Below are 115,343 nucleotides of genomic sequence, written 5' to 3'. Positions count from 1 at the left end.
GGGTTGCTGCGCAGGCTGCGGCACCCCGTGTCGCGTCGGAACCCGCCGGCGCAAAGGTCGCGGGGGCGACGGGTGCATCGCTCAAAGGAGATGTGCCACACGCTGATTCAGGCGGAATGGCGAGCATTCACGACCTCGAGCACGCAATGACGCTCGTCGAGCGACCCGCAATCGATCTCGACGACCGGGCGCTGTTTGTCGACCGCATGCTGAGTGCAAACCTGACAGCGGGCGAGCACGCGCGTGCATCCTATCTGCCGCTCGGGTCCTGGGCGCGGACGCCATTCGATTTTGAGGTAATCGAGACACCGGACACCGTAGAGATTGTCTGCGTCGGTCCCGGCATCGAAAAGCGGATTCGTTTTTCCGGGGATGGTTCGATCGACGTCTCGTGGCGCTGGGATGCATCGGCGTTCGAATCCGATGCTCTGTTTGCTTCGGAGATCTCGCTATTCCGTCCGCTCGAGATCGGCGCCACGCCGGCCGCGATGCGTTGGGAGGCGCCTGTCGAGACTGTCGCTAAATCCGAGAAGGGACTCGACCGAACCGTTCAGGGCCAGTCGGTCACTCTCTTATGGAATGCGTCCCTCGGAGCGGCGAGCCTTCGTGTTCGTCGGATTCGGTGACATCCGGCGGGCTCGATGATGTCCTCGGCGTCAATTCAGCGAGTTCATCGGCCGGTGAGAGTCCGAGGACTCCCGGCACAAGGAAGGGGAGCGCGTCACGGAACCGCCGCGCCCACGCGGATTCGTGGTGAGCTCCGATCTCCTCCTCCACCCACATGAGATCGTCTCCTTGGCGGTATCCCTTCGCTTCGAGAAGGTCACGCAGCCGCAGCGCTTTTGCGACGTGTCGCTCGCCTTCCTGGTCGCCGACGTCCAGGTAAAGCTTCCCCGGAGCGAAGGGGGCTTGCTCAATGAAGCCGAACGTAGCGGCTTCGGTCAGCCACAATGACGGACTGAGCACGCCCGCGAAGCCAAAAACATCGGCGTGCCGAAAGAACGCGTGGAGGCTGATCAGTCCCCCCATCGACGAGCCGACGATGCCGGTGTGCCGGCGGTCGGGCGCCGTCAGATATTGTTCGTCGATGAGCGGCTTGACTCTGTTGATGAGGAACTCGAGATAGAGGTCACCCCGTCCGCCGCCGAGCTCGGGGTGCTCGAAGGGGGAATATTCAGCAAGGCGATCGCGCCCCATGTTCGGAATCCCGACCACGATGGCATCGAGTCCGTCGAGGCTTACCTCGGCCATCGCGACATCGACGTTCCATGACCCGGCGAAGCTCGTGGCCGGATCGAACAGATTCTGGCCGTCGTGCATGTAGATCACCGGGTAACGGCGATCTCTTGCTGAGTATCCGCTAGGCAACGAAACGAGAAGGTCTCTCTCATTCTCGAGCTCGGGGCTGTACACGGCATCGATCCGCTCGATTGTACCGAATGGATTGTTTGATTGCCCGCGTCGGCGGCGCAGAAGATCAGCTATAGAATTCACGACTGCTCAGCCGGCGTATAGGTTCAGATCGGTAGCGACGGCATCGGCAATGTCCATCGTTGCCTGAAGGTCGGGGTGCCGTACACAGACATATCCGTCGGAAATGAGCGTCTGCACCCAGTTACGGCGGGGCGCGCCAATTGGCAGCAGGTCGACATGCACGATGTGCCGTCCATAACGCGCCCGAAGCTGCTCGAGACCTTCAATGTGCTGAATACGACCCGTACCCTGCGCCCGCTTGAAGACATTCACGGTGTTGTATTTTCGCTCGCCGGTGGCAGTGAAGCGGCCATGCACCTCCGCCTCCGCGTAACCGCGGAAGAGATCGATGTCCGAAACGAAGTTCATCAGGTCGACCGTACGGGCGCCGGCCGGGCGAGCCGCGATTTCCCCGAACACTACTTCTCCGTCAGACTTCCTGTACCACTCCATGTGCGTGAAGCCGGTCTTGAATTTCAGCGCTTCGAGTACTGCGCGCCCCATCTCGTTTCCCTCGGCGAGATTCGGTGCATCCGTCTCGCGAAGGCAGAGAGTCTGCGGGCTGATCCATTCCTCACTCCGTGCGATGAGCGGCCGCGGCCGATAGTAGCCAATATTCGAGTAGACGATTTTTCCGTCGATGCAGATCGTGTCGTAGGTGTATTCTTCGCCGTCTATGAACTCTTCGACGTTCACCTCTCCGATGTGTCCCATCTTCGCGATCGCGGCCTTCAGGTCGGCGGCGTTATTCACGCGGTAAGTATCCATCGAGCCGGCGCCGTCGATGGGCTTGATGATGACCGGATAGCCGATTTTTTTCACTGCAGCGCGCACGCCTTGAGCACTTTTTGCAGACCTGTGCTTCGGTGTACGGATTCCCGCGGCCGCGACCTTTTCCTTCATGAGGTCCTTGTTGCGGAAGGGGAGACATTCCTCGACCGTCATGCCGCCGGTGCCCAGCTCCTCACGGAGGCGGGCGGCGAGCAGAACACCCGGCTCCCAGAGACAAATCACCCTGTCGATTTTCCTGCCGGCTGCCCACTGCATTGCGGTTTTGACGACGCCATCTTCGTCCTGAAGACTGTCCACGCGCACGTAGGCAGCAAGATGCCGTTTCGTCATCGGCGGCACCTCGTGTTCGCTCTGATCGCCAATGCCGATCACCGCGGCGCCCTCCATCGCGAGCCCGCGAACGAAAAATGGCATCTCATCCGGATAGCCGGGCGCGATCATCATCACATTCATCGTTCACTCCGTTCTCTTAATTCGTAGAAAGACAGGCGCTTCATCCAATCTCGACTCTGACAACCGATATCAGCCGCTGCAGCGCCTGAGTGACCACCGCTGTTTCGGGATGGCGAAGAATAACGTATCCGTCCCCTTCGTAGCTCACCGATGGCGCCTGCCCGGCAGATGGCAGCTTCAGGTCGACGATCAGTGACCATGTCTCCCCGCCGATCTGGTCGAGACCATGCACCTGGCGGATCCTGCCGCTTCCCTGCCCGCGCAGGAAGGCAATGCCCGTAGCGTACTTTCGCACGGGAAGTTCGAAGGTGCCGAAGACCATCAGCTCCGCCCAAGCCCGGACGAAATGGATATCGTGAGCGCGGGAGTTCAACGTCGTGATCTGTGCACCGGGCGGGCGGGCGGCAACCTCCGAGATGGCGAGCGTTCCATCGCGCCGCCGGAACCATTCCATGTGGGTCAGGCCGGTGTCCATGCCCAGGACTTCGAGAGCGCGTGACCCCATCTCGCGGATGTCGTCGTACTGCGCGTCGTCGGCCTCGCGGGGGCAGACCACACACCACTGGATCCACGGATTGCGCACGACTTCCAGCGGCGTCGGGTAGTAGCGGGTGAGCGAATGCCAGACGGCGCGCCCGTCGATCGAGATGGTCTCCAGCGAGTACTCGTCGCCGGTGACGAATTCTTCGACCAAAGCCGCATGACCGGGACGTGGAGCTGCTGCCGCCAATGCCTCAAGCAAAGACAACTCGTCGTCGACGCGGAACGTCGCGATAGCGCCGGCGCCGGCGGGAGGCTTGATGACCAGCGGAAACCCCACCTCACGCGCGAACGCTAAAGCCTCCTCCACATTCTCCACGAGAGCGTGCTTCGCGCATGGCACACCAGCGGCGCGAAATGCATCCTTCATCTCGGCCTTGTCACGGAAGCGTCGTGCGACGCCCGCCCGCATTCCCCGGATGTTCAGCTTTTCGCGAACCTCTGCAAGCGGGACCTGCAACTGCTCGTACGCCCCAAAGAGGCGGTCGATGGGCCCCAGGCGGCGTGACAACTCCTCCGCCGCCCACGACAACTGACCCGAGTCGAGCACACTATCAACACGCCAGTGGCCGTGCACCATCGCGGCCACCTGCGGCGACATCTTTTCCGCAGGATCCTGAGTGATCACCCCGAGGCGGATATTCGGCAGGCTCCCCACCGCCTCGATCATCCGGGATGCATTATCGGACAGGATGGGCGCCACAAACACTACGATCGGCATCGGTGGGTTAATAACCGAGCTCGTCGATGAAGTGAGGCAGCATCTTGCGCCACCATGGCCAGTCGTGGTTCACGTCATGCCCCCATAGATCGAGCTTGTGCGGAATCCCTTTCCGGTTGAGAATCGCGGAAAGATTGCGCGACGCTGACGGAGCTTCATATGCTCCCTGACCCGTCGCGATCACAATGCGGGAGTGATTCCGGAGCGTGTTAAGCGGTCCGCCCGAGAGTCCCGGAAGATACCACGCCGGGTTATTGAAGAAGCAATTCTCGTCGGTGTAGCCGCGCAGGTAGGAAGGCCCGAGATCGTAAAAGCCACTCATTCCGATCAGCGTGTCGAAGAGGTCTGAACGACGGAAAAATGCGTTGGCGGCGTGAAATGCGCCGAAGCTCGCACCCGCGGTGGCGATGCGCTCCGAAGCGTTGCCCACCGCGGCGCGGATGTACGGGACGACTTCTTCCTCGACGTAGCCTGAATAGAGCGACTGCCGGCGCGCCTGCTCGCGTATCGGGAGTGAGCGATCCATCCATGCGTGCTGGTTGATACTGTCGATGGAGAACAGCCTGATCCGGCCCGCCATGATTGCCGGTTCCACCGCCTTGATGAGGAAGAAGCGCTCGTTTTCGAGGTAGTCGGCCGCTGCAGTCGGAAAGAGCAGGATTGGCCGGCCGCGAGTGCCGTACGTGACAATCGGCATCTGCAGGCCCAGCCTGGGGCTCCGCCATCCGTCGAGGCGGCGCGGGAGACGATCGTCTACAAATTTCAGGCGGCTCTCCTGTTCCGGGCGATCCTCAGTTTGCTGAGCCGCCTGATGCCCTCACCAGCCTCGGCCGCCCGCTGGCGCGTTGCGGCCGCGCTTCTCCGCGCCACGCTGTCGAAGCTTCGATGAACTCGTCGAAGAGACTCCGCATTATCGGGTCGGAGTCTGCAAGATCCTCCGGATGCCACTGCACGCCGAACACGAAGTCGCCTCCCGTGGACTCGACCCCCTCGATGAGCCCGTCAGGCGCAAAGGCGTTCGCAACGAGGGTCGGTGCCAGCCGCTTGATGCCCTGATGGTGCATGCTGTTGACGAGGACGGTATTCGCGCCAACCATGCGGCTCAGGCGCGTGTCCGCCACGACATTCACAGGATGCACAAGGTCCTGCCGTGTGTGCTCGCCCGCCTTGGGGAAATAGTCGTGCCTGATCGCCCCCGGATACTCCGAGCCGATGTCCTGATAGAGCGTCCCGCCGGCGGCAACATTCAGCAGCTGAACCCCGCGGCATACAGCGAGAATTGGCTTCCGGTCCTGCACTGCCCATTCCGCGATCATGATTTCCGTACGGTCGCGATCCGGGTCGACGCGGCCGCAGGCGCTCGACCGGGTCTCGTGGTACGAATCCGGATCGATATCGACCCCGCCCGGAAGGAACACTCCGTCGAGCCGGTCGTAGATTTCACGCAACGTCGCTTCGTCGTCGAGGAGCGGGATTATCCAGGGCACCGCACCCGACGCGGTGAGCGTGCGCACGTACCGCTGACTCATGATCCAGCAGCGCGGAAGCTCGTCCGGTATCTCCTCGAGCGTCTGCGTCGTAACGCCGATGACAGGCCTTGCGCCGGTCATGTAGTACCCGCACCCGGCGTCATGACGCCCTCGGCGGTTTCTGCGATGATCTGATCAACGACACTCTTCAAATCTCCCGTACGCTTGAACGTTGCGAGCTGCCGGTCGGCGCTCGACCCTTCATCGATAATCCTGTAGGCGTATTCGATCTCCTTCCGCGTGCCCAGCTCATCCATCACGTCGCCAAGGAACCATTCGATGAGTTCCCGGATGAGCACCGGAGCGGGAAGCTCCTGCTTCTTCCCGAAATCTATGAGCTTTCCCTTCAAACCCCATCGGACAGCGCGCCATTTGTTCTCTTCGATGAGCTCCGACCGATACACCCGGAAAGCAAGATTGTCGCATCTCAGCTTCCACATTTTTGCGACCACTGCCTGAAGAATGGCGGCGACGCAAATCGCCTCGTCCACGCGCGTGCAGACGTCGCAGTTCCGGAACTCCAGCGTTGGGTACTTGTAGTGCGGTCGCACATCCCACCAGAGCTTTGACGCGTCAGGGATGCTCTTCGTCCGCACGAGCATGTCCACCAGCTCCAGATAATCCGCGTTGCTTGAAAACACCCGCGGCACGCCACTCCGCGGGAAGTTCTTGAAGATGATGCTCCGGTAGGATCTCAATCCCGTATTCCGCCCCATCCAGAATGGCGAGCTCGTGGACAGGCAGAGGATATGGGGGAGGACGTACCGCGCCGCGTTCAGACAGTCGATGCGGAACTCGGGATCCTCGATACCGATGTGGACGTGGGTACCGAATATCAGAAGGCGGTCTGCCAGTTCCTGCAGCTCCTCCTTCACGCCGAGGTAGCGCTCGAGCGGCGTTGTGTTCTGTTGCTGCCAGGATGAGATCGGATGCGTGCCTGCGGCGGCGATGGTGAGCCCGTGGGTTGCCGTCGTCTCGATGATCGCGCGGCGCAGTTTCACCAGCTCTTCTCGTGCTTCCTGGATCGTGTTGCAGACTCGCGTGCCGACCTCAACCTGGCATTGGTGCAACTCCGGCTTGACGTCGCGCAGCAGCGGCAGGTCGGACTTCATGATCTTGTCGATTCCGCTCTGAAGCTCCCTGGTCTCGGGATTGATGATCTGATACTCCTCTTCAATCCCGACGGTTAGTGAGGGAGCCACCATGTCGGATTTTTTCATCGCTTCTCCAGCAGGAAAGTCGGCACGTTGGAGCCGCCGCCGGCGGTGACGTTCAGCAGCTCGTCGGTGGAAATGCGCGTGAGACAACCTTCCACGAAGCGGCCCTGTGACACGTAGGGCGCAGTATCGAGCGAGCGATCGTGGATGTCCAGTTTCCCGTCGACCCAGGAAGGAAACGGCTCCTCCGGAATCGCCACCCGCTGCTGCACGATGTACGGCGCGTCGAGCGCTACACGGATGGCGTCCTCCCATTTTTCACTGCTAACGGTCCATCCAAGAACGATCCCGCGACCACCGTAGTCGTCGTTCGGCTTGAGGACCAGCTGGTCGCGGTTATCCGACATCCACGGCAGCAGATCGATCCGACTGCCCTCCATCTCCGTCTCCCGCTCGGCGACAACACGCGTCCACGGGACATGCATCGCGACCGCGCGCCGCTCGGCCTCGGTGAAAAGGCCCGCGTTGCGCTCGTCGCCGACGACGGCGAGGCTCGCCTTCTTGTGCAGCAGCTTGCAACGGAACGGATTCACCATGCAAACGGCACCCTCCCGCACCGCGCGCACTACGTCGTGCCCGAGGCCGCACTTCTCCACCAGTTCATCGATAAGGACGCGCTTGTAGATGAGCGTGACGTGCATGTCACCGGCCAGCAGCTTTCCGTTCCGGTATTCCATCTCGCGCGGATCGACGATCACGCATTCGAGTCCGTTGCGCTGAAAGAAGTCCTGGAAGAGCATGAATTCGCTTCGCGTCGGAACGTCGGACCAATCGACGATCGCGATCCTGGGAGCCACGCGCGAGCCGCTCCATTGCCGGTGCGCGTCGAGCAACGCGTGTCCCACCCCTGGAGCTGCCGGGAGCGGCCAGCAGTTGTAGTCGCGCCTGAAGTCCGCCATCACTGGTAGCGAAAGAAAGAGCTCGGTGAGCGCATCGGAGTACCCCGCGCCAGCCGGCGTCTCGGCGTTGTACTCAGTGAACTTGAGCCCCGACCCATCGGGCCCCTCGGCGAAGAATGCATCGAGGCGGGATGTGGGGCTGGCGTCGCTGTAGCCGGGATCGTCGTGAATGAGTGTCTCTTCCCAGTCCAGCAGGCCGAACTGAACGCGGATCTCCTGATCGGCCATTGCTGCCACACGCGCCGTCTCGAGCGCCGACAGTACCAGCGCCGACCGATCGGCAATCAGCCGGTATTGCGCAGGCGTAAGAAATCGGGGACGGAGCACGGAGCAGAGCGGGCGACCGCCAAACTCGAGGCCCCTCGCGCGCAACTGCTCCTTGAACCACTCGTGCGAATCTGCGGCGACCTGCGGTGTGAGCAGGTCGTGATAGCGGTCGATCGCAGACTTCACCCCGGCACCGTCGCGAACTTTGCCGGTTGTGGTGACGTACGAGGCGCCTGTGCCATGCGGATGGCCATGTCGGCCATGTGCTTCACAGTCCAGTCGAAAAACGGCTGCGTCAGCGAGTTGATATCCATGTCCGGCGCCGGGTTCATGAAGTCGATTGCATACGGCACGCCGTCGCGCACCGCGAACTCGACACTGTTCATGTCGTAATCGAGCGCGCGAACCAGCGTCAGCGCATCGTCGACGATCCGCTGTTTGAGCGCGGGTGACAGGTAGCTCTCGTCCTCGATATAACGGCGCGCCTTGGGATCGTATTGCATGGGGAGCACGTCCTGCTGTCCGAGGCAGAGGCAGCGGATGTACTTGTCCCACTCGATGAATTCCTGGAGCACCATCGTGAGGAGACCGCTGTTGTTGTAGTCGCGCATCACCTCATCGAGGGAGTGGCAGATGTAGACATCGCGCCATCCACCGCCGTGCGCGTCCTTGAGCACGCAGGGCAGTCCGACGTACTCAATCGCGCCCTCCCAGTCCATGGGAAATTTCAGATTCCGCAGGCTCTCGGAATGTGAGATGCTGGGGATGTAATCCCGGTTGGGGAGCACGACAGTCTTCGGGCTCGCCACGCCGAGCACTGTCGCCAGTGAAGCGTCGAAGAATTTGTCGTCGGCCGACCACATGAACGGATTGTTCACCACCTTCGTGCCCAGGAGGGACGCGTGCTTGAGATACGCCCGGTAGAAGCCGACTTCGTGCGAGATGCGATCGATGATCACCGCATATTCGCCGGGCTCGCCCATTCGCGTGATGTCCAGAGACACATACTCGGCGACCACTCCCGCCTGGCGGCGGTTCACCTCTTCGATGAATGCCGGGGGAAAGGACCATTCGCGTCCGACGAGGAGGCCGATTTTCTGTTCCATTGTTGAGCGCTCGTTAAGGGGCCTGAACAACATAACGCAGGCTCTCAGTCCTGCACGGCCGGCGAGGATCGGGCAGTCGTGACGATGGCGACTGCGCTGACGATGATTGTGGCCGCGATTATCGTTCGAACCGACAGATCTTCACCCGCGAACGCCCAACCCAGAAAAACCGCGACCACTGGGTTTACATAGGCGTGAGTCGCGACCCGGGCCGGCGTCGCCACCTTGAGCAGCCACATATACGCTGAATAACCGATCAGCGATCCAATAAATATCAGATACACAAGCGCCATCAGGGATCTGGCCGAGACTGCCGCGGCATCGAATCGCATGGGCTCCCTTATAATTATTCCGACAAGGGACAACAAGGCTCCGCCGCATAACATCTGCATGCCGGTTCCCAGGTTGGAGGAACGCGGCATCACGGCATGTCGCGAGAAAATCGATCCAGTGGCCCATGAAATGGACGTGAGCAGCAGCACGAATACGGCGCCCGGCCGGATGCCTTTGCTCGCTGCCCTACCGACTGGGACAGCGCCCGGGTCCATGACGGCGGGACCAATCAGCACCGCCACGCCGATGAGGCCAACGAGGAGTCCAACGAGCACACCGCGACTGGGACGAACTCCGTTCGGGCGGGCCCAGTCGACGAGAACGAGCCACGGAATCGCGACGAGCAGCGCCGCAATGCCCGATGGAATGAACTGCACGGCCCAGCTCACGCCCCCATTGCCGCCCAGGAGAAGAAAGGCACCAACGATCGCAGCATTGCGCCAGTGGAGCCGGGTCGGCCGCTCCCCGTCGCGGAACCATGACCAGCAGAAGAGGATACTTCCTGCGATCAGAAACCGGACACCCGACGTCAGAAAAGGTGGCATCGTCTCGACGACCAGCCGGATGCCAAGATACGTCGAGCCCCATATGACATAAATCGCGGCAAATGCCGCGATGATTTTGCTCCGTGGTGGGACGCTGTCGTTCACGTTTCCTTTCCGAATGTTCTTCCCGACGATGAGGGGAAGAAATATCCCGCGTTTACATCGGTGCGCCACGCCGAGGAAAAAAATGATTGTCCACGTGATCGACGGCACCTACGAGCTCTTCCGCCACTTCTACGGCCAGCGCCGCTTCAATAAAGGCAGGGACAAGCCCTTCGGCGCGGTCGCCGGGGTGTTGCATTCGGTGCTGGAGATGATTGAAACAGGCGCCACTCACGTCGGCGTCGCCACCGACCATGTGATCGAATCCTTCCGCAATGAGCTTTGGCCCGACTACAAGACGGGAGACGGTATCGAGCCCACGCTGCGCGCGCAGTTTCAGCCGCTCGAGGAGGCGCTCGTTGCGATGGGAGTCGTGGTCTGGCCAATGGTCGAGCTCGAGGCAGATGACGCGCTTGCCTCTGCGGCGCACCTCGCCGCGGCGGATCCGCGTGTCGAGAAGATCTGCATCTGGGCGAACGACAAGGACCTCGCGCAATGCGTGCGTGGCGATTTCGTGGTGCAGATAGACCGGCGCGGAAAGCAGATCCGGAGTGCCGAAGGTGTGCGTTTGAAGTTCGGCGTTGAGCCGGCGCTTATTCCCGATTTTCTCGCGTTGGTCGGCGACGCGCAGGACGGCTACCCGGGCATTCGCGGAGTCGGTCGCGTCACAGCCGCAAACCTCCTCAACACGCACGGGCCAATCGAACTCTTTCCCGCAGGCATTCTTGGCGCAGACCGCGACCGGGCGATGTTGTTCAAGACGCTCGCGACACTGAGAACCGATGCGCCTCTCTTCGCACATGTCGACCAGCTCGAATGGTGCGGTCCGACCGACAGCTTTGAGGGATGGACAGAACAGATCGGGGACACGCGTCTGTTGGCGCGTTGTCTTCAGGCGGGGGACGGCCAGGCACGGAATACGTCGAGCCAATGATGTAGACGCGCAGCGAAAACTTTACTCCGGCGCGGGACGCCGTCGCTCACGTTTCTTGTCTGATTGTTTCCTCTTCACGGTGAGACGCGCTTGATTGGCGCTGCGTGGCGGCTTTGTGGCTCTCCTGCGCTTCGGTACAGTGAGGCCACGTTTCACCATGTCGATCAGCCGCGCCTCCGCGTGTTCACGATTGCGGAGCTGGCTGCGCGTGTCGCTGGCGACGACGCGGATCGCACCTTCGAGAGAGACACGGGACGCCAGGCGGGCGGTGAGCACCTGACGCTGCTCGTCGGTGAGCGATGGCGACAACGCGACATTCCAGGTGATCTCCACCCGAGACGACGTCTTGTTCACATGCTGTCCGCCGGCCCCCGATGAGCGGGATGTCTTTACTTCGAGCTCCGAGCGCGGAATGGAGAGCTGATCGTCAACGACGATTACGTTCCGGGATGGACGGTGTAGCGGGGCATCGCCTGCCGCGCCAGTCTCGTCGCCTATCGCCACCGGAACAGTTTGAGGGCAGCCACGAACCCGATCACCATCCACGCAGTGATGATGGCAAGCTCCCCACCCACGCTCGCCAGACTTGCACCTTCGAGCATGTTTGCCCGCAACGCATCGTTCACCGCGGTGAGCGGCAATGCCTGAATCAGAGGCTGAAAGACACCCGGAAAATTGCTCGACGCGAAGAACACGCCGGAAAAGATCCACATCGGGAGCATCACGAAGTTGGTGAGTCCCGACACTCCCTCAACGGTAGTTGCCCGCGACGAGATGAGTAGCCCGAGCCCGCCAAACGCAAACGCTGACAACAGGCAGATCACCGCAAGGCCGGCAACCGAGCCGCGAAGCGGAACGCCAAATACAAATACTCCAACCCCGACGAGGGTCACGACCTCGAGCACGAGGAATACGAGCCGCGACAGGAGGAACGACAGCAGGTACTCGATTCTCGACATCGGTGTCGCCATGAATCGTTTCAACAGCTTCTTGCCGCGCGCATCCACGATCGAAAACGCGAGTCCCCAGATTCCGCTTCCCATGAGATTCATGCCCAGCAGGCCGGGCACCACGAAGTCGATGTACCGCGAGCCTGCCTCCGTAATCCTTCGCTCGGAAACGGCGACAAGGTCGGCCCGGCCCGCCGCAACCTGAATCGCCCGGTCCGCGACGAGGCGTGCACTGCCCGATTCCTCGCGAAGAGGGTCGTAGTCGTAGCGCACCGATCCATCCGCACCGGGAACTATCAGCAGCGCAACTTTTGCCGTGCGCAAAGCGCGGACCGCCGCAGTGTCACTCAGAAGTTCGATGGTGAGTGACGAATCCTTCTGAAGCGAGCTGACGATCGCCGCCGCCGCCGGACCGTTGTTTACGACTGCGACCCGTGGCCGCTCCGGCGCGCGGGCGCGGAACGCCACCCCCAGTCCGACCGCAAGCAGAATCGGGAATCCAAAAGTCCAGAACACCGCTTCGGGCTGCCGAACGAATTCCCTGAACCGCACGAGCGTAAGCTGAACCAGCGATCGATCGATGAATCCACGGGACCGTCTGGTCACACCTTCCCGCGGCGAAACAGCTACGGTTACATCACTCATCGCGGAGTGTTCTCCCCGTCAGAACGACAAATACATCCTCGAGCGTCGCCGTGCTCGCCCTCGGCGGCGGAGGCGGCAGGGACGCACCGATGGAGTCGATCAGCTCCTGCGGGGTTCCAAGCGCAATGACCCGCCCGTGGTCGACGATAGCAACGCGGTCGCAGAGTCGCTCGGCCTCATCCATATAATGAGTAGTGAGAACGATTGTGCCGCCCGACGTCCGGAAGTCCTCGATGAGTGTCCACAGTTGCCGGCGGGACTGGGGATCGAGGCCGGTTGTCGGCTCATCGAGAAACAACAGGTCTGGGTTGCCGACCAGCGCACACGCCACCGCCAGCCGCTGCTTCTGCCCACCGGATAACGTCCCGATGCGCGCGTCCCGCTTCTCGCCGAGCTGGACCGCCTCGATGACGTCGGATACTTCGCGCCCGCGATCGTAGAAGCTGCGAAAAAGTCTGAGCGTCTCGCTCACCGAAAGCTTGTCGGACAGCTGGGTTTCCTGTAGCTGAATGCCGAGCCGCTCACGCAAGTCGGCGGAGTCGTTTTCCCAGGTCATGCCGAGCACTTCGAGATCGCCCGAGTCCCGCTCCAGCAGTCCCTCGCAGATTTCGATCGTAGTGGTCTTCCCCGCTCCGTTCGGTCCCAGCAGGCCGAAGCATTCGCCGGTCATGACGTCGAGCTCGAGACCGTCGACGGCTACAACGTCGCTGTATGCCCTGCGCAGCCCGCGCACCACCAGAGCGTGGGGAGGGGGAGGTGTCACCATTGCGGGAAAAATTGTGTCATATAATAAGGTCAGCCGCGGGGCGGGTGCTGCGGCTGAAACAATACTAAACCGTTGTCGTAGCATCATATGGCATTTGCGGCGCCCGGGGCACTGGTAGTGCCTTGGGCTCACGCATCCAATCCGAGGGAGAAGCTATGCGGTTGATTCGTTCATCGATACTCGTTGCGCTCGTGGTGCTGCCGTTTTTCGCCGCTTCCGCTGACGCGCAGATCAGGCGCCGACCGCGGGTGCGCGATGTCGGACCGTCCAGATTCACCCTTGTCGGTGACCTGCTCGCCGCTCAGCCAAAGGGCGAGCTGGCGAGTCAGATCGACGAGGGTTACGGTGCGAATGTAGCCGGCCTTTTCCGCCTCGACCGCGAGGGGATTTTCAGCATCCGCGCCGACCTCGGCGGCATGCAGTACGGAAGCGAGACGCTCTACGCTCCATATCTGCCGATAACCGGGCGCGTCTCGCTCGATATCGAGACTACCAACATGGTTGGCTGGGGCAGTATCGGCCCGCAAATCACTGTGCCGGTGGGGCCGATTCAGCCCTACGTTCACGCCGCGATCGGGGTGGCGAGTTTCGTGACGTCGACGTCGTTGCGGGGCTCGGACAGTGAGTACGATTACGCGAGCTCCGACAACGCGAGCGACGCAACGACGGCGTACATCCTCGGTGGCGGCCTTTACGTTCCTTTCGGACAGTCGAGATCGTGGAAGCTTCACGGAGGCGGACGGTACTTCAGAGGCGGCGAGGCGACGTATCTGCGCGAAGGTGATATCCGCGACAATCCCGACGGATCGATCACGCTATCCCCGCGGACGAGCAAGACCGACATGGTGACGTGGCAGCTGGGAGTGTCCTACACTTTCCCCCGCGAGCGTCACCGCGGTCGCGGCTGGTAAATCATGTACGCCTTGTTGACTGTTCTCGTTCTCGCGCAGTCCAGTATAGGTATCCAGGTAGGGAAGTCTCCGACAAAACGCATCGATGTCGATTCCGTCAGGACAATTGCCCGCGACGATTCGATCCGCATCTACCGGGAAAACCGGCGCGACTCGATGCGGGTGGTCAACAAGGCGAAGGATTCGGCGCGGATCGAGTCGAGGAGGGCAAAGCGGACTGCGGTGACGCCGGCGCTGGTGGCGTCGGCGTTTCGTGATTCCCGCGCTGGTGCACTGCTTGCGGCGGCGCGCACCTCGCGCCTGGAACAGGATTCCGCGCTCCGGGGCTACGATGCAACGTCCTACGAGCGGCTCTCCGTTGGAATAGGGCTCAAGCGCATCAGTCGCGAGCGGCTGCTGATGCGCACCGAGAGAGTCGGCCGGGTCACGTGGCAGCGAGGCGGTCCCGCGCTCGTGCAGATCCTTGGCAAACGTCACGTGATGCCAATGCTCGAAGGAGCAGGCGACGCCGAGTTCGACAGTTACGACATTCCGATTCCCTACTATCCGGGACGCGAGACACTCTGGGTCGGGTCGGGGATCGCCAAATCCGACATCAACGAGAGCGAGATTATCCATCCGCTCGCGCGTGGTGCGGAAGCGTACTACACCTACGCGACAGGCGATTCGGTGAGCTTTCAGCTTCCCGGCAGCCGCCGCATAGAGCTGCGGGAACTTGTCGTGCGTCCGCGCGCCCCAGCCTGGAACGTCGCGCTGGGATCACTCTGGTTCGAAGTCTCGAGCGCGCGGTTGGTTCGCGCTGTCTATCGCCTCGCAGAGCCGATGGATATATGGAAGATCGCCAATGAAGAAGAAGATGAAGACGACAAGCCGCCCAAGTGGGTTACAGCGGCGATAACTCCGCTCACCGCGCAGGTTAACGCAATCACCGTCGAGTACGGACTCCACGAAGGGCGGTTCTGGCTGCCAAGGCTGCAAGGCGTCGAGGGAAGTGCGCAGGCTGGGTTCATGCGGGTGCCGTTCAAGATCGAGCAGAGCTTCAAGTACGCGAGCGTGAATGGCACAAGCATGGGCCCGCTGGTGCAGATCGCTGTCGGCGATACGGCGCAGGACTCGGTGTCGCGATCGCGCCGCGCCGTAATTCGTCGCAATGAATGCAAGGCAGGTGGTGAGCGCACCCGCACAATGTCGCGGCACGAGGGACAGTTGCAGATCATCAGCAGGCTGTCTTGCGATACGGTCGCGCTTGCAAATGCACCCGAGCTGCCCAAGTCGATCTATGACGACGGCGAGGAAGTTTTCGGAGCGAAGGAGCGCGACGCTCTGATCGACGCGGCGTTGTCGCTTGGCGCACAGCCGGGGTTCGTTCCTCAGAAACCTGTGATCACCTACGGACTCGGGTTGACCCGATACAACCGGATCGAAGCACTGTCCACAGGCATAGCAGTGAGGCAAAGCCTGGGCGGAGGTTATACCGCGCGGGCAATGGCGCGAATCGGCATCGCAGACTGGTCGCCGAACGGGGAGCTGGGCCTCTCCCGCACCGATGGTCGCCGTACGATTGGCGTGGGCCTGTACCGCCGACTATCGTCGGCAAATGACTGGGCAGACCCTTTCAGCTTTGGGAGTTCGCTGTCGGCATTGCTGTTTGGCCGCGATGAAGGTTTCTATTTCCGGTCGTTCGGTCTCGAGCTGGCCGGCACAGCTGATGACTCGGCGACTGGATCATGGCGGGTATTTGCGGAGCGTCACGGCGACGCGAAGAAAAAGACGAACTTCTCACTTGCCCGCAGCATCGGCGGCGGTGACTTTCGCGACAACATCGACGTGGAGAACGGCAACGTTCTTGGACTTGCACTCGAGCGGCATGGGTCGCGCGGACTCGACCCGCGTGGCTTGCGATTATTTGGGAGTCTGCGCGCGGAGGCGGCAGCGGGAGACTTCGATTATTCGAGAGCGATGTTCGACGCGACGATATCGCACGGACTTGGTCCCCGGCTGAGCGGCGCGTTCACGCTGAGCGCGGGCACCTCCGGCGGCGCAGTACCCTCACAACGGCTATGGTATCTCGGCGGAACGCAGACTGTGCGCGGCCAGCGTCCTGGCGCATCAACTGGCGATGCGTTCTGGATGACAAGAGTCGAGCTCGGCACCAGCTTCGTGGGTGCGCGGCCGGTAGTGTTTGGAGACTTGGGCTGGGCAGGCAGTCGGAAGGATTTCGATTCGCCAGGCCGTCCGATAAGTGGCGCGGGTGTCGGCGCATCGTTCCTCGACGGCCTAGTCCGGTTTGATGTCGCACGCGGGATTTATCCCGAGAAAAAAGTGAGGGCGAACCTGTACGTCGAGGCGCGGTTCTAGCGGACCGCTTCCGGCGTGCAAAGAGGGCGCGCTAACTTGTCTTCGGCGTCGGGCGGGTCATTCCGGCGTTCACGAGCATCGTGAATTCCTCAATCCGCGAGTCCCTTTCAGTGGCAGGCAAACCCTATATTCTCGCGCAGACCACATGGAAAACTGTGCGCGACACGCCGTATGAAGTCGCTGTCCTGCCTTGGGGTGCGACCGAGGCGCACAACTACCATCTGCCTTACGGTACCGACAATGTCGAAGCCGCGTATGTCGCAGGAGAAGCAGCGCGGCACGCATGGGATGCAGGTACGAAGGTCATCGTACTTCCGGTGGTGCCGTTTGGTGTAAACACCGGTCAGCTGGACATCAAGCTGTGTCTCAACATGAATCCGAGTACGCAGGCTGCGCTGCTCGCCGACATAGCGCATTCGCTCGAGAAGCAGGGCATCAGAAAGCTCGTCATCGTGAACAGTCACGGCGGCAATGACTTCCGGCAGATGATTCGCGAGCTTCAGCCTGCATGCAGTGTGTTCATCTGTACCGTGAACTGGTGGAACTGCATCGATCCGAAGTCGTATTTCGCCGAGCCCGGCGACCATGCGGGAGAGCTTGAAACGAGCGTGATGATGTCTATCAGTCCGGAAACCTTGCTGCCGATATCCGAGGCCGGGGATGGGCACGCGAGGAAGTTCAAGGTCAGTGGCCTGCGTGACGGATGGGCATGGGCACCTCGGCAGTGGACCAGCGTTTCCGACGACACGGGGACAGGCAATCCCGCCCGGGCAACGGCAGAGAATGGCGCGCTGTTTCTCGATGGGGTCACTCGGCGGATCGGGGGTCTGCTTACAGAACTCGCAGCGGCGGATCTGGCCGCGATGTACGAGTAGCGCTCATAAGCGACAATGCCCGGCGACAATGAGCCTTGAAATGAAACGGTGATGTTCGCCGGGGATGCGATCATTACAATCGCGGATGTCCACTTGCGGCTCTGCCTGCCGAGGATTCAGACTATGGGAATGGCGCTCGACGTTCCGCGGTTCACGATTGACATGCTCGACGATTTTCCTGACGACGGCAACCGGTACGAGTTGCTCGAAGGGATATTGCTCGTGACTCCGGCGCCGTCGAACATGCATCAAGTGGTGGCGACGCGACTGGTGTATATGCTGATGGATGCGCTGGACGGAGGCCGTTTGGCGCAGGTAGTGGCGGTCGGAGCTATCCAGCGTGGAAAGACCACTCAGCTTCAACCGGACATTCTCGTTTCGCCGGCATCATTTCCCCCGGGAACACACTGGGGGGATATCAGTGGCTGGTGGCTTGCGGTCGAAGTGATAAGCCCATCATCCCGCATATACGACCGCGAAGTGAAGCGAGCTGCATATCTGGCACTCGGCGTTGAGGAATACTGGCTGGTGGACCCGCGCAACCGCTCCGTCGAGGTGTGGAAGCGGGGTCAGGCCCAGGGCCTGAGTGCGGAACAAAGCCTGACATGGCGCCCGAGCGGTCTGACGTCAGAGATCGTGATAGACCTGGGCGAAATATTCCGGGACATTGATGGTGACGACTACGGCACCTGAGCGATGGCGGAACCGATCATCGCTGCCTCCAGCTCCCGCTCCCTCAGATTGAACGTGTATCCGGTTCCAATCATTCCCACCCTGAGCGCGCTCAATGTGAGCTGGCGGCCTTTCGTCACCTCCTCGGCATTGTCGTACTTCACGGTGCGTCCGTCGACAAATGTCACACCGCCTCGCCCGACGATCTTCCCGACTTCACCCCTGACGATCATTGCGGTGTCTTCGTCGATGCCCAGCCCCATGATGTCCGGGTAACCAGCGATGGCGACGAACAATCTGTACAGCCGCCGCCGCTGAGAAAAATGCGTGTCGATGATCGTCTTGAAGTCGAGTAATCCGAGCCCGGGTCCGATGTATTGCTCGACGAGATTGCCGTCTTCATCAACCTCATTGCCGGCGAGCGTCAATTCCGTGAGCGCTGCAGCTCCGGCGCTGGTACCGCAGACGGTGCCGCCATTCACGTAATGGTCCCATATGGCATCGCCAACCGGTGTACCGCTGAGCGTGCTGATGAGCTTGATCTGGCTTCCGCCGCCGAGGAATATCCCTTTTGAATCTTTTATGAGCTGAACCGTCCGCGCGTTCGCCGCGTCCTGTCGGCTTTCGATGATAGGAAAAACCGCATCGCCGGCTTTGGCACTTCGCAAATCCTTCTTCCAGTGCCTGGCGCTGCCTCTTACATCACTCGACGCCGAAGTGATGGCGACGATCGGACCTTTTTCGTTCGATTCCGCGGCCAGCTGTATAAACGAGCCGAGTGCGTCGCCATCGGGCGTACATGCACCACCGATGAGTACCAGTGTGCCCGCCCGTTCGATAACCGGCTTGCCGTCGATCGCGGCGAGCGTCTCTGCCGCGGTGTTTTTCGACGGCGGTATCGGGCGGATTGAATCAGTCGGAATCGGAATACCTATGTTGCTGCCGCGGCTGCGGCAGGCTGTGGGTGGAGCTCATCCAGCGTGAATGCGGCAAGCGCACCTGCCACTTGTGCCGCCAGGGGAGCATCATCCCGCACAGTTCCAATCTCGGTAACGCGACCGCGAGTCTCATGCACTATTCGGCCTCCCTCGACAAGAGCAACCGCACGCGCCACGCGCTTGTCGCGCTGCGTTACGTCGGCGTTAATCGCGAAGATCGCAACACAGCACCCTGCCTTGCGCACCATGTCCTGAACTTCCCACTCCTTGGCTGGGACAATTACGACTCCTCCGGGATGGACAGCATCCGCGACCGTTGCGACGAGCCGCTGGGCGCGCTCTTCCTCGCGGTAACGCTCGGGTACATCGGTGAGCACCGCGTCGAGCACTATTGCGATATCCGACCTGGAATACGGAAGCCCCGCCTGAAGCAGGTACGCCGGCGAAACATCGAGAATCAGTTCATCACTGCCGAAACCACGACGCACTATCTCGTCGCGTGTGGCCGCTCTGTCCGACCCGCCTGTAATTCCGCATAACACATGCTGGTGCAACAACGGAACATCGGGCTTCGACGCGAGCGACTGCAGCTCCGCGACCGCGTGAGCCACGCCGTGCAACGTTCCCGCAAATGCCTGTTGCACTGTTTCGAGGGCGAGTGCCGCGGCGCGCAGTCCCACCGGCTCGTGCATGTGCTCGAACACGAGTGTGTACTCGTCGGGATTGTCACCACCCCGTGTGCGTCCGAATCCCACGTCGTGGCCGATCATCGATTGCAGCTCGAGCGCTACATGCTCCACGATATGCGCGGCGTACGTGCCCCGATGGAGGCGCGTGATAAAGCCTCCCCGCTCGCCGATACTGCATCGATGCTCCTCGAGACCCGGCATGGCCGCCACCAGTGTTTCGGTAAACCCGGGAACATCGGCCGATGAAATATCTTCGTACGCCCCGACGGCGAGATCCATCCGCATCACCGGGTGCCGCGACCAGAAATTCGCGCCACGCGTGGAATGAAGCGTGATCATGCGAATTTCGGCTTCCGGATCCGGATTGTCCATCAATTACAGGGCGGTATGCTCTGCGGAAAGTGCGCGAATCTGGTCGAGCACTGCTGGGACGTTATCGGCGAGCACGAAAACAAGATCGCCCTCTTTCATCATATCGAGTGCCCGCTTGAGACTCTCCGCTTCCTCGTAAATGATTTCCATTTGATCCTCGTGCATCCCGGCTTCGCGCAGCCCCTCGATAATGAGCCTCGCAGTGTCGCCGGTCTCCCGGCCACGGCGGTACTTGTCCTCGCGAACGATGACGTAATCGAGACTCGCTGACAGGCGTCCGACATTTCGAAGATCCTCGTCGCGCCGGTCGCCGGGGGCGGTGAGAATCCCAATGCGACGGGTAGCGTCGATCCCGTGCACAAACTCCATCAGGCCGGCGATTGCCGCAGCGTTGTGAGCGTAGTCCACCAGCACGCGTCCCACACCAAACCGCATCAGGTTCAGCCGGCCCGGCGTCAGCGACGGTGAAGGGAAGAACGACAACAGTCCGGCCCGGATATCGTCATACCGCATACCCTGCACGTACGCCGTAGCGATCGCGGCGAGAATGTTCTCGCGCTGGAAACGCGCGGCCCCGCCCATCATCAACGGAACATCGCGCACGGGAGCGATAGGAATGCGCAACCGCCCGCGGCGAATGACGAAAGTGTCTTTCTCGATCCGCGCGCCGATGCCGTTGCGTGAGAGGTGCAGCTCGAACTCGTCACTCTCGCCTTCAGGCCTTGTCGAGAAAAGAACGATATCGGCCATTGTCCGGTCGCGCATCGCGTACACCAGTGGATCGTCGGCATTGAGCACTGCGTGGCCTTCACGCTTTACCACCGCCGGTATCACACTCTTGACGTCGGCAAGCTGCTCGACAGTGTGAATTCCCCGCAGCCCCAGGTGATCGGCGCTGACATTGAGGACTACCCCAACATCCGCCTCATCGAATCCAAGGCCGGCGCGCAGAATACCTCCGCGCGCGGTTTCAAGTACCGCAATGTCGACGGTGGGATTCGACAGGATGATGTTCGCCGAGAACGGGCCTGTCATATCGCCTTCGATGACGAGTCGGCTGCCGAGATAGGTGCCGTCGGTGGTAGTGAAGCCGACGACGTTCTCACTCACGCGGAAGAGATGCGCGATGAGACGTGTCGTCGTCGTCTTGCCGTTCGTTCCGGTTACAGCGATCACAGGAATGGTCGCTTCGACTCCTGGCGGGTACAGCATGTCGATGATAGGCGCAGCGACGTTCCTCGGATGTCCTTCGGCAGGATGGGTATGCATCCTGATGCCGGGGCCGGCATTCACTTCGATGATGACGCTTCGGTTTTCACGGAAGGGCACAGAAATATCCGGCGTCAGAATATCGATGCCGGCGATATCGAGGCCGATCACGCCCGCGGCCATCTCGCACGCTGTGATGTTGTCGGGGTGCATCTCATCGGTGCGATCGATCGACGTGCCGCCGGTGGAAAGATTGGCGGTGGCACGTAACGGCACGAACTGACCGTCATCCGGTACCGTCTCAAGCGTTCGGCCAGCGAGTGCCAGATGCTCGATCGTCGTCACGTCGTTTGGAAGGCGCGTCAGCATTCTCGTATGCCCGATTCCGCGACGCGGGTCACGGTTGCCCTCCTCGATCAGCTCGTTCACAGTCCGCTTTCCGTCGCCGACAACATGCGCAGCTACGCGCTCAGCTGCCGCTACGACTTTCCCATTCACCACCAGGACCCGGTGATCGTTGCCCTCGGCGAATTGTTCAACGACAATGCGGCCGCCATAGGCTGCTGACCTGTCCCACGATGCGCGCAGCTCGCCGGCATCGCCTATTCGCCCGGATATTCCGCGACCGTGATTCGCCGCAATCGGCTTGAGGATAACCGGGTAGCCGATCTCGGCGGCAACATCAAGTGCGCCGTCGAGGGTGCGTGCTACGTCGCCTTTCGGCACCGGCAGTCCGATGTTTTCGAGGACGCGCTTCGTGTCGTCCTTATCCTGCGCTATTTCCACACCGATGGCGCTTGTGGAATCGGAAAGGGTCGCCTGAATGCGGTGCAGGTTTCGTCCGAGGCCGAGTTGCACCAGCGAGTACTTGTTGAGCCGGCGGACGGGAATGCCCCGTCGTCGTGCTTCCTCGACAATCGAATTCGTTGAAGGACCGAGCCGGGATGATTCATAGAGCGACAACAGCGAGTTGACTGTCGCGTCGATGTCGATTTCCTCGCCGGCAATACACGCGCGGACAATCCTCACGGCGTCGCGCATTGCGCGCAGGCCGGTCTCTTCTTCCTCGTACGCAATGATCAGCCACCAGACTCCCTCGTCACCCGATGCCACCACACGGCCGAAGCTGACGTCGTGGCCGATGAGCGATTGTAGCTCAAGGGCGATGTGCTCGAGTATGTGAGGGATGTGTGTTCCCTCATGCAGTCGCTCGATGAAACCACCGCGCTTGCCACGGGTGCACTTGTGCGATTCGAGCGAAGGAAGAATGGAAATCAGCTGTGCAGCGAAACCGGGGATGTCAGCCGAGGTGACTTTCTCGAGTGATCCGAGGCGAATATCACAGGCAATGACGGGCGCGAGGCGCCAGTAGTTCGGGCCGCGGAGCGCTCGCAGGCGGGTGACCTGCAATGCATCAGGGTCGAGACCGACGGAATCGGGCGTCACGGGTTCGTGAGCTACAGGGGGTTCCATTTCCGGGGAAGCCAGGTGCTGAGTCATGGGGAGGGCAGAGGGCAGGTGTTCAAAATCGCACCTCATGACAGATCGGAGAAGGGGACACGACGACACTGGCTGCAGCTATCCGGCAGCCTGCGATCCGCAGCGAGCAGTACGCGATGCATTCACTAGTCATCATGCTTGTCAGCAGGGTCGGAAAGAAGCGCCCAGATCCACCGTGTCTCCTCGAACTGACGAGTAACAATCGTGATGGCGACGGTTATCGGGACGCCAAGCAGCGCGCCGGCGGGACCCCACAGCCACCCCCAGAAGACAATCGAAAAAAGCACCACGAGAGGTGAGACGTTGAGTAATCGGCCCTCGAGACGCGGATCTATGTAGTTCCCGAGAAAGAGCTGTGCCACCGTCAACGCAGCAAGCATTCCAAGGGGTTGCCCGAATCCATTGAACTGGACAAATGCGTAAATCACTGGCGGCACGACTGACAGCAGCGATCCGATCGTCGGGATGTACTCCAGAAGAAACGCCAGCAGTGCCCATATCAGCGCGAACTTGAGCCCGAAGGCCAACGCGATGACACCGGTCATGACGCCGGCAATGACACTCGTGATGGACTTGGCCCGGAAGTACTGCCGAGCTGCAGTGCCGATTTTCGCAGAGATACCGATCAGCGTGTCTGCCTTCTGCTTAGGAAACCTGATGCGAATTTTCTCAGCGGCATCTCGCCGCTCGGCCAGCGCAAGAGCTGCGAATCCCATAGACAGCGCGAGGTATCCGAACGTAGTGAACAGCACACCCGCGATCGCCGTTGCGAGTCCATGGGTTGCACCTTTCTCTCCATTTTCGGTCTTGCCGATTTGCTCAGCGCCGCTGCCAAATTCTGGAAGGGTGACTCCAAAACGCTCAGTGAACGCGCTGATTTGAGATTGAAGCGAGGCGATGCGGTCGCTCTGCTGTTGAAGGTCCCGTCCTATCGTGGTGGCGCTCCAGCCCAGGGCAGCCACCAGTGCCACGATCACCGACGTGACGGCGAGAATGGTAAGCAGCAGAGCTGCCCATGGTGGAATTCTTTTTTCAAGGCGTCGGAGCAGTGGCCACGAGAGAGCCGCGATCATGCAGCCGGCAACGAGCGGCAATGTGACCGGGCGACTTGCGTGGAGCGCCGCTAGCAACATCAACACCACAGCGATCGCGAGCAGCCGCTTCATGGGCGACCTCCATTCCACGTAATCACGAGGTACGCGGCCTTGCAGGGTGCCGGCAACAGAATACCTGATACCGAATTGCGTTGGAAGCCATATCAATGTCCATTGAAGAATGATGACAGGCGAATCGGTCGCAGCAGACAGGTAATTGAATGCATGAGACGAGAGCCAGCCAATGAGTAGAGCTCCATTCCGGTTGGTCCCGGGTGTATGCGATCTTCGATCCACCCGCGTGTGCTGCTCGGAAGTTCCTGCGTTCCGCGCAGCAATGTCGCGTTGAGCATATGAAGTCGGCCGCTGTCTTGATAATTGGCGGGGGCGTCATCGGCGCGAGCGTCGCCTGCCACCTTGCCCGTAAAGGAGTGCGGGATATTGTCGTCGTCGATGGATCGCCGGGTCGCGGGGCAGGAAGTACAGGCAGGGCAACCGGTGGGTTCAGGGCACAGTTCTCGACGCGTGTCAACGTCCGGCTCTCGCTGTTGTCCCGTGAACTGCTTCTTCGCTTTCGCGATGATACTGGTGTCGATCCGGGATACATACAAGCCGGATACCTGTGGCTGGCCGGCAACGATGCGCAGTTGCGTGCGCTCAACGATGCACGACAGGTTCAGATCGCCGAAGGCGTCCATGAAGCGAGAGGAGTAACGCTGCCCGACATTGCGGCGATAAACCCCGCTGTCTCTCTCGACGGAATCGTGGGGGGTGCGTACTGCCCGACGGACGGATTCATCAGGCCCCTCGAAATACTCGAGGGCTACCTCACAGCGGCGGCCCGGCTTGGTGTTCGAGTCTGGTGGAACACATCAGTTGTCGGTGTCAAGCGAGGCAGCGATGGACGCGCCGTAACTGTACTGACATCTCATGGTGAGATTGCCGTGGAGCAAATCGTCAACGCTGCGGGCCCATGGGCAGCAGGCGTTGCCTCGCTTGCGGGGGTCGTCCTCCCGGTTACAGCCCTTCGTCGCCAGGTGGCGTTCACCGAGGCGTGCGATCTGCTCCCCGTCCGGATGCCGATGACGATCTTTCTCGACGACGGATTCCACCTGCGCGTGCGCGATGGGCGCGTGCTGCTGGCGTGGCCTTCGCCCGGCGTAGCGGGCGCGCCGTTCGTAACGACAGTCGACGATTCCTGGATTGACGAGGTCTCAAGACGAACGCGTGAGCGCATCCCTGCATTGCGAGAAATCCAGATCGACAGAAATTCCTGCTACGGAGGACTCTACGAGATGTCGCCCGACAGTCATGCGATTCTTGGTAGATCGGCAGAGTGCGATAATTTCTGGCTGGTGAATGGCTCGTCGGGTCATGGCGTGATGCACGCGCCCGCTCTGGGTCAGCTGCTGGCCGAAGTCATTTGCGGGCAGGAAACCGCAATCGATGTCTCCGCACTAAGCCCGCTTCGATTTGCGGACGGGCGTGAACCCGCGAAACAGGAATTGCTGTGACCCGGTGAAGAGCGGCATGATCGTCAGCGATGATCGGGCATACCTGGCCGATTAGCCTGGGCCCGGGCTGTGAGCTCTGGGCGGCCGGCTCTGGGCTTTTAAGGGCAACACCGTTGGGTACCAAAGCCAAGGGCCTGGGCTTTTTGGCTGGGGCCGGGAGGCTTACGACGGGTTTTGGCAAAATGATGAGTACGGAGTTAATCGGGCAACGCGTGCATGAAGTGCTGAGCCAGATTTCTGTCATGACGGCTACCGTGGCCATTATTCTCGCGCGCCAGGGGCGCTCGGCTCGTGTCTGATTTCCGCAAGCTCGAAGTGTGGCGGAACGCGCATGACTTGATGCTCCGGGTGCATTCGCATGCTGGCGCGATTCGGGGTGGTGCCTACCTCTCCCTGAAGAGCCAGATCATTCGCTCGTCGATGTCAATCCCCGCAAACATCGTCGAGGGCCGCGCGCAGCGTACCGACCGGGAATTCAGCCGCTTCCTTGGCTATGCGGTAGCATCAGCCTCGGAGCTGGAGTACCACCTGATTGCAGCGCGGGACCTGAAAGTACTTACGGAGCAAAAACCCGCCCCCCTGATCCAGCGAACGATACAAGTGAGGAAGATGCTGATCGGCTTGCAAAAAACCTTGTCTGGGTCTACCCCCGCAAAAACTCCGCAAGCGGTCTGACCGCATCAGGCAAGGCTCACCCCTGAAACCAAAGCTCCCGGCTCCGGCCCACTAAGCCCAGGCCATTGGCTTTTTTACCCCATGGTGTTGCCGTTAATGGCCCCGAGCCCATCCGCTCAGGCCCGCAGCCCAGGGCCCGGAGCCCGGCTGGTGTTCACGCGCCCGCGAAATCACCCCTTTCCAACCCGCGCTCCAGTCTCTTTGTCAAAGAAATGCGCCTTTGCAAGGTCGAACGCGAGTGTGACAGGCTCGCCGGGAAGCGGCAACGGCTGCGGCGACACGCGGGCAGTAATGCTGAACGCGCCAACAGTCGCATACACGAAAATCTCATTTCCAAGAGCTTCGACGATATCGAGTCGAGCCGGTGCAAGCGCAGGCGGATCCACAATTGTCGATTCGCCCGCAAAAAGTGCCGGTCCAGTCGCAAGGGCCACCGAGACATCTTCCGGTCGGATGCCCATGATAACTGCCTTCCCGTTGAGATCCACCACGCGTTCCGCGAGCCCGGGCGGGATGCGGACCGTGAATGCACCCTCGGCGGCGGTAAACCCCGGCGCTTCCCCCGCGGTGATGGTGCCGGTGATGAAGTTCATCGACGGGCTGCCGATAAATCCAGCCACGAAGCGGTTGGCGGGATGATCGTACAGCCGCATCGGCGTATCGATCTGCTGAACGTGACCGTTGTTCATTACGACGATCCTGTCGCCGAGCGTCATGGCCTCGACCTGGTCGTGCGTCACGTAAATCATCGTGGCGTTGAGGTCTCGATGCAGCCGTGCAATCTCCCGCCTCATCTGCACACGCAGCTGCGCATCGAGATTCGATAGCGGCTCGTCGAACAGAAAAACCTTTGGTTGACGCACGATTGCCCGGCCAAGCGCGACTCGCTGCCGTTGCCCGCCAGAGAGCTGGCGGGGGGTGCGGTCAAGAAACCCCTCGATTCCGAGAGTGGCAGCGGCCTGATCAACACGACTCTTGATCTCGGCTTTCGGGGTATCGCGCAGCTTGAGCGCGAACGCCAGATTCTCGCGCACCGTCATGTGAGGGTATAGCGCGTAGCTCTGGAACACCATCGCGATGTCGCGATCCTTTGGCGGCACATCGTTCACCGCACGACCGTCGATCGAGAGCTTACCGGCGCTGATTGACTCCAGCCCGGCGATCATGCGAAGGGTTGTACTCTTTCCGCAACCTGACGGGCCCACGAGCACGACCAGCTCGCCATCGCCGACATCGAGATCGACGCCGTGCACGGCCACACTCTCAGTCGGGCCGGGATAGATTTTGCGGATGCCTTCAAGTTTTATGCGTGCCATCGTTCTCCGGCTTCAGTATGGCTGATCGATACGTTTTTCCCGACGGTTTTCTCTGGGGCGCGGCGACATCGGCATACCAGATCGAGGGATCGCCTCTGGCCGATGGCGCGGGAGCGAGTAACTGGCACCGCTTTTCGCACACGCCCGGCATGACCGCGAATGGCGACACCGGGGACATCAGCTGCGATCACTACCAGCGGTATCGCTCTGACGTCGGATTGATGAGCGATCTCGGGCTGAATACATACAGATTCAGCATTTCGTGGAGCCGTGTCATGCCGCAGGGAACCGGCCGTGTGAATGAGCCGGGACTCGACTTTTATTCGCGCCTTGTCGACTCGCTGCTCGAACGGGGAATCAAGCCCAACGCAACGCTGTTCCATTGGGACCTGCCGGCCGCTCTCGACGACCGCGGTGGCTGGCTCAACCGTGACATTTCGGAATGGTTCGCGGACTACGCGGTTGTCATGTTCGACAAGCTCGGCGATCGAGTACCGTTGTGGGCGACGATCAACGAGCCGTGGGTGATCATGGATGGCGGCTACATGTACGGTAAACTCGCACCTGGACATCGCAGCATGCATGAAGCAGCGATCGTCTCGCACAATGTGCTCAGGGCCCATGGCCGCGCGGTGCAGGCATTTCGAGCCAGCCAGAGTGCCGGAATCAGCAAGGTTGGCATCGTCGTAAACCTCGAGCCCAAATATTCCGGTTCGAACAGTACAGAAGATATTGCCGCCACTGCCCGGGCCGACGCCTACATGAATCGGCAGTACCTCGATCCGCTCATCCTCAGCGAATACCCCAGTGAAATGGTCGAGATATTCGGCGATGCCTGGCAGGAATGGGCGTCCGAAGACATGCGTCTGATAGCGGAAAAAATCGATTTTCTCGGGATCAATTACTACACGCGCAGTGTCACCGTCCACGATGAAAACGAGATTCCACTTCGTGCGCGCGCCGTTGCGCAGCGTGGCCATATCTACACTGAAACCAACTGGGAGGTATTTCCGGACGCCCTCACACGCGTGCTGCTCTGGGTGAAGGAGAGGTACGGCGACATCCCGCTCTACATTACGGAGAATGGGTCCGCTTTCTACGATCCTCCGGCGCCGATCGACGGGCGCGTCGACGACCCGCTTCGTGTCGCTTATCTGCGCGGCCACCTGCGTGCGGTGGGGGAAGCGATACGCCAGGGAGTGTCGCTGCATGGTTACTATGCCTGGTCTCTTCTCGACAATTTCGAGTGGAGCGCCGGCTACTCCAAGCGTTTCGGCATCATTCATGTCGACTATGCGACGCAGCAGCGGACGATCAAGGCGAGCGGCCGCTATTACGCCGACGTCATACTCACGAACGGAGAAGTACTGGCGGAGTGATCGCCGCCGGAGCGACGGGCTGCGAACACCTTGCTCTCTCGAAGCAGAAGGCCGGTTCCGTACGATGCCGGGATGAACATGGCCGGCGATGACATCGGGTTTCACCCGTTCAATACCGGAAAGTGATGACGGCGGGAACACTCCGCACCACGACTTCGCCGGTACCGGGTTTGACGCTGGCGCCATTAACCACCGCCTGTCGCAACGGCCGGTCCGACGGTGATCGAACCACGAGGCCGCCCGCAGGGATGCGAACACCGGCCTCGATCCTTGCTTCCACCGCGGCGCCCACGGCGCGCATTGTGTAGCTCAGGCGTCCGTAGTGCGTTGAGAGGCCGCCGATTCTTACGCCGTTCTCCGCCCGTACCCATTTCTCCGGGATTCCCGCGCCAATCACCATCGATGAATCAGCCTCGCGCTCGAACGCAAACATGTCGAGAGTAGAACGAATGAAATCCGATCCAACCCAGGTGTGAGGCATGTCGCCGATGAATTTCGGATTATGCGGATCGCGATATACGACCTCCGCCCAGTGATGCCATGCTTTCGGCCGCTGATGCCGGAAGAAAAAATCAGAAACTTCATGGGCCTTCTGCCTGTCTCCCATCCGCACGAATGTGCCAACTACTCGCCACTCGTAAGGCGTGTAGATCTCCCACGGCGCTGAGCCATCACGGCGTGCCTTGAAGTTCTCGTAGTACTTCCCGAACGTTCTGTCGAGTGCGGGTTGAGGGATGCGTGCCAGCTCATCGGCCGGATTCACGGCAATAGTCGTGGACGTCGCGTCAAAATCTCCGAGCTCGGCCGCTCCGGGGATGTAGTCGATCTTGTGCTGCACCATCGATAACCGGATCGACGCATAGAAATCCTTCCGGAATTCGTCGCGCATCTTTGCAAACCGGGTTACGTCAGATTTGCCGAGGACGGTTGCGATTTCCGTTGCGTCCTTGAATCCGCGCAGCGCAAAAAAATCATCCCAGTAGGAGTGCATCGGCTTCGCCGAATAGCCCTCGTGGCTGATGCTCTGCGGCATGAGCCCGTAGAAAACCCGCTTGTCAGCAGCGCGAAACTCTTCGGTAGTTCGGGAGCGCCGAAGCGAATCCATGAAAGCGACGGCGCGCGATACCTGAGGCCACGTTCGCTCCAGCAGCAGCCGGTCTCCCGTGTGCCGGTAATACTCTGCAATCAGATAGATGAACTCGCCGTGGCTGTCGTTTTCAGCCACAGGATCGGCTCCGCGGGAATCCACGCAGCATGGGATTTTCCCGTTGTCGAACTGGAACCGGGCGTACCACTCGATGAACTCACGCACTTCGCCATAGTGACCGAGCCGCAGCAAAGCGGCCGAGGTGAGTGAGCCATCACGGATCCATGAGCGCTCGTACGAGCGCGATCCGGGCTGGATAGCGGGACCGTCACGATTGATCAGTATGTATGCGAGGTTGGCCCGTATTGACTGGGCGATTCGCGATTCGGAAGCCGGAAGGCCTATCTGCACCCGGTTCTGTTTCGCCTGCCATTCCGATTCGACCGCCTGCTGCTGCGTATCCACCCAGCGCGTGCCACAGTGCTCCGGCGATCGCATGCACACTGGCTCTGTGGCATGCAGAGGAATCGCGATATCGATTGTGGAATCGGCACGAGGACGGAGAACAATATCGTACGCGAGTACACCGGAAGCTCTTCCCAGCTGATCGTGCGCTCGGGCAGCAGATGGGAATCGCGTGGCCCTGAGGATGTCAACGAGATCTCCTTCGTCGAACGCCATCGCCCCGAATCGTGTGGCACGCGTCAACGCAATCGCCGTTCGGTCGTTGTTCACCCGGATTCTGCGGGCGTCGTAACGAATGCTGTCGACAGTAGCTACGCCGCCCTGTGTGTTGAGGAACTGCCAGGGTGGATTTACCTGGAACGGCCTGAGCGCCAGATACAGCGTTGCGCGTCTGGACGCCGCCGTCGGATTGCGAAGGCGATAGCGAGCGTAGAGGACAGATGAGTCGGGGGCACCGGCCGCAAACGCCGTCACGGTCATTTCGAGTTGAGGCGTCTTCCACGTGACCCAGGGAATCGGCATATCCCCGCCCACCAGCCCCGCACTGGTCGACACGTCATTCCAGGTGATGAGCCGTCCTTCGTTCATAATGAAGGGCTCGATCGAGAACTGCCCTTTGCCGGATTCGATCAAACCCTGCTCGTCCATCAAACCTTCTCGGCTGTCCCCATTGACGCCGATCACCGTCCAATACGACTGCTTCCCGGAGAAATACCTGGGGTAGTTTCCTGGCGGGGCGTCACGCGCGACTGCAGTGTAGAAATCATTTTTCGTCGCGGACCAGGCGAGGGGTTTTACCGCGACTTCCTTTATTCCGACGACATACGGAGCGCCCGTCGCATTGGGCGAGACGGGCGACACCGAAATGGCAACGTAGCGCGCGTCGGTTTCAGGGAGGTAGAGATAATCGCGCAATGCCCGGCTGGCGCCAACGGCGTAAACCTGCTGCCAGCTTTCCCCGTCGATGGAAGTATGCACGGAGTAGGAGGAAGGGCGGCGGCCTGTCTCCCAATCGATCACCAGACCGCCAAACTCGCGGCGCTTCAGAAAATCGATACGCAACCGCTGATTGCCCGGGTCCCGTGCCGGAGCCATGCGCCACGAAGTTGCCGCTTTGCCATCCATCGCGTTTGCAGGATCATGGCCCGCAAGATGAGCGCGAGCAGAAAGCCTGGGCGTGAGATTGTAAACACTCTGTGGCTCTAGCGGCGTCAATACGATATCGTCGATCCAGACTGTTCCCTTGCCTCCGGTGCCGGCGGTAATCGCGATTTCAACGGCGGCCACACTCTTCATTTCTCCACCGCCAAGCGGACCCCACGCAAACGTTATATGCCGTTTCTTTCGAACGAGATTCTGCCAACGCGTGGGGAATACAAATCCCGGCTGGTTGGACCACCAGACATTGTCCCCGCTTGGGTCGATCAGTTTGAACTCGAGAGTATTTGGCGGAGCTTCGCCGCGAATCGTGAACGAGAACTCGTAATTGGCGGGGAGCGCGAGCTTCAAATCCCGGCGGATAACGGCGTATCCGCCATGTCCGTGAAAATCGAAATCGAGTTTGATGGCCTTGCCACGCCGGCCGGCGTCCTGAGTGATCCGCAATGAAACGTCGTCCGATGGCACGGCTTTCCATGCGGCCACTGTTTCAAAGTCATCGACCATAATCGCCGGCTGCAGCAGCATGATTCCGACGAGAGCAGGGAACAGCGCGATCATCCTTTTACGCTCCCTGACATGACGCCCTGGATGTAGTAGCGCTGCAGAAAAAGAAAGACAAGCATCACCGGCACAACTGTTATCACCGAGCCCGCCATCATCAATTCGGTGTCCTGCACATGCTCACCGGCGAGATTGGCCAGCGCGACCGGGAGGGTATAGCGGGACTCATCGCTAAGTACGATCAGCGGCCACATGAAGTCGTTCCAGGTGGCGAGGAACGTCCAGATGGCTAGGGTCGCGAGAATCGGTACGATTCCCGGAACCACGATCGACCGGAAAATCCGGAACTCCGACGCGCCGTCTACACGGGCCGCGTCGAGCATTTCGTCGGGGATGGCGAGCGCGTACTGGCGAACGAGAAATATTCCGAAGATGCTCGCGAGCCCCGGAATGATGACCCCCCAATAGGTGTTGATCATCCCGAGATTCTTGAGCAGCAGGAACAGCGGCAGCATGGCGACCTGGACGGGCAGCACGAGGCCGGTGGAAAGCGCGCGGAACAGCCGGTCGCGCCCTCTGAAGCGCAGCTTCGCGAACGCATACCCGGCCATTGAATTGATGACGAGAGAGCTCAGCGTCACAACCAATGCGACGAAGGCGCTGTTGAGCAGGTATCTGCCGAGGTTGAGGCGGGTGAACAGATCGACGTAGTGACTGAAGGTGACGCGGGTTGGGAAAAACCGCGGCGGAAAACTGCTCGCCTCGCCAGCGGGCATGAGCGACGCCGACACCATCCAGGCCATCGGCAGCAGCGCCATGATCGCGCCAATCACGAGGAGTGCGTAGAGAAGCACTCGTATGAACCGGTCGCGCTGTCCTCCGAAATTCGCCCGCTCGCCAGCCGGGATCGCAGTCACGCGCGCTCCTTTTGCAGCCGGAACTGGACGAGCGTCGCCAGCAGAATGACGATGAACAGCACGAACGCAATTGCCGCGGCGTATCCCATTCTCCACCAGCGGAATCCTTCCTCGTACATCAGTAGTACGACGCTCGTCGTACTACGCAGCGGCCCCCCCTGCGTCATCACGTAGGGCTCGGCGAACAACTGGAAGTAGCCGATCATTGTGATGACCGTTACGAAAACCAGTGTCGGCGAAAGCATCGGCAGTGTGATGCTCCAGAAGCGGCGGAACGGGCTGGCCCCATCGATTGCGGCAGCGTCGTAAAGCTCCTCGGGAATGGCCTGAAGTCCGGCGATGAAGATGAGCATGTTGTATCCGAAGCTCTTCCACACCGCCATGAGAATTATTGCGGGCATCGCCCAGTGCGGATCGCCAAGCCAGTCGATCGGATCCACGCCGATGTACGAAAGGGCGTAGTTGAAGAATCCGTAGCGCGAGTGGTACAGGTATCGCCAGACGATCGCAACGGCAACGAGGGTTGTGACGAAAGGGGTGAAGTAGATGGTGCGGAACACGCCCTTGAATCGAACGAGTTTCGAGCTGAGCAGGAGAGCGGCGCCAAGTGAAACCGCGATCGTGAGCGGACCTCCGACGAAAGCGAAATAGAAAGTGTTTCTCAGCGCCAGCCAGAAATCGGGGGTGCGGAGGAGACGGGAATAGTTCTCGAAGCCGACGAACCTCGTGTTGCCCGGATTGGCGATTCCGTAGAGATCGAAGTCGGTAAGGCTGAGCAGCATTGCGGCGGCGACGGGCAGAAAGAAAAAGATGCCAATCAGCGCGAACGCCGGTGCGAGAAAGAACCAGGCCGCTGTGTTCGCCTCCGAGGGAATCCGAAGGCGTCCTGCCGTCGCTGTCGCCACTACCTGCTGCCCGCTTGCTGTTTTTCCATCAGCCAGCGCCGCTTCCTGAGGATTCCATTTACATCGCTGTCGAGTGCGGCAAGGGCTTTCTCGACGGATTTCCGGCCGCGGATTGCCTGCTCACCGTGCTCGAACACCTTCGTCGCGATCTGTTCCCATTCGGGAACAAGGGGGGTAGGCACGACTCGGTCGAGCTGCTCCCTGAATGCGCGCGTGTGGCGATTGCCCGCAAGCGAGGAGTCGCGCCACGTCGACCGTCTCGCGGGCAGATCGCCAGTCAGCTTGTAGAACTGGAGTTGTATCTCTGGGCGCGAGAGATACTCCATCAGCTTCCACGCCTGCTCCTTGTTTGTAGAGCGGCGGAAGAGAGAAAGGCTCGCACCCCCGGCGAGTGACACCCCCGGACCATCGATCCCCGGGAGCGGCGCGGTCATCCACTTATCCTGGAGAGACTTCGGAAGGCGGTTGGTAAATTCTCCAATCTGCCACGGTCCGCTGATATACATGGCGATGTTGCCGCGTTCGAACTCCTGGTAGAGGTTCGAGATCTCGGAGCCGCTCAGAGCTGGCGCAAGCCCATCCCGGTAAAGGCCGACGTAAAAGTCAAATGCCTTTTTGAACTGAGGTTGTGAAAACGCCCCGTAGGTCCCATCGTCGCGCAGAAGTGTCGATCCGGCCTGCAGTCCCAGAATCACCGGGGGCGGCCATTCGGTGATGGGGATCAGGAGCGGATACTGGCGCGCGCTCATACCGGACTTGAGACGCACCATTGCGGTACGCCACTCGGCCCAGGTCGTGGGCATGCGATCATATCCGGCTTTCGCCAGTAGATCAGTGCGATAAAAAAGCACGCGGGTGTCGACGTACCAGGGCACTGCGTACGTGATGCCATCCACCACGTTAGTACTCCAGATGCCGGGGAAATAATCGGATCGAACGACGTCGCTCGAGCGGGCAACGCGCGCGTCGAGAGGTTCGAGTGCATCGAGTGCGACGAACTCCGGCACCCAGGTATTGCCCAGCATCGCAATGTCCGGAGTCGCTTCCCCGACGTATGCAGTGAGGAGCTTTTCATGCGCTGCAGACCACGGGATCTGCTGTACCTGCACCTTTATTCCGGGGTTCTGACGCTCGAACGCCGGAATGAGCTCCGAGACTACTTCGCCTTCCCGGCCCATCGCCCAGAGGCGAAGCGTTGCACTCTCACGTCCAGATGCGGGTGAGCACCCTAGTACGCCCAGCGCGAAAAGCGCCAGAGCAATTCGGACGCGTGCGCCTCTACGGCTGTTGCTGATCGAGCCACCCACCAGTGAAACCGGCGCGCTTGAGGCCGCGGATGATATGCGGATTGCGTCGCATCGTTCGCCAGATCAGGTCAGAGCGATAGTTCTCGATCATCGCAATGATTGGCCCCTGATCGATCCCCAGATAGTCGGTGTCAAACCAGCCCACTCCGCGGACGATCTTTCCGTGCTGTGGTTTGATGTCCAGATCGAAGGTGGGGTTGAATGAATCCAGAAAGCCGTAGGTCGAGAAAAGGTTGTTACCGTACTTCTCGCGCATCGCGACGAGCGCGGGAATCGCAATCTCCGGCGCAAAGGCAACGGATCCTCCGGCGGCAGTAGGGCCCAGCGTTCCATCGTCTCTTATTTCTCCGGCAGCCGCACCACGCGCGGAGTATGTCCAAAATCTGCGGGGAGAGCCTCTGAGAGTCAGCAGCGTGTCGAGTGGTCCATCGACCGCAGTGAGCCCCCAGATATCGGCGCCGTAGTCCTTCCAGTTTCCGGGATTGGCAATCGCATAGGCGCGCTGGGAATAAGTTGCCCGGCGTGAATTCTCGAAGTAATCGATCCCCCTGGACCGCATGTATGAATCTTTTATGCCGCGGAAGTCGATCCAGATATGCGAATACTGATGTCCGAAGAGCGGCGCGAAATTCAGGTGCTGCTGCCCCTGAAAAACGGCCCAGTTGTAAGTGCTCCGGTACGCTTCCCACGACGCTACGTCCACTGGGTGAGTTGGAGATCCGAGCGCGAGCACATTCAGGATGATCGCCTCGTTCAACCCATGCCAGTCAGCTTCGATGTATCCGCTTTCGGGCTTCCATCCCATGCTCACCAGCGGCGCTCGTGGACGCGCCCATTGCCAGTCTACGCGAAGGTAGAGCGAATCTCCGTAAGCACGAATTGCAGCTTCAGTCGCATTCTGTTGAACGAAGTACGACTGGCAGAACAGCACACCGGCAATCAGCAGCGACGTGTCGATGGTCGACAGCTCCACCTGCTCGAACCGGAGGCCGGTCTGCATGTCGAGGAAGTGGTAGAAAAATCCCTTGTATCCGGTGACGTTCGTGGCCTGCGGACCCTGTGGCGCATTGTACATGAACCGCAGCGTGTTCAGCGTGCGCTCGGCGGCCTGCTCACGGGTGACGTATTTGCGCTCGACGCCAATGGGATAGGCAGTGAGCGCGAACCCGATGGCGGCAACACTGGAAAAGCTCTTCGTTGGCCAGCGATCAGGACTGAGCCCCGTTCTATGGTCGCTACGCTCCCAGAACCAGGCGAACGTGCGTTGCTCGAGGGTATCGAGAAAAGCACTCTGTCGAGTACTGGACTCCGATGGACGTGCGGGTCCCTTGGCGCCGGTAGTGGTCGTCGATGCAATCGCGCACGCCGAGGAAATAAAAAAGAAAATCGTCGAAGACCGCCGCAAGGCTAGCTGGATATCAGGCATTAGATTTTCGCATAGGGTGCTTAAGATGCTCGTTGGATTGCTCCCTGCATGATTTTTAAAGTGCGGTGCCGGTCCTCCTTAAGCCAGTGACCAGAATTCCGAGGGCAAAGATCGGGGCCATGAATTCGATCCACCCTGCTTTTGAATGGGGCCAGGAGCTGCATAATCGAGCCACCCGAAACGGCCATTCACTCGCCGAATGGCGAGAACACTACGTGCGCCAGCTCGTGAGTGCCAAGTATTACTCCCGAGAGCAGGCTCCAGTGTTCATTGTTGTGCACGTGCCTCAACGCTGTGACGACGAAGTACGTGAGCGCAAGGGCGCGCCAAGCGACAGCGGGGCGTAATCTCGGCGCTGGGTTTCGTTCGTCGTGCGTCATCGAGTGTCTGACGATGGCAAACTGCACGGCACACATTCGACGTTTTGAAGCTCAGTCTAATCGCGATCACGCTCGTCACGTGGTTGTCGACTACCAGCCTTTATTTGGGGCAAGATAGCCATGACCAGAGGGAATTTCTGCCGGTGGAAGCTTGACGTGATGCTGGGGCTTTACGACTGTTGAGAAGTAGTACTGGCCTGCCGGCAACGAATCAGCCAGCACAAAGTTGGCTCTGCTGTTCATAGTAAAGCTGTCGGCGAACCCTGGAGGAATATTCACCCAAAGCTTCATGTCCACGCAGCCGCTGCGGGCCTTGCGCGAGTCCCATACTGGCCTGCGTCGCGCGGCAGATCGGTACACAACGAGAGCCAAAGGGCATGCGTTTCGCGAACCTTGCAAGGCTTCGGTTCTCAGGTTGGTTATGAAGAGGGTCGTGAAGATCATGCGTCTCAGGCCCACAACTGGTACTGTAGATTCGACTACTGATGTGCGTGCTTCGTAGCGGATTCCGTCAACATCTACGATCCCGACGGGATCGTCCTTTTTGTCGCTTTGGCAAACTGAGCCGAACAGGGCCAACACGCCAATCGATGTAAGCTTGAACACCTTCACCGTTAGAAACCGGCGATTCTCCACGGCCCGAAGCTCAATTCGTAAGGGATGTCATCATACCAGCTTGCCAAGGCACTTCCAACATTGCCCCAGTGGATACCCACGAGTGCAACATTGCTAGTCCCGTCATAGATGAATACCGGCGCTCCACTATCGCCGGGATCGCTGCCATAGGTGGTCTTCAACTGGCAAAGAAGAATAAGAGCACCGTCCGGGTAAGGCGCTTGATCCCAACAACCGCTGATCACTTCGCCGTAAGTCCAGCCCGTGGTTACCCCTATCTTATCCACAATCGTGCCAACTCCGGGATATCCAATACCGGTAACCGTGAATTGAGGGTTGTCGTCATCTATGAGCGTTGACCCCCACTGCGGGTCGCGGAATCCGGTGCGAGCTACTTTCGCGCCTGCCGAGACTACGCCGGCATCGTAGTGAACAAGGGCCGCATCGCTGTATCGGCACCGCGCACCGAGCGGGCAAAATGATACCGACTGAGAAAACTGCTTGTCCGAAATCTCTACCCCGATCCTATCAGGCGAACCTTGAAAAAACACTGTGGAATCCAGAAGCCCAAATGTTCTCGTGCAGTGAGAATTCGTGACGAAGCCCCGGTACGCGTAGGTGCCGCCAGGCTTCGAGAATTTGACGTTGAATCCCAATGTGCACCCACCGGAGTTAGCCCATACCTCGATTCCGCCCTTCTTCGCAGGGAAGTAGTCATCCAATCTTACGTCGAATCGGGCTCGCGGTGATACTTCGTATTTGACGACTTCCAAAGGTACGCCGAGCCCCGGGAGCGCGGAACTAATGCTAGCTGCATCATCTGAGGTCGTCACCGCGAGGGTAATGCGATTTTGCCTTTGGTCAATGCCGAGACCATGTAACTTCGGGAATGTTACGAACAAATTCCTGAGTGATTGGCGCCACTTGACCGAGCCCGCCGTGATAGTGTATCTATAGAGATACGTGCGCTCAATCGCTAATCTGTCCGACTACGCTATTGACGAGCGCCTGCACGGCGGAAATAGGAGCGATGGGCGAACTAAACAACCCGCAATGGGGCCACAGCCGTGACAGGCAAGAGACATTCTGAGGCCAAATATCGACCGCGCCACGCAGATGCAAACGAGCCTCTCAAGCGATCGTACAACGCTGGCCATCATCGCGGATCCTCCAAGGCTGAGTCGATACCCATAGTTTTGTAAAAAAGTTTTGTAAAAAAAATCGTTTTCTCTGCCAAGTTTTGTAAAAAAAATCGTTTTCTCTGCCAACCATGGGGCCGATCAAATGGATTTTTCCCTGGCAATCTCCGCAAAGCGAGCGGCGCGCGCGCTTATCCCGCTCACATGTGCGCCTTGGGTCGCGTGCAACGATTCGTCTGCACCGGTTCAGCCGGAACCCAAACGAGCGTCGTCAACCGTCGTAAGCGAACAACCAGCTCGATGGCATCGCACTAGCGACGACGAGTTCGAATACCTAGAGACTCGAATTCCAGGTTTTGGGGGCTATTATCTTAATGCAGCAGGCCAGTTGGAAGGTTATCTGACTGACCCGGCGAAGGCTTCCAGTGCGAAACGCATTTTGATCGAAGAACTGGCTGGGAGAACATTCCGGACGCGGTTCGGACGAGCCGACGTCAGCCTCCTTTCTTTCAAGCCTGCACGCTACTCTTTCTCACAGTTGCGCAAGTGGCGCCAAGCAGTAAACTCGCTGGCCTCATCAATTCCCGGGCTTGCCTCAACCGATGTCGATCAAGTGCAGAATCGAGTCCGGGTTGGCGTGGCGGACGCAGCAGCCGCTGCAAACTGGCGCGAAGCGCTCAAAGCGCTCCTGCCCGATGCGGCGCTTGAAATAGCTGTAGTGGGAATGCCGACGAATCTGCTTATGCTGACTGACCGCGCCCCGGTTAAGCAGGGCGGCTTCGAGATTCAATTCGTGAAATCGACCGACCCAGGGAATGTCCGCCGATGCACGCTTGGTTTCAATGCCCGTCGGCACGGGTATACGGCCCAGTATTTTGTAACGAATTCGCATTGCACCAGTATATTTTTAGGCCCTGATGGAACTCAGTTTTACCAAAACTTGTATCAGCAGCCCGACTTTGTGGGCAGCGAAGCGGTAGATCCGCCGTATTTCACAAATGCTTCGGACCCCCTCTGTCCGGCTGGGCTGATGTGTCGATTCAGTGACGCGGCTCTGGTTGAATACCCGCAGTTCCTGCCTGTGGACCAAGGATACCTTGCGCGTACCCAGTTTGCGCATCCCACTAACGGGTCGAAGACGATTGACAACACTTACTCGTCGTTCCCTATTTCTGGATATGCGATGTATCCGACAGTGGGGAGTGCAGCGGAGAAAATCGGGCGAAGCACCGGTTGGACATATGGCGACGTCACCTACGATTGCGTAGATCTTCCCTCTGGGACACTAGGTTACTGGATGATTTGTCAAAGTGTGGCTACCATGGGATCGACGAGCGGCGATAGTGGTTCCCCGGTTTTCGTTGCTGAGAATTTCGATACTGGACCCGTTTCGCTCCTCGGAATTCTGTGGGGTGCTAGCAGCACCGACGGTTCTTTCTTCAGCCCCATGGCTGGAATAGCAGAGGATCTTGGGGGCCAGTTAATTGTTAGGTAAAGCTGCGGAAGCAATAGGGTTGGTGCTTATTACAAGCCAATCTTGTTTATGGCCTGCGGCAAGCCCGGTTGCTCCTGCAGTAAGCCGGCTTGTTTGCGAGACCGGCTACGACTCTCTGCCAAGATCGTTTTCGGTTGTTCCTGCTCGGATCAAGTCGGGCGAGAGGGTGACACTGCGTTTTAAGGTTTTCAATCCTTGCTCGCGTGTTCTACCACTACATGCTTACGGCGATTGGCCCTTCTACGCGGCAGTTTTAGACAAAAATGAAACTGAGGTTTGGGCTCCTTTCCGGGTTGTGCGGAACTTGGAAGAGGTGATACTCGATTTAAAGCCAGGCGAAACCAAGTGCTTCGAGCGTGAGTGGGCAACCTCCGACACGCGCGGAGTACCGTTAGAGCCGGGAAAGTACCAGCTTAGAGCGGCGCTTACAACGGAGGGACTGTATTCTGCTGGCAAAGTTGTGAACTTCGTAGTGCTAGAGTCTAACGTGGAAAGAAAGAAACACTATCCGCCATTTGAAGGTGCCTTGGCTTGGCGAATGTGCCCTTAACAACTTATGGAGGGGCATTTCAGGACGACGGACGTGACGGGTAGGGTAGTGCTTCCTGAAGGGATGGAGATGGTGATGCCGGGCGACAAAGGCAACGATATCAATTGGGAACGCCGGACACGAACAAGCGTATTCATCCTACTACCTTGGCCTGGTCGAGCGATCGGGGATTGGCTATGTTAGGCTTCTCCTACCGTCAGGACGACGCATCAACCTAACGGTGGCCAGCACAGTTTTGCCACCTGAGCCCGCGGAGTATGTCGTCGCAAGCCTGCGTTCCGGGACCGAGGTCGTGTGTGAGATTGAACGGGTATCGGCTCTACAGATTGCTGTAAGCTACTCACCTGGTAACAGCCCCCAGATGCGGTAGACTCCCTAGCCCAAGAAGGAAATCGCTCGCCCGCGCACTGCAAAAGTTCTAACGGGGCATCGCCGGTCAAACGAATACCAGCATAGCCTTCCCATTGTATGGTTCAGTCCGGCGCGGCAGATGATGTGAGTTGAATAGTTGGGGCCAAAGTACAGTGCGTAGACTCGCGTCAATGCGGTCATACGAACGGCTGCGGCCAATCCACATCGTAGCGTCGAACCGGTACGCGACGGGGTCAGCTGTGAAGCCGGGCCAGAACCCTAAGACGCCTAATGCACCACATTAGAGCAGGTTGGATGCAAGCTCGTCCGATTACGGCGCAGCAAATTCTGAAACGTATCAATAAACCGAATGAGACGTTGGCGACACTACACTAGTGTAGTGCGTCACAATACATTGACGCCTGCTGTGGATCGTGAGAACGTCTTGAATGGCGATCTCCGAGGCCCTGCATCCGAAATACATCTCGAATCCGCTCACGTCACTCACCTGCTCCGAGCTTCTTAGGGCGCCGACGCACGAACGACACGGATGATCACCTCGGTTGTGGAGCCCGCAACCGCCGAAGCTGGGTTGACTTGACCAGGCGACAGAGGGGCGCAAGTAACCTGAGCCAAAGGTTGACGTTGACAGTGTGCTGACACGTTCCTTACTTTTTTGCATCCATTCAACCGACCGGCGTAGCGCCGGCAGACCAAGGGAGGAGCGATGAGATGTCACCGAGCAGCGTTGCCAGTGTTCATGATCGGGCTTGTTGGAATTCTCGGTTGCGTAGAACCCATACAAGTTACAGACGAGACGATCCGACGCGATTCACAGGTATTGAACGAGGGGACATCCGAGCGGCAGGCGCTAACCGTCATCACGCGAGCTGTTGCGCTCGCTCTTCGCGACGCGGACTTCAGAAACGAGATAAAACTTTCCATGAAAGGTTCCGTTTAAGGAGCACAAACTCGAGCTCCGTGGCTATTTTACCGCGAAGGTGCTCAATTCAGTTGCCGCCGCTTCTGGACAGACCGCGTCTCAGCTGGCAGCCGCTATCCAACTTGTTCGGCCACTTGAATTGTACATGCCGGTCGCGGCACACAGGTCCACATGGACGGGCGGTGGTGAGATCCTTGTAGCGTCCCAGCTCGAGGATAGCAGTGGGATAGTCGCATTTAACGTCAACGGCGCGCCGGTTGCAGTTGCGCGAGACATTCCCCCTTCGGTTGCAACGGTTTCGATTGTCCCGATGGAGACTCGATTCGACAAACCGCTCGACTTGAATGAATGGGAAGATGCCGATGATCTTAATGGAAGGGCTATCGGGACGCGTGTTCGCCGGTCTGTCCTGAAGCCAAGAATGGTGGAAGAATGTGGAGATAGTTGCGGCGGCGGCGGTGGGAGCACTCAAACGCCAGGATATTACATGACTTTCTCCCGAATTGTTGATCGTTATGAACCATGGACGAAAGGCGACCCGGAAATCGAGTTACACTTTCATGGGCCAACGGACGCTGGAAACTCCCAATATGGTGCAGACCTCTCTTGTTCTGGTGAGTATGCCCTGCCTGAAAAGACCTTCAATCAGGACAATGCGTTCTGGAACGGATCGGTGCTGCTTTTTAACCAGTCCGAAGCGGATGCCTTCGCTGCTCAGTTTCCGGACGGACACCATGTCATCGCGTGGGAAGACGACGATACCGCGTGTCTAATTAAGAGTGACAAGGAATCGCTCAGTGAGATTCTTATCACCGCCGCAGGTGCGGTCGGCGGTGCGGCATTGAAGACGGGTGGCATCCCCGGCGGCCTTCCATTTGCAGTGGGGATATTCCTTGCAACCATTTTCCAAGATGCAAACTGGCTGTTATCGAATGATGATATTCTCGGCGTCTACGTTCCTGCCAGTGCCAGAGGCGATTCTTGGAGCGACGCGAACTATACATTGGAGAGAAACGGTCAAATAAATGGCAGAGCGATGATAGTAAAGCGCTAATTGAGCGTTTCTCGACAGTCTGCATTCTGGTTAACGTCAACCAAATGAAACGGGAGGCTTGTGAAAAAGACAACCTTATTGCCAATCTTCGCTTTATTCATTGCGATTCCGGGGTCCGCGCAGATGTCTGATGGTGGCTCAAGCCTGCTAACGAAAAACAACTTAAACGCACCGCAAGCTTGCGACTACGACCGTTGTGCGCTGCGCTTTACGTTGCGAATGGGTAGTTGGCGCGTAGTGCAGGGGGCTGACGATCGAAAGGTTGGTGAATTTACCCTTTTTACGGGCACTGACCTTTCATCGCTCATGACGAGTGTCCCCGAAGCTGCCGACGAAGCTCGGCGCTTTAAGCGCAGCCATCGCGCCTCATCATCAGCGCTTTGGGGTGGAGCGGTCGTTAGTGTAATTGGGATCGGCATCTCCGTGGCGAATCACGGCAACAATTTGGCCTTGGGAGCCGCAGTCGCAGGCGTAGCTGTGTCCACCTACGGCGGGTGGCGGCATAGCAAAAGCTTTGATCTGTTAAGTCGTTCGATATGGCTCTATAATCGATCACTCGGACGGTAGTGCCGTGCTTTAAAAGAAAAGAGACGGCCAGAGCTCCCGGCCAACTCGCGCGGCCTCCCTGACTCGACGGTTGCGGTAGATCCGTACAACACGAGCGAGAATTCCACTACGAAATACGCGTGGAACGCAGTCTGGAATCAGCCGGACAGTGTCATTCGCCCTATGGGTGAGCGGACGCGAACGTTCTACCAAACCACCCGACCGATTGTCGATTCCATGCGGACGGGTTCAGATGCCGCGCGGCGCGTGAAGTTCACGTACACTGCCGACAATCAGGTGAGAGGCGTCACGGAGCCTGGATTATTGCCCGACTCGGTGACATACGACGTACTCGGCAATACATCGCGCACCTGGACTCCCATGGGGCGCGCAGCGACCACACCTTATTTCACCGAGTTCCTGAAGGATGCGATCGGACGTGATACCGTTGTGGCCACCGCAGACACAACCGGTCGCACGCGTATCGCCTACGACGCAGCCGATCGTATGATTGGGACCGAAAGTTACGGACCCCCTCGGCCGTATTCGCTGCCGCTCAGCGCGTCGTTCGCGCCGGACACCGCGGTTGTCGGTGAGCTCCTCAAAACCGACAGCAGTGCCTACGATGCTGAGGGCAATCTGGTTTCCAAGCGGGCTCTCTCGTCTGTGGGCGAGGTTCAGCTCGATGAGCGTCTGACATATGATGCTGCTGGACGACTGAGAAAACGCCGGGTCGGAACTGGCCCCGACAGCATGGTTTACGATCCTGCGGGCAACCTCATCAGCGCCAAACATCGGAGCGGCGCGTGGGTGACGCAGTCTTACAACGTGCTCAACCGTCTGACCACCCGCGTGGTCCCGGAAGTCATGCATCCACGGCAACGCTGCGAGAATCTCCCGGTCGGACCGATTACATGCCTTATGGTTTTCCCTTATTACCCGAACTCCGGCGAGAGCCTTCGCATTCCCGCCGACACGGCGCGATTGGTCTACGACTCGTTCGGGAATATGACGCAGGCTAGTAACCTCTACGCGAGGGTGAGGCGCACGTATTATCGCGGAGGCGCGCTCAGGACCGATACCACCGGGATCGGCGGCAACTCCAACCCGCTTGTCGATGCTGCGACCTCAGGGCAGCAGCATACGTATGATCTTTCCGGCAGGCGCACCTTGATGCAGTGAGGGTCAAAAACCAGGTCGCTGCGAGCCAGCTTCTTCCCCGACAGTAGAATGCTGCCCTGCGCAAACAGGTATCCGGCATCAACAAACACGGCAATCCGGTCCATTTCGGGTCCCATTGCTTAATAAAAAGGGCTCCCGAAGGAGCCCTCTAGTAGGCCGCCCCATTAATCGTACGTAGTCGGGGCGACAAAGGAAGTATTGGTGCTTGCCATGTGTTTGTCAAGACTGCTTGAAAAAGCAAGTTCAGCTGGCATTAGGACAATCAACCTAACAGCAAGGTAACAACTCGGAAATTCCTGGCAGAAATCAGTGAGGCAATCCGAGACTCCCCCTGCTTGGCAAAAAATCGATAACAAATCTGTACCCTACGATTCGTTGTGCCGTGCGGAAAAGCGGCCTACGATCTGGTTTCGAAACCAAGTATTGAAAAAGAACAAGTAGAGTAAAGCACCGAAATCGCCCAGCATGACGAGGGACTTTCGACCTTCGAGGGCGTGATTCGAAAGCTCGAGAAGCAGCGCAAAGACCCCCAGCGTTGTCGCAAAACCGCCTGCCAGCATCCCCATGCTATTCTCTCCACGGCCTACAACGCCGGGCCACCCTCTAATGAATCGAATTTGAAATGCCTTGGCGAAGGCGTATATCAGGGTCAGCAACAGAATAGCGTGGCTTATGGCTAGAGCGACTTCATCCGTTAGAAATTCCAGCAAGATCGTCTCCGGCTATACGTAGTTACGTTGCCTGTCGCAGAATGTAATTTGAGTGCAGTGGTAACGCTTTTTACTCCTTCTCACCCCGTAAAGGGGCCGCACCCGTTTTCTTCAAAAAAACTATACAATCCTCTCGATTGACAAGCGGTAGTGGCCACATTGGCAGCAGGAATGCTACGTTTGCTAAAGAAGAAACCCTCACTGTTTAAAAGCGCAGGCGAGACGTCGAGCTGAGGTCTTGCGCTGACGTCCTTGCATTTACGTAATGCTCAGGCGGGGTAGCGGTTAGGCGCGCTGTTCTGCACCGCCATAGCAGGTAGGTGGTTGAAGCACCTTCTCAATCGCCGAACGCGCGCCCCATCCTGAGAGGAATCCCGGCATTTTATGTTGTTCGGCAGGCGACAGAGAATCTCCCGCGTGAGGAACCCCAAAGCCTCCGCGCAAGCGCCTAACGAAGACGGTAAGAAAAAAGCACCGTTAAGCAGCGTCGGTATGCACTGCCTGTTCATGCAAACCGGTCCACTACCGTTGGGGCCGACATTGCGACGAAAACGCGTACTGTCTCGCCCGCCTTCGCCTTGAGTGCATCCGCGTGGCGCGAGCTTCCCTCGCACAAAGGTTTCGCAACGCGCAGCGTGGCTTTCGATCTATCGTTGATTCCAAGCGGAAGGTATATCCTGAAACTCGATGCGCCGCCGCCGGGCTGGAGCCCTGTGAGCAGCTCGAGGGTGATCGACGTTCGCTAGCTGGTGCTTGACCCTGGCCGCCGCGGCGAGCTATCTGGACAACATCGGAATGGATGACGTGCTGAGGCATGAACAACGCCTCGTGGCGGATGCGTACGCGCGGCTCAGCGAGATAGATGATGAACGCGTCTACGGCCCTCCGCCGCCCTACCGAAGCGGAGTGATCAGCTTCACCCTGGGCGATGTACATCCACACGATCTTGCAACCATCCTCGACGCTGACGACATCTGCATTCGCGCTGGCAATCACTGCGCACAACCGCTGATGAGGCGCCTCGACGTCCCGGCGACAGCGCGCGCATCGTTCTATGTCTACAACGATGAATCAGATACCGACGCTCTCATCGAAGGCGTACTGAAAGCGCGGGAGATATTCGGCCATGCCGCTCTCTGACCGCGCTGCGCAGGTTGCCGGGTTATACCAGGAGATGATCCTGGATCACTACCGCCGCCCGCGCAACAAAGGCGATCTCGCCGGCGCCGATGCATCGGTAACAATGAAAAATCCGCTCTGCGGCGATGAGATCGTGCTTAACGTTGCGTTCGATGGCGACACAATACGCGACCTCACCTTTTCCGGCCGTGGTTGTTCGATATCGCAAGCTTCGGCGTCAATGATGACTCAGCTAATCAAGGGTCAGAGCACAGCCGAGATCGACGCGCTGAAAACGCGGTTTCGGGCGATGGTGATGGGCGATGCCACGGCTGCCGACGACACGACACTCGGCTCCCTGCGGGCGCTGAGCGGCGTAGCGAAATTTCCCGCGCGAGTTAAGTGTGCGCTGCTGGCGTGGAACGCGCTTGAAACGGTGTTGGAGCGGCGGCAAGCCTAATGCCCACGGTCGCTGGCCTCGCGAGACCTGGTATCCCATTGGTCTCAGGACTATCGCTGAAATTGAATTGGCGAAGAACGTGCTGGCGGTCTTGTCCGGCTCACCTCAGTGTTTCGACGCTCGCGCTGGTGCTAACAGCGCGGACGCTGAGACCAGTGGGGGCGACTCGATCGAAACCCCCAAGCGGGTAGTGAGGGCCCCGATTGCTTTCCCAAGCGGTGCGCCGCGTGCAACTCCCGTCAAGCCCCCAGCGTTAGCAGTCAGTTGCGAGATGCGGGTAGTGCGACTCTGTCAAGAATGACATCGAGGATGCCGAGCCAGCAGAACTAAAGCTGATTGGTGGGCACGGGCGAAGCCCATCAAAGGGCGCGACAGAACGGCGGTTCGTCTCCGCGCGACTGATGGATTGCCGGGCAGCGGATGCGTTATCTCCTCGAAGCGCGCGACGCCGCGTTGGGCTCATGGCGCCGCCTCCAGTGCCGGGCTTAGAAGTGGTGGTGCGACGCCGCGCGCGCCTTGTGCTCCCCTAGACCCGCCGGGGCCCCCCGCCGACAGCGCATTTGCCCTCACGCTCGCGCCGAGGCTGGAGAAGGAGCGCTGCGAGTGGACGAATATTTCGTCGCTGCTCGACGCCGTCCGGCGTAAGCGGTACACAGCGGTTGACTGCGGAGAGCGCGAAGACATCTCCGGGCGCGCGTGGCGGTTTGCCAATCCGTTTCACACGGTTCCCAGTCTAGCACTACAACGACAGTGGATTATTGGCCAACACGGCGAATATGGCTCACGCCTTGCGTCTCCCGAAAAGTCGACCATGATGTCTCAGAACATGGGTTGCGGGACTGGCTGCACCGGCTAAGGCTGGATTCGGCAGAGTTTTTTGACTTCAGGAGAAACGATGGCTATTTCGCGTAGTCGCGCCGGTCTCTTTGCAATGCTGTGCGGCATCGCCGGCTGCATCGACGGAGGTCCGGCGGGCCCAAGCTCAACCTCGGACAATGTACCATCCGCACAAACTGAGATTCCCGTACAAACTGAGATTCTGCTGAAGGGGCTGCCAGGCGAGAAAAAGTTCAATGCTCTAGCGCAGCAGATCTCGGGATTCGGTGGTTACTACACCGATGGCAACGCGAATCTGCACGTGGTTCTAACCGACCTCTCCCAAACCGATCTTGCAAAGAACGCTGTACAGCAAGTGTTCGCCGGCCTTGGGCCTAGCGCGCATTTCCGAGGCGCAGGCGGCCGCGCCATCATCATTCATCAAGGCGTTTTCACATTTCGCCAGTTAGATGCTTGGCGCGACGCGCTATTCCGGTCTGGCGCCGCCGCTGGAGTACTTCATGCCATCGACTTAGATGAAGGGCAAAATCGTATCGTAGCGGGGGCGCCAAGTGCGGCCGCAGCGACGCGTCTCAGGGGAATCGCAGAGCAGCTTCAGCTCCCCGCCATGGCTTTGGAGATAAGGGTCGCGCCACCCGAGCGCGATCTCACCGACTCGTTGCGGGGATATGTAAGTCCTCACGCTGCGGGCTTAAAAATCGTCTCCTATAACGCCAACAAGGAATGTTCGTTGGGATTCAATACACTATCTGGACGATTTTTTGTTACGAACTCGCATTGTACACGGTATCGCGGCCAAGAGTACAGCAATCAAACGATCTTCTATCAACCGGATGCTGCACTCGGCACCGTTATCGGTCAAGAATCAGACGATCCCAGTTACTTTTCTGCGGAAGTGAATGAGGAGTGCCCCACCCCCCTCTCAGCCTGCCGTTACTCCGACGCTGCGCTATTTGTGTATTCGTCCTTCAGCGCACCCGGATCAGCTGGGCAGGGGCGTATTTGGCGCCCGCTTTATGCGGTGTCTGGCCCGACAGGGGACGGGCCAACGGAAATATCGGGTACTCTTACGATCACTGCGGAGGTCGATCGCGCGACGCAATTTCAGACACTTGATAAAGTCGGGGCCTCAACCGGCTGGACCTATGGTCCGGTCGTAAGTACATGCGTTAATTCGAGCGCCAACTCCTATTGGTACTTGTGCCAGGATGTCGTTAGCGCTGGTGCGGGCGCAGGTGATAGCGGCTCGCCGGTGTTCCAGTACACGTCGCCCATCTTCGACGAGGTCTCGTTATACGGAGTGTTGCGCGGGTATAGCAGCACGTTTGGCGGGTTTGTGTTCAGCCAGCTTGGGTCCATCCATCAAGAGTTGGGCTATCTTCCTGCGACGTCGTAAAATCAAAGATGATCCGCCGTCGCTCGGTCGTTGTGGCATTTTTGGTGATCCTTGCCTCTTCGATTTTAGCTTGTGGCTCGCAACAGGCGCCGCCGGCAGCGCAGACTGGTATCACACACGCGCCGGATCCGCTTTCTCCGGTAGTTGCAAGCGCGCCACTGTCGAAAGTGGCCAGGAACTCCCCGTTCTCGTACGCAATTCGTTTGGCGAAAAACGAGTTGCGTCTAGGGGACACCCTGCGAATGAGATTGGTAGTAGTGAACCATTCATCTGTTGTCGCTGAATTCACGCTCACCTCTTCGCCATCGGAGGGGTTTGATTTCTTTGCGAGCTCGGACAATTCGCGACCCGTGTGGAGCCATAGAGGAGGACGGGATCTCGATCTCAACGTCTACAGGATGTACGTGTCGCCCGGGGATTCAATAGTGTTCGCTTCGCAGTGGGATCTTCGCGACGTAAGAAGAATGGCGGTTCCACCCGGCAGGTACTGGATACGTGCCGAGTTCCCGAGCAAAATGTCGGCGCCTTGGATATTGCCGATACCCGTCATGGTTCGCGGTAGCTAAAGGAGTCCAATACCCACGCTGCAAGTTCACCCGGATGGCGGGCGGCGAAGTCCCGACTCGGGTCAAGCGCGCGCTGCTGGAGTGAAGTACTGACCGAAATCTCCCTTAAAGAAGCCGCCCATGAACTCTTCGAATGCCACACCCTTGGTATCCAGCTCAGTCCGGTCGAGCGAAATGCCTTCCAAGTGCTCCACGCAGTGGGCGAGGATCGGAGCTTCAATATTTAAGCGCTCGGTGAAGACGTCTGGCTCGCGAGCCTTCTCGGCGTCATATAGCTTGTTGATTCGAACGGCAAGTTCCGCAGCGGTCTCCCCATCCCTGCGCTGGAAAGCGTAAGGTTTTCCGTCGCCTCGATCCGGATCTTTCTCATCGCGGTGTTTGACGAAAATGATCTTGCAGAATTCGCCGAACGCGGCAATGGGGCTTCGTCGCCCTCCTTCCCATAGAGTTTGGTGGCATTTTCGTATGGCGCTACGTAGTTCTTCGCGCGGAACAGCGGCGAGGTCGCGTCCTGTCGTATTCTTGTAGAAACGCCATTCCGGTGGTTTGCCGTATCGCTTTGGGATGTCGGTGAGGTGATTCCGGTCTCGCTCACCTGGTGGAAATTTGTCAAATCGAAGGAGGCGCCTAGTTAGACCCGCGATAGCGCCCGCGTTTGGGGCTGCTAAACTGGCGCGATTGCCACAGGCTTGTTTGATCGACTGCGCAAACTCCGCATCGCTCACGTCGGAGCGTTTACACTCGAACACGAAATATGGAGACTTTAATTCAACGTCGTTGTAGATAACGAGGTCAGCGTAGTCGTTCGGGGTCCGACGAGGGACATTCACTTCGAACCGAATTCGCTCCGGAGGATACCCATACTTGTAGACTAGCTCCGCCCAAAACTCTGCCCTGACTTTCTCTTCGGGGTCGGCCCAGCGCTCGGAATGGTTCGCAACACTATACCTGATGCGCTCTTGTTTCCCCTCACCAGAAATTGTAGCCAGACCATCTACGATTGCGCGTTCTGTGTAAGTTCGGGGACGTATACCTGTCATCTGCCTCTGAGTACGGTGAAACTATAAAACTGCCTTGGGCCGCGATAAAGCGATGTGACCGGCAAAGATTGCTAACGCAGAAAGCCGAGCCGCTTTGATCTTAGGGAGGTATGAGATTACTGGCTAGGAGGACGAATGAAAAGGCTGTCAACGGAGTTGGCTTAAGGGTAGTGGATCAGTTTGAATCACTATTCATCAGGACTTCGATTTCTTCGGCCTCCCCCTACATGATCGGTCAGGCCTAACGCCATTGCCGGAGTCGTATGGATTCGCTTGACGGTTTTTGTTAAGCGTCTGGTGAGGGCGGCAGTAGTTGTAATCCGTAAAATGCAGGGCAACAGCGAACCTGTGATTCTCCCTCTTCTTTGAGAAGGCATTGGTCAGGCGGGTAAAGCAGCGAATCTGCGTCCGCATCGTTAGGTGCGGGCGTTCGACGTGTGACGTGATGACGTACTTCTCGTCGGGTCGCCCATTGCGGCCTTCCAGCTCTGTGTCTACTGGTCTGTTCGTTTCCTTCTCGTGGGTGGACGAGGGGGAGTGTTGGACAAACTCTGGGGAACACGCGCCAACGACGTAGACTCGGGAAGGGTCAAAACCGCTAAACAGCTCATTACAGCGATGGGCGATAGCGTTCCGAGCGATGCGCTGTTCATGACCGCGTTTGCCGAAGCGAGAGTCTCTGCGAACAACCTAGCGCGGTATTACTTGCGCGCTCTTGAGTTGCAGATAAAGGAAGAGAAGGAGCCTTCCTATGTGCCGGACAACGAAGAAACCGTAATCACCTTGGAACACGTGCTTCCGGAAAACCCGCAGGGGGATGGCTTACTATCGATCCGGAAACCGTGCAGCGTACTACAAGAAGTTAGGGAACTTGGTTCTCCTGAAGGCCAGCGACAATTCCAAGATTGGGAACGCCCCCTTTGCTGATAAGAAGCAACTGCTCAATAACAGCGCGTATGTACTGACTAAAGAAATTGGCGAGGCCAAGGTTTGGGGCATACAGCAAATCAGAGAACACCAGCTCCGCCTTGCAAAACTGGCCATCAAGACATGGCCGCTAACGGTTCAGTGCGGGTAGTCGAACAGGCCGCGGCGAGCAGGACGATAAAGTTAGCCGCGTGAATGCCGAACACGAACGATTCATGACAAGTGCTCCATTCGTGGTATTCCTGAACAGCCACGGGATACCGGTCGTATCCCGTGGCTCAGAAGTCAGAAGTTGAGTTCCGCACCCAACTGATATCTCCGCGCGTCGCTGACGATGCAATCCGGGGAACCGAAATCCTTGTCCTTACGGTTTCCAGTCTTGTAACAGCCGAAGTTGTCGCGGTTCAATGCATTGAAGGCATCCACCGTGAGCCCGAACGCCATTCCCGTGCGCCCGAAACTCAGGAAATCCTTCCGGAGTCGCAGGTCGACGTTCTGGTACGGGAACGTACCGGGAACCGTGAAGCCCCCACGCTGATAAGCGTTCTCAGTGGTGCCAACTCCACAGAACCGGCCGGGGCATCCAACGTCCTGCGTGAACTTGCCGCCGAGCGTGGCCAGTCCGGAGAACTGGATTCCAAAGAGATATGGTAAATCTGTAATCCAGTTAGCGACTACCCGCTGCCGCTCGTCGTTGGAAGGATGTTTCGGAATGCTGAGTGCGTTCGGGAACGAGAAATCATCGTTCAACCCGTCTGCACCTTGTATCGACCGGTTTGCATTGGTGTATGCAACGCCAAGTCCCCATCCAATTGCGTCCGGGGAAGACCGTCGATACGGCCTGTCGACCTGTATGAGAAGCGCGTCATACCAGGTTTTCTTGTCGTTTGTCGAGTAGATGAAGTTGCTAAACCCGTGATCCCGAATCGGAAAGTCGCGGCAGCAACGGCCTTCGGCGTTGAGACCGATGTTGGCCCAGTTGAGCACCATCTGGTCTTCTCCCTTGACGTTCGCATACGTCGCGGACATCACGAAGCTTCCCAGAACCTGACGGACGCCAATGTTCATCTGCTTTGAGCGCGGAACCTTGGCTTCGCTGTCGATCAGCCAGGCTTCCGGCTTTCCGGAAGACTTGACCAGTGCATCGAGCGTTGCCCGGTCGGCAGTAAGGTAGGAGTCAAGAAACGCCACCTGACCCGGTCCCGGTGCAACTCCTCTGGGCGCAAATCGGACTGTGAACTCCGGGTGGCTCAATTTGAGCTGCTCGTCCACCGCGTACAGATCGAACGGAATACGATCGTAGTAGATGCCCCAGCCGCCAAAGATTGTCGTCCGGCTGTTCTCATCCACGGCAAGTGAGAATCCAAGGCGCGGTTGAATGGCGCCGTAGAAGGGCTTGCGGTTGCTGCCGGTGCTGATGTAGCGGCTCAGATCGAGCGGAGTAATCAGCTGATTGTTGTAGCGCGTGAGGGTATCAACGACGTTCTGCGGCGTTACGTAATTGCGGTTCAGCATCTGCGACTCGTAGTCCCAGCGTACGCCGAGATTCAAGGTCAGCCGTGAGATTGGCGTCCAGTCGTCCTGCAGATAAACACCCAGCTGGTTGTTGTTGGTGTTGACTGTGCCGTCGCCCGTGCCGTATACCAGCTGAAACGGAGACCGGAAGCCGTAGTTGACTCCGCCCTCGATGTTGCTGTAAACGAACTCCGGTGTGCTTCGATTGTCCTTCAGGATGTCATACTTGACGAAATCGAAATTCGCACCGGCTTTGAGAATGTGCTCGCCGCCGAGCTGCAGGCCGGAATACGTGATATCGTCGCGGATTCCGAGACGCTTCTGGATATAGTCCTGCCTGCTGAGATTGCTTCCAATTCGCGCGTCACCGTTTGGATAGAAGAACAATCGCGAAGCCATGCCGGGACTGGCAGGTTGCGGATTCCGCTGGAAGCGGGAATAGTCAATTTTGGCTTCGTTGAGCAGCGATCCGACAAAATAGTTGTACTTGAGCTGTCCAATGCTCACGTTCTGTTGGAAGTCAACCGCCGACTGGAAGGCAGTCGAGCCCCCGAAGTCCCGGATATCCGTTTCATTGCGATTGCTGAAGCTGAGCTCCGCCGAGGAGTTCTCGTTGATGGCGTTGGTGAGCTTTCCAAACAGCAACGTTTCGCGGAACGGAGATGTGAAGTTGCCGTTGTACTGCGTGAGATTGACGGAGTCGAGTGCCGCAAAGCCGGTAGGTGGAGTAGCGAAATTCACCCGGTTTGCCCGGTTCTGATAATTGCCTTCGTAGGAACCGAAAATGTGAATCTTGTCCTTGACGATCGGACCCCCGATGCTCAGGGCCGCCAGGCTGCGCCGGTATTCCGGCTTCCTGAACGTCTTAGGGGCGTTGTTCTTGTCACGGCGCTGGAAGGTATCGAGCCCAACCAGTCCCTGATTCTGGTAGCCGAAAAGAGCGTTGCCGCTCCAGACGTTGCCGCCCGACTTGGTCGTCGCCGTAATGATCGCGCTCGACGCTTTCTGATACTCGGCTTTGAAGTTCTGGCTGATAACGCGGTATTCCTTGATCGCATTCCGCGGGAAGGGGTTACCCCGGCTCGCGTCCTGGCCGGCTACGCCACCGGCAGTCAGATCGTTCTTGAGACTCGTCCCGTCAACGAAGAGGTTGACCGCGTTGGCTCCCTGGCCACCCGCCGAAAACGTTCTGAACTGACCGTTGACGCGATCTTCTGTGACCGTGATGCCGGGCGTCAATGCGGCCAGATCGAGAAAGTTGCGACTCGGTGTCGGTAGCTTTTCAATCTGTGCCTGCGTGACGTTCGTCGCGACTTCCGAGGTGCGGGTCTCAAACGAAGATTGCGCCTGCACCACAACGGCCTCGAGTTGAGCCGCCTGTTCGTTGATTGCGAAGTTCTGGATCTGGGTTGAGCCGATTTGCACTACCACGCGCCGGGTCTGGGGAGCGCTGCCGATTCGGCGAACCGTCATATCGTAGGTTGCCGGGCTGAGGCCGGCCAGAGTAAATGAGCCATCGGCACGACTGATGGCGCCGCGCTGCACTCCGGTTGCAGGATCCCTGACCTGGATCTGGGCGTCGCTGATGACGCTTCCGCCCGAGCTTATCACTCCGCGAATGGTTCCGGTCGTATTCTGCGCGGCAGCACTGGTGGCTGTCAGGGCAAGCATGCCCAGAACCGCGAGTGCGACCGTTCGAGAAAATCGTTGAAGCCTTAACCTGTCCCTGAACATTTAAGTCTCTCCAGTTGTTGTTGCGTTGTTTTCACCTATCGACGGCCTGCGACGGCCGGAACTCACTGCTTTGCCCGCGCCGCGCGAAGGCGGCGGACGCTCGGCGCATGGTGCGCCGCATGATCGTCGCACGACGAGCTCCGTGGATACGCGCTCCCGACGCCGTTTGTGCTCGTTCTTGTGCGTGATTCCGTGGAGCAGGATCCCGACTGCCCGAGCCCCCAGGTCCGAGATAGGCACTCGCACCGACGAAAGCGGCGGGTCCATATAGCGCGCCAGCGGGATGTCGTCGAAACCCGCGATTGCCATGTCTTCGGGAATGCGGATGCGCGACTCGCGAAGTGCACTCAGTGCTCCGATCGCCATCGAATCATTGGCCGCGAAAATCGCGGTGGGCCGCATGGGCAGCGCGAGCAATGTCACCGCGGCTGCGTATCCTCCGGCCTCGGTGAACCCGCCATAGATCTCGAGCGCTCGCTCGGGAGCGATGCCTGCCTCGCGCAGTGCCATGCGATATCCTCTCAGTCGCTCAGCGGCATCATAATTTCCGATCGCGCCTTTGATGATTGCAATCCGCCGGTGGCCAAGTGAGACGAGGTGCCCGACTATCTCTCTCGCCCCTTTGCAGTTCTCGATGATCACCGAGTCAACCGTGTGTCCCTTTGAATCGGAGCAGAGCAGTACGACGGGCAGGTTGAGCGGAAAGTTGAGGAGCGACTCGGCGTCGATGTCAGGTGACATGAGCAGCACGCCGTCAACGCGACCACGCATGGCGCGCATGGCTTCCTCGAGCTCGGAGCGACCTTCGCATGAGCGCGAGACGAGTATGTGGTAACCGCTCCGCCGGGCCGCGAGATCGATTCCCCGTAGCAATTCGGAGAAAAATTCGCCGTAGAGATCGGGGAGCAGAACGCCGAGGGTGTTCGTACGGCTGGTGATGAGGCTGCGTGCTCCACGGTGGGGGGCGTAACGCAGCAGCGCAGCGGCGGCTCTCACCCGGCGGGCGGTTTCATCGCGCACGGCATCCACGCCGTTGAAGACGCGGGAAACGGTAGCTATCGATACGGATGCTTCGCGTGCAACGTCTTTTATGGTTGCCATCGCCCCACGGGTTGACGAACAGGCCAGAATGTAATCGTTTACATCGAAACGCAACAGAAGAGTTTTCAATCCGTTTCTCGGCGAACGAAACAATGTGCCCTTGTCAGTGAATTCTGTTTCCGAAGATCCAGCGGTTCGGACGCTGGAAACCGCCGATACGCCTTTGCCCACGATCGCCATTCTTGGCCAGGTTCCATATACCACCATCGTCACCAGTGCTGGTGGCGGCCTGAGCCAGCATGGAGACATCGCGATCAACCGGTGGCGAGCGGACGCCACTCGCGACGACTACGGGCAGTGGTGCTATCTGAGGAACCTGCGTACGGGGACAATCTGGTCCGCAGGTCATCAGCCCGTTTGCGCAACTGCGCACTGGTACCGTGTTACAATGGCGGACGACAGGGTGACGTTTCAACGTCGTGATGGAAGCATCGAGACCACGACTGAGATAATCGTCGTTGCCGGTGCGGCTGCGGAATCACGGCGCGTCACCGTCGCCAATCTGTCGGACTCGGAAGCGGAGATAGAGCTCACGAGTTACCAGGAAGTCGTTCTCGCACCGCTCGCATCCGATCGCGGCCACCGTGCATTCTCCAATCTGTTTGTGCAGACAGAGTGGCTGCCGGAGAGCGGGACGATACTGGCGATGCGGCGCCCTCGTTCGGCGAAGGATGATACCCTGTGGTGCGGCCACACGATTGCCGTGAGTGGCCCTGGTGGATTCCCGGTAAGCTGCGAAACCGATCGCGCCAGTTTCATCGGGCGCGGGCGTTCGTCACGCAACCCGCTGGCAATGGACAATGCCGGCTCGCTCACTGGCAGTGTCGGTGCAGTGCTCGACCCGGTTCTCGCGCTACGCACGAGGGTGACCATTCCCGGCGGCGAGTCCGCGCATGTCATCTTCACGACCTTCGCGGCAGCGGACCGCGACGCGGCTCTCGAGCAGGCGCGTGTGTATTCCGGATTCGAGGAGGCGGAAAAACCGTTTGGATCCTCGCTATCAGGTGCAGCATGCGCACGTGATGATCTCGGCGTCTCCGCTGCGGAAGCGGCCGCTTATCAGAACGCCGCGGGAATGTTGCTCTACGGAGGGCCGGCCGCAGGGCAACTTGTGTCAGGAAAAATGGAATCCGAGGTTGGACGGGCTGAGCTTGTCGCCATCGGGGTGAGCGGGGAATGGCCGATCGTTCTGGCGACCCTCAGTGCATCCGGAGATGAATGTCGTGTGAGAGAGCTTCTCACGCTTCACAGATATTGGACATTAAAGGGAATTGCGTGCGATCTCGTAATCGTGTGCGAGGGTCAACGCGCTGGTGAGCGCAGCGATGATGTTGCCTCGACGGTGCGCGCGAGCGGGGGGACTGATTTTCTCGACCAGCCACGCGGCGTGTTCGTGCGCCGGCGCGATGCATTGTCTGAAGCTGAGATGCAGGCACTCGAAGCATCGGCGCGAATTCGGATAAACAGCGGTGGCGCTTCGCTGGCCCACATGCTGAACGACAACGGGGCCGCGCCAGGCGTTGATGCAATTGTGCCGTCACCGGCCGATATCACCACCAGTCTGTCGGGCCTGAATGATGCGCCGCCAGACACTCCTTTACAAAGCTCTCCTTCCGGCATGCTCCACGGCGACCCCCCGGATGATCTCGCATTCTTCAACGGACTCGGCGGATTCAATGGACAGGGAGAATACGAGATAAGGCTTGACGGTAATCGGCTACCTCCAGCTCCCTGGATCAATGTGGTCGCGAACCCCTCGGGCGGCTTTCTCATCAGCGAGTGTGGCGCCGGGCCGACCTGGAGCATTAACAGCAGTTTCTTCCGCCTTACGCCGTGGCAGAACGATCCAGTGCAGGACCCCGCGGGTGAGTGCATCTACATTCGCGACGAAGACACCGGACAGATATGGACCCCTACGCCGGCGCCGATTCGCGAAACAACTCGCTACACGATTCGACATGGCGCCGGATATTCAGTCTTCGAACATGCGCATGACGAAATCCTGACAAGTCTTCGAGTGGGGATGCCCGAAGTAGATCCGGTAAAAATTCAGGTGCTGTCGCTTACCAATTCGGGAACACGGATCCGGCGAATCACCATTACCAGCTATGCAGAGTGGGTGCTGGGTGGCAACCGGGAGCGAACACAAAGCCACGTGAAGACCCGGTTGTTGTCTGACGAGAGCACGATGCTCGCCGTAAATACTTTCGAGCCGGAATTCGCAACCCGGGTGGCATTTTCATCCCTGAGCGAACCGTTGTCGGCCGCTACCGCCAATCGCCGCAGCTTTATCGGGCGGAACGGATCACTCGCGTCTCCATTGGGGCTCACTGGCACACACCTCGATGGAAACACGGAAGAAGTGGTCGATGCGTGTGCCGCGCTTCAGGCATCCATCGAGCTTTCGCCCGGAGAGACTCGCGACATTACCGTTCTGCTCGGATCGGGCAACGGAACAGACGGTGCCGTTGCGATGGCGAGACAATACAGGTCGCCGCTCGTGGCAAATGCCGCGCTCGATCAGTCGGCGGCTGCGTGGCACAAGCGCTTGTCCACGATTCGTGTGACGACGCCCGAGCCGACTTTCGATCTGATGGTGAATCAGTGGGCGCTGTATCAGGCATTGTCATGCAGAATGTGGGGAAGAATCGCGCTGTACCAGTCGAGTGGAGCGTTTGGTTTCAGGGATCAGCTTCAGGACGCGATGGCGTTCGTTTACGCCGAGCCGCTGCTCGCCCGCAATCATATTCTCCATGCGTGTTCGAGACAGTTCGAGGAGGGGGACGTTCAGCACTGGTGGCATCCGGATAGCGGACGAGGCGTAAGGACGCGCTTTGCCGACGATCTCATCTGGCTGCCATTTGTGGTGAATCATTACCTGCGAGTGGTGGGAGACGCTTCGATTCTGGACGAGATGGTGCCGTACGTCACATCGCGACAACTCCTGCCGGACGAAGACGAGTTGTATGGAGTGCCCGATATATCGCCGCTGACTGAATCTCTATACGATCACTGCGTGCGCGCGTTGCGGCGGGCATGCACGTCGGGCGCGCATGGGCTGCCGCTGATCGGCGGCGGCGACTGGAATGACGGCATGAACCGCGTGGGTATCGAGGGAAAAGGGGAGAGTGTGTGGCTCGCCTGGTTTCTCATTGCGACATTGCGTGAATTCGCCACTCACTCGCAGGCGCGGGGCGATCACGCGGTTGCCGCCGAATTTCTGGAGACCGCGAGCCGCTACAGCGATGCCATCGAGCAGACGTCGTGGGATGGTGCGTGGTACCGCCGAGCGTATTACGACGATGGCGCGCCGCTCGGGTCGAGCGCTAACGAGGAGTGCAGGATCGACGCGATCGCGCAAAGTTGGAGCGTGATTTCTCGCGCTGGCGCACCCGACCGGGCGCGGACGGCGATGCAGTCCTTCAACCAGCATCTTGTGCGCGAGGACGCGCGATTGTTGATGCTCCTGACTCCCGCGTTCGACCGTGGAGCACACGACCCCGGCTACATCCAGGGGTATCTGCCCGGTGTTCGTGAGAACGGCGCGCAGTATACGCACGCTGCGATGTGGGGAGTACTTGCCACCGCAATGCTGGGCGACGGCAACCGTGCGTTCGAACTATTTCAGATGACGAATCCGGTGACCCACTCGCTCACCGCCGAAGCCGTTGCTACCTATAAGGTAGAGCCGTATGTGGTCGCGGCGGATGTGTATACGGCTGAAGGACATCTCGGGCGCGGCGGATGGACCTGGTACACTGGCTCGGCGAGCTGGCAGTATCGTGTTGGCGTCGAGTCGATAATAGGCTTCAACAAGCGAGGGAGCACTTTGAGTATCGATCCGTGCATACCCTCGGCGTGGGCGGGATTCGGGATTGAGTACCTGCACGGTAACACTGCGTATTCGATCACAGTCAACAATCCGCACGGGGTGCAAAGCGGTGTGGCTTCAACGACTGTCGACGGCATTCATATTGAGGGGCCAATCGAGCTTGTTGACGATGGGCGGAGGCGCAAGGTCGTCGTGACACTGGGCGGGAAGTGAGTGTTCGAGATGGCGGGGGCGGTCATGCAGATGCCTACGCTCTCCAATAAGCTCACGCATTAATAGGCTGCGGGGATTCTGCAGCCATTGCTTTTTCTCCTGTTTCGTCCGCAGAGCTGCAACTCGTTGGCCTGATGAGAGTTCGGTCGACTCTTACGGCTGCATTGGCAGTTGCAAAGTATCCGACGCTTGCGGTTTTCGTCGGCTCTCCGCAGTCTAGGTCGGCAGTCCATTTAATAGTTATGCCGCAACATCCATCACTCTTTCTCGGCGGGGACGTCGTGCCGACTCGTTCAAAGCCTTTCGCGCTTCTCTCCTCCCGTCTTACTGACGCGCGCCTCTATCTCAATGGCGTTGACGCCTGCATCTCGGCAGCTATGCGAGAGCTCCGGCGCGCGCCAGATCAGAAAGCCAGTATTAGTGCAGTACTGGCGCAGAAGGGCATCTCGATCCGCGTATCCGATCGCGCTGGCTTCGCCAACCGCCTACGACGCAACAGCGCCGAGTACGTTCTGCATAGCGCCTACGCGTTTCTCGCGGAATACCTTCAGGAGCTACTTGGCGAATTGTACGACCGCAATCCACTTGCTGTCGTAAGTAAAGCGCCCGGGAAGTTCGACTATCACGAGGTCGTGACTCTTGGTAGCTTCGAGGCCATACGCGACGTCATGGTCGAAAAGGTATTTCGACGATTAGAGGCAACCAAAAGCACTCAGCAACTCCTAGAACGGATTCTTGATCACACGGGTGTTCTGCTTCCCGAGACGTTGACACGTAGGGCCCTTATGTACATAGAGGCACGCCATCTCATAGTTCACAATGCAGGCAAGATTGACGAGAGGTTTCTAGAGAGGTTTGGTGACTTAATCACCACTCCCACCTGCGTCGGCGGTCGGTTGAATATTACGAAGGGCTTCGGCCGTTATGCGTTGACGTCTCTGGAGGAGCTCGCCGGCCATATCGATGGCGAGCTTATTTCGCGCGGATTTGTAGGTGAAGGGTATATCACAGCAGGCGACTCCCGCACATCTAGCGATGCCTCCCCTGCGGCATAACGTGCACTGCTGCAGACGAGGCGCGACTGAGTGCTCGCTTCGCTCGCTACTATTTGATGCCCTCGCAGCAGAGCTTTGGCGTTTAGACGGGAACTCACGGAATTTCAAAAAGGAAGCTCCCAGGTCAGCTCTGGATCGTCGTCTTTGAAATCCTTTCGCCTGCCATTGTGAAAATGAACGCTGACTACGTCACCCTTCAGAGCGACTACTTTGCCCTTACCTAGATTCTTATGAATTACAGGATCGCCCATCGTATATGTGTCTAAGGCCGCGGGGAAATCGTCGAAATTATCGTTGGAAGATGTCGTTTTGGCTGGTTTTGGTGCCGGCGTAGATCGCTCAAGCAAAGCCAAGCGTTTCGAGATGTCGTTTAGCGAATTGAGAATAAGGCTTGTTTCCCCGGATATTTCGGTGCGTTGTGGAACCGACGCAGCCTGAACACCCAATAATTGGATCAGGGAGTTAATCTCTTCTTGATTGCCATCGGTCGTCGTGGTTAACGCGGCTGAGATCGCGTTGACTGCGGGAGCGATGCGATCAATCCGTAGCGCCGCGTCATACTCGATGTCTCTCAAACCCTGAATGTCAAAGATGCGCTCGGTCTGCGAATCCTTGATTAGTACGACCGGTTTGTTGAATGCCTGCCGCACGCCGAGTTCGTACAGGACGTTTGGATTTCGACCACTCAAGTCACAGAGAACTACGTCGGCCTGAAGGACTCTGCGGAGCACATCAAGAATGATGTGATTCGTCCGCTCAACATCATCGCTCCTTGTGGCGTCGAAGCCCGCTCTTGCACAGGAGGGCTTGATAATATGCTCGTACACCCGTCGAAAGTGGCCCTGTTCATACGGAGTCGGATCCGTAATTGGCATGACAACGAAGCAAGTGCGACGAGGCGTCGGATCAGCAAGGGCACTGCTCATTGGTGTACCTAGGTATTAGTAACAGAGAAGGTAAGCTGTCTCCCCGATGCCGTCTAACTCTCGCCGACATCTATCTTGACACTCACCGCCTTTTATTTAGTTCGCTTGCAGCTCAGCTAAAGGCGGTTAGGTGACACCAACACTCTTATGGCATCCAAGCGTACACTGACCAGAGATGAGACCGCTGCGGCGTACCACGAGCAGTGGGCGTTTCTCCGTAAGTCATGCGCGGCCTTCGATGCCGGCGACGAGACAGAGGCAAAACGGATCGCGACGTCGCTTCGCATCCTACTGCACGATACCAAGCGCTCCACCTCGCTCCTCACTCAACTAAAGCTCAAGGACGCCCTCTTTTTCGATACAGCGGAGAATGTCAATAACGACAATCTGCTTCCAACCTTTGGGCTCGTGTTGGCACACTACACAGGAACGGACTGCAGATTCGTAGCTCCCATCGAGAAGCCGCTCGGACGGCCGATCTGGATGATTCCGTTCGAATACTGGTGGAGAAAGCGTGTGGTACGTGTGCCCGAACAGTTCGAGCTCACGCGGGCAGATTTGGTGCTGACGCTGGCTGACCAAGATGGCGGTGCGCATGCGGACGACGCAATCGAGGAACGGTACTACCGATTGAGTCGTGAAAACGCCATGGGATATACCTTCACCCTCTCCGACGGTCCTTCGATCCCTGTCTCCGGCGTAGAGCGGGCGTCAGTGCGCCAGATAGCGCACGAGTGTCTGGTGTCGCTGATCCAACCTCGCCGGATGATCCCGCCAGACCTCCCCCCGTCTGAGCCACCAGCGCGCATTGTTGTGACAGTGGATGCGCGAACTGGAATCGCAGAGCGCCGAACGCCGCCGGTGCATAACATGTGTCCGTGCAACAGCGGATTGGAGTACCATCAGTGTCACGCCCGGGGTGCGGCCAACGAAGGCAAGATTGTCACGCCGCGAGTCACCTAAACGATGCTTGCTGCAGGCGTTAGGCAGCGAACCGACATCCGGCCGAATTGAAGACAACGGCCTACTTCCGCCACGTTCGTGAACGGCCCGATAGAGCCCGCATCCTCGATGCGTGGATCGAACTGGCTGTCAGATCTCCGGTTGTCGAGTTCATTCAGCAAGACGGTCGCATTCGCCGCTGGGTGTACATCGATGCGGATCGTCGCCACCTGAGAGTGGTACTTCTCGCAGACCGCGAAACGGTGCATAACGCCTTCTTTGACCGTAGATTCAAGCCATGATCGTCAAGTATTTCAGAGACACGGACACGGCGCTTTTGGAGTTCTCGACCCTCGCAGTCGAGGAAACTCGAGAGATCTCCGAGAATGTCTACGTCGACCTGGACAAGGCCGGTAACCTCGTCAGCATGACGATCGAGCACGCGGCGAAGTTGGCTGCTCTTCCAAACATCCAGCTCGAAGAGATCGACGCGCCCGCTGCCTAGCGTTACGCGAGACTGTGTGAAAACGTTACGCATCGCTCACTTGGGTCGGCCATTTGGTTCGATCCGTGTTTATGACGATCTGAAGTCAATCTGAAGTCATCGGCACGAGTCTGGACGCAGTCGTTCGCGCCCCCGATCGGATGGTGAGACCGTTCCCCTCATCCGAGCGCCGCGATCATCCGAGGAACACCAACCACGTTGATCACCCGCTTGAGATTGTAGGCAAGCACCGTCAGGCTGAATTCGGCGCGCACCTTGGCGAGCCCACGGAGCAGAAAGCAGCCTTGGTCCATCCCGCGCTTCATGGTCCCGAACGGCAGCCTCACGCGATTCTGGTTGCCGGTGTGGGAACCTGGAATAGCCTGTCTCGGCATTTCCCTTCCGCCGGTCACTCTATCTCGACTTCCGCTGGCGAGCATGTCGGCATTAGGAGCTTGCCGGCTCGCCGCCAATGGTGGCCACATGGATCGACCATCCCGCGTCCTTCGGATTCCAAGGGACGAAGTGGGCATCACGGATCGCCGAGCTTCTGACTAAGGCCGGGAAATGCATCGCCTGACAACGGCGTGCACCCGACAGCGATAACTCCGGCGTTTTACACAACGACGTTCGTTGCGATGACAGTCCAAAATGCGGGCGAGTTGCCATCTGCCACGTTACACGTTACACTATCTGATGGCGATCATCCGGTTCAGGCACAAGGGGCTGGGGCGCTTCTTCAGCGAGGGCTCGACGGCCGGGATTCAGAGCAAGCACGTGAACCGACTTCGGCTGATTCTCGCGCGGCTCAACGTCACCAGGGAACCCCGAGACATGGGACTTCCAGGGCTTGGGGTTCATCCGCTCAAGGGCATGCGCCACGGCACCTGGGCGGTGAATGTGACCGGCAACTGGCGGGTGACGTTTCGTTTTGAGGGGCCCGACGTCACGGACGTAGACTACGAGGACCATCATTGATGACAACGCTCCGTATGCACCAGCCCCCGCACCCCGGCGAGATTCTTCGTGAACTTTGCTTGATGCCCTTGCAACTCAGCGTCACGGAGGCCGCCCGCTCCCTTGGCGTGAGTCGCAACACCTTGTCCGCCATCCTGAACGCGCGCGCGGGCATCAGCCCCGAAATGGCCATTCGGCTGTCCATCGCCTTCAACACCACGGCCGAGAGTTGGCTGCATCAACAAATGCAATACGATCTCTGGCACGCCGAGCGGTCACGAAAGCGCCTTCGCGTTCGCAAACTGGCCGTCGCGTAGGTCGGCTTACTCTGCGCGGCGAACCGCCCGCGTCACGAGCACAATTGGCAGCACAGGGAGGCTTTCAGTGAACCCCGACGTGTCTACGTGAGAACGAGGTCGTTGGAGTGGCCTGCACCAAACGGTGTAGCCCACGCTCCAAGTCACGCAACCCTAGAATGGATACCTTGGCTTCATGCTGTGGATAGCGCCTTCCGAGAAAGACACCGCCGCAGCGACGCTTGAAAAGCGCCTCTGGGATTCCGCCGATCAGTTCCGTGCTAACTCCGGGCTCAAGGCACAGGAATACTCAGGCCCGATTCTGGGGCTCATCTTCCTGCGCTTTGCCGAAGTCCGGTTCACCGCTCAGCGCGCCACCTTGGAGAAGGCCGGCGCATCGGCGCGGCGCGGCAGCCGGGTGGATGAACCTGCGGCCTACCACGCCGAGGGCATCCTTTACCTGCCCGCCGAGGCGCGATTCGCCTACCTGCTCAACCGGCCCGAGGCCGAGAATATCGGCGCGAAAATCAACGCCGCCATGCGGGACATCGAGAAGCACAATCCGCAGCTTGCGGGTGTCCTGCCCAAGACCTACAACCTCTTCACCAGCACCTTGCTCAAGGAGCTGCTCAAGAAGGTTTCCGAGATTCCCGCCACTGCGGACTACGATGCGTTCGGCCGCATCTATGAGTACTTCCTGGGCGAATTCGCGCGCACCGAGGGTCAGAAAGGCGGCGAGTTCTATACGCCGAGCAGCATTGTCCGTCTTCTGACAGAAGTCATCGAGCCCTACCACGGGCGTATTCTCGACCCTGCCTGCGGATCGGGCGGCATGTTCGTTTCAAGTGCGCGGTTCGTGGCGGAGCACAAGCAGAACCCCGCCAGCGAGCTGGCCATCTGCGGCGTCGAAAAGACCGACGAGACCGGACGCCTCTGTCGTCTCAACCTTGCGGTGCATGGACTCGAAGGCGACATCCGCCACGGCGGCAACGTCAACAGCTATTACGACGACCCGCACACCGCCACCGGCCAGTTCGACTTTGTCCTTGCCAATCCGCCGTTCAACGTCAACGCAGTGGATAAGCAGCGGTTGAAGGACTCCGTCGGGCCGGGCCGCCGTTTCCCCTTCGGCCTGCCGAACACCGACAACGCCAACTACCTCTGGATTCAGCTCTTCTATTCATCGCTGAACAAGAAGGGACGCGCCGGATTCGTGATGGCCAACTCGGCGTCCGACGCTCGCAGCTCCGAACAGGAACTCCGCAAACAACTCATCGAAGCCCACGCGGTGGACGTGATGGTCGCCGTCGGCCCGAACCTGTTTTATACGGTCACGCTCCCGTGCACGCTTTGGTTTTTCGATAAGGGCAAGGCCAGGACGCCCCGCGCCGACACTGTGCTGTTTATCGATGCCAGGCACATTTACCGGCAGGTTGACCGCGCGCACCGCGACTGGACACAAGCGCAGATTGGCTTCATCGCCAACGTCGTCCGCCTTTATCGTGGGGAGGCACTCGACCTCACACTCGGCGGCCTGGATGCCGACGCGAAGCTGAAGGACATCTTCGGCAATAAGCCGGAGTACTCCGATGTGCCCGGCCTATGCTGCGCGGCCACGCTCAAGGAAATTGAGGCGCAGGGCTGGTCGCTCAACCCGGGACGCTACGTGGGTGTGGCGGCGGGCGAAGCCGTGAGCGACGAGGATTTCAAGGCACAGGTCGAAACGCTGAACGAGGAACTGGAAGGGCTCAATGCGCAGGCGCGCGAATTGGAAACGACAATTGCGAGCAACGTCGCGGAGATTCTGGAGGCATGAGCAGTCCCGAAGAATCCAACCCGCCCGGCAAAGGCCAGTTCCTCGTCTATCAGGCAGACGACGGGAAACTCAAGATTGATGTCCGGCTGGAGGGCGAAACGGCGTGGCTGACCCAGGCCCACATGGCGGGGCTGTTTCAGACGACTGTTCCGAACGTGAATATGCACCTCCGCAGCATCTTTGCCGAAGGGGAATTGCACGCCGCTTCAGTTATTCAGGAATTCTTAATAACTGCCGCCGACGGCAAGAGATACCGCACTAAACACTACAACCTCGACGCCATCATCTCTGTCGGCTACCGCGTCAAGAGTGTCGTCGCCACCCGCTTCCGCATATGGGCTACGCAGCAACTTCGCGAGTTCATCGTCAAAGGTTTCGTCCTCGACGACGAGCGGCTGAAGAATCCCGACCAGCCGTTCGATTACTTCGAGGAACTGCTTCGCCGGATTCAGGACATCCGAACCTCCGAGCGGCGGTTCTACCAGAAGATCACCGACATTTACGCCACCAGCATTGATTACGATCCCACCGAGCCCGAGAGCGTTCAATTTTTTCAAACCGTGCAAAACAAACTGCACTGGGCCATCACCGGCCAGACAGCGGCGGAAATCATTCACGCCCGCGCCGACAGCGCCAAGCCGCAGATGGGCCTGACCACCTGGCGCGGCGTGAAGGTGCGCAAGGACGACGTGACCATCGCCAAGAATTTCCTCAATGAGCCGGAACTCGCCGCCCTGAACAACCTGGTGGAGCAATACCTCGTTTTTGCCGAAGGCCAGGCCATGCGCCGCGTGCCCATGCACATGCGCGACTGGATCACGAAGCTCCACGGGTTCCTCACCATCAACGACCGCAACATCCTCACCCACGCCGGGAAAATCTCGCACCCAATGGCGAAGGAACTCGCCGAGGCGGAATACGAGAAATACAATCGCCAGCGCGTCCTACAGGCCGACGCGACGGGTGGGGAGTTTGAGAAAGCCATCAAGCAATTGCCACCCCCGCCCAAGTCGAGGAAAAACGGAGGGAAGAAATGAACAACGAAACTCTCAAGGCCCTCGCGCGCGGCCTCGGGCAAACCATCGCCGGCAAGGTGGCGGAGATTCTGGGGGCGTGATGATAGCGGCGTGGCGCGACTGCAAACTTGGTGACCTGCTTGACGTAAAGCACGGCTACGCCTTTCTCGGCGAATACTTCGCCAGCACCGGCACGCACGTCGTCTTGACTCCCGGCAATTTTCTGGAGGAAGGCGGTTTCAAGGAGAAAAGCGACAAAGCGAGGTGGTATAGCGGACCGGTTCCTGAAGACTACGTGCTGAATGAGGGCGACCTTGTCGTCGCGATGACCGAGCAAGCGGAGGGGCTGCTCGGTAGCAGTGCACTCATTCCTCGTAGCGGCGTTTACCTGCACAACCAGCGGCTCGGACTGGTCCAGATTCGCGACCGGAAGCAGGCAGACCAACACTTCATCTACTACCTGTTCAACTCGAAGCCGGTTCGTCAGCAGCTTCGCGGTTCCGCCAGTGGCACGAAGATTCGACACACCGCGCCGTCTCGAATCGCGGACGTAAAAGTCCGAGTTCCCCCGCTGCCGGTGCAACGGCGGATCGGGGGCATCCTGTCGGCCTACGATGAGCTGATCAAGAACAGTCAGCGGCGCATCCGGATTCTGGAGGCGATGGCCCGCGCCCTCTACCGCGAATGGTTCGTCCACTTCCGCTTTCCCGGCCACGAAAAGCTCCCGCGCATCGGCTCCGCCCTAGGCGACATCCCCAAAGGCTGGCAAGTGAAGAAGCTTGGCGACGTCCTCCAGTTGAACTATGGCAAGGCGCTGAAGAAAGAGGACCGACATGGTGGCGGCTTTCCTGTCTTCGGTTCGAGCGGTGTTGTTGGCTATCACGACGCGAGCTTGGTCCACGGTCCGGGCATCATCGTTGGAAGAAAGGGCAATGTCGGCAGCGTCTTTTGGTGCGACAAAGATTTTTTCGTCATAGACACCGCCTTCTTTGTGACCTCGTCGATTCCGCTACGCTTCTTGTCCTACGTCTTGCCGAACCTGAACTTCATCAACAGCGATGCCGCTGTTCCTGGATTGAGCCGCAACCAAGCCTACACGCTGGAGATTCTCGTGCCGCCCGCCGGTTTGCTGCACAAGTTCTGCGGACTGGCTAACACATTCGAGAAGCAAGCAAGTACGCTCCGCCTTCAAATAGAAAACCTCCGCCGGACGCGCGACCTCCTGTTGCCGCGTTTGCTGTCGGGCAATGTCACCCTGCCGAGCACCACCTCATGACCGCCACGCTCTTCAAAGAAGTCGGTTACTCCCTCTCGAAACTCATCGACGACATCGAGATGGGGGAGATCGGTTTGCCGGACATTCAGCGACCTTTCGTATGGAAGAACGCGAAGGTGCGCGATCTGTTCGACTCTATGTATCGCGGCTACCCGGTTGGCTACTTCCTGTTCTGGGAAAATCAGGTCGGCGAAAAGACGAAACAGATCGGCGTGAATAGTCATCAGAAGGTGCCGCATCTTCTGATCGTCGATGGGCAGCAGCGCCTGACCTCCCTGTACGCCGTGCTCAAAGGCATCCCCGTGGTGCGCGAGAACTACGAGTCGGAGCAGATCGAGATCGCGTTCCGCCCGACCGACGGAACGTTTGAGGTCTGCAATCCGGCCATCCGCAAGGATCCGGAATACCTGCCGAGCATATCACGACTCTTCTCGCCGACGGCAAGTCAGTATCGCATCGTCGGCGACTATCTCGAGCAATTGGCTGCCCACCGCGACAAGGGCGAACGGGGCTTTGACGCGGAGGAGAAGAAAGCTTGTGAGCAATCCTTGCAGCGGCTCTTCAACGTGACGAGCTACCCCTTCACGACCTTGCAACTCTCCGCCAACATCGAAGAGGAGCAGGTGGCAGAGGTGTTCGTCCGCATCAACAGCGAAGGCAAGAAGCTCAATCAGGCCGACTTCATCCTCACCCTTATGTCCGTCTTCTGGGAGGACGGGCGTAAGGAGTTGGAGGACTTCTGCCGAGCGGCTCGCCAGCCAGCTAAATCGGGGCCAAGCCCGTTCAATCACTTCGTCGATCCATCACCCGACCAGTTGTTGCGGGTGGCAGTCGGAATCGCGTTCCGACGTGCGCGTCTCAAATCTGCGTACTCCGTTCTGCGCGGCAAGGACATGGAGACCGAGGAGTTCAGCGAAGTGCAGCGCGACAAGCAATTCGCCAAACTGCAGGAAGGGCAGGCGCACGTGCTGAACCTCGCTCATTGGCACGACTTCCTCGGCATCCTCAGGCAAAGCGGCTTCACAGGCGCAAACCTGGTCAGCTCGCAAACTACGATCTACTACACCTACATCCTGTACCTGATAGGCCGAGTCGACCTGAAGGTGAAGCCGCATACGCTCGGGCAGATCGTTGGGCGCTGGTACTTCATGGCCGCGATCACCTCCCGCTATACCGGCGGTTCGCCAGAGACGCTCATGGAGAGGGATCTGGCGGCCCTTCGCAATGTCTCGTCGTCCGAAGAGTTCCTCGCTTGGGTGGAACGGGTGATGGTCGCCGAACTGACGGCAGACTTCTGGGCGGTTACCCTGCCTAACCGTCTCGACACCTCGTCCGCAACCAGCCCCTTGCTGTACGCATACTTCGCGTCGCTGAACCTATTCGATGCCAAGGCGCTGTTCTCGAAGAAGCGTACCCGTGACGTGCTCGACCCCGCAGTAAAGTCGACGAAATCCGCTGCCGAAAGGCACCACCTCTTCCCCAAAAGTTACCTCGCCGAGCTCGGGTTCACGTCCACGCGAGAGACAAACCAGCTTGCCAACTACGCGCTGGTTGAGTGGAACGACAACGTCGCCATTTCAGGCAGTCCGCCGTCAGAGTACCTCCCGAAATACTGGAGCCGTCTCCAGCCGAAGGAACGCGCGGACCAGGCCTATTGGCACGCTCTCCCGGAGGGATGGGAGCAACTGGAGTACCAAGAGTTTCTCGCAGTGCGCCGCGCTGGCATTGCCGCTGTCATCGCGGACGGCTACAAGCGCCTGACCCACGGCGAGATCATCGCGCAGGAAGCGGACACCTTCGAGGCGCGCATCAGCAGGGGCGAAAGTATGCAGACGGAATTCAAGTCCACCCTGCGCGTTAACGCTCATACAGGCCAGAGCGACTCGAAAATGGAGCACGCGGTACTCAAGACCGTGGCGGCCTTCCTTAACTCGGGCGGCGGTACGCTATTCGTGGGAGTAAATGACAGCGGCGAGGCGGTGGGGCTGGAGAATGACAAATTCACAAGCGAAGACAAGATGGCGCTGCATCTCGACAACTTGATCAAGGATCGGTTGGGGGGTGCTGTCTTTGCCTGCATCAAGACCACGTTCGCGGATGTCGGAGAGAAGCGCATCCTCGCCATCGAGTGCGCCACCAGTAGCAAGCCGGTCTTCCTCAAGAACGCTTCGGGCGAGGAGTTCTTCATTCGCGCCGGCGCGTCGTCACCCGCGCTGCCCGCGAGCCACACCCACGAATACATACAGCAGCGATTCAAGTGAGGCGTTGACTGATGCCCCACGCCTACACCGAAAACCAACTCGTAGAGCAACCTGCCATCGGGTTGTTCGCGGAGCTTGGTTGGCAGACGGTGTCGGCCTTGGAAGAGACCTTCGGCATTACTGGCACGCTTTCACGCGAGACGAAGAGCGATGTGGTGCTGGTTTCTCGCCTGCGAGCGGCCTTGGAGGGATTGAATCCGGCCCTCCCACCCGAGGCCATCACCTCCGCCATCGACGAACTGACCCGCGACCGCTCGGCCATGAGTCTGGAAGCGGCGAATCGCGAGGTCTACCTGCTATTGAAGTCGGGCATCCGGGTCTCGCTCCCCGACCGCGAACACGGCGGCCAGAAGGAAGAGCGGCTGCGCGTGGTGGACTGGGAGCAACCGGAGAACAACGACTTTCTGCTGGTCAGCCAGCTCAGCGTCACCGGCGCGCTCTATACCGGCCGGCCCGACCTCGTCGGCTTCGTCAATGGTCTGCCGCTGGTAGTCGTCGAACTCAAGAAGCCCGGCGTGCCCGCTCGCGCCGCCTTCGACGAAAACCTGACGCACTACAAACAGGCGATCCCCGCGCTGTTCTGGTTCAACGCGCTGCTCATCGCGTCAAACGGCACGGATAGCCGCGTTGGTTCGCTCACGGCGGACTGGGGCCGGTTCTTCGAATGGAAGCGCATCGAGCGCGAGGATGAACCGCGCCGGGTGTCGCTCGAAGTGATGCTCCGCGGCACCTGCGACCGCACGCGGCTGCTCGACCTCGTGGAGAACTTCACGCTCTTCTCCGAACACAAGGCGGGGCTCGTAAAGATTCTCGGACAGAACCATCAGTACCTCGGCGTGAACAACTCCATCGCGTCGATGCTCGAGGCCCGCACGCGCGGGCATGGCCGCGCCGGCGTCTTCTGGCAGACGCAGGGCAGCGGCAAGAGCTTCGCGATGGTCTTCTTCGCGCAGAAGGTGCTCCGCAAGGTGGAAGGCAACTGGACGTTTGTGGTCGTGACCGATCGCAAGGAACTCGACGACCAGATCGCCACGACCTTCAAGGCCACTGGCGCGGTGAGCGATGCCGAGGGCGACGAGTGCCACGCCGCGAGCGGAGCGCATCTGCGGGAGCTGCTGCGCGGGAACCACCGCTACGTCTTCACGCTCATCCACAAGTTCCAGACGCCGGAAATGCTTTGCGACCGGCCCGACGTCATCGTGTTGACCGACGAGGCGCACCGCAGTCAGTACGACACGCTGGCGCTGAACATGCGCGCCGCGCTGCCCAGGGCGCTCTTCCTCGCCTTCACCGGTACGCCGCTCATCGCCGGAGAAGAGCGCACCAGGGAAGTCTTCGGCGACTACGTCTCGATTTATGACTTCCAGCAGTCGGTCGAAGACGGAGCTACAGTGCCGCTGTTCTACGAGAATCGCACGCCGGAATTGCAGCTCGTCAACCCGGACCTGAACGACGGCATCTATAACCTCATCGAGGCAGCAGAACTCGATCCTGATCAGGAGGCGAAGCTCGAGCGAGAACTTGGCCGACAGTATCAGATCATCACTCGCGACGACCGGCTGGAGACCGTCGCGCGGGATATCGTGCGGCACTTTCTCGGCCGAGGGTTCGTGGGGAAGGCGATGGTGGTATCCATCGACAAGGCCACCGCCCTCAAGATGCACGATAAGGTGCGCAAGCACTGGGCGGCAGAGACTGAGCGGGTGGGTACGGAACTGGGACGACTGGCCTACTTGCCGCAGGCTGAGCGTGCCTCGGCGGAGAGCCGTGAGCAGAAGGCAGAACTGTTGCGTCGCCGGGATGTGCTCACGACCACAGACATGGCGCTGATCGTGTCGCCCAGCCAGAACGAGATTTCGCAGATGCAGCAGAGGGGGCTCGACATCGAGCCGCACCGCCGGCGCATTAATCAGTCGCAGCCACCTCTCGATGAAAAGTTCAAGGACACCGACGACCCACTGCGCCTGGTGTTCGTTTGCGCTATGTGGCTCACCGGCTTCGACGCGCCGAGCTGCTCGACGGTGTATCTGGATAAGCCGATGCGGAATCACACACTGATGCAGACAATCGCGCGAGCGAATCGCGTCTTCCCGGGCAAGCACAGCGGCGTGATTGTCGACTACGCCAACGTCTTCGCTTCGCTCGAAAAGGCACTGGCGATCTACGGCGCGGGAACGGGTGGCGAAACTCCGGTCAGAGACAAGCAGGAGCTGGTCGAAGATCTACGACATGCCGTTGGCGAGGCGACCGCGTTCTGTGCGCAACACCAGGTCGTGCTCGCCGACATCGAGAAGCTTGGCGCTGGCAGCATGAAACGCTTGCAGCTTATTGAAGACGCCCTTAACTCTCTGATATCGCCCGATCCGGTTCGCCGGGATTTCTTTGGAAACGAACGGCTGGTGAGCACCCTTTACCGCGCGGTGAAGCCGGACCCTGCGGCGCTGGAGTTCGCAAGCCGAGCGGCGTGCCTCGCGGCCATTACGGGCGCGATCCGCGCGAAGTTGAGTCCGAATCCCACGGACATTTCGCAGGTAATGGGAGGGATCAACGATCTGCTCGACCAGTCAATTGCGGGGACGGTCGTGCGTGACCCGGGACCGCCTCCACTGGACCTGTCGAAGATCAACTTCGAGGTTCTCGCCAGCCGTTTCCGCGCGGCCAAACACAAGAACACAGATCTCGAGGTGCTCAAGGCGGCCATTCGCGCTCATCTCGAAAGGCTCATCCAATTGAACCGGACGCGCGCCGACTTCGCTGAGAAGTTCGAGGCGCTCATCGAGAGCTACAACGCCGGCAGCCGGAGCATCGAGGATCTGTTCCTGGAGCTGGTGAAGCTGAGCAACAGCCTCACTGAAGAACAGGAACGGCACGTGCGCGAACGGATGACCGAAGAGGAACTTGTCATCTTCGACATCCTGACTCGGCCGTCGCCCGAGTTGACTACCGACGAGCGCACGGAGGTAAAAAAGGTCGCCCGCAACTTGTTGGAGCGGCTCAAGATGTTGCTCGTCCTGAACTGGCGGCAGAAGGCCGCAGCGCGTTCCCAGCTCAAGCTGGCGATCGAGGACACGCTGGACTCCGGCCTCCCGCGCGCCTACACGCCCGCGCTGTACCAGCAAAAGTGCTCGGCGGTGTTTGAGCACATGTACGAAGGCTACCCCGAGCGGGGCACTGGCGTTTACGCAGTTTCGCTCGCACCCTGAGGCAGATAACGCCCCGCCGGTCGATCGCATCGAAAATTTCGGCACGATCACTCTGCTACGCGCGACGTTGTGGATCGTCGAGCCCGAACGGCTTCGCATTCGCGATCATCCTACCGGAGCCTGATAAAGGCGTTGCGGCGGGTACCGCGCTGACGAAGGCCGTCCTTCGCAGCGTTCGCACTAAGCGATCGGCGCTATACTCCGTTTGATTCGCTTGCACCTCAACTGAGCGCAAACCTACGTACGATCATCAATGACGAAGAAGACCGCATCGCCGGAAGGCGCTCAGTTTCTCCGATACTTCGGCCCAGTGCTCGACGCTCTGAGGGCACTCGGAGGCTCAGGCGCGCCAAGCGAAGTGATCGAGAAGATTGTCGAAGATCTCAAGATTCCGGACTCGGTTCAGAACGAGTTGCTCGACTCCGGCAGTCCGCGCTTCCCGAATCAAGTTGGGTGGGCACGATACTACCTGATGCGCGAAGAGTTGATTGATTCATCAGAGCGAGGCGTTTGGAGCCTCACTGAGAAAGGCCATTCAGCGCACGTCACCTACGATCAGGCGCGAGAGATCTTTCGTAAGTGGGTGAAGTACTTCGCTGACGCCAGGAAGGAGAAGAAAGCCGGGAGTCGGCCCGACGAAGGCGACGAGCTGGCTCCAGAAAAAACTGAAGTTCCAGCGACAAATTTTCGGGATAGACTCGCTGAGATTTTTTTCAGCCTACCGCCGAAAGGTTTTGAGCGCCTTTGTCAAAGACTCCTGCGAGAATCGGGCTTCGTTCAGGTTGTAGTAACCGGGCGATCGGGTGACGGCGGCATCGACGGTTACGGAACCCTTCAGGTCAATCCTCTTGTCAGCTTCAAAGTACTATTTCAGTGCAAGCGACTCACCTCTTCTGTTGGCTCATCAACAATCAGAGATTTTCGTGGCGCCATGCAGGGGCGCGCGGACAAGGGAATTATTTTGACAACTGGCACTTTTACCGCCGAGGCGAAGAAAGAGGCGATGCGGGATGGCGTACCTCCGCTTGAATTGGTAGACGGACAGAAGCTTCAGGAAATGTTTATTCAGCTCGAGCTTGGCCTCAACGCCGTTAAAACCTACGAAGTTCGAGAGTCGTTCTTTGCTGAGTTCCGCGGCGACGTATAACGTGCGTTGACCCAGACGGGCGATCTGGGGAACTGCGGCGGCTTCGCCGGTCGCAACGTGTTTTGTTTCGCTTGCAGGTGGAGCGTTGGACGTCGCCAACACGACCACTATCTCTGGACACTACATGATTTCATCTCTTCAACTGAAATTCGGACGCGGGCCAGGCCTTCGTCCTGAGACCATTGCGGTCACGCCGGTGACAGTGTTTGTCGGCCCGAACAATTCCGGCAAAAGCAGGATCCTGAGTGAGATAGATCAATACTGTCGCAGCGGACAGAAGAACACCACCACACTCGTTCTGGATGAACTGACGTTCATGGGTCTGAACGCCACCGCCGCTGCCGAAACGGTTTCGCACATCACGCTAACGCCGAACCCGAGCGAAGCCCTGCAAGTCGATCATATCCTCGTAGGTGCGAGAGGAGGGCGCCAACAGGTCCATCGTGCCAACCTGCTCCAATCCATTCAGAATCCCAGCTCAAACGTTGCTGGCTTTTGTCAGTGGTTTCTCACTTACAGCACGTTGATGCTCGACGGCCGGAACCGAATCAACCTTGTCAACCAGCAAGCGGGCGGAGACCTGCAAAATCAACCCCAATCGAGCTTTCAGGTTCTATTCCGAGACAATGCGAAGCGCAACGAGGTACGTCGTATCGTAGCAGATGCTTTTGGTACACACTTTGTCCTCGATCCAACCAACTTGGGGCAACTCCGAATCCGACTATCGCCTCGTCCGCCGGCAAATGAGAGGGAAGAACGGGGCATCCACAAACAGGCCGTGACATTTCACGGCGCGGCACAATCGATTGATGAGGCCAGCGACGGGGTTAAGGCATTTACTGGAATTGTCACCGAGTTGATGGCCGGCGATCCTCGCGTGCTTCTTATCGACGAGCCAGAGGCTTTTCTTCACCCATCTCTAGCATTTAAGCTCGGGCACGAGGTCTCGAGGGCCGCTCTCGGCTCGGAGAAACGAGTCTTCGCGTCGACTCACAGTTCCATGTTCGTAATGGGATGCATTCAGTCCGGAGCCCCCGTCAACATCATACGTCTTACGTATCGTGGCGGCGTCGCAACCGCGCGGACTCTGCCAAGTAACGAAATCTTGGAGCTTATGCGAAATCCTCTTCTTCGCTCCACCAACGTTATGAGTGGCCTGTTCTATGAGTTTGTGGTGGTAGCAGAGTCGGATGCCGATCGCGCGTTTTACCAGGAGGTTAACGAGCGCCTGCTTCGATTTAAGCCTGAATGGGGCATACCTAACTGCCTGTTTATCAATGCTCAGAATAAGCAGACGGTACCGACGATTCTCCGGCCTTTGCGCAAGCTCGGCATTCCTGCCGCTGGCATCGTCGATGTCGATGTGCTAAAAGAGGGAGGCACCGTGTGGACTAACTTCCTGACGGGTGCTTACGTGCCAGAGCTTTCTCACCGAGCGCTCGCGACGCAGCGCTCTGCGATCAAACTCGCGATGGACGGTACCGGACTAAACATGAAGCAGGATGGCGGATTGACAATTCTGACCGAACCAGATCGAGAAGCCGCACAAAACCTCTTTGATCAACTCGCTGGGTACGGACTCTTCGCAATCCCTGGCGGCGAATTAGAGTCTTGGTTAAAGCCGCTGGGAGCGACCGGCCACGGCCCCGCGTGGCTCGTAACAGCGTTCGGACGAATGGGGGAAGACCCGTCTGACGATGGTTATGTTAAACCCGGGACCGGCGACGTCTGGGAATTTCTCGCCAAGGTGAAAGCTTGGCTTGTCGATCCGACGCGTAAAGGGATTCCCTCCTGAATCACGGGTTTATCCGTGGCAGGTGGTGTCCTAAGTTCACCATCTCGACCCGACGTCTGACTTGACGCTGAACGACGCAAGCGATCTATGGATTTGTAGCGGCTGCACCGCCGCTGAACTTTGGTGTAGACAGCGAACCGCACTATCCTCATGCCCTCAGTCTCAGAACTATCAGATCGCAATGCGGTCCTCAGGGCCATCTCGCAACACGACAACAGGGGGCGCGAGGCGCGCCTTCGCAGCTTAAACGTGAGCGTTGACAGCATGGGCCGAAATCGACAGAAATTGATAAGCCTAGAACGCCTCGTTCGCGCGGCAGAGGCCGGTCCTCCAAGCACCCAGTTACCAAATATCAGACTACCCAACTTTGCGCTGCCGAACCTTCCTGCCATGGAACCGATTCATGCGTCGAGTTTAGAGGTGCTGGCCAGCGCAGAGCGAACAATGTCTCTCGTCGGCCAGGCAATCTCCTCGCAAGCATTGGCCGCAGTCGGGGCTGTGAGCGAGTCGATTCGTAAAACCTTCGATTCACTCCATATCTCGCTGGCCGCGTATGACCGCAACTTGTTGGGCTACGAAGAACAAGCAAGAAACCTAGGTGCCTGTGGATGGACTCTACCTCTCATTCTTCCTGTCGCCAGTCTTCCTGATCTACTTGAAGGTATTCAGCCAGGAACGGACTACGATGCCGCCTTCGAAGACTACTATCTTTCGAACAACGAGCGGGCAACACGGCAACTATTTGATGATCTCTCCGACAGCCAGCGGTTAAAAATGTGGAAGCCCCTTCTTGCGGAGTGTATGGACGCTTACCGGGAAGCAAAATTCAGGATCATCGTTCCTTCGTTATTCCTCATTCTGGACGGAGCACTAGCCGCTGCCGCGAATTCGCTACTGCGTAAGACGAACGCAAAGAACCTGAGCGCCAGCAAGAGACGCACCTCTCGACGGGTCATAGAGACTCTCGCATGGGCCTCGCTGGAGGGTTTCACACACGAATTATTCGGAGGTTACCACTTCGGCGGTCCCCGCCCTCCCCGGACCAACCGTCATTGGGTTCTCCACGGCCGCGACGTGCCCGACTGGACACGTGCCGATGGCTTGCGATTATTTCAGGCGTTGCATTCGATACCGGCGTAGACGAAAGGGAGATTGATCTGTAATGACTGCGCTATCATTCTCTTGTGATTCCCTTGCAACTGAGCTGGGGTGTATGCGGATGCACAGGCTTCGATGTAAATTCTGACGATGGCACTCGCCTTCGAGTGGGACTCTCGCAAGGCGATCGCCAATGAGAAGAAGCATCGGGTCGGCTTTAAGGAAGCGACCACCGTGTTTGGCGACCCTCTCGGCTGGTTTCAAGCGGACGAGACTCATACGGTCGACGAGGATCGGTTTCGCTTATTGGGGCGCTCGTCCGAGAATCGGCTTCTCGCAGTTCTTTTCACCAACCGTGGCGATGAGCTGGTCCGGATCATCAGCGCGCGCCTGGCTACTCCGCGTGAGCGGCGAAAATATGAAAAAGACTTCCGCTAAATCCACCCGGCGATCCCCCGCCGAGGATCCCGACGAAATTCGGCCAGAATACGACTGGACTAACGCGGTTCGCAATCCATATGCGAGTCAGTACGCTGCTGGGTCCAATATTGTAGTGCTCGAACCTGATGTTGCAGCCCTCTTCCCGAACTCTGCCTCGGTGAACGAGGCGCTGCGCTCGCTCGCCAGCGTAATAGCCAGCCGACAGACGAAGCGACCGTCGCGCCGCCGCACCGCATAACCCTCGACGAAGCCGACGAGCGATCTCCGGTAGCGGTGGCCACGCCACCGCGTTCTATCTCACGCGCTCGCGACTTAACTTTTGGTGTTGGCAGACCCCGGAGTTGGATTGGCGGCGATAACGGCGGAAACGACGGTGGACACACGGGCGGTGGCACCGGCGATCAGCGTGCCGTGAGGCCATGGAGATGTTCAAGCGGTCGCAGGAGTTGCTGGAGCGGGGCAGCAACTGCGACCCGAAGTTGCGGGAGGATTCTCAGGATCGTGTTGCGATGGTTGCGCAACTTTATCACGGCGTGTTGCCGGCGTCGTCCGGATGATCGCGAACGGAAATCGATGGACGAAGCGTTGATGCGGGCACGACAGCTGGTGTCAATGTTGAGCGGGGAGCGGGTCGAAACGTGAGGACGGCGTTCGAGGGAAGTAGAAGCCATCCGGCGCGTTATCGTTGGCCAACGAACGACGATCGTGAGATGATATGAACGCATCCGATGTCTCTGCAACTTCTTCCTCAATAGACGCAGTTGGTATAAGCCGCGAAGATCTTGCGAGCGTCGTCGCCGTTTACAAACGGGAGAGCGAGCGATTGAACTCCCTCGGCGCTCTCGGAATGCTTGGTGGTGTGGTCGTGGGAGTGACCTTGATCGGCATCGGCCAACTTTTTGGGTTGGCGGATGACTGGAATCCGTTTTTCATGCTCATCATGTATGCAATTGGGGCAACGGCGCTGGGATTGGAACGGGTTTATCGTCGTCGCATGGTCGAACGGATTCAGATGCCATGTGCGTTTTGTCACGCGCCACTTATCAGTTCTGGTAGTCCAACAAGGGTCGCTTCCCGCGCGGAAATCATCGTTGCTACTGGGTGCTGTTCGAGTTGCGGGCATAGCTTCATTGCCCGTGAGCAGCCGGGAGATAGGTAACCGCTGGCCACCTAAACGTGCGCTGAAGCTGACGAGCGATTTGTAAAAGCTCGCTTCGCCCGCATTTTGTTAGATTCGCTCGCAGCTTCTGTGAAGCGGCACCCCGCGTCAAGGGCTGAATCCTCTTGACGCTTGTTTTCTCGTTCGATTGTCACGCAGATCGCGAGTTGCTGCTCAGCCTTCTGTTCGCGCTCTATTGAGGAACACGCTGGTCCCGGCGCATTTGGGTTTTCGATGGAACGGACGGCGCTAACTTAACTTACAGCGTCAGGCCGCTGATCGTTTAGATGCTCATCGAGGAGAAAGGCCGCCTTGTTTGGATCTGGCTGCTTTCTCTTTGTCTCGACCTACTCGTACCTTTCCCGCTGCCAAGGGCCGCTTAATAGTCTTAGCTGACCGCCGGTTACTGCCCGAGCGGGTTACCGAACCCGCGGGCGTCACCGAAATGACATCCTTAAATGAGCAAGGATCGATTTCGATAGTGATCTTTCTAGCGGCCACGCGCGGTACTTTGCTTCGCCCCTCAGCAAGAAAGCAAACAAGCCCTAGCGCTGCGAACTTATCGAGAGTTCTCACAACATTAGGCGCGGCCCGGTGGCTAAGCCTGGCAAGCTCCGCAATTGAGGTCGGCTTCTTGTCGCGAATCGTCGACATCAGTTCTCGATTCTGCCGCGTCAGGAGCCTGGCCAATACTTCGGCGGAATGCACGGTAGCAGTAGCCGCGCCAATAGGTGCGGCTCGCTCGCCCTTAGTTACGGCGATCATCTCGTCGCGCAAAGAATGGAAGCTCTGAATCTTCGGATTAGTCATTTCTCATCTCCAGCTGTAGGCGAATCGTCGCCGGTTCCTTCTAAAGTGATGCCCTTGGCCTTCAGGTAACGTTCACAAGCTCTGAAAAAATCTTCTACCAGCGTTGCCGCATCCGTGAACTTGTACGGGCGACCCTTGTCGATAGCAGTCGTATGCCAGTGGTCGTAGCTTTTCGGCCGTTTTGCAGCCCGGCCTGACGGCTTGACCGCATGAGCATTGTCAAAGCCGATCACCCGGTGGTTGTACTCGTCGTGGAGCGTGAACGAATAACTGAGTCCGCGTGGTCGCTCCAGCGTGGCCTCCGTCCGCCTAATCTCGAACTTCATGGAATAACCGCCTTCCAGATACATGATCCGGCCATGGTAATCGAGCAAAAGTTCCAAACCATGATCCGTCCCCTCCGGAGAAGCCTTCTTTCGCGCCATATCATATCATATCACCATAGGATATGATATGCAATATGCCATCCTTTGTTCCGAAGAGGAAACGCCTCTTGCGGTCGAGGCCTAACACACCCTGAAAGCGATTTATTGTGTGCTCACGTCGCTGGCTCTTACTATATCGGCGTGCAGCTTAGCTGAAGGCGGTTAGCCAGCACGTCCGAATCATGGGTCGGGGGAGGCCATCGAACCCTTTCGCGCACTTTCGTGTCCAGGGTATATGCGATTCCCCTTCCTAGCTTGTACTACGCTGTTCACCATCGGTTGCGGCGCGGTCGTCGTTCGGCCGCCGGCGGACACAAACACCGCGGCGATTCGGAGACAGCTCGACGCGCTCTATCAGCGCAATACGGAGGCGTTCAAGAGATACGATGTGCAGGCGGTCATGGCGCTGCGTGCTCCGGATTTTCACACCGTCAATGCGGAGGGCACGTTCCGGGATCGGGCGGCGATGGAGACTTATACCATCGGGATCCTCAACGGGGTGAGGAAGTGGAATCGCATCGAGTTCACTATCGACAGCCTTCGCGTCGTAGGTGATACAGCGCTTGCTATCGTGTCCCAGCATCTGGATCGCATGGCTCTCAGGCCGGACAACGCCGTGCATCATGTGGAGACATGGGTCACGCAGCGGGAGACTTGGGTTCGCAGGAGCGGTCAAGGGCTCATGTGGCGCGTAGATCAGCTCAGAAGCCAGCGCCGGGTGGTGGATGGCCGGCCAGGATGAGTAGCCACCCAGAGGGCCCGCGCGGATGCAGTCCGCACGCACCGCTGCAAGAACCTCATTGCGGTCATTGAGCATCCCGGCGATCTGCGCAACATCGGCACCATCATCCGCAACGTGAACGCACTCGGCGTCGAGAAAGCGTACGTGGTATCCGACAGCGACGAGCTGCCGGGCGATTGGCAGGAGATGCGGACGCGGCGTTCCCTGAACGCGGTCTCCGCCTCGGCAATCAAGTGGAGCTTCGTACGCAAGTTCCCGAACACCGAAAGATGCCTAGCTCACCTGGAGAAGAACGGCTTTGTGTCCATAGTGACATCACCGCATACAAAGGGACGCACGAACGTTGTCCTCCACGAAGGCGATTATACCAGGTATACCAAGCTCGCGGTCTGGTTTGGCAGCGAAGGGACTGGCATCAGTGCGCTCGCTCTCGACCGGAGCGTCGTCTGCGTGGACATCCCTATGTTCGGCATCATCGAGAGTCTTAATCTCGGGACGTCGTCTGGCATCGTGCTCTACGAGATCACGAAGCAGCGTCGTGGCTTTCAAGATCGACTCCGTGCGAAGATTACCCGCGAGGAAGGTCGCCGCGTGCCGCGACCTAACGAGCGTCGCAGCAGTTGGCTGAGGAACATTGGGAGATTGCAAGTAACGCTTGCGCCTTGTATATGTCCATCATATACTTAGTTAATGGCAGATACGCCAGCTTTCATCTCCACGCTTGAGGGGTTCGAGTGGGACGGCGCCAACACCGCCAAGAATATGCTCGGCCATGGAGTATCGCAGGCGGAAGCTGAGGAGATTTTCTTCCACACTCCGCTCTTCGTCTTTGATGACCCGGCACATTCAGCAGCGGAGTCTCGCTTTGTGGCGCTTGGGTCGACGTCGGCCGGCCGCTTGCTTACAGCCGCATTTACGGTTCGCGGTAAACGCATTCGCATTATTTCAGTTCGCGACATGAGTCGCAAGGAGCGGCGAGCATATGACCAGGCGCACTAAGAAGTTCAAGACGATTCCAGAGTTCAAGTCGGATGAAGAGGCAGGCGCGTTCTGGATGACCCACGACACAACTGAATACCTGGATTGGAGCAAGGCGCAACGGGTTACGTTCCCGAATCTTCGTCCTTCGACGGCTACGATATCATTGCGATTGCCTCAAGGTCTTCTGAACGAACTGCGCACATTGGCAAACGAACGCGATGTGCCGTATCAGTCGCTTCTCAAGGTATTTCTTGCCGAACGCGTGGCCAAGGAGCGCGATCGGCCGCGGCGTCGTTTGCGTGCGAGTGCCTGACACTCGTTGAAGCTGTCGACCCGATCCAATGATGGTCGCTTGCCTCGCATTTTGTATGATTCGCCCGCAGCTAACTGAAGGCGTTTGATATGACTGGGCTGGTGTAAAGAGTTGGCTAAGGTGATCGAATTGAGAGGTCGAAGTATTCTATACCGCAGTCAACACGTCCGCACGCAAGGATAGGAAGAGAACATGGCCAAGCTCGTATTCGGAATGAATCAGTCCCTGGACGGGTACGTTGACCATATGGCGTTCGCGCCCGGCCCCACGCTATTTCGCCACTTCATCAAGGAAGCTCAGGGGCAGGCGGGCAGTGTTTACGGCCGCCGAATGTATGAGATCATGCGTTACTGGGACGAAGACCATCCCGAATGGAATGCCGACGAACGCGCCTTCGCGGCGGCGTGGCGAAACCAACCGAAGTGGGTCGTCTCGCGCTCCTTGAAGGCGGTCGGCCCCAACGCCAACCTTGTCGAGGAAGATCTTGAGGGCGCGATCCGCGAGATCAAGGCCGAACGCGACGGGGAGATCGAAGTTGCTGGCCCAGACCTGGCGCACAGCTTAACCGAACTTGGTCTGATCGATGAATATCGAATTTATCTGCATCCCGTCGTCCTTGGTCACGGCACGCCGTATTTCGCTGGACCCCGGCCGCCGCTCCGCTTGATAGCTAGTGACCGGATTGACGAGGCTGTGATCCGGTTGACCTATGTTCCTGCCTGATTTCGTATTCCGCCCCATCACCGCGGGCGACCTGTCCATGATGCACGCCTGGCTGGCGCGCCCGCATGTTGCCGCGTGGTGGGGCGCGCCGCCGTCCCTGGCCGAGATCGAGAGGGACTACGGAGCCACCCTCGCCGGGGCGGTTCCGCACTGGTGTTACCTCGCCTACCGCAACGAGCGACCGATCGGCTTCATTCAGGCGTACGCTCCGGTGGGGTTTCACCATGAGGGCTGGTGGCTCGATGAGCACGACCCTGGAGTGCGCGGGGTTGATCAGTTTTTGATCGACGCCGACCAACTCGGGCGCGGACTCGGGACGGAGATGGTCCGCGCATTCGTTGCGAAGCTTTTCACCGACAAGGCAGTCACGCGCGTCCAGACCGACCCCGCCCCCGAGAACGGCCGGGCAATCCGATGCTACGAGAAGGCGGGCTTTCGCGCGGCCGGCGAGGTTGACACGCCGGACGGCCGTGCGCTTCTCATGTACGCCGACCGGCCCGCGGGGGACGGGTCAGTAGGGCCGACCACTGAGCGCCAGGCTGCCGCCTAAAGTGCCTCAGGCTGAAAACAGGGCGTTTCTCTCCCAGCAAAAGCGGATGATTGCCAAGGTCGCGGATTCTCGCCCGTTGCTTCTGGTGGAGTTAGCCAAGGACCAGCCGGTGGCGGTGCTGGCCGCAACAGCCATTTGGTCGCGGGACCAGAACGCGAATGTGCGCCGCGCGGCCAGCGAGGGCTTGCGGGGGCTCGTGCAACGGCAGCCCTCGGACGTTCGCATGGTGCTCGAGCAGCTTCGCGCAGATCCTGATCCGTACGTCAAGAAGTCGGTAGCCAACGTACTACGGAATGCGACACGGACGCAGCCGGACTTCGTGCTGGAGTTGTGCGCCGCGTGGGCCCGCGAGTCGAGCCCCCACACCCGGTGGATTGTCCGGGACGGGCTCCGGAAGATGACGGTGCTACGCCCGGCCGAAGCCGCGCGTGTTCTGGCACAGGTCGCGCCTTCGGCTTAACGTACGTTAGACGACAAGCAACGCCGACCTTCTCCGGCTTTAGCGCCCGCAGTGTAGTGGTTTTGCGCGGTAACCTCCGGCTTCCTTGGGGAAGAATGGCGTGGTGGTGCGGCAGACTCAATAATCCTGTGGGGCCGCCACCGCCAGACACGCGCACGCACGTCAGGAAGAGCTACGAGGATCATGAACTCAAAATCTCTGAACATCATCAAGCGTTACCTGTCGGGTGACCTCGGTCTCGAGTCTGCCGCCGAAGAACTTCATCGAGGGGGCGAGTTTGCGATTTTTTCGGCGCCTGATGTTTCCGGTTCGACTGACCATGGGCGCCTCGAGGAGTTGATGGGACGAGTTCTATGGTTGACGCTTCAAGAATCCTCTCCAGACAATGTCCCGGAGACGCCGTTTGGCGCAGCGGAGATTCGCGAAATCGCCAGCGGCGTCTTCTTTGATGAATTCAGTGAGGAGCCCAGCCAGGATAAAGATCCAGATTCCGCGGGCGTTCCCTAACACACGCTGATGCTGACAAACGATTCAGGGTTGCTCGCTTCGCTCGCGAAAGTACGGTTCGTCTGCAGCATAGCGGCAGGTCGTCAGCCAAAGACGCGGCTTGTGCGCGCAGCGAATTGGATCTTCCTACTATTTGGCATCGCTGCAACATTCGCCGTGCCTCAACCTCAGGCGTTCGTCTTGCTCCTATGCCTTGGGGCGCAAGCGTTCGCGAGTCGCTGGACCATTCCGGGCCCTGTCTAGCACACGTTGAAGTTGACGGGCGATTTAACGAAGTTCGCTCGCATCTTGTTTGATCGGCCCACAGCTTAACTGAAGGCGTTACAGAACAGGTGACTCCTTCTCTCCTCAACGCTCGCCGAGTCTAGAATGCCGCAGTGGCCCGCGTGGTGGGACTGGGATATTGCACTGAGCTCGCATCTGTTCAAGCGCATGCTCGACCGGAGTTTCAACGAGCTTGAGGTGCGCCGCATGCTCTCCGTCGCGACTGGTATTCGACCTGACGTCGTTGCTGGCCGCTGGATCGTCGCTACACGGCACCGTCGCGCCGCTTGGGAAGTTATTGTGGAACCGGATGCCGATGCGCAACTTGTAGTGGTGATCACCGCGTATCCTGTTGAATCATGAAGGAAGCCTATCTCGAAGTCACGTATCGGCACGGCCAACCGCTCGCCGCGTACTTTTACCTCCCGCGCGCGAGTAGGTCGAAGAGCGTTCGCACTCAACGGGTTGATCCAGGCATGATCATCGATCTGGACGCGCGCGGTCGCCCGCTCGGCATTGAAATAACAGCCCCCGGACAGTTGAAACTCGCGGCACTCAATCGTGTGCTTCGCGAACTGGGGTGCGATCCAGTCCGCCGCACCGATCTTGCGCCGCTTCGGGCCGCCTAAGTCGAGTTTGTGCGCGGTCTGTATGACACACGCTGATGCCGACAAGCGATTTATTGTTGCTCGCTGCGCTCCGGATTATATAATTCGCTTGCGGCACCCAAGGCCAAGCGAAACCCTTACGCCAAGCGCCTCAAGCAATCCGTGACGATGCGACTTGATACGGCAACGGTGGAATATTCCAAGGGTCTCGCCGGGGAGCTCGATGTTCCGTATCAGACGCTAATCAACTTGTATCTTCGCGATTGCGCGATCACTGGTCGGCGCCCAGCCATGCATTGGAGCCCGTCTCGCTCGGGCGCGGCCTGACACTCGTTGAAGTTATTGAATCTCGCTACGCTCGCATTTTGTTTAATTCGCCCGTAGCTGAACTCCAGCGTTGGGCTGCCGCTCAGTTCAAGCGGCGGGAAAATCCGCGTCCTGTCGGCCCAATTCGAGACCTGCGTCTGGTGTGTGCCATTTTTTTACCCCAATCGTAAGATCCTGTGAACCCACGGGGCACGTGCGGCGCAAGTCGACAAGCGCCGCGAGTCACGCTGAACTATTTCATCGACTTCACGTGCGCCACAAACTGGTCGACGGCGATCTCGGTCCCCTGCTGCCAACCCGTCGCCTTATTTTTCTCAAAGTCTGCTTCATCCCGGTGCAGCGCCGTGAAGACGTAGCGAGTTCCGGCTCCCACGGTTTCCATCGTGACGATGGCGGTGATCGGAATGTCGTCAAAGACTGCCGGACGATAGCCGGGAAACAACATGGAAGTCCAGATGAGCCGCTCCATCGGAATGACTTCCAGGAAACAGCCGAGATTGGGAAACTCCTGACCCTCGCCCACTGCAATGTCGATACGGAAGATGCCGCCCGGTCGCACGTCCATTTCGCAATTCGAAATACGACCCCAAGGCTTGGGCATGTACCACTCCTTGAGATGTTCCGGTTTCGTCAACGCTTCCCAGACGAGATGCCTGGGAGCGTCGATGAACCGTTCGAGAGCGAAATCAAGTTTCGGATTAATCGTTATGGGCTTGCTCATGATTTTGATTCCCGCTCCTCGAGTTGTTTGACGTATTCGTCGAACCGGTCCAATCGGGCCTCCCACAATTGACGCTGCTCGGTCAGCCAATGCTCAGCGACTTTGAACCGTTTGGGGGCAATCTCATAGGTCCGCACCCGCCCTCGCTTCTTCGACTTCACCAGTCGGCTCTGTTCGAGCACCGATAGGTGCTGCACGAATGACGGGAGTTTCATGTCGAACGGTGCTGCCAGCTCGCTGACTGTGGCTGGTCCGAGAGACAGTTGCTCGAGGACTTTGCGCCGAGTCGAATTGGACAAGGCATGAAAAACATCGTCAGCGACTGCGGATTGGGCCATTTCAACACCATTCGATTTGTTGGGTTACCCGATCTGACCGAGAGATTCTATCATCGGACAATACTAAGGTCAATACCTAAGTATTGTCTGACTTGGGAGCTAAAGGCGGTAGCCGTGCGGATGCATCGAATGATCCCTGTTGGCCGGCGCAGGTTCGAGAGACTGGTTTGACGGCCTGCTCTTTGAGAGTGTTGTCTGTGCGAATCGCCACAGGTTGTCCCGTCCGTTAACCCAGGACGTCGCGCAGCCGCGCCGAGTGTCGCCGGCTCATGATTACTGGATCGGGGAATCCGCGAACCTTGATCCTGTAGCTGTAATGAAACCATGGCTCGACACGCTCGACGTGTTTGAGATTCACCAGCGCCGACCGGTGCACGCGGACGAAGTCGCCGGAGGCGAGACGCCTCTGCCAATCCACGAGTCCTCGCGCGCTGCCGCGCGCGCGTCCGTCACGAGTGAAAACACGAGTGTTGCCGCCCTCGGCTTCGATGTGAGTGATGTCGGCGAGCTCGATGAATTCCTGGGTTCCGCCTGAGTCGAGAAACACCCATCGGGTGGCTGAGTACAACTTTGGCGCGCGAGCATCTGTCTCCGGCGCCGGGCCGGCAAGTCGTGCTCGAAGGCGATCGATCGACGACCGAAGCCGCCTCGGGTCAACGGGCTTCACGAGGTAGTCCATCGCGCTCTCCTCGAACGCGCGCACAGCGTAATGGTCGTACGCGGTCACGAAGATCACCGCGGTCTCGTCATCGATGTCGGGGAGCAGCTCGAATCCCGAACGGCGGCCGAGCCGAATGTCGAGAAAGACAACATCTGGCCGTGTTCGTAGCAGGAGTCCGCGCCCAACGTCGAGGTCACCTGCTTCGCCAACGACCCGGATTCCTTCATGCTCATCGAGTAACCGTCGCATCTCCCGCCTGGCCGGAAGCTCATCATCGACGATGACTGCCTTGATCACGACTGCTCTCCGTCCGAAGCGCGCCGCAGCGGTGCGTTGATCGTAACTTCAGCGATCACAACGCGATCACCTTCTGAAAGGTGAAAGGCATGCGCGTCGCCATAGAGGTGAGCGAGCCGAGACTCTGTCAGTTTCAGTCCGACCCCGTCGTAACGACTTGCTCCAATGAGGGAGCCGCTGTTTTCGATTCGCAGACGTAGCTCTTCCTCCTTCATCGACGCTGTGACGAGAATGCGCCGAATCCCGGTACAATCGGGCTCGCCGTGCTTGACGGCGTTCTCCAGCAAGGGCTGTAGAATCAGCGGTGGCACAAGGATGTCTGCCGATGAAGGATCGATCTCGAACGCCACATCCATTGCCGACTCGAATCGAGCCTGCTCGACACCGAGGTAGTCGCGCGCCAACTCGATTTCCTGCCCCAGATGAACCGGTATCGTGGCGTCGAATGAGATGACCCTCCTCAGGAACGATGAGAGTCGACTCACCACCTCACGGGTTCGCGTCGCATCCTCGGCCGCCAGCGACCTGATTGTGTTCAGCGAGTTGAAAAGAAAGTGCGGGTTGAGCTGTGCGGCGAGAAGACTCAGCCGGGCACTCTGCATGTCCACTTGTTGCTTCAGGAGCTCTTCGCGCTGGGCACTGCTCCGCTCGAATAGCATGAGGCCAACGTATGCGCCCGTCCACGCCAGCATCACGAACAGGTAGTCCAGATCCATGCCGCGCGGGAAACGGTCCCATGGAATCGAGAGCTGGAACGCAGAGGCGGTAATGACAAGAACGACACGATCGAGAAACATCCAGGCGAATGCGGCAATCACCGCTCCCAGGCCTGCGATAAATCCGAGAGTCGCGCGGTGGGAGAAGCGCCTCCATTGAAGCACAGGGACAAGCAGGCTGCTGACGCCAAACCCCGTAATGGCGCGCACCGCCTTTGCGATTGCGATGACTTGTCGTTCTTCCGGCAGAATTGCGGGTATCGATGCCGCGTAGTGCACGACTCCATACGTCGTCCATACGACTAGCTGAAGGGCAAGGAATTTCTTCACGTCGAAGGTATGACGTTTCGCCGTCGCCGATTTGGCTACGACTTTACCAGATTCCACTTGCCTTTTCGCTTCACGATTAGCAGTGAGAGGTCGCTCTCCATGTAATTCCGGCACCGCATGTGGTGCACGTACTTCACCTTGACTCCCACTGAGTCGGGTGTGAAATGGACAATGGGAGAGATTCGGACAACTCCTCCGCTTCTTGAATCCGTCTCCTGCCAGGCCGTGAGCTTCTCGAATCTTACGCCTAACCGGCGTAGAAGTGAATCGCGTATCTCTGGCGCGAGAGTCCGTGATGAATCGCCTTCCACTGTCAGAAGGCGCGAATCCAGCCAGCGCACCTGATTTCGCGCAGGAGTGAAGAAGCGGAGGGCGGCAACATAAATATCGACGCTTCCTGACACCGAAGCAGCGCTCGATTGGCTGAGCGCCTCATCAGACAATAGCATCGCGGCCAGGCTGAGTATCCGGAAGATCACTTGACCTTCCTCCTTGCCGTGAATGCGAAGTCTCTGTACAGCGCGCGCACCTTGATCGAGTCGGCGGCGAGGCCGCTGCCTGTTGCTTCGACCATCGACCAAAGGGCCCGCGCGAGCCAGGTTCGAGGTCCCTGAGGAATGAGCACATCGACAGGTACCGATCCCAAGTACGCAACGAGATTGTTTTCAACCCTCCGGATCTCGATGCTTGTGCCAGGCGGCACCGGCAATGCTCCATCGGGAAAGCTGTATGTACCAGCGAGGGTACGCATATCGCGGGCAAGGGCTCTCACTGGGCTCACGACAGGCAGAGCCCGCGGCGCTTCACCTCGCCAAATCGCCTCGGCACCCGACGCGACATCCGCTGCCATTCCCGCCGCGTAGTTGTTGCTGAGAACGACGGTGGTGATGTCGCGTTTCCTGTCGTGCCGCATGACGACGTTGAACCCGGGCGCGCGGCCCTGAAACGCGAATCCGCTGTCCTTGTCCGGGAACAGCTCAGCCCAGGTTCGATGCTTTAGAATATTGCTTCGGCCGATCGCTCGCGCCCATCTCACCAGATCGCGAGACGACGACACCAGAGATCCTCCACCCATCTTGGTATTCATCTCCTGAAACGGAGCACGAACAAGTCGGTTCGGCATCTCAGGGCTCGGCATGTATCCCTGCGCGAGGTGCTCCACGATCATCCCATCGGCTTCATGAATGGTCTGTTCGAGATGCAGCGGATGGAGTATCTCGCGGTCCAAAACTCTGTCGAACCGTTCGTGTGTGGCCAGCTCCACTACCCTGGCTAGAACCGCGTATCCGCCGTTACTGTATCGGTAACGTGTTCCGGGTTCGAAGTCGAGGCGCCCACGTGCGATCGAATCAACAAGTTGTGAAAGGGAATTTGGCTGGAAGGCTTCCTCGTCGTACGGGAGGGAGTTGACATTCGGGATCCCGGAGCGGTGATCGAGCAGCATGCGCACCGTGATGCGGTTCGCCGACGGAATCGCAGGCAGCCATCGTGACAACGTGTCATCGATCGACAGCAGTTTCTGGTCGGCGAGTTTTCCTATGAGCGCCCTGGTAAATGATTTCGAGATGGATGCGATTCGAAATACAGTCGAGCCACGTATGGGAATGCGATTCTCTACGTCCGCGAGTCCATACGACCGCTCGACGATGTATCTACCTCTTTGCGCCACAAGAATCGTCCCGCTGAAAACCTGAAGATCGAGCAGCGGTGCCATGTATTTATCCAGTCTCGTCGCGCCCGATGTCACTACGCGTGCCGCGGTCTGGGCCGGCAAGCCTTCATGAATGCACAGGAACGACCCCACACATGTCATCGCGAGCCACTTTTTCATCTTCCCCCCTTTGGTGATCGGTCGAGGGCAACTTCACCTCTGGGCGACTTCCCGCACACAGTTCAGCCGCAAGCGGCTGAATAGCGGCCTGACCGGTTGCGGCCGCGCCCCCGTTTCGCACAAGGCACTTTGCATTGTCAATGCAGTCAGCGTTTTCGTGCGCACGATCATGTTGAGCATCGTGAGCAGCTTTCGCTTGCACGCGACCAATGCCAGCTTCTTCGGTTTCCCCCGTCGCCGACACCCGTCCTAATGAGTAATTCGGGCTCGAGGGCACCGTCGGCCCCTACAGCTGTTCAGGCTCTCGCGACGAAAGCAGAATGCGCCGCTCCGGCTAACGCACGGTGTTTTCCACCGAGACCGCATCGAGCTGGCGCACTCCACATCAATGATGCAGAATCAGATCAGAAGAACAATGAAGAACCAGATACAAGACCGCTCCCGCCATCGGCTTACTGCATGCATCGCCGGCTCCTTTGCTCAATGAGCGTCGTACTCGCGATCGGATGTAAGGCGATCCCAGATGCGAAGGCCCATCACGTCGGCACGATCAGTTTCAAGAGCTCCTGGGGCTATATGATCCAAGATCCCGCAGGCTGCGACTGGCTCAAGCCAGGCTGCGAAGCCGCCGAGGTTGACGTACCTTCGTCCGCGCGCGTCGTCTGGCGAGCCGGAGGCAAAGCATCGATCCGCGATCTTGTTCCCGGTCGACGTATTTCGGTATGGACGACCGGGCCAACACAGGACCGTTTGCCGGTCATCGTCACTGCGCGGACGGTTGTTATCGAAGGTGACCGTTGAATATCGCTTCATGGTGCGAAGTGCAACGTTCATTCGTGCGGCCTAACCGAACGCCGAACCTGACGAGGGTTCTTGCACCACTTTCGTAGATACTTCCACCTAAGGGCCAGCCTGAAGGCGTTTAGCCCGCCAACCGGACGAGTCTCTATGCGTATTGCCTTCATTGCCTGCAGTCTTGGCCTTCTTGCAACATTGGCGGTACCTGTCGGCGCCCAGCCGAGTGCCGTCGAGGCGGGCGACGGTCAGCCGGTGGGGGCACGCCTCACGGGCCGGGCCGCGGCCGTGCCGCTTGCTGCACCGTATTACCACCGGACGAACCGTGACACCGGCCCGGCGCGTCGCGGAGGCCCCGATCTGGAGGTGGAGGTCCGGGCCGCCAGCCGGTACGCCGGATGGGGGGGCGCAATGGGGGCCGCGATCGGTGTGGGGGCTGGCCTGGTGCGCAGCCGCCGCTCGGAACACGGCTCGCTTCTTCGCGCTTTCCAAGTGGTGGCCTATGGCCTCACGGGATCCGTGGTGGGTATCACGGCCGGCAGCGCCGTCTACGTTGTGCGTCGGCTGAGCGGTTGGCGCCCCGCGACCTGACATGGCGTTGCTGCTGCCGAGGTGAGTACGACAAGTACGTCCACTGGCATCATCACGTCATGGTTCCAACCATGTGCGACTCGAACGTCCCCACAATCTCGAACGCGATTGGAACGGACGCGTAGGCAGCGAGAAGTGACGGACCTTCTTCAATAATTTCGATGTTCATCGACGTCGAACATTCTGCGGGCAACGCCCAGGTCATTTTCCGGCGGCAGGGCTCTTCAGGTAGGAAGCCGGAATCGGATTGACCGGCCGCTCGCCTTCCCAGAAGACGGTAACGACCCACCAGCGCCGGCCATCGAAGAACAGTTGGATGCTGTTGATGCCACGCGCAAACGGCACCGGGTCTGCACTCGCGCGCCGGCTCTCGTAGGTGCTGAAAACATGAGTCATCCCTCCATATCGTTCGGTGCGCCGCGCGATCTCTTTTTCGAAGAAGCCCGACGATTCGAGACCTGGTCCGGCCCGGCTAATGTATTGCTCGACGTCCAGCATTCGAAGGCTCGCGACGCTGTCAGGCCGGTAGATCGCAGGGATCAATCGCGCGCCAGGCACGAACAGCGACCGCATTCGGTCCCAATTCCTGCGCTGCCCGGCCGGACCGGAGATCACGTCGTACAAAGCGGCGACAATCGCTTCCTGCGACGCGACATCCTCGGCTCTTGGCGTTCGCGCGGCGAGACGGCTCGTGGAATCGACGGTCTGAGCGTGCGCCGGGCGGGAAAAACAGGGAACGACGCCAATAGTCACGAGCGTCAGAGTGAGAACGAGCTTTCTCAACGCAAAACCATCTGGAATTCGTTCGAGGTAGCGGCGACCTTCTTCGCTCCCTTTGCGTGTGCTACGGCGCCCTCGGTGAAGTCCCACCGAAGCCGGTATGTGCCGTCAATCGAATCGACCATGAGCGTCGGGTAGCTATTATTTCCCGGCTGAAATGCCACAAAATCGAGCACGCCGTTGAAGTTCTCTCCGCTTCCTACCGTGAAATCAGGGATGGTCTGGCAAAGCAGATACACCGGTTCGTAGGCCGGAACCCAACGACCGCCAACGTTTTTTTCGAGCTGGGGATCCATCGGCCCGCCGCAGCCCGCTTTGGAAACAGGCCTGTCCGTATTGTTGACATACACAAATCCGATCTTCGCAGAATACGCCTTTCCGTTAAAACGCACTCCAACTTCGACGGAATCTGTACGGAGAGATGCGGCTGTTGGATCGTTCGACGTGACCAGCGGCTGACATGCGACGATGGATGTCAGCAACCCAAACGTCATGAGCGTTGCCCCGCCGCTAAGCCTCTTTGTCACCCCGGCTGCGAATAGCATCATTGCATCTCCATGGTCACCGGTTGTAAGTCGCCCGGCCGATTCGGCCGTCGGTATTTACTGATGATAACCCGACATCCGTTGTTTCGCTTTCTGCAGCCGGATACCGCGGATCATCAGCCAGAACCCGGTGGTGACCTCGGCGATACCCATCACGCCCCACCCGTACTGAAGCGTGCGGGCGTACTCGGGAAATGTCAGTGCGCCGAGGCTCACGATCAACAACACGACTGATGCAATCATGCCCCAGGCGGCCAGTGGTCTCGGAACGTATCGCGATTTGTAGAACAGATAGAAAAAAATCGTTGACCCAAGGCTCAGAAACGTCATCGAGATGTGGAAGCCGCTCCCAGCGGCACTCCAGAGAACAGCGGTCAGCCCCTGAAGCTGGTCGTCCTGAAATGCTCCACTCCTCGGCGTGACGGTGTAAAGCTGAAGCACCGCGTAGCTGAAAATGACGGTGACGCCGCCGACGACTGCCTGCCCTATCTCGAAAAGGAGCGCGAGCTGGGCCAGCCGTTTGTTCACCGGCTCGAGGGCTACGTACAGTGAAAAGGCGAGGATCACGATAATGACCCAGCTAATCGTAAACGTCGTTAACGCTATCCGATAAAGGTGTTCGGAAGCGACGATTCTCTCAGCCCTCTCCGCGAAATCGCCAGGGCCTCTGATCCTCAACGGTATCAGAGTCCCGACTATAGCCGTGGCGTAGTTGACGAGGTACATGAAACCGGCAAGTCTCGCATATCGAAGTTGTGTGCCGTCGATTGAACTCTCGTCCATCTAGATCCTCGTTCTTGCCGACTGATTCCGCGCCGGCGTGACGACGTGGAACGATCGGCTTATACGAACGCGCCACAGCCAGTAAAACATCGTGACGAGCACCGCGAGCACAGGCATGGCGAGTAGCGGAAAGATCCGCACCGGTTCGGGGATAACCTTCGCCTGACCGATAAAGAACGACATCGCTGCGATGAAGAGCGCGAACGACATACGCCAGAGGTGCCTCGCAAGCCGGAATGGGCCGCGAAGTGCGCCGGACCTTATCATGCGGGCATCACCCGCACTTCCCAGCAGCGCGACTACGCCAAACATGAAAAACGGAAACGCGGGAATCTGGTCTTTCGCTTCGCCAACACGGGCCAGTGCCTGGAATCCGAACATGAGATTGGCCATGCCCAGCGCGAGGGCTATTACCATTGCGCCGAGATTCAGCCAACGCGAACCTCTGGCAAGAGGTCTGACCGTGGTCAGGGAGGTGACCACGAGGTAGGCCGTCAGCAACGCGGCGGGGATGTTCAGCCTGGGCGCCACGCCACCGATCGCGGCTACCACGATACCGCTCGCTGACATTGTCAGCATTACATAGACAAAGACCATCCCCGCCTTGCGATGCAGCGTCGCTCCCTTAGCTGCATAAAGGGCGACGAAGCCTGAAATCAATCCGAGGCTACCGGTGATTATATGAAGCGCCAATGTCATTCGCATGAAATCATCTCCCGTCTGCGACGCTGACGACCTGCATCAAAAAGTCCGTTGAAGAGGAATTGGAGTTCGATACGGAATAACTTAGTTTTTAGTTTCAGGGCGTGGGACGCTCGTTGGTCGATTCGTGGAGCCGAAACGGCGTCGCCTCGAGAAACCGGGGGAGGCCCGAACCCGTACGACCCCGGGTAGACTTGTGATCGTCATGCCGCCGGAGGGACGCGATAAATGCTCTGCATTCTCTATGTGACCGCCATCGGCACCTTACTCGGTGTTGCCGGGCGTCTCGTCGAGCGGGTGTTGCCCGCGACGGCACCGCGCCGCTGGGTGTGGTGCGTCGTCATCGCAATCACCATGGCCGTCCCGCCCATCTACCGGACAAACCACGCCACATCCGTGACTGACGTCGTGGATCAACAGATGGTGCAGCCGCCTTCGGCCAACCCGCTCGCAGCCACGTCGGCCCCAACGTCGCAGATGAGCTGGTCAGCGCGTATCGAGTCGTACAATCCCATCATCCATCGCCTCTGGCTCATCACCTCAGCCGTGCTCATCATCTGGGGCCTGGCCAGTGCCTGGCGGGTGTCACGCATCCTATCGCTCTCACGCAGCGGACGAGGGAACGCGGGAGGGGCCGCAATCGTGGATGACGTCCCTGTCGTCGTCACTGACCTCGTGGGGCCTGCGACGGTAGGCGTACTGCGCTCACGCGTGCTGGTCCCACGCTGGGTGCTCGCCCTGCCAGGAGCCCAACGGCGATACGTCCTGCGGCATGAAGACGAGCACCGGAGAGCACACGACGCGCGGCTGCTGTTCGCGATGTCGCTTCCGATAATCCTGACGCCATGGAACCTCGCCCTATGGTGGCAGCTGCGACGGCTGCGGCTCGCGGTCGAGATGGATTGCGATAATCGGGTGGTGTCGGCACTCGGCGACGCGACCGCATACGGCGAGCTGCTGCTCAAGGTCGCGCAGGCCGCGAGTCACGGTCCGCGGCTTCAGCCGGCGCTGCTCGGAGTGGGGATGCTGGAGCAACGCCTTAAGCTGCTTCTTGCGCCCACACCGCTCCGGCATGCGCAGCGGTTCCTGCTGCCAGCCCTGGCATTCGCTCTCCTCTTCGTCGTGCTGTCGATGCCGCATCCGGTGCTGAGGCACAAATCCGATGCGCACGTCGCCGTGACGGCAGGCACGTTACCGAAGTGATTGTCAATTCGGCCAATACCAGTCAGGCTGCGTCGAACCAGAGGCCTCAACCATGACGGAACATCACCTGACCCAGCGCGAGCTCGACATAATGAGCGTGCTCTGGGAACTTGGCGAGGCGACAGTGACCACGGTACGCGACCGCGTCGATCCAGACCTCGCGTACACGAGCATATCAAGCATGATCCGGACGCTCGAGATGAAAGGCTATGTTTCGCACCGCCGCGGGGAGGGGAAGACGCACATCTACTTTCCCGCGATCGACGCCGAGACGGCCGGCGAGTCGACGCTCGATCGGGTGTTGAACCAGATCTACGGAGGATCGCCAATCAAGCTTCTCGCCCACCTCGTGGAGAAACAGCGGCTGTCGGAAAAGGAGCTGGCACGCATGCGCGAGCTGTTGAAGGGCTCTAAAAAGGGGCGATAGAAGCGTCAGTCGCGCGTGAGAAGCGCGGGTCATGCGGTGATGTTGTTTGGGGGCATCAAGTGATGTACGTTTGATGCATGCGAACCACCCTCAATATCGATGACGCGTTGCTGCTCAAAGCGCACAAGCTCACGGGGATCGACGAGCGGACAGCCCTCCTTCATGAAGGGCTCCGCGCCCTGATCGCTCGCGAAAGCGCGCGGCGACTCGCCAGACTCGGCGCAACCGAGCCGAAGCTTCTGAATGTGCCGAGACGTCGTGTCGCCGCGCCGTGATACTCGCCGACACGTCCGTCTGGATCGAGCACCTGCGCACGGGGAGAACCGGCCTGGAGGCAGCGCTCACCGAGGGCGAGGTGCTCACCCATCCGCTCGTGCTGGGTGAGCTGGCGTGCGGCAACATCGCAAACCGCCGCGAAATCGTCGCGCTGCTTCGCGAGCTGTCCGTCGCGCGTGAGGCGTCGCACGCGGAAGCGATGACACTAATCGATAATCGCCGCTTGATGGGGCGCGGCGTCGGCTACATCGATGTTCAGCTCCTCGCCGCTACGGCGATCACCCCGCTCGCCCGTCTCTGGACGCTCGACCGGCGTCTCGCGAAGATCGCCGCCGAGATGGGAGTGGCGGCCTGACACGCGTCGGCCGGCTGTGCCGGCGAGCGCGCCACGTGAGTCCCGCCTCCACTCGGGACAAACCGAACCCGCCAGTGAAGGCCGTATAACCATCCACGACCTGCATGAGCTCCCGCCGCGGCGAGAGGGTGCCCGCGCTCGCGCCAAGGTGTAGCGCAAGCGGACTGGAAGCGCTGGGCGCGATAGCCATCGCCAAGCCCACGTCGGCGGCGACGAACAGCTGATCGCCTGACAACGTGCGCCCGCTCGCCAACCCTCGCGTAGTGACATTCGCGTTGGCGAGGCCGAGGCGCGGCACCACGCTCAGCGCGACGTGGCGGCCGCTTGCGAGTGTGGCCGAAAGGGCGATAGCCGCCCCGCCGAGTCGCGCCTCCTCACGGACGGGTTCCGGCGGGCAGTCTGCCGGGTCACGGAGGCCGAAGCACGTCTCTGCTGTCCGGTGCCGCGAGGACCGCAGCCGTTCATACCCGACTCGGAGCACGATCAGTCGGCCTAGGGGAAATCCCACCGTCGCGCCAACGCCGCGCGGGTCGCCTACGAGGTCGTGGCCGGACCAGCCCTGCACGGTCGAGAATCGGACTTCTTGTGCGCGCAGCGTCGTACCCACGGCCACCAGCGCGAGGGCCGTAGCGCCCAGGAGGAGCCGGGGCGGCAGACGGGTAGGAGAAAAATTCCGAATCATGAGGACGGACCTCCTATCCACGCATTTTCGTCCCAGGCGTGTTTGCGGTATGACGCGTCTGGCTCAGTTACGAGCGCGAGATACCACGGCGCTCAACGAACGAAGATAAACCCGCTGTGGAATAGCCGGCCATGGTCATGCGTTATGATCGAATCCGAATGTGAAGCGTCGTCACACGACCGGCCACCTCGACCGACTCCAGGGCAGGACTGCGGACAACGATCTCAGTGCCCTTTCCCGTAATCCGATGCGTGACGCCCTGTTGCGGCGACATGCTGGTCGCCAGCGTCCCGTCAATGCGTACCGCTGACGGCAGCATGATCACGACGCGATAGATCGGCAGCTCGCGGCTGTCGATCATCAATGGCCGGCCTTCGATCGCCAGGTCGAGCTCGGGAAGTCCCATCGACGCCCGTTTGACCAAAGGCAGCAACATTACCGCCGTAACCGGCGAGGTCGGACTCCTCCCCTTGCCGACAAACGAGAAACTCACCCCCACCCGCGGCGTACATGCAGAATCGCAACGGATCTCCACGATCAACCGATAAGGTTCGAGGGAAAGGAAGTCGCCGATCGGATCCTCGCTCCTTGGGACCGCGTCGCGCCCGGCGCGCCGCAACAGGCTGTCGTACCCGAAGCGCCGGCGCGCGATACCGAGCATCGAAGGGTCGCCGCCGATATGCGCAGCGCGACCGAGCAGTGAATCGAACGACGCGCCGGCGGCGAGATCGTGCTGCCAGCTCACGCCGAGCCGATCGAGCAGCAATCCCATGGCCGCGCCCGTTCCGTACGAGCGCCAGCGGAAGTAAAAATTTTCCGGTCCGCCTCCAAACACGGACAGGTTCCATCGGAGCGTTCTGATGATATCCTCTCGAGTCTCAGCTGAATCCGCGTGCAATGCGGTCGCTGAAGCGCGATAACCGACCAGGTGCGCTGTGCCTTCGATGCGCTCGAACCGCCGATCGACGCTACGTACCGAGTCGGGAAGCGCGGCCATCCGCTCGCTCCGCACTGTCAGAAACGCGGCGATGAGCGAATCAGTGGCCACGCCCGGCGGTGCCTCCAGAGCGCTGGCCAGAATGCGACGCTCCATCTCGATCGCAGCCACGATGTTCGGCGTTGCGGCATCCGGTGGCACGGACTGCCATCCCGACTGCTGCTCCGTTCCAGCGAAGGTACCGCGCTGATAGGCATGAAACGCCTCGTGAAAGAGTGTCGTGAGCGTCTTTTTCCGTCCGCGCTCGTTCTCGACCGCGGGGTAGGTGCGTGCGCCAACCGGATAGCCGAGGTCGATGCCCCCATTCAGGCCAGGAAGTGGGCCCTCCCTTCGATAGAGACGGCCGGTGAGGCCAGGCTCGGCTGACGACACGGCAATCCACGGCGCAGGCGGGCTACTTTCGGCAACGAGCCACGCGGGGCCCTCGCGGGAAAAGAGGATAAATCCGCGCTCGAACGGCCGGTATCCGGGCCAGATGGAGTCGACGCTGGTCGCGGCGCGGGAAACAGCGACGATGGTCGGGAGAATCTGATCGTCGGGCCGCGGCCGCGTGGTAGCGCAACCGGACGTCAGAAGGATCATGATCAGGACGTGGGACGCAGTGAGCATCGAGCGCGCGATGTTGGCGGTCATCGGGTTCCCAGGGCTTCGGACACGTGACGACATACCCCGCTCGCGACGGATCAGCGTCAGGGTGGCGCATGGTTCTCGGCAGAAATCGACTCGAGTGAGGATCGTGCGAATTAGAAGTTTTGCCCGCAGTTGCTTTGCCTTGATCGCGTTGACCAGCCTCGTCAGCTGTTCGGGTTCGCGTCACAAAAACGCCGTGACGCATGCAATGGCCGAGGTCGCAACCACGGGATTTCCTGCCAGGACCATTCCCAGATTTGACTAGCGCGGCGCTGTTCGGAGATACTCGTCTACGTTCCTGGCCAGCACGTCGAGCGGCACGTTGCCTCCACGCACGACAGTATCGTTGAACACCTTGACGTCGTACCTTGCGACGAGCGCCGCTTTCGCGCGCTCACGCTGTCGATTGATCTCGCTGTGGCCCACCTTGTAGCCGCACGCCTGTCCGGGCCACGAGCAATACCGATCCACCTCGCTTGCGACCTCTTGCGGATTCGAGCCGTTCACGTCCACGAAGTACCTTACGCCCTGGTCGCGCGTCCAGCGCTTTGCGTGAAGGCCAGTGTCAACGACCAGCCGGCACGCCCGGAAGGCGATCGATTGCAGATAGCCGAGTTTTCCGACTCGATCGTTGTCATAAACGCCTAGCTCGTCAGCGAGCTGCTCTGCGTAGAGTGCCCATCCTTCCGAGTACGCATTGAACGAGAGCATCTGCCGGATGAGCGGCATGTCGCGGGTGTACTCGCCCTGCCAGATGTGGCCGGGAATCGCTTCGTGGAATGCCAGATCCGCGAGGCTGTACTTGCTATGTAGATCGGTGGTCCGGAGGTTGATCCAGAACCGGCCGGGAATTTTTCCGTCGATGGACCCGGCGCCGCCGTACGCGGCGGGCGCGCCGGGCTCTTCCTCCGGCGGCAGCCGCTTCACCTCCATGTTCGGATCGACCACCTTCGTGAATGCGCGCGGCATCTGCGCCTCGATCCAGTCGAGCCGGTCCTTGATGAATGCCATGATCTCGGCGCGGCCCTTGTCCCCCTGGGCAAACTTGTAGCGAGGATCGCTCGCCAGACCTTTCATTCGTTCGCCAACGCTGCCCTGCGAGTAGCCGATTTCTCGCAGGACCGTGTCCATCTGCGCGTGCAGTCGCTTCACCTCGCTCAGACCGAGCTCGTGGACTTCGTCCGGCGACATCGACGTGGTTGTAGATGCCTTGAGCGCCCAGCGATAGAACGCCTCGCCATGCGGGCGCGCCGAGATTCCTGCGTCGTTTGTTGCGACGGTGCGCTCGGCCTCGAGCTCGCGGATCTGCCGGTCAAGCGCAGGCGCGATTTCCTGCGCGGCAATCGTGCGGGCGCGGCTGGCCCAGTTTCCGGGAATATTCTTCGACCGGCGGTCTATGGATTCCACAAGCGTCCCGCCTTCGCGCGCGTTCCTGGCGGAGAGGCGCATTTGCCGGAGCGCCTTATCTATGAGGAATGCCGGTGGGACGAGCCCGATATCGCGCGCTGCTCGTATGCGTCCGAGCTCGCCGTCTAGTTGCCGCGCGTACGACTGTAATCGCCCGAGATACGCCTCGGCGTCAGCAGCCTTCTCAATGCGATGATCGCTATCGAGGAAGCGCGGAATGTCGAGATAGGCGCCGACGTTCTGAATGACGACATAGGGCGTGTTACGCCAGCCGCCAACCGTGATGTCGCCGTAGGGAAGCGCGAAGCCTTCGAGTGATGTCGCGTAGGCGCTGCGCACGACGTCGAAGCTCGTGCGGGTGGCGTACGAGAGGCCACTCGCATTGAAGGCGTTGAGTCGGTCAAGGTCTGTTCGCAGCTGCCGCGCGATCCGCTGCTGCCCCGCCGCTGAACGGTCGGTGAGCTGGGACCTGAAGCCGGCTCTAGCACCAATGTCGATGCCGAGCGAGGTCGCGCTCTCTGGAGACAGGCTCAGGAGGTTGTTTGCGATGCCATCGAGCAATGCGAGGGCGTCAGCGTCGCTCGCTGCGGTCGGCGGCGACGTTCGGTACCCGCCGCACGCGGAAATCATCGGGAGGGCAGCGACGGATGCCAGGGCCCCTAACATTTCTCTGCGCGTAAGGAATTCTGGAGTCATGGATGCATCGACCGTTCCTGGGTAGCTGCCCTGCGGGGTTCACCTGGTTCCCGAAATTGATGTTGCATCTAATGTCGCGAGTTAAGGTGCGAACGAACCCAACGCAAGGCTAGCGCGACTTCGCGGCTGAACTGCCCCGTTTGACTCGATCTTACACAGGAGTAAGGAGCGAGTATCACGCCCTCATGCCGAAGGTCGCCATGCTGAAAGGTTTCTCGCTTTGCAGTAGAGCCGAGTTAGAGTCATGTTACCTGTACATACCATCAACCTTTTGGAGTTCCCGTGACACGATCCCGCGCCCTGGCAGCTGTTGTAATTCCGGCTTCTGTAATTCTCGGAATGTTTGCGTGCAGTGATGGAACATCGCCGGGCCGAACGGTTTTCGGCACGCCTTTAACTGTGGGCAACGGAACCGCGCGCACCTATGTGGAGCTTTCCTCGGACGGCGTACCGCTCAGCATCGGGGTGGGCCTCTCCGAAACGGCGCTCGCCGGGCTGCCTGCAGCGAGCACCGAGTTCGCGCTCCCGCTTCCAGCCGAGGTATCGGTTGCCCCCTACGATCATGCCGTCTTGAACTGGCAACCTACCGGACATCCCCCCGTGGCAATATTCACGGTTCCGCACTTCGACGTCCACTTCTACATGATCACTCAAGCAGAGCGCGCGGCAATCAGCCCGGCTGACCCGCAGTTCGCCGCCAAGACAGCGCTCACCCCCGCAGCAGAGTTCATTCCCGCCGGTTACAACCGGGACCCGTTTGCAATACCGCGCATGGGCGTGCACTGGGGTGACCCGACCGCGCCTGAGTTCAGCGGCCAGCCATTCGGGAAAACTTTTATTTACGGGTCGTGGGATGGTGCGTTCCATTTCACCGAGCCGATGGTTACCAAGGCATTTCTGGAGGCAAAGCCGGCTATGGAGGTCAGTGCGCTCAAGCTGCCGGCGCGCTACTCAAAACCGGGTTACCAGCCGACTTCCTACGCCGTCGGCTACGACCAGGCAGCAAAAGAGTACCGGATCGCCATCAGCGGGTTGGTCCGCCGGCAGTAGCGGCGAAGTTGCCGGTCTGAGGTTGTCGGACCAGGGAACGTGACGGCGCCCTGAATCAGCGGCGTGCCGGCTGCGAAGCATTACTCGCTTCCAGCCTGCGCGCCGAGCCAGCAGGCGCGAGCTTCGGATTCAAGCCGAGCCTCGCGAGAAGGCGCGGATAGCCTGGGCTGGCTCTCAGGCCCGAGAGCATGGGGGCTGCGTGAAGTCCGATCAGAGTCGGGACATCCAGTTGTGCTTTCCCCAGGATGGCAAACGCCGAATCCATGTGTCCCGACATCGCCTCGTACAATGCAACATTGATGCGGGAGCGGGGGTCGGTTCCACCCCGCTCGAGCAAGCGAACGATCGAGTCCGCATCGGTTGACCGGTGCAGCCGCCGGAGTGTGTACGCAAGAGCCGGCCTTACGCCTGGAAGCGTTGGCGCCTCTCGATGTGCCTCCTCGAGTAAAGGAAGTGCCTCGGCCCAGCGGCCATTGGATGCTTCCATCGCGCCCAGAAAGTAGTGGGCAAGCGGATTTCGCGTCGCGATTTCCAGCGACCGGCTCAGCTCGAGCCGGGCCGAATCGAATTTGTTCTGCTGTACAAGTATGATCCCGCGGTTCGTGTTGGCCACAGGAAGTAATGGATCCAGGGCGAGTGCACGCTTGTTGGCTTCCATCGCCTCATCTGTGCGAAGCTCCATCATGAGAAGCAGTGAGTAGAAGTGGTGGGTGGAGGCGGAGGCCGGGTTCAGTTGCAGCGCACGCTGGAAAGAAACTTCCGATTTAGCGAACGACATGCTCGAGGCAAGCAGGAAACCAAGAGATGCGTGCGCCTCAGCCAGAGACGGATCGAGCTCGATTGCCCGTGTCGCCGCAGTCATTGCTTTAGCAAGCGCCTCGTCGGACCGCATGTACCCATAGTTCGACATGTTGATGTATGTGTTTGCGAGCCCCGCATGCGGCAACGCAAACTGCGGGTCTCGCTCGATCGCCTTCTCGAAGAGGGTGATCGCGCTCTGCAGTCGGTCGTGCGTTCGCTGGTTCCAGTTGTGGGTGCCGCGTAGGTAAAGGTCGTATGCCTCTGCATCCTGAATCGGGCGCTTCGCCTGCTGAGTACGCTCGACCGGCGCCGGAGACTCATTATTGAGTACGGCGAAGATGGCAATCGCGAGCACAGCTCCGGCGGCGGTGGCGGCAACGCGGGTCCGACGCAAGCTTGGCGACCATCGGCTGACGCGATGGGCGCGCAGATCTGCAGCCAGATCCGCCGCCGACTGATGCCGGAGCGCAGAACCTTTCTCGAGACAGCGCATGATCGTCATCGCATACGCGTCGGACAGGGCGGGGCAGAAAGCTTCTATGGATTCCGGCGCATCATGCCGAACCTGATAGACGAGCGCCTCGCCAATTTCGCCGCGAAACGGGCGGACTCCCGCGATCATCTCGTACAGCACGACACCGAGCGACCAGATATCCGAGCGATGATCGACTCCCACACCGCGCGTCTGTTCGGGACTCATGTAGGCTGCGGTGCCGAGTGCGGCTCCCGTCTTCGTCAGGGTCTGAGCCCCTATCTTTGCGATACCAAAGTCGAGAATGCAGGCGCCGCGATTCGTGAGAAGAATGTTCTCGGGCTTGATGTCGCGATGCACGATACCGCTCGCATGCGCTGCGGCGAGGCCTTCAGCTATCTCGATTCCGATTCTGATCGCGTCAGCGATCTCGAGTCGACCGCGGGCGATGCGCTCACGAAGCGTTTCCCCGGGATGGTAGGCCATGGTGATGAAAAGACGATCGTCATCGGTGCGGCCTATCTCGTATATCGCGATGATGTTCGGATGGTCAAGCCTGGAAGCGGCGCGCGCTTCTTCCGAGAATCGGCGAATGGCAGAGGGATCCGAGCTCAGAGATTGCGAAAGGAGCTTTATCGCTACTTCGCGCCCGAGCGTCGGATCGCGAGCGAGATACACGACACCAGTCGCTCCGCGGCCGAGTTTGCTCACGATCTCGTAACGACCGATCCTGTCTGGCTCCGAAGCCTTGTCTGACGCGTCTATCAGTGCACTCGCGCGAGTGCGGTCCAGTCCCTGAAGAAATCCGGCCCCGGCATCGTCGCTCGAGAGCTTGGCATGGTTCGCAAGCAGCCGCCGCACCTCCGCGCTCACTGCGCCATCTGGATGCGAATCCAGCAATGCATCGATCCGCTCAGGTGGTGTCTCCAGTGCGATGATGAAGAGGTCTTCGATGGATGTCCAGTTCACGGCGACTCGCCGCGCAGGACGTCATAAAGCCAGGCGCGGGCGAGCGCCCAGTCCGATTTCACCGTACGCGGCGAAACGCCAAGCGCGGCGGCTACATTTTCCACCGTCATGCCCCCGAAAAAACGGCACTCGACTACTCTCGCCTGCCGGGGATTGCGCTTCTCCAGCTCAACGAGCGCCTGGTCGAGCTCGAGAAGATCATCCCCGTACGCATCCACGCTGCCGGTTTGCTCGTCGAGCGTAATAACCGTCGCGCCCGCGCCTCGCTTTGCGGCACCCCGTCGCCGTGCCGCCTCGATGAGAACCTGTCGCATGGCCCGCGATGCGGCGGCGTAGAAATACGCGCGGCCGTGAATGGTTACGCCGTTGGCGGCTGCGAGGCGGAGGTAAGCTTCGTGCACGAGGTCCGTCGTCTGCAGAGTGAATCGGTCGTGCTCACGCGAGAGCTCGCGGCGGGCGAGCTCTCGCAGCTCGTCGAAGATGCGTGGCACGAGCACATCGAGCGGAGGAAGAGCCGGGGAATCTGTGTCCGTAGCGGCTTGCTCGGGTCGGAGTCTGGTATCAGGGGTGGCTGCATATAGTACGCTCTGCCTGGAGAAACCGCACCCTATAAGGTCTATAGGCCTCGAGCTCAGGTGTGACGGTGAACCGATTCGGTCTGCGTGGATATGGCTGGAACGAGAACCAGCCGGTACAGACCGGCCACATAGGTGAGCATGGAACCGGTACATAGGTGAGTTCCGGTCTGGCGGCAGTCGGTGGGTCACAACTGATCCTTCCGGCTGCGGGGCCGTTTAGCTGTCGGCTGGCCGGCCGGGGCGGAAGAGCGTGCCTCGGGCCGGATGGCTGCCAGCTGATAATCAAAAGCTCGAAGCCGGGGCCCCAAGCACTCAGTTCCGCATTAGCCGGGCCCCGACTGCCTAACAGCCGTCAGCCGGAAGGATTTGTTGGGCTAGGTCCAGACCCTTCCCTCCCCCCAACCAGACTCACATGTTTGGTCTCCCCCAAGCCAGGTACGCATCCCGATGAATGTCTCCGCTCTCGCCCGTGTCGCGCTCGCGACGCTTGCAATCTGTTCCTCGCTACAGGCGCAGGATTCTACCCCTCAGGCCGAGCCGGCCGCGGACAAGATCACCGACCGCTTTACGCTCAAGCAATACCTCGACCTCGAGGATGTGCAGGACCCGCAGCTCTCCCCTGATGGCAAGTCGATCATCTACACCCGCCGTTGGGTCGACAAGATGAACGACAAGTGGGAATCCTCTCTCTGGATAATGAACGCCGATGGGAGTCGGAACCGTTTTCTTGTGAACGGGTCAGGTGCGCGCTGGTCGCCGGAGGGAACCCGGATTGCGTATTTCGCAGACGGCACGCCGGGTGGTACGCAACTGTTCGTGCGATTCATGGATGGGCAGGGGGCTCCGACGCAGATCACTCGCGTCAACGAAACGCCTTCCGAGCTGCAGTGGTCGCCGGATGCGAAGACGGTGGCGTTCAGGATGCTGGTGTTGTCGCGCGATCCCTGGAAGATCGACATGCCGGCCGCGCCCAGGGGCGCCAAGTGGACGGAGGCGCCGCGCGTCGTCACACGTCTTAACTACCGGCGCGACCGGCAGGGATTCATCGACGATGGCTACCGGCACCTCTTCGTCGTGCCGGCCGATGGCGGCACACCGCGTCAGGTGACGTCGGGCGAGTGGGACCATGGCGACCCGCACTGGACGAATGACGGAAAATCGCTCGTGTTCGCCGCGCTGCGAATTGAGAATGCAGACTATGCGTGGCGCGAATCCGAGATCTACTCCACAGACGTCGCGACCGGGGCGATCAGGCAGCTCACCAATCGCAAGGGGCCGGATGCCAACCCGATGCTTTCGCCCAACGGCCGGCTCATCGCGTACACCGGCTTCGACTCGACCAACGCGACATGGACCGACTCCAAACTATATGTCATGAATCTCGATGGCTCCAACCGCCGAGTGCTGACTGACAAGCTGGACCGCTCGCCGCAGGGGCTCATGTGGGCGCCAGACGGGAGCGGAGTCTACTTCAATGTGGAAAACGAGGGTTCGCGCAACCTGTACTTCGCCACACTTGCGGGCGGCACGCGCGTGGTGACAAAAGGGGCGCACGTGCTGACCGTGAACGCAGTCGGCCGCGCGGGTACGGCGGTGGGTACGGTGACGAGCTTCCAGCGTCCCAACAACATCGTTGTCTTCAACGTCAGGACGCCCGCGCTGCGTGAGATCACAGACGTAAACAGTGACATACTCGGCGGCAAGAAGCTAGCGACCGGCGAAGAGCTGTGGTACACCTCGGTGGACGGCTACAGGATCCAGGGCTGGCTGATCAAGCCTCCGGATTTCGACCCGAGCAAGAAGTATCCGCTCATTCTTGACATCCACGGCGGCCCGCATTCGATGTACAACGTCGGCTTCAGTTTCGCGCGCCAGGAGCAGGCCGCGAGCGGGTACGTTGTGCTGTACACCAATCCGCGCGGCTCGACTGGTTACGGCAGCGCCTTCGGCAACGCCATCAAGAACGCCTATCCGGGAAAGGATTTCGACGACCTCATGGCCGGCGTCGACACCGTAATCGCCCGCGGCTACATCGATCCGAAAAATCTCTTCGTGCACGGATGTAGCGGCGGTGGCGTGCTGACCGCCTGGATTGTAGGACACACCAATCGCTTCGCCGCGGCATCGTCCAACTGCCCGGTGATCAACTGGCTGAGCTTTGTGGGCACGACGGACGGCTCGTCCTGGTACCGCAACTTCGAGAAGCTTCCGTGGGAGGATCCGGCCGAGCATCTGCGTCGATCGCCGATAATGTACGTGGGGAACGTCAAGACGCCGACAATGCTGATGACGGGCGTGCAGGACCTTCGGACGCCGATCTCGCAGACGGAGGAGTTCTATCAGGCGCTCAAGATGCGCAAGGTGCCGACGGCGATGATCCGGTTCAATGAGGAGTGGCACGGGACGAGCTCGAAGCCGTCCAATTTTTTGAGAACGCAGCTGTATTTGAAGAGTTGGTTTGACAGGTGGAGCACGAAAGCGCAGACCGCGGTCAAGGTGGGCGGGTAGGAGTGCTGCGCCAACAAGTGATCTAACGGTCCCGCGCTCCGTGGAGTCCGGGCATTGTAAAGCCGGCTCCATCGAGCTCGCCGATGAGTGCGGCGTTCTGTTCGCTCGTGAGCTCCACGAGTGGGGGCCGCAAAGTGGTCCACGATGCATCCCTGCTGTGATGCGCGATCGCAGCCTTCAGCGCGGAAATCATCGGATACCTCGCGAAGATGCCGCGAACTTCATTGAGTCGCAGCTGTTGGGCGTCCGCGTCTGCCGCCTGCCATGTCGCGAAAAGCCGCGCGATCGGCCCCGGGTTTACATTGGCTGTAGCGCTGATGCACCCGGCGCCACCGTGGCGCAAACCCTGGAGCAGGAAAGTCTCAGCTCCCGGAAATACGTCGATGCCATCCGCTGCGAAGTTGTCGATGTAGGCCTTCGTGTTCTCCCAGTCGCCGGAGGAATCCTTGATGCCCGCAACTGTCCCCGGATACACCTTGAGCAGCCGCTCGATCAACGGAAGCGTTATCGCCACCTGTGAAACCGGTGGGATGTTGTAGAGATATATCCGCAACCGCTGGTCGGCCACGCGCTCGATGACCTCGGCGACATTTCTGAATAGCCCTTCGTCGCTCACGCCCTTGTAATAGAACGGCGGCAGCATCAAGACGCCGGCGCAGCCAAGTTTTGCAGCATGCGTCGTGAGCCGCACCGAATCAGGGAATGCGCAGCAACCGGTGCCCGGCATCATGCGCGCGGGATCCACGCCGTCGCTGACGAGCTGGTCGAGAAGCTCGAGCTTCTCTTCGACAGAGAGCGAATTCGCCTCTGAATTAGTCCCGAACACAGCCAGCCCAACACCTTTGGAGACCAGCCAGCGGCAATGCCTGGTGAGTCGCTCCGAATCCGGAGAGAGATCGGCTCTGAAGGGTGTAACAACGGGCGAAAGTATACCGGTGATTCGATCCATTCTGCCGATCAGTGGTGATTTTTGTCCAACCGCCTCGTCCTATTCCTCGGCCATGAAGGGGTAGGCGTAATCGAGCGGCGGCGAAAAAGTTTCCTTGATGTTTCTGGCGCTCACCCAGCGTGTAAGGTTGAGCTTGGAGCCCGCCTTGTCGTTGGTCCCCGATCCACGTGCACCACCAAACGGCTGCTGTCCGACCACCGCACCCGTCGGCTTATCGTTCACGTAGAAATTGCCGGCCGCGTTGCGTAGCGCCACCGATGCGTTCCGAACCGCAGCGCGATCACGCGAGAAAATCGCGCCGGTCAGAGCGTACGGCGACGTACGGTCGACGAGCTCGAGCGTCTCTTCCCACTTGGCATCCGGATACACGTGCGCGGTCACGACCGGGCCAAAAATCTCCTCGCACAACAGCTTGTAACCGGGATCGCGGGTTTCTACGAGTGTCGGCTCGATAAAATAGCCGTCGTCGCCACGTACGCCGCCCCCGGCAATGATCTTTGCATTGTCCCGACCATGGGTGACATACTCGCTAATCTTGTCGAATGAACGCTTGTCGATCACGGCACCCATGAAATTCCGGAAGTCGGTGATATCTCCCATCTTGATATCAGCCATGATCGCCACCGTGCGGTCGCGCACCTCGGGCCAAAGCGACTCCGGCACATAGACCCGGCTTGCCGCCGAGCATTTCTGACCCTGGTATTCGAACCCGCCACGGGCAATCGCGACTGAGAGCGCAACTGGATCAGCCGATGCGTGGGCAACGATGAAATCCTTGCCGCCAGTCTCTCCAACAATCCGCGGATACGACCGATAGTTCGACATGCTCGCGCCAATGGTCTTCCACATATTGTTGAAGACACTGGTGCTGCCCGTGAAGTGAACGCCAGCCAGATCCCGGTGCGCGAGCAAAGTATTCGAGATCATCGCGGCATCGCCGGGCACGAAGTTGATGACGCCGGGTGGAAGCCCCGCTTCCTCTAGAAGCTTTATCAGATAGTAGGCGCTGGGCATCGCACTCGACGCCGGCTTCCAGATCACTGTGTTGCCCATCAGTGCAGGTGCCGTCGGAAGATTGCCCGCGATTGACGTAAAGTTGAACGGCGTCACCGCGTAGACGAAGCCTTCGAGGCCCCGATAGTCGAGCTGATTCCACATCGTGTGATCGCTCAGCGGCTGTTCGTCGTAAAGCTGCTGCGCATACGCAGGGTTGAAACGCCAGAAATCGATCAGCTCGCACGCAGCATCGATCTCGGCCTGAAATGCGGTCTTCGACTGGCCGAGCATCGTCGCTGCGTTGATGGTCGCGCGCCAGGTGGTGGTCAGCAACTCGGCGGCCTTGAGAAACACCGCGGCGCGATCTTCCCATGACCAGTTGGCCCAGTCCCGTGCTGCATCGCGTGAAGCCGTGATCGCCTGTTCGACATGGGACGCATCGGCCTTGTGCCAGTCGGCGAGGACGTGGCGGTGGTTGTGCGGCATCACCGAGTGCGCGATGTCGCCGCTTCTGACCTCTTCGCCGCCGATGATGCAGGGGATGTCGATGCGTTCAGCGGCCATGGAGACGAGGCGCGCCTTGAGCTCAACTCGTTCGGGAGAACCGGCGGCGTAACTCTTCACCGGCTCGTTCACCGGGACCGGGACGCGGCGGTTGCCGTTGAAGCCGGACACCTGATGCGCAGGCGATGCATGATCAGGCGTGGCAGCGATGGCCTGCTCCTCCTTTCCGTTGTTCGTCGCGGGTTTGGAAATGGCTGGGCGGAGAGTTGAGGCGGACATGTGTGAATCCTCAGTCGTGATGTTGGGGCTGATGCTCAAAGATACGCCGAGGATGGTGGCGGGCGAAGGATAGGCCGCGGTACCGGCGTGAGACTTAGCTTTCATGAGTGAAACCTGTAATGCTGATACTTTCGCTGGTGATGATGGCGGCTGCATGTGAGCCTGCACCCGTTGTCTGGGAAGACCTGACCGGCGGTGCTGCACCAGGGGAGCCCGGCAACGGGCGGAAAGTGGCAATTGTTCCCAGTGAGCGGGCTTGTCTGGCATCGGTACGTGCGGTGCAGAGTGGTCGCGCGACATTCGCGGTCTGGTGGGATGCGCGGCCCGACAGCAGCGCAGTCCTGATGCTCGCCCGATCGACCGATGACGGCAACGGGTGGGAGCCGGCTGTCGCCGCAGATACGACCGATCACAGCGCGCGGGGCTGCAGCCGCTTTCCGCCGGCAATTGCAGCGGACTCGGCGAGCGGATACGTGCATCTCGCCTATTTCGTCGAGCCCGCTCAGGGGCCCGGTCTTTTCTACGCGCACTCGATGGACGGCGGTCGGACCATGCATGCACCAGTGCCAATCGTGTTCGGCCGTAACCCGTCGCGGGTAAGCATGGCGTCGAGCGGCGAACGTGTGGCGCTGGCGTACGAGGATCCGAACAGTGTCAAGCCGAGTATCGGCTTGGCGCTGTCACGGACGATGGGGCATATCTTCGAGGAACGGGTGAGGGCATCGCCTGAGAACGTGCGGGCGAAGCAGCCGGTCGTTGCCCTCGAGGGCGATTCGATAAAAGTGTGGTGGAGTGTTTACTCGGCGAACCCGGCCGTGAGTGCGACGCGGCCGGGGTACAGAATGGGGCGGTGGCAGTGATTGGGCGGACGACAGGAACGAGTCCAAGACCTTCCGAGAATACCGGAGCGCAGATGACTGTTGAGAACTTTGCATCGATCACGCCTGTCGACACACGATGACGGCCACCCGGTGCTTCCGCGGATCCTGCCAATCCAAGCTTGGGGCGATGCGGTAATGACCCGATTCCTCGGCGCGCACACGATCAACAACGGCGGCGTTCACATGGCGGTCAAACGCGCCGGCAATTCCGGCATGACCGCCATGCAGCTGTTCACCGCGATCCCCAAGTACTACAACGAAAAGATCTCCATCAAGCCGGAGCGCGTCGAGCGATTCCGAGCGGCGCTTGCCGAGACGGAGATCCGGCCGGAAAATATAGTCGTGCATGCGGCGTACGTACTGAGCGTGGCGACGCCTGACGACGCCAAGTGGGAACGCGCCGCGAATGGACTGGCGAAGGAACTGGAGCGGTCGAGCGCGCTGGGTGCCGGTGCAGTGTGTTTTCACCCCGGTTCGGCGGGGGAGAGCGAGAGATCGGAAGCGGCAAAGCGTATTGCCAGAGCGATCGTGCAGGCGTTGCAGTCGGTGGATTCGGGTACGAGGGTCTTGATTGAGAACACCGCTGGCGCCGGGCGCACCATGGGCCGAACGGCGGAAGAGATCGCCGATATTCTGTCGCACGTCCCGAAGGCACTTCGAGAGCGGACAGGGTACGGTCTCGATACCTGCCATCTCTTTGCATCCGGATATGACATCTCCGCGTCGAAGAAAGGGCTGACAATGATGCTCGATGGCTTCGAGGAAATCATTGGAGAAGCGCCTTCGTTCTTTCACCTCAACGACAGTGAAGGGGCGCTTGGTTCGAACAAGGACCGGCACATGCTGATCGGCGAAGGTGAGATTGGCGAAGATCCATTTCACTGGCTGATGGCCGACGAGCGCTCGGAGGGAGTGCCGCTGATTCTCGAGACTCCGCAGCAGAACTACGACATAGACGATGAGGATGCGACGGCCGATCCGTTCGACGTGCGGATGATGAAGCTTCTCCTCCCCTGAAATATCCGGTTTTCCCTCTTGCATTCGGCAGTCGTGGCTATACTTTGCCTCGCGAGACGCGTACCGGTGCCGACGTAAATCAGCGGCCCGATTCAACCACCAGGAGAAGCGATGGCAACTGCGAAGAAGAAGAGCTCGGCGAAGACGTCGTCCTCGAAGTCAACTGCGAAGAAGTCAACCGCGAGCAAGTCGACCGCGAAGAAAAGCTCTGCAGCGAAAAAAGCTCCCGCGAAGAAATCGGCGACCAAGCGCGCACCAAGCGCGGCATTCATGAAGCCGATGACACCGAGCGCAGAACTTGCCGCCGTAGTGGGGTCAGCTCCGCTTCCACGCACCGAAGTCACGAAGAAGCTCTGGGCCTACATCAAACGGAAAGGGCTTCAGGATTCCAAGAACAAGCGCATGATCAACGCTGATGATTCACTCAGGCCGGTATTCAACGGGACCAAACAGGTATCCATGTTCGAGATGACCCGGCTCGTAAACAAGCACCTTAAGTAGCAAGCACCTTGGCTGTCGCGTCGAACAAGGGGCGTGCCCAAAAGGCGCGCCCCTTGGCACAGCGCTCAACGCTGCGCCGATTCTGGGAGAACTCCAAGCCGCTGCTGAGCGCTCTCATTTTTTTCATTTTTCTCCGGACCTTCATCGTCGAGGCATACCGGATTCCGTCAGGCAGCATGATACCGTCACTGCTGATTGGCGACTGGCTGTTCGTCAACAAGATGGTGTACGGGCCCAACATCCCGTTTACCGATATCAACCTGCCTGGCTACGACCACCCCGAGCGCAGCGATGTCGTGGTCTTCAGGTCGCCCCCCCAGTCCGACCAGCCGTGGGATCCGAATCCCACGCTCGTTAAACGTCTGGTCGGCATGCCCGGGGATACGATCTTCATGAGGAAAGCGTTGCTCCACGTCAACGGCATTCCCCAGCGCCAGGGATTTGCTGCAGGGCAGGAGGAGAACGCGTTCGATTCGGTCGATCCGCTTTTCGACTGGCAGAAAGGCGTGGGCCTCAGAGCGTCCCGCTTTGGCGTGGCACCGGCGCAGCCCACCCATGACAACTGGGGCCCGATAGTCGTGCCCGCGGGTCACTACTTCATGATGGGCGATAGCCGGTACAATTCCAAGGACAGCCGCTACTGGAGCTTTGTGCCACGGGCAAACGTTCGCGGGCAGCCGATGTTCGTTTACTACTCATACAATGCCGACGACAGCGACCGCCCGCTTCCGTTCATCACCGACATCCGATGGGGACGAATCGGACACTGGATTCGGTGACCGCGGCTATTCGGAAACCACGGCAAGCGCCCTGGAAAAGCTCGAGTCGAAGGTCACCGCGCGGCGCTGCTCATCCACTCTGTAGTCGGGATCAGTGACGATGTACCGGTCGCCTACACGGAGAATGTGAACTTTTCGCCCGGGTGCGTCGTCGTTCATTGCTCTGCCATACGCGGACGCTGCCCGGGCGCACACAACCGGCTCAGTGACGGGCCGGATATCGCGTGACTTTACCTGCTGCACTCCGTACACGGCGATTGTCTGGCGGGAATTTTTATCCTTCCGGCGCATCAGCGATGTGAACAGCCGCTGATTATAGCGGGACGTTGGATCCGATCTCACGCAACCCGGTGCAGGGTCAGACGGGAAGGCTACCGGGCTCAGCGCGAGAATGGGTGTTGCCGCGACGAGAGCGGCGATCCAGAGACGAGTGTGCATGGTCATACACGACTGCCGCGGGCGGCCT

109 protein-coding genes and 4 pseudogenes (1 of these 113 running past the window's edge) are annotated in these 115,343 nt (G+C 59.4%); 62 read left to right on the top strand and 51 right to left on the bottom strand.

Going from position 1 to position 115,343, the window contains the following annotated elements; genetic code table 11:
- On the top strand, positions 1-626 hold the 3' end of the coding sequence (locus tag WKF55_08425; GenBank protein ID MEJ7759605.1) for an alpha-amylase/4-alpha-glucanotransferase domain-containing protein. The gene continues 1,468 nt to the left of window position 1, outside the view; the window shows 626 of its 2,094 coding nt (coding positions 1,469-2,094); its start codon lies off the left edge, out of view; the stop codon is at positions 624-626.
- On the opposite strand, the gene WKF55_08420 is transcribed toward WKF55_08425, so the two are convergent.
- From WKF55_08420 to WKF55_08380, 9 genes are all read right to left on the bottom strand, one after another.
- Entirely contained in the window at positions 565-1,494 is a 930-nt protein-coding gene (locus WKF55_08420) for an alpha/beta hydrolase-fold protein (protein MEJ7759604.1), read from the bottom strand. The genes WKF55_08425 and WKF55_08420 overlap by 62 nt on opposite strands.
- A gap of 6 nt (positions 1,495-1,500) precedes the next feature.
- Positions 1,501-2,718: an ATP-grasp domain-containing protein gene (locus WKF55_08415; protein MEJ7759603.1), complete on the bottom strand. Its 1,218-nt coding sequence runs from the start codon at positions 2,716-2,718 to the stop codon at positions 1,501-1,503.
- Between the two features lie 40 nt (positions 2,719-2,758).
- Entirely contained in the window at positions 2,759-3,979 is a 1,221-nt protein-coding gene (locus WKF55_08410) for an ATP-grasp domain-containing protein (protein MEJ7759602.1), read from the bottom strand.
- 7 nt (positions 3,980-3,986) lie between these two features.
- A complete protein-coding gene (locus tag WKF55_08405) occupies positions 3,987-4,676 on the bottom strand; it encodes an alpha/beta hydrolase-fold protein (protein MEJ7759601.1) in 690 nt (229 codons plus the stop codon).
- 94 nt (positions 4,677-4,770) lie between these two features.
- Positions 4,771-5,589: a gamma-glutamyl-gamma-aminobutyrate hydrolase family protein gene (locus WKF55_08400; protein MEJ7759600.1), complete on the bottom strand. Its 819-nt coding sequence runs from the start codon at positions 5,587-5,589 to the stop codon at positions 4,771-4,773.
- Positions 5,586-6,728, bottom strand: a complete 1,143-nt coding sequence (locus tag WKF55_08395) for a carboxylate-amine ligase (protein ID MEJ7759599.1) — start codon at positions 6,726-6,728, stop codon at positions 5,586-5,588. Before WKF55_08395 ends, WKF55_08400 begins: the two co-directional genes overlap by 4 nt.
- The gene (locus WKF55_08390) at positions 6,725-8,077 is read right to left on the bottom strand and encodes a hypothetical protein (protein MEJ7759598.1); all 1,353 of its coding nucleotides are present in this window, start codon (positions 8,075-8,077) and stop codon (positions 6,725-6,727) included. The genes WKF55_08395 and WKF55_08390 overlap by 4 nt, the downstream gene beginning before the upstream one ends.
- Positions 8,074-8,997, bottom strand: a complete 924-nt coding sequence (locus WKF55_08385; GenBank protein MEJ7759597.1) for a hypothetical protein — start codon at positions 8,995-8,997, stop codon at positions 8,074-8,076. Before WKF55_08385 ends, WKF55_08390 begins: the two co-directional genes overlap by 4 nt.
- A gap of 44 nt (positions 8,998-9,041) precedes the next feature.
- The gene (locus WKF55_08380) at positions 9,042-10,049 is read right to left on the bottom strand and encodes an EamA family transporter (protein MEJ7759596.1); all 1,008 of its coding nucleotides are present in this window, start codon (positions 10,047-10,049) and stop codon (positions 9,042-9,044) included.
- Positions 10,050-10,062: 13 nt separating this feature from the next.
- On the opposite strand from WKF55_08380, the gene WKF55_08375 reads away from it, so the two are divergent.
- Positions 10,063-10,911 carry a 5'-3' exonuclease H3TH domain-containing protein gene (locus tag WKF55_08375; protein MEJ7759595.1) on the top strand — a complete coding sequence of 283 codons (849 nt, stop codon included), beginning with the start codon at positions 10,063-10,065 and terminating at the stop codon, positions 10,909-10,911.
- A gap of 21 nt (positions 10,912-10,932) precedes the next feature.
- Here WKF55_08375 and arfB read toward each other — a convergent pair.
- The 3 genes and pseudogenes from arfB to WKF55_08360 all read right to left on the bottom strand — a co-directional run bounded on the left by arfB (position 10,933) and on the right by WKF55_08360 (position 13,272).
- Positions 10,933-11,340, bottom strand: a pseudogene (gene arfB / locus WKF55_08370) (alternative ribosome rescue aminoacyl-tRNA hydrolase ArfB).
- A gap of 65 nt (positions 11,341-11,405) precedes the next feature.
- On the bottom strand, positions 11,406-12,506 hold the full coding sequence (locus WKF55_08365) for an ABC transporter permease (GenBank protein MEJ7759594.1): 1,101 nt from the start codon (positions 12,504-12,506) through the stop codon (positions 11,406-11,408).
- Positions 12,499-13,272: an ABC transporter ATP-binding protein gene (locus WKF55_08360; protein ID MEJ7759593.1), complete on the bottom strand. Its 774-nt coding sequence runs from the start codon at positions 13,270-13,272 to the stop codon at positions 12,499-12,501. The genes WKF55_08365 and WKF55_08360 overlap by 8 nt, the downstream gene beginning before the upstream one ends.
- Positions 13,273-13,427: 155 nt before the next feature.
- On the opposite strand from WKF55_08360, the gene WKF55_08355 reads away from it, so the two are divergent.
- The 4 genes from WKF55_08355 (at position 13,428) to WKF55_08340 (ending at position 18,109) form a co-directional block, all read left to right on the top strand.
- The gene (locus tag WKF55_08355; GenBank protein ID MEJ7759592.1) at positions 13,428-14,183 is read left to right on the top strand and encodes a hypothetical protein; all 756 of its coding nucleotides are present in this window, start codon (positions 13,428-13,430) and stop codon (positions 14,181-14,183) included.
- A 3-nt stretch (positions 14,184-14,186) separates the two neighbouring features.
- On the top strand, positions 14,187-16,541 hold the full coding sequence (locus WKF55_08350) for a ShlB/FhaC/HecB family hemolysin secretion/activation protein (GenBank protein MEJ7759591.1): 2,355 nt from the start codon (positions 14,187-14,189) through the stop codon (positions 16,539-16,541).
- 80 nt (positions 16,542-16,621) lie between these two features.
- Positions 16,622-17,416, top strand: a complete 795-nt coding sequence (locus WKF55_08345) for a creatininase family protein (protein MEJ7759590.1) — start codon at positions 16,622-16,624, stop codon at positions 17,414-17,416.
- A 123-nt stretch (positions 17,417-17,539) separates the two neighbouring features.
- Positions 17,540-18,109 (top strand): Uma2 family endonuclease, encoded by a 570-nt coding sequence (locus tag WKF55_08340; GenBank protein ID MEJ7759589.1) that lies wholly within the window; start codon positions 17,540-17,542, stop codon positions 18,107-18,109.
- Here WKF55_08340 and WKF55_08335 read toward each other — a convergent pair.
- From WKF55_08335 to WKF55_08320, 4 genes are all read right to left on the bottom strand, one after another.
- Entirely contained in the window at positions 18,097-18,900 is an 804-nt protein-coding gene (locus WKF55_08335; GenBank protein ID MEJ7759588.1) for a cyanophycinase, read from the bottom strand. The two genes, WKF55_08340 and WKF55_08335, sit on opposite strands and share 13 nt — an antisense overlap.
- 119 nt (positions 18,901-19,019) lie before the next feature.
- Positions 19,020-20,087, bottom strand: a complete 1,068-nt coding sequence (locus WKF55_08330) for a hypothetical protein (protein MEJ7759587.1) — start codon at positions 20,085-20,087, stop codon at positions 19,020-19,022.
- Between the two features lie 3 nt (positions 20,088-20,090).
- On the bottom strand, positions 20,091-22,769 hold the full coding sequence (cphA, locus tag WKF55_08325; protein ID MEJ7759586.1) for a cyanophycin synthetase: 2,679 nt from the start codon (positions 22,767-22,769) through the stop codon (positions 20,091-20,093).
- 152 nt (positions 22,770-22,921) lie between these two features.
- Complete coding sequence (locus WKF55_08320) at positions 22,922-23,962, bottom strand: AI-2E family transporter (GenBank protein ID MEJ7759585.1); 1,041 nt, start codon at positions 23,960-23,962, stop codon at positions 22,922-22,924.
- A 281-nt stretch (positions 23,963-24,243) separates the two neighbouring features.
- Here WKF55_08320 and WKF55_08315 point away from each other — a divergent pair, with 281 nt between their 5' ends.
- Positions 24,244-25,404, top strand: a complete 1,161-nt coding sequence (locus tag WKF55_08315; GenBank protein MEJ7759584.1) for an FAD-binding oxidoreductase — start codon at positions 24,244-24,246, stop codon at positions 25,402-25,404.
- Between the two features lie 291 nt (positions 25,405-25,695).
- Positions 25,696-26,079, top strand: a complete 384-nt coding sequence (locus tag WKF55_08310; protein MEJ7759583.1) for a four helix bundle protein — start codon at positions 25,696-25,698, stop codon at positions 26,077-26,079.
- Positions 26,080-26,249: 170 nt separating this feature from the next.
- On the opposite strand, the gene ugpC is transcribed toward WKF55_08310, so the two are convergent.
- Complete coding sequence (gene ugpC, locus WKF55_08305; protein ID MEJ7759582.1) at positions 26,250-27,395, bottom strand: sn-glycerol-3-phosphate ABC transporter ATP-binding protein UgpC; 1,146 nt, start codon at positions 27,393-27,395, stop codon at positions 26,250-26,252.
- Between the two features lie 17 nt (positions 27,396-27,412).
- Here ugpC and WKF55_08300 point away from each other — a divergent pair, with 17 nt between their 5' ends.
- Positions 27,413-28,774, top strand: a complete 1,362-nt coding sequence (locus WKF55_08300; protein ID MEJ7759581.1) for a GH1 family beta-glucosidase — start codon at positions 27,413-27,415, stop codon at positions 28,772-28,774.
- 109 nt (positions 28,775-28,883) lie between these two features.
- Here the strand turns inward: WKF55_08300 and WKF55_08295 are convergent, their stop codons facing one another.
- From WKF55_08295 to WKF55_08275, 5 genes are read right to left on the bottom strand one after another with little or no spacing between them, the layout of a single operon-like run.
- The gene (locus WKF55_08295) at positions 28,884-32,045 is read right to left on the bottom strand and encodes a discoidin domain-containing protein (protein MEJ7759580.1); all 3,162 of its coding nucleotides are present in this window, start codon (positions 32,043-32,045) and stop codon (positions 28,884-28,886) included.
- A complete protein-coding gene (locus WKF55_08290) occupies positions 32,042-32,905 on the bottom strand; it encodes a carbohydrate ABC transporter permease (protein MEJ7759579.1) in 864 nt (287 codons plus the stop codon). The genes WKF55_08295 and WKF55_08290 overlap by 4 nt, the downstream gene beginning before the upstream one ends.
- Entirely contained in the window at positions 32,902-33,810 is a 909-nt protein-coding gene (locus tag WKF55_08285) for a sugar ABC transporter permease (protein MEJ7759578.1), read from the bottom strand. The genes WKF55_08290 and WKF55_08285 overlap by 4 nt, the downstream gene beginning before the upstream one ends.
- Positions 33,810-35,117: a sugar ABC transporter substrate-binding protein gene (locus WKF55_08280; GenBank protein MEJ7759577.1), complete on the bottom strand. Its 1,308-nt coding sequence runs from the start codon at positions 35,115-35,117 to the stop codon at positions 33,810-33,812. The genes WKF55_08285 and WKF55_08280 overlap by 1 nt, the downstream gene beginning before the upstream one ends.
- Positions 35,089-36,543 (bottom strand): glucoamylase family protein, encoded by a 1,455-nt coding sequence (locus WKF55_08275; protein MEJ7759576.1) that lies wholly within the window; start codon positions 36,541-36,543, stop codon positions 35,089-35,091. The genes WKF55_08280 and WKF55_08275 overlap by 29 nt, the downstream gene beginning before the upstream one ends.
- Positions 36,544-36,662: 119 nt before the next feature.
- On the opposite strand from WKF55_08275, the gene WKF55_08270 reads away from it, so the two are divergent.
- Positions 36,663-36,890 carry a hypothetical protein gene (locus WKF55_08270; protein MEJ7759575.1) on the top strand — a complete coding sequence of 76 codons (228 nt, stop codon included), beginning with the start codon at positions 36,663-36,665 and terminating at the stop codon, positions 36,888-36,890.
- Between the two features lie 123 nt (positions 36,891-37,013).
- On the opposite strand, the gene WKF55_08265 is transcribed toward WKF55_08270, so the two are convergent.
- Both WKF55_08265 and WKF55_08260 read right to left on the bottom strand, forming a co-directional pair.
- The gene (locus WKF55_08265) at positions 37,014-37,535 is read right to left on the bottom strand and encodes a hypothetical protein (protein ID MEJ7759574.1); all 522 of its coding nucleotides are present in this window, start codon (positions 37,533-37,535) and stop codon (positions 37,014-37,016) included.
- A gap of 2 nt (positions 37,536-37,537) precedes the next feature.
- A complete protein-coding gene (locus WKF55_08260; GenBank protein ID MEJ7759573.1) occupies positions 37,538-38,311 on the bottom strand; it encodes a hypothetical protein in 774 nt (257 codons plus the stop codon).
- Positions 38,312-38,822: 511 nt separating this feature from the next.
- Here WKF55_08260 and WKF55_08255 point away from each other — a divergent pair.
- The 6 genes and pseudogenes from WKF55_08255 (at position 38,823) to WKF55_08230 (ending at position 44,798) form a co-directional block, all read left to right on the top strand.
- Positions 38,823-40,172, top strand: a complete 1,350-nt coding sequence (locus WKF55_08255) for a hypothetical protein (GenBank protein ID MEJ7759572.1) — start codon at positions 38,823-38,825, stop codon at positions 40,170-40,172.
- A gap of 559 nt (positions 40,173-40,731) precedes the next feature.
- Positions 40,732-40,809 (top strand): annotated as a pseudogene (locus WKF55_08250) (hypothetical protein).
- A 991-nt stretch (positions 40,810-41,800) separates the two neighbouring features.
- Positions 41,801-42,034 carry a hypothetical protein gene (locus WKF55_08245; protein MEJ7759571.1) on the top strand — a complete coding sequence of 78 codons (234 nt, stop codon included), beginning with the start codon at positions 41,801-41,803 and terminating at the stop codon, positions 42,032-42,034.
- Between the two features lie 292 nt (positions 42,035-42,326).
- Positions 42,327-43,070 carry a hypothetical protein gene (locus tag WKF55_08240; GenBank protein MEJ7759570.1) on the top strand — a complete coding sequence of 248 codons (744 nt, stop codon included), beginning with the start codon at positions 42,327-42,329 and terminating at the stop codon, positions 43,068-43,070.
- A gap of 60 nt (positions 43,071-43,130) precedes the next feature.
- On the top strand, positions 43,131-43,637 hold the full coding sequence (locus WKF55_08235; protein ID MEJ7759569.1) for a hypothetical protein: 507 nt from the start codon (positions 43,131-43,133) through the stop codon (positions 43,635-43,637).
- 216 nt (positions 43,638-43,853) lie between these two features.
- Entirely contained in the window at positions 43,854-44,798 is a 945-nt protein-coding gene (locus WKF55_08230; protein MEJ7759568.1) for a hypothetical protein, read from the top strand.
- A gap of 365 nt (positions 44,799-45,163) precedes the next feature.
- Here WKF55_08230 and WKF55_08225 read toward each other — a convergent pair whose 3' ends face one another.
- Positions 45,164-45,508 carry a hypothetical protein gene (locus WKF55_08225; GenBank protein MEJ7759567.1) on the bottom strand — a complete coding sequence of 115 codons (345 nt, stop codon included), beginning with the start codon at positions 45,506-45,508 and terminating at the stop codon, positions 45,164-45,166.
- A gap of 753 nt (positions 45,509-46,261) precedes the next feature.
- On the opposite strand from WKF55_08225, the gene WKF55_08220 reads away from it, so the two are divergent.
- The 4 genes from WKF55_08220 to WKF55_08205 all read left to right on the top strand — a co-directional run bounded on the left by WKF55_08220 (position 46,262) and on the right by WKF55_08205 (position 49,886).
- Positions 46,262-46,648 (top strand): aminotransferase class V-fold PLP-dependent enzyme, encoded by a 387-nt coding sequence (locus WKF55_08220; protein ID MEJ7759566.1) that lies wholly within the window; start codon positions 46,262-46,264, stop codon positions 46,646-46,648.
- Positions 46,635-47,087 (top strand): Fe-S cluster assembly sulfur transfer protein SufU, encoded by a 453-nt coding sequence (sufU, locus tag WKF55_08215; protein MEJ7759565.1) that lies wholly within the window; start codon positions 46,635-46,637, stop codon positions 47,085-47,087. The genes WKF55_08220 and sufU overlap by 14 nt, the downstream gene beginning before the upstream one ends.
- Positions 47,088-47,982: 895 nt before the next feature.
- Complete coding sequence (locus WKF55_08210) at positions 47,983-49,320, top strand: hypothetical protein (GenBank protein ID MEJ7759564.1); 1,338 nt, start codon at positions 47,983-47,985, stop codon at positions 49,318-49,320.
- A gap of 8 nt (positions 49,321-49,328) precedes the next feature.
- Entirely contained in the window at positions 49,329-49,886 is a 558-nt protein-coding gene (locus tag WKF55_08205; GenBank protein ID MEJ7759563.1) for a BsuPI-related putative proteinase inhibitor, read from the top strand.
- Positions 49,887-49,948: 62 nt separating this feature from the next.
- Here the strand turns inward: WKF55_08205 and WKF55_08200 are convergent, their stop codons facing one another.
- A complete protein-coding gene (locus WKF55_08200; protein ID MEJ7759562.1) occupies positions 49,949-50,926 on the bottom strand; it encodes a type I restriction enzyme HsdR N-terminal domain-containing protein in 978 nt (325 codons plus the stop codon).
- Positions 50,927-51,114: 188 nt separating this feature from the next.
- A pseudogene (locus tag WKF55_08195) lies at positions 51,115-51,376 on the bottom strand (hypothetical protein).
- A gap of 168 nt (positions 51,377-51,544) precedes the next feature.
- Here WKF55_08195 and WKF55_08190 point away from each other — a divergent pair.
- On the top strand, positions 51,545-51,853 hold the full coding sequence (locus WKF55_08190) for a hypothetical protein (protein MEJ7759561.1): 309 nt from the start codon (positions 51,545-51,547) through the stop codon (positions 51,851-51,853).
- Between the two features lie 285 nt (positions 51,854-52,138).
- On the opposite strand, the gene WKF55_08185 is transcribed toward WKF55_08190, so the two are convergent.
- Together WKF55_08185 and WKF55_08180 are read right to left on the bottom strand one after the other, a co-directional pair.
- On the bottom strand, positions 52,139-55,102 hold the full coding sequence (locus WKF55_08185; GenBank protein MEJ7759560.1) for a carboxypeptidase regulatory-like domain-containing protein: 2,964 nt from the start codon (positions 55,100-55,102) through the stop codon (positions 52,139-52,141).
- Positions 55,103-56,203, bottom strand: a complete 1,101-nt coding sequence (locus WKF55_08180; GenBank protein MEJ7759559.1) for a LacI family DNA-binding transcriptional regulator — start codon at positions 56,201-56,203, stop codon at positions 55,103-55,105.
- Positions 56,204-56,309: 106 nt separating this feature from the next.
- Here WKF55_08180 and WKF55_08175 point away from each other — a divergent pair, with 106 nt between their 5' ends.
- Positions 56,310-60,248: a hypothetical protein gene (locus WKF55_08175; protein MEJ7759558.1), complete on the top strand. Its 3,939-nt coding sequence runs from the start codon at positions 56,310-56,312 to the stop codon at positions 60,246-60,248.
- Positions 60,249-60,382: 134 nt separating this feature from the next.
- Complete coding sequence (locus tag WKF55_08170) at positions 60,383-61,303, top strand: hypothetical protein (GenBank protein ID MEJ7759557.1); 921 nt, start codon at positions 60,383-60,385, stop codon at positions 61,301-61,303.
- A gap of 104 nt (positions 61,304-61,407) precedes the next feature.
- Here the strand turns inward: WKF55_08170 and WKF55_08165 are convergent, their stop codons facing one another.
- Positions 61,408-62,229, bottom strand: a complete 822-nt coding sequence (locus WKF55_08165; GenBank protein ID MEJ7759556.1) for a hypothetical protein — start codon at positions 62,227-62,229, stop codon at positions 61,408-61,410.
- A gap of 147 nt (positions 62,230-62,376) precedes the next feature.
- On the opposite strand from WKF55_08165, the gene WKF55_08160 reads away from it, so the two are divergent.
- Genes WKF55_08160 through WKF55_08150 form a run of 3 tightly spaced genes read left to right on the top strand, consistent with a single transcriptional unit; the run spans position 62,377 to position 63,676 of the window.
- Positions 62,377-63,192 carry an SEC-C metal-binding domain-containing protein gene (locus tag WKF55_08160; GenBank protein MEJ7759555.1) on the top strand — a complete coding sequence of 272 codons (816 nt, stop codon included), beginning with the start codon at positions 62,377-62,379 and terminating at the stop codon, positions 63,190-63,192.
- Positions 63,193-63,239: 47 nt separating this feature from the next.
- Positions 63,240-63,473, top strand: a complete 234-nt coding sequence (locus WKF55_08155) for a hypothetical protein (GenBank protein MEJ7759554.1) — start codon at positions 63,240-63,242, stop codon at positions 63,471-63,473.
- A complete protein-coding gene (locus tag WKF55_08150) occupies positions 63,470-63,676 on the top strand; it encodes a DUF2283 domain-containing protein (protein ID MEJ7759553.1) in 207 nt (68 codons plus the stop codon). Before WKF55_08155 ends, WKF55_08150 begins: the two co-directional genes overlap by 4 nt.
- Positions 63,677-63,834: 158 nt before the next feature.
- Here the strand turns inward: WKF55_08150 and WKF55_08145 are convergent.
- A pseudogene (locus WKF55_08145) lies at positions 63,835-63,993 on the bottom strand (transposase).
- Positions 63,994-64,306: 313 nt separating this feature from the next.
- On the opposite strand from WKF55_08145, the gene WKF55_08140 reads away from it, so the two are divergent.
- From WKF55_08140 to WKF55_08075, 14 genes are all read left to right on the top strand, one after another.
- Entirely contained in the window at positions 64,307-64,633 is a 327-nt protein-coding gene (locus tag WKF55_08140; GenBank protein MEJ7759552.1) for a type II toxin-antitoxin system RelE/ParE family toxin, read from the top strand.
- Positions 64,633-64,929, top strand: a complete 297-nt coding sequence (locus WKF55_08135; GenBank protein ID MEJ7759551.1) for a HigA family addiction module antitoxin — start codon at positions 64,633-64,635, stop codon at positions 64,927-64,929. The genes WKF55_08140 and WKF55_08135 overlap by 1 nt, the downstream gene beginning before the upstream one ends.
- Positions 64,930-65,104: 175 nt before the next feature.
- Positions 65,105-66,724, top strand: a complete 1,620-nt coding sequence (locus tag WKF55_08130; GenBank protein MEJ7759550.1) for a class I SAM-dependent DNA methyltransferase — start codon at positions 65,105-65,107, stop codon at positions 66,722-66,724.
- Positions 66,721-67,761, top strand: coding sequence for a virulence RhuM family protein (locus WKF55_08125; protein ID MEJ7759549.1), 1,041 nt, complete (start codon positions 66,721-66,723; stop codon positions 67,759-67,761). Before WKF55_08130 ends, WKF55_08125 begins: the two co-directional genes overlap by 4 nt.
- Before the next feature lie 79 nt (positions 67,762-67,840).
- On the top strand, positions 67,841-69,016 hold the full coding sequence (locus WKF55_08120; protein ID MEJ7759548.1) for a restriction endonuclease subunit S: 1,176 nt from the start codon (positions 67,841-67,843) through the stop codon (positions 69,014-69,016).
- Entirely contained in the window at positions 69,013-71,277 is a 2,265-nt protein-coding gene (locus WKF55_08115; GenBank protein MEJ7759547.1) for a DUF262 domain-containing protein, read from the top strand. Before WKF55_08120 ends, WKF55_08115 begins: the two co-directional genes overlap by 4 nt.
- Before the next feature lie 11 nt (positions 71,278-71,288).
- Entirely contained in the window at positions 71,289-74,480 is a 3,192-nt protein-coding gene (locus WKF55_08110; GenBank protein MEJ7759546.1) for a type I restriction endonuclease subunit R, read from the top strand.
- Between the two features lie 253 nt (positions 74,481-74,733).
- The gene (locus WKF55_08105; protein ID MEJ7759545.1) at positions 74,734-75,627 is read left to right on the top strand and encodes a restriction endonuclease; all 894 of its coding nucleotides are present in this window, start codon (positions 74,734-74,736) and stop codon (positions 75,625-75,627) included.
- A 124-nt stretch (positions 75,628-75,751) separates the two neighbouring features.
- Entirely contained in the window at positions 75,752-77,422 is a 1,671-nt protein-coding gene (locus tag WKF55_08100) for an AAA family ATPase (protein ID MEJ7759544.1), read from the top strand.
- Between the two features lie 249 nt (positions 77,423-77,671).
- Positions 77,672-78,562, top strand: a complete 891-nt coding sequence (locus tag WKF55_08095; protein ID MEJ7759543.1) for a hypothetical protein — start codon at positions 77,672-77,674, stop codon at positions 78,560-78,562.
- A 108-nt stretch (positions 78,563-78,670) separates the two neighbouring features.
- A complete protein-coding gene (locus WKF55_08090; protein ID MEJ7759542.1) occupies positions 78,671-78,958 on the top strand; it encodes a BrnT family toxin in 288 nt (95 codons plus the stop codon).
- Positions 78,939-79,199, top strand: a complete 261-nt coding sequence (locus tag WKF55_08085; protein MEJ7759541.1) for a hypothetical protein — start codon at positions 78,939-78,941, stop codon at positions 79,197-79,199. The genes WKF55_08090 and WKF55_08085 overlap by 20 nt, the downstream gene beginning before the upstream one ends.
- A gap of 181 nt (positions 79,200-79,380) precedes the next feature.
- Entirely contained in the window at positions 79,381-79,518 is a 138-nt protein-coding gene (locus WKF55_08080) for a hypothetical protein (GenBank protein MEJ7759540.1), read from the top strand.
- 158 nt (positions 79,519-79,676) lie between these two features.
- Positions 79,677-80,120: a hypothetical protein gene (locus tag WKF55_08075; protein MEJ7759539.1), complete on the top strand. Its 444-nt coding sequence runs from the start codon at positions 79,677-79,679 to the stop codon at positions 80,118-80,120.
- 291 nt (positions 80,121-80,411) lie between these two features.
- Here WKF55_08075 and WKF55_08070 read toward each other — a convergent pair whose 3' ends face one another.
- Together WKF55_08070 and WKF55_08065 are read right to left on the bottom strand one after the other, a co-directional pair.
- Positions 80,412-80,930, bottom strand: coding sequence for a hypothetical protein (locus tag WKF55_08070; GenBank protein MEJ7759538.1), 519 nt, complete (start codon positions 80,928-80,930; stop codon positions 80,412-80,414).
- Positions 80,927-81,355, bottom strand: a complete 429-nt coding sequence (locus tag WKF55_08065) for a DUF6516 family protein (protein ID MEJ7759537.1) — start codon at positions 81,353-81,355, stop codon at positions 80,927-80,929. The genes WKF55_08070 and WKF55_08065 overlap by 4 nt, the downstream gene beginning before the upstream one ends.
- Positions 81,356-81,590: 235 nt before the next feature.
- Between WKF55_08065 and WKF55_08060 the strand changes: the two genes are divergently transcribed.
- The 10 genes from WKF55_08060 (at position 81,591) to WKF55_08015 (ending at position 86,524) form a co-directional block, all read left to right on the top strand.
- The gene (locus tag WKF55_08060; protein ID MEJ7759536.1) at positions 81,591-82,097 is read left to right on the top strand and encodes a nuclear transport factor 2 family protein; all 507 of its coding nucleotides are present in this window, start codon (positions 81,591-81,593) and stop codon (positions 82,095-82,097) included.
- Between the two features lie 57 nt (positions 82,098-82,154).
- On the top strand, positions 82,155-82,784 hold the full coding sequence (locus WKF55_08055; GenBank protein ID MEJ7759535.1) for a TrmH family RNA methyltransferase: 630 nt from the start codon (positions 82,155-82,157) through the stop codon (positions 82,782-82,784).
- Between the two features lie 3 nt (positions 82,785-82,787).
- Positions 82,788-83,096 carry a BrnT family toxin gene (locus WKF55_08050; protein ID MEJ7759534.1) on the top strand — a complete coding sequence of 103 codons (309 nt, stop codon included), beginning with the start codon at positions 82,788-82,790 and terminating at the stop codon, positions 83,094-83,096.
- A complete protein-coding gene (locus WKF55_08045) occupies positions 83,080-83,391 on the top strand; it encodes a BrnA antitoxin family protein (GenBank protein MEJ7759533.1) in 312 nt (103 codons plus the stop codon). The genes WKF55_08050 and WKF55_08045 overlap by 17 nt, the downstream gene beginning before the upstream one ends.
- A 192-nt stretch (positions 83,392-83,583) precedes the next feature.
- On the top strand, positions 83,584-84,114 hold the full coding sequence (locus WKF55_08040) for a dihydrofolate reductase family protein (GenBank protein MEJ7759532.1): 531 nt from the start codon (positions 83,584-83,586) through the stop codon (positions 84,112-84,114).
- Positions 84,101-84,664: a GNAT family N-acetyltransferase gene (locus WKF55_08035; protein ID MEJ7759531.1), complete on the top strand. Its 564-nt coding sequence runs from the start codon at positions 84,101-84,103 to the stop codon at positions 84,662-84,664. The genes WKF55_08040 and WKF55_08035 overlap by 14 nt, the downstream gene beginning before the upstream one ends.
- A gap of 1 nt (position 84,665) precedes the next feature.
- Positions 84,666-85,124 (top strand): DNA alkylation repair protein, encoded by a 459-nt coding sequence (locus WKF55_08030; protein ID MEJ7759530.1) that lies wholly within the window; start codon positions 84,666-84,668, stop codon positions 85,122-85,124.
- Between the two features lie 183 nt (positions 85,125-85,307).
- On the top strand, positions 85,308-85,631 hold the full coding sequence (locus WKF55_08025) for a hypothetical protein (protein ID MEJ7759529.1): 324 nt from the start codon (positions 85,308-85,310) through the stop codon (positions 85,629-85,631).
- Between the two features lie 369 nt (positions 85,632-86,000).
- On the top strand, positions 86,001-86,258 hold the full coding sequence (locus WKF55_08020; protein MEJ7759528.1) for a hypothetical protein: 258 nt from the start codon (positions 86,001-86,003) through the stop codon (positions 86,256-86,258).
- A complete protein-coding gene (locus WKF55_08015) occupies positions 86,255-86,524 on the top strand; it encodes a DUF2283 domain-containing protein (protein MEJ7759527.1) in 270 nt (89 codons plus the stop codon). Before WKF55_08020 ends, WKF55_08015 begins: the two co-directional genes overlap by 4 nt.
- Before the next feature lie 538 nt (positions 86,525-87,062).
- Here the strand turns inward: WKF55_08015 and WKF55_08010 are convergent.
- The 6 genes from WKF55_08010 to WKF55_07985 form a co-directional block, all read right to left on the bottom strand.
- Positions 87,063-87,551: an SRPBCC family protein gene (locus WKF55_08010; protein MEJ7759526.1), complete on the bottom strand. Its 489-nt coding sequence runs from the start codon at positions 87,549-87,551 to the stop codon at positions 87,063-87,065.
- Positions 87,548-87,889, bottom strand: a complete 342-nt coding sequence (locus WKF55_08005) for a metalloregulator ArsR/SmtB family transcription factor (GenBank protein ID MEJ7759525.1) — start codon at positions 87,887-87,889, stop codon at positions 87,548-87,550. Before WKF55_08005 ends, WKF55_08010 begins: the two co-directional genes overlap by 4 nt.
- A 226-nt stretch (positions 87,890-88,115) precedes the next feature.
- Entirely contained in the window at positions 88,116-88,847 is a 732-nt protein-coding gene (locus WKF55_08000; protein ID MEJ7759524.1) for a LytTR family DNA-binding domain-containing protein, read from the bottom strand.
- A complete protein-coding gene (locus tag WKF55_07995; protein MEJ7759523.1) occupies positions 88,844-89,950 on the bottom strand; it encodes a histidine kinase in 1,107 nt (368 codons plus the stop codon). Before WKF55_07995 ends, WKF55_08000 begins: the two co-directional genes overlap by 4 nt.
- Positions 89,929-90,372, bottom strand: a complete 444-nt coding sequence (locus tag WKF55_07990) for a hypothetical protein (protein MEJ7759522.1) — start codon at positions 90,370-90,372, stop codon at positions 89,929-89,931. Before WKF55_07990 ends, WKF55_07995 begins: the two co-directional genes overlap by 22 nt.
- Complete coding sequence (locus WKF55_07985) at positions 90,369-91,724, bottom strand: serine hydrolase domain-containing protein (GenBank protein ID MEJ7759521.1); 1,356 nt, start codon at positions 91,722-91,724, stop codon at positions 90,369-90,371. The genes WKF55_07990 and WKF55_07985 overlap by 4 nt, the downstream gene beginning before the upstream one ends.
- 483 nt (positions 91,725-92,207) lie before the next feature.
- Here WKF55_07985 and WKF55_07980 point away from each other — a divergent pair, with 483 nt between their 5' ends.
- Both WKF55_07980 and WKF55_07975 read left to right on the top strand, forming a co-directional pair.
- Positions 92,208-92,525, top strand: a complete 318-nt coding sequence (locus WKF55_07980; GenBank protein MEJ7759520.1) for a hypothetical protein — start codon at positions 92,208-92,210, stop codon at positions 92,523-92,525.
- A 147-nt stretch (positions 92,526-92,672) separates the two neighbouring features.
- Positions 92,673-93,110 (top strand): hypothetical protein, encoded by a 438-nt coding sequence (locus WKF55_07975; protein MEJ7759519.1) that lies wholly within the window; start codon positions 92,673-92,675, stop codon positions 93,108-93,110.
- A gap of 201 nt (positions 93,111-93,311) precedes the next feature.
- Here WKF55_07975 and WKF55_07970 read toward each other — a convergent pair whose 3' ends face one another.
- From WKF55_07970 to WKF55_07955, 4 genes are read right to left on the bottom strand one after another with little or no spacing between them, the layout of a single operon-like run.
- On the bottom strand, positions 93,312-93,893 hold the full coding sequence (locus WKF55_07970; protein MEJ7759518.1) for a hypothetical protein: 582 nt from the start codon (positions 93,891-93,893) through the stop codon (positions 93,312-93,314).
- Positions 93,890-94,438: a hypothetical protein gene (locus tag WKF55_07965; GenBank protein ID MEJ7759517.1), complete on the bottom strand. Its 549-nt coding sequence runs from the start codon at positions 94,436-94,438 to the stop codon at positions 93,890-93,892. The genes WKF55_07970 and WKF55_07965 overlap by 4 nt, the downstream gene beginning before the upstream one ends.
- Before the next feature lie 54 nt (positions 94,439-94,492).
- Entirely contained in the window at positions 94,493-95,218 is a 726-nt protein-coding gene (locus tag WKF55_07960; protein MEJ7759516.1) for a DUF4386 domain-containing protein, read from the bottom strand.
- Positions 95,219-95,923 (bottom strand): hypothetical protein, encoded by a 705-nt coding sequence (locus WKF55_07955; GenBank protein ID MEJ7759515.1) that lies wholly within the window; start codon positions 95,921-95,923, stop codon positions 95,219-95,221. It lies immediately after the preceding gene.
- Positions 95,924-96,148: 225 nt separating this feature from the next.
- Here WKF55_07955 and WKF55_07950 point away from each other — a divergent pair, with 225 nt between their 5' ends.
- From WKF55_07950 to WKF55_07935, 4 genes are all read left to right on the top strand, one after another.
- Complete coding sequence (locus WKF55_07950; protein ID MEJ7759514.1) at positions 96,149-97,123, top strand: M56 family metallopeptidase; 975 nt, start codon at positions 96,149-96,151, stop codon at positions 97,121-97,123.
- Positions 97,124-97,175: 52 nt separating this feature from the next.
- Positions 97,176-97,550, top strand: a complete 375-nt coding sequence (locus WKF55_07945) for a BlaI/MecI/CopY family transcriptional regulator (protein MEJ7759513.1) — start codon at positions 97,176-97,178, stop codon at positions 97,548-97,550.
- 77 nt (positions 97,551-97,627) lie between these two features.
- A complete protein-coding gene (locus WKF55_07940; protein MEJ7759512.1) occupies positions 97,628-97,825 on the top strand; it encodes a type II toxin-antitoxin system VapB family antitoxin in 198 nt (65 codons plus the stop codon).
- Entirely contained in the window at positions 97,822-98,181 is a 360-nt protein-coding gene (locus tag WKF55_07935) for a PIN domain-containing protein (GenBank protein MEJ7759511.1), read from the top strand. Before WKF55_07940 ends, WKF55_07935 begins: the two co-directional genes overlap by 4 nt.
- On the opposite strand, the gene WKF55_07930 is transcribed toward WKF55_07935, so the two are convergent.
- The 3 genes from WKF55_07930 to WKF55_07920 form a co-directional block, all read right to left on the bottom strand.
- Complete coding sequence (locus tag WKF55_07930) at positions 98,105-98,863, bottom strand: hypothetical protein (GenBank protein MEJ7759510.1); 759 nt, start codon at positions 98,861-98,863, stop codon at positions 98,105-98,107. The genes WKF55_07935 and WKF55_07930 overlap by 77 nt on opposite strands.
- Before the next feature lie 142 nt (positions 98,864-99,005).
- Positions 99,006-100,493, bottom strand: a complete 1,488-nt coding sequence (locus tag WKF55_07925; GenBank protein ID MEJ7759509.1) for a hypothetical protein — start codon at positions 100,491-100,493, stop codon at positions 99,006-99,008.
- Positions 100,494-100,751: 258 nt separating this feature from the next.
- Positions 100,752-102,527, bottom strand: a complete 1,776-nt coding sequence (locus WKF55_07920; GenBank protein ID MEJ7759508.1) for a DUF885 domain-containing protein — start codon at positions 102,525-102,527, stop codon at positions 100,752-100,754.
- A gap of 348 nt (positions 102,528-102,875) precedes the next feature.
- On the opposite strand from WKF55_07920, the gene WKF55_07915 reads away from it, so the two are divergent.
- Positions 102,876-103,643: a DUF5602 domain-containing protein gene (locus WKF55_07915; protein MEJ7759507.1), complete on the top strand. Its 768-nt coding sequence runs from the start codon at positions 102,876-102,878 to the stop codon at positions 103,641-103,643.
- A gap of 55 nt (positions 103,644-103,698) precedes the next feature.
- Here the strand turns inward: WKF55_07915 and WKF55_07910 are convergent, their stop codons facing one another.
- Positions 103,699-105,885 (bottom strand): protein kinase, encoded by a 2,187-nt coding sequence (locus tag WKF55_07910; protein ID MEJ7759506.1) that lies wholly within the window; start codon positions 105,883-105,885, stop codon positions 103,699-103,701.
- Positions 105,882-106,376 carry an ECF-type sigma factor gene (locus WKF55_07905; protein ID MEJ7759505.1) on the bottom strand — a complete coding sequence of 165 codons (495 nt, stop codon included), beginning with the start codon at positions 106,374-106,376 and terminating at the stop codon, positions 105,882-105,884. The genes WKF55_07910 and WKF55_07905 overlap by 4 nt, the downstream gene beginning before the upstream one ends.
- A gap of 534 nt (positions 106,377-106,910) precedes the next feature.
- Between WKF55_07905 and WKF55_07900 the strand changes: the two genes are divergently transcribed.
- Positions 106,911-108,971, top strand: coding sequence for a S9 family peptidase (locus WKF55_07900; protein ID MEJ7759504.1), 2,061 nt, complete (start codon positions 106,911-106,913; stop codon positions 108,969-108,971).
- A gap of 22 nt (positions 108,972-108,993) precedes the next feature.
- Here WKF55_07900 and WKF55_07895 read toward each other — a convergent pair whose 3' ends face one another.
- Complete coding sequence (locus tag WKF55_07895) at positions 108,994-109,920, bottom strand: dihydrodipicolinate synthase family protein (protein MEJ7759503.1); 927 nt, start codon at positions 109,918-109,920, stop codon at positions 108,994-108,996.
- Between the two features lie 39 nt (positions 109,921-109,959).
- Positions 109,960-111,804: an L-glutamate gamma-semialdehyde dehydrogenase gene (gene pruA, locus WKF55_07890; GenBank protein MEJ7759502.1), complete on the bottom strand. Its 1,845-nt coding sequence runs from the start codon at positions 111,802-111,804 to the stop codon at positions 109,960-109,962.
- Between the two features lie 2 nt (positions 111,805-111,806).
- On the opposite strand from pruA, the gene WKF55_07885 reads away from it, so the two are divergent.
- The 4 genes from WKF55_07885 to lepB all read left to right on the top strand — a co-directional run bounded on the left by WKF55_07885 (position 111,807) and on the right by lepB (position 114,877).
- Complete coding sequence (locus tag WKF55_07885) at positions 111,807-112,559, top strand: sialidase family protein (GenBank protein MEJ7759501.1); 753 nt, start codon at positions 111,807-111,809, stop codon at positions 112,557-112,559.
- 156 nt (positions 112,560-112,715) lie between these two features.
- Positions 112,716-113,597 (top strand): deoxyribonuclease IV, encoded by an 882-nt coding sequence (locus tag WKF55_07880; protein MEJ7759500.1) that lies wholly within the window; start codon positions 112,716-112,718, stop codon positions 113,595-113,597.
- A gap of 111 nt (positions 113,598-113,708) precedes the next feature.
- On the top strand, positions 113,709-114,098 hold the full coding sequence (locus WKF55_07875) for an SWIB/MDM2 domain-containing protein (protein ID MEJ7759499.1): 390 nt from the start codon (positions 113,709-113,711) through the stop codon (positions 114,096-114,098).
- 53 nt (positions 114,099-114,151) lie between these two features.
- Positions 114,152-114,877 carry a signal peptidase I gene (lepB, locus tag WKF55_07870; protein ID MEJ7759498.1) on the top strand — a complete coding sequence of 242 codons (726 nt, stop codon included), beginning with the start codon at positions 114,152-114,154 and terminating at the stop codon, positions 114,875-114,877.
- A 6-nt stretch (positions 114,878-114,883) separates the two neighbouring features.
- Here lepB and WKF55_07865 read toward each other — a convergent pair.
- Positions 114,884-115,343: hypothetical protein (locus WKF55_07865; GenBank protein MEJ7759497.1), on the bottom strand; the 460-nt coding region annotated here is incomplete at its 5' end.

Source organism: Gemmatimonadaceae bacterium, assembly GCA_037721215.1.
GTDB lineage: Bacteria > Gemmatimonadota > Gemmatimonadetes > Gemmatimonadales > Gemmatimonadaceae > UBA4720.
The sequence above is the reverse complement of the archived record's forward strand: the minus strand, read 5'-3'. Positions and strand labels throughout refer to the sequence as shown.

Excerpts from the sequence above, each read along its gene's own strand:
- WKF55_08270 (MEJ7759575.1), top strand. The coding sequence starts at position 36,663 with ATGAATTCGATCCACCCTGCTTTTGAATGGGGCCAGGAGCTGCATAAT.
- WKF55_08200 (MEJ7759562.1), bottom strand. The coding sequence starts at position 50,926 with ATGACAGGTATACGTCCCCGAACTTACACAGAACGCGCAATCGTAGAT.
- WKF55_08320 (MEJ7759585.1), bottom strand. The coding sequence starts at position 23,962 with ATGAAGCGGCTGCTCGCGATCGCTGTGGTGTTGATGTTGCTAGCGGCG.
- WKF55_08395 (MEJ7759599.1), bottom strand. The coding sequence starts at position 6,728 with ATGAAAAAATCCGACATGGTGGCTCCCTCACTAACCGTCGGGATTGAA.
- WKF55_08150 (MEJ7759553.1), top strand. The coding sequence starts at position 63,470 with ATGATCGTCAAGTATTTCAGAGACACGGACACGGCGCTTTTGGAGTTC.
- WKF55_08355 (MEJ7759592.1), top strand. The coding sequence starts at position 13,428 with ATGCGGTTGATTCGTTCATCGATACTCGTTGCGCTCGTGGTGCTGCCG.
- WKF55_08330 (MEJ7759587.1), bottom strand. The coding sequence starts at position 20,087 with ATGGACAATCCGGATCCGGAAGCCGAAATTCGCATGATCACGCTTCAT.
- WKF55_07950 (MEJ7759514.1), top strand. The coding sequence starts at position 96,149 with ATGCTCTGCATTCTCTATGTGACCGCCATCGGCACCTTACTCGGTGTT.
- WKF55_08360 (MEJ7759593.1), bottom strand. The coding sequence starts at position 13,272 with ATGGTGACACCTCCCCCTCCCCACGCTCTGGTGGTGCGCGGGCTGCGC.
- WKF55_07900 (MEJ7759504.1), top strand. The coding sequence starts at position 106,911 with ATGAATGTCTCCGCTCTCGCCCGTGTCGCGCTCGCGACGCTTGCAATC.
- WKF55_07980 (MEJ7759520.1), top strand. The coding sequence starts at position 92,208 with ATGAGCGTCGTACTCGCGATCGGATGTAAGGCGATCCCAGATGCGAAG.
- WKF55_08415 (MEJ7759603.1), bottom strand. The coding sequence starts at position 2,718 with ATGAATGTGATGATGATCGCGCCCGGCTATCCGGATGAGATGCCATTT.
- WKF55_08020 (MEJ7759528.1), top strand. The coding sequence starts at position 86,001 with ATGCCGCAGTGGCCCGCGTGGTGGGACTGGGATATTGCACTGAGCTCG.
- WKF55_08025 (MEJ7759529.1), top strand. The coding sequence starts at position 85,308 with ATGAACTCAAAATCTCTGAACATCATCAAGCGTTACCTGTCGGGTGAC.
- WKF55_07945 (MEJ7759513.1), top strand. The coding sequence starts at position 97,176 with ATGACGGAACATCACCTGACCCAGCGCGAGCTCGACATAATGAGCGTG.
- WKF55_08340 (MEJ7759589.1), top strand. The coding sequence starts at position 17,540 with ATGGGAATGGCGCTCGACGTTCCGCGGTTCACGATTGACATGCTCGAC.
- WKF55_08180 (MEJ7759559.1), bottom strand. The coding sequence starts at position 56,203 with ATGGCAACCATAAAAGACGTTGCACGCGAAGCATCCGTATCGATAGCT.
- WKF55_08350 (MEJ7759591.1), top strand. The coding sequence starts at position 14,187 with ATGTACGCCTTGTTGACTGTTCTCGTTCTCGCGCAGTCCAGTATAGGT.
- WKF55_08110 (MEJ7759546.1), top strand. The coding sequence starts at position 71,289 with ATGCCCCACGCCTACACCGAAAACCAACTCGTAGAGCAACCTGCCATC.
- WKF55_07880 (MEJ7759500.1), top strand. The coding sequence starts at position 112,716 with ATGACCCGATTCCTCGGCGCGCACACGATCAACAACGGCGGCGTTCAC.
- WKF55_07940 (MEJ7759512.1), top strand. The coding sequence starts at position 97,628 with ATGCGAACCACCCTCAATATCGATGACGCGTTGCTGCTCAAAGCGCAC.
- WKF55_08080 (MEJ7759540.1), top strand. The coding sequence starts at position 79,381 with ATGGAGATGTTCAAGCGGTCGCAGGAGTTGCTGGAGCGGGGCAGCAAC.
- WKF55_07930 (MEJ7759510.1), bottom strand. The coding sequence starts at position 98,863 with ATGATTCGGAATTTTTCTCCTACCCGTCTGCCGCCCCGGCTCCTCCTG.
- WKF55_08210 (MEJ7759564.1), top strand. The coding sequence starts at position 47,983 with ATGGCTATTTCGCGTAGTCGCGCCGGTCTCTTTGCAATGCTGTGCGGC.
- WKF55_08015 (MEJ7759527.1), top strand. The coding sequence starts at position 86,255 with ATGAAGGAAGCCTATCTCGAAGTCACGTATCGGCACGGCCAACCGCTC.
- WKF55_08405 (MEJ7759601.1), bottom strand. The coding sequence starts at position 4,676 with ATGCCGATTGTCACGTACGGCACTCGCGGCCGGCCAATCCTGCTCTTT.
- WKF55_08040 (MEJ7759532.1), top strand. The coding sequence starts at position 83,584 with ATGGCCAAGCTCGTATTCGGAATGAATCAGTCCCTGGACGGGTACGTT.
- WKF55_08300 (MEJ7759581.1), top strand. The coding sequence starts at position 27,413 with ATGGCTGATCGATACGTTTTTCCCGACGGTTTTCTCTGGGGCGCGGCG.
- WKF55_08410 (MEJ7759602.1), bottom strand. The coding sequence starts at position 3,979 with ATGCCGATCGTAGTGTTTGTGGCGCCCATCCTGTCCGATAATGCATCC.
- WKF55_08115 (MEJ7759547.1), top strand. The coding sequence starts at position 69,013 with ATGACCGCCACGCTCTTCAAAGAAGTCGGTTACTCCCTCTCGAAACTC.
- WKF55_08375 (MEJ7759595.1), top strand. The coding sequence starts at position 10,063 with ATGATTGTCCACGTGATCGACGGCACCTACGAGCTCTTCCGCCACTTC.
- WKF55_08240 (MEJ7759570.1), top strand. The coding sequence starts at position 42,327 with ATGGAGACTCGATTCGACAAACCGCTCGACTTGAATGAATGGGAAGAT.
- WKF55_07895 (MEJ7759503.1), bottom strand. The coding sequence starts at position 109,920 with ATGGATCGAATCACCGGTATACTTTCGCCCGTTGTTACACCCTTCAGA.
- WKF55_08190 (MEJ7759561.1), top strand. The coding sequence starts at position 51,545 with ATGGGCGATAGCGTTCCGAGCGATGCGCTGTTCATGACCGCGTTTGCC.
- WKF55_07975 (MEJ7759519.1), top strand. The coding sequence starts at position 92,673 with ATGCGTATTGCCTTCATTGCCTGCAGTCTTGGCCTTCTTGCAACATTG.
- cphA (MEJ7759586.1), bottom strand. The coding sequence starts at position 22,769 with ATGGAACCCCCTGTAGCTCACGAACCCGTGACGCCCGATTCCGTCGGT.
- WKF55_08185 (MEJ7759560.1), bottom strand. The coding sequence starts at position 55,102 with ATGTTCAGGGACAGGTTAAGGCTTCAACGATTTTCTCGAACGGTCGCA.
- WKF55_08205 (MEJ7759563.1), top strand. The coding sequence starts at position 49,329 with ATGATCCGCCGTCGCTCGGTCGTTGTGGCATTTTTGGTGATCCTTGCC.
- WKF55_08045 (MEJ7759533.1), top strand. The coding sequence starts at position 83,080 with ATGACCAGGCGCACTAAGAAGTTCAAGACGATTCCAGAGTTCAAGTCG.
- WKF55_08090 (MEJ7759542.1), top strand. The coding sequence starts at position 78,671 with ATGGCACTCGCCTTCGAGTGGGACTCTCGCAAGGCGATCGCCAATGAG.
- WKF55_08140 (MEJ7759552.1), top strand. The coding sequence starts at position 64,307 with ATGCGGGCGAGTTGCCATCTGCCACGTTACACGTTACACTATCTGATG.
- ugpC (MEJ7759582.1), bottom strand. The coding sequence starts at position 27,395 with ATGGCACGCATAAAACTTGAAGGCATCCGCAAAATCTATCCCGGCCCG.
- WKF55_08005 (MEJ7759525.1), bottom strand. The coding sequence starts at position 87,889 with ATGGCCCAATCCGCAGTCGCTGACGATGTTTTTCATGCCTTGTCCAAT.
- WKF55_08365 (MEJ7759594.1), bottom strand. The coding sequence starts at position 12,506 with ATGAGTGATGTAACCGTAGCTGTTTCGCCGCGGGAAGGTGTGACCAGA.
- WKF55_08160 (MEJ7759555.1), top strand. The coding sequence starts at position 62,377 with ATGGCATCCAAGCGTACACTGACCAGAGATGAGACCGCTGCGGCGTAC.
- WKF55_08170 (MEJ7759557.1), top strand. The coding sequence starts at position 60,383 with ATGAGAGTTCGGTCGACTCTTACGGCTGCATTGGCAGTTGCAAAGTAT.
- sufU (MEJ7759565.1), top strand. The coding sequence starts at position 46,635 with ATGCCGCTCTCTGACCGCGCTGCGCAGGTTGCCGGGTTATACCAGGAG.
- WKF55_08125 (MEJ7759549.1), top strand. The coding sequence starts at position 66,721 with ATGAGCAGTCCCGAAGAATCCAACCCGCCCGGCAAAGGCCAGTTCCTC.
- WKF55_08075 (MEJ7759539.1), top strand. The coding sequence starts at position 79,677 with ATGAACGCATCCGATGTCTCTGCAACTTCTTCCTCAATAGACGCAGTT.
- WKF55_08035 (MEJ7759531.1), top strand. The coding sequence starts at position 84,101 with ATGTTCCTGCCTGATTTCGTATTCCGCCCCATCACCGCGGGCGACCTG.
- WKF55_07985 (MEJ7759521.1), bottom strand. The coding sequence starts at position 91,724 with ATGAAAAAGTGGCTCGCGATGACATGTGTGGGGTCGTTCCTGTGCATT.
- WKF55_08315 (MEJ7759584.1), top strand. The coding sequence starts at position 24,244 with ATGAAGTCGGCCGCTGTCTTGATAATTGGCGGGGGCGTCATCGGCGCG.
- WKF55_08400 (MEJ7759600.1), bottom strand. The coding sequence starts at position 5,589 with ATGACCGGCGCAAGGCCTGTCATCGGCGTTACGACGCAGACGCTCGAG.
- WKF55_08010 (MEJ7759526.1), bottom strand. The coding sequence starts at position 87,551 with ATGAGCAAGCCCATAACGATTAATCCGAAACTTGATTTCGCTCTCGAA.
- WKF55_07965 (MEJ7759517.1), bottom strand. The coding sequence starts at position 94,438 with ATGATGCTATTCGCAGCCGGGGTGACAAAGAGGCTTAGCGGCGGGGCA.
- WKF55_07925 (MEJ7759509.1), bottom strand. The coding sequence starts at position 100,493 with ATGACCGCCAACATCGCGCGCTCGATGCTCACTGCGTCCCACGTCCTG.
- WKF55_08060 (MEJ7759536.1), top strand. The coding sequence starts at position 81,591 with ATGCGATTCCCCTTCCTAGCTTGTACTACGCTGTTCACCATCGGTTGC.
- WKF55_08275 (MEJ7759576.1), bottom strand. The coding sequence starts at position 36,543 with ATGCCTGATATCCAGCTAGCCTTGCGGCGGTCTTCGACGATTTTCTTT.
- WKF55_08130 (MEJ7759550.1), top strand. The coding sequence starts at position 65,105 with ATGCTGTGGATAGCGCCTTCCGAGAAAGACACCGCCGCAGCGACGCTT.
- WKF55_08295 (MEJ7759580.1), bottom strand. The coding sequence starts at position 32,045 with ATGATCGCGCTGTTCCCTGCTCTCGTCGGAATCATGCTGCTGCAGCCG.
- WKF55_08245 (MEJ7759571.1), top strand. The coding sequence starts at position 41,801 with ATGAGATGTCACCGAGCAGCGTTGCCAGTGTTCATGATCGGGCTTGTT.
- WKF55_08105 (MEJ7759545.1), top strand. The coding sequence starts at position 74,734 with ATGACGAAGAAGACCGCATCGCCGGAAGGCGCTCAGTTTCTCCGATAC.
- WKF55_07955 (MEJ7759515.1), bottom strand. The coding sequence starts at position 95,923 with ATGCGAATGACATTGGCGCTTCATATAATCACCGGTAGCCTCGGATTG.
- WKF55_08100 (MEJ7759544.1), top strand. The coding sequence starts at position 75,752 with ATGATTTCATCTCTTCAACTGAAATTCGGACGCGGGCCAGGCCTTCGT.
- WKF55_08255 (MEJ7759572.1), top strand. The coding sequence starts at position 38,823 with ATGGATTTTTCCCTGGCAATCTCCGCAAAGCGAGCGGCGCGCGCGCTT.
- WKF55_08135 (MEJ7759551.1), top strand. The coding sequence starts at position 64,633 with ATGACAACGCTCCGTATGCACCAGCCCCCGCACCCCGGCGAGATTCTT.
- WKF55_08070 (MEJ7759538.1), bottom strand. The coding sequence starts at position 80,930 with ATGACTAATCCGAAGATTCAGAGCTTCCATTCTTTGCGCGACGAGATG.
- WKF55_08065 (MEJ7759537.1), bottom strand. The coding sequence starts at position 81,355 with ATGGCGCGAAAGAAGGCTTCTCCGGAGGGGACGGATCATGGTTTGGAA.
- WKF55_08230 (MEJ7759568.1), top strand. The coding sequence starts at position 43,854 with ATGCGGACGGGTTCAGATGCCGCGCGGCGCGTGAAGTTCACGTACACT.
- WKF55_07960 (MEJ7759516.1), bottom strand. The coding sequence starts at position 95,218 with ATGGACGAGAGTTCAATCGACGGCACACAACTTCGATATGCGAGACTT.
- WKF55_08165 (MEJ7759556.1), bottom strand. The coding sequence starts at position 62,229 with ATGAGCAGTGCCCTTGCTGATCCGACGCCTCGTCGCACTTGCTTCGTT.
- WKF55_07920 (MEJ7759508.1), bottom strand. The coding sequence starts at position 102,527 with ATGATTTCCGCGTGCGGCGGGTACCGAACGTCGCCGCCGACCGCAGCG.
- WKF55_08050 (MEJ7759534.1), top strand. The coding sequence starts at position 82,788 with ATGGCAGATACGCCAGCTTTCATCTCCACGCTTGAGGGGTTCGAGTGG.
- WKF55_08120 (MEJ7759548.1), top strand. The coding sequence starts at position 67,841 with ATGATAGCGGCGTGGCGCGACTGCAAACTTGGTGACCTGCTTGACGTA.
- pruA (MEJ7759502.1), bottom strand. The coding sequence starts at position 111,804 with ATGAAAGCTAAGTCTCACGCCGGTACCGCGGCCTATCCTTCGCCCGCC.
- WKF55_08085 (MEJ7759541.1), top strand. The coding sequence starts at position 78,939 with ATGAAAAAGACTTCCGCTAAATCCACCCGGCGATCCCCCGCCGAGGAT.
- WKF55_07875 (MEJ7759499.1), top strand. The coding sequence starts at position 113,709 with ATGGCAACTGCGAAGAAGAAGAGCTCGGCGAAGACGTCGTCCTCGAAG.
- WKF55_08385 (MEJ7759597.1), bottom strand. The coding sequence starts at position 8,997 with ATGGAACAGAAAATCGGCCTCCTCGTCGGACGCGAATGGTCCTTTCCC.